110 protein-coding genes (2 of these 110 running past the window's edge) are annotated in these 115,343 nt (G+C 35.9%); 84 read left to right on the forward strand and 26 right to left on the reverse strand.

Going from position 1 to position 115,343, the window contains the following annotated elements:
- Window positions 1-1,099, reverse strand: the start of a protein-coding gene (locus PXG98_RS03560) for a T9SS type B sorting domain-containing protein (protein WP_276389032.1). It extends 1,160 nt beyond the left edge of the window; the window shows 1,099 of its 2,259 coding nt (coding positions 1-1,099); its start codon is at window positions 1,097-1,099; its stop codon lies beyond the left edge, outside the window.
- A 283-nt stretch (window positions 1,100-1,382) separates the two neighbouring features.
- On the opposite strand from PXG98_RS03560, the gene PXG98_RS03565 reads away from it, so the two are divergent.
- Window positions 1,383-3,068 carry a glutamine--tRNA ligase/YqeY domain fusion protein gene (locus PXG98_RS03565; RefSeq protein ID WP_276389033.1) on the forward strand — a complete coding sequence of 562 codons (1,686 nt, stop codon included), beginning with the start codon at window positions 1,383-1,385 and terminating at the stop codon, window positions 3,066-3,068.
- 207 nt (window positions 3,069-3,275) lie between these two features.
- Here PXG98_RS03565 and PXG98_RS03570 read toward each other — a convergent pair whose 3' ends face one another.
- A complete protein-coding gene (locus tag PXG98_RS03570) occupies window positions 3,276-4,196 on the reverse strand; it encodes an SPFH domain-containing protein (RefSeq protein WP_276389034.1) in 921 nt (306 codons plus the stop codon).
- 68 nt (window positions 4,197-4,264) lie between these two features.
- Window positions 4,265-5,791, reverse strand: coding sequence for a glutamate--tRNA ligase (gene gltX, locus PXG98_RS03575; RefSeq protein WP_276389035.1), 1,527 nt, complete (start codon window positions 5,789-5,791; stop codon window positions 4,265-4,267).
- A gap of 303 nt (window positions 5,792-6,094) precedes the next feature.
- Between gltX and PXG98_RS03580 the strand changes: the two genes are divergently transcribed.
- The 5 genes from PXG98_RS03580 (at window position 6,095) to PXG98_RS03600 (ending at window position 13,447) form a co-directional block, all read left to right on the forward strand.
- Window positions 6,095-9,514, forward strand: coding sequence for a hypothetical protein (locus tag PXG98_RS03580; RefSeq protein ID WP_276389036.1), 3,420 nt, complete (start codon window positions 6,095-6,097; stop codon window positions 9,512-9,514).
- Window positions 9,495-9,914: an rRNA maturation RNase YbeY gene (gene ybeY / locus PXG98_RS03585; RefSeq protein ID WP_276389037.1), complete on the forward strand. Its 420-nt coding sequence runs from the start codon at window positions 9,495-9,497 to the stop codon at window positions 9,912-9,914. The genes PXG98_RS03580 and ybeY overlap by 20 nt, the downstream gene beginning before the upstream one ends.
- Window positions 9,915-9,916: 2 nt before the next feature.
- Entirely contained in the window at window positions 9,917-11,785 is a 1,869-nt protein-coding gene (mnmG, locus tag PXG98_RS03590; protein ID WP_276389038.1) for a tRNA uridine-5-carboxymethylaminomethyl(34) synthesis enzyme MnmG, read from the forward strand.
- Window positions 11,786-11,850: 65 nt separating this feature from the next.
- Window positions 11,851-12,690 (forward strand): class I SAM-dependent methyltransferase, encoded by an 840-nt coding sequence (locus PXG98_RS03595; protein ID WP_276389039.1) that lies wholly within the window; start codon window positions 11,851-11,853, stop codon window positions 12,688-12,690.
- 247 nt (window positions 12,691-12,937) lie between these two features.
- Window positions 12,938-13,447: an OmpH/Skp family outer membrane protein gene (locus PXG98_RS03600; protein WP_276389040.1), complete on the forward strand. Its 510-nt coding sequence runs from the start codon at window positions 12,938-12,940 to the stop codon at window positions 13,445-13,447.
- An 89-nt stretch (window positions 13,448-13,536) separates the two neighbouring features.
- Here the strand turns inward: PXG98_RS03600 and PXG98_RS03605 are convergent, their stop codons facing one another.
- A complete protein-coding gene (locus PXG98_RS03605) occupies window positions 13,537-14,703 on the reverse strand; it encodes a DNA polymerase III subunit (protein ID WP_276389041.1) in 1,167 nt (388 codons plus the stop codon).
- A 105-nt stretch (window positions 14,704-14,808) separates the two neighbouring features.
- Between PXG98_RS03605 and PXG98_RS03610 the strand changes: the two genes are divergently transcribed.
- The 3 genes from PXG98_RS03610 to PXG98_RS03620 all read left to right on the forward strand — a co-directional run bounded on the left by PXG98_RS03610 (window position 14,809) and on the right by PXG98_RS03620 (window position 18,691).
- Complete coding sequence (locus PXG98_RS03610) at window positions 14,809-16,002, forward strand: phosphoglycerate kinase (RefSeq protein ID WP_276389042.1); 1,194 nt, start codon at window positions 14,809-14,811, stop codon at window positions 16,000-16,002.
- 114 nt (window positions 16,003-16,116) lie between these two features.
- Window positions 16,117-17,700, forward strand: coding sequence for a LysM peptidoglycan-binding domain-containing protein (locus tag PXG98_RS03615; RefSeq protein WP_276389043.1), 1,584 nt, complete (start codon window positions 16,117-16,119; stop codon window positions 17,698-17,700).
- Window positions 17,701-17,710: 10 nt separating this feature from the next.
- Window positions 17,711-18,691: a DUF4837 family protein gene (locus tag PXG98_RS03620; protein ID WP_276389044.1), complete on the forward strand. Its 981-nt coding sequence runs from the start codon at window positions 17,711-17,713 to the stop codon at window positions 18,689-18,691.
- Window positions 18,692-18,710: 19 nt separating this feature from the next.
- Here the strand turns inward: PXG98_RS03620 and PXG98_RS16455 are convergent, their stop codons facing one another.
- From PXG98_RS16455 to PXG98_RS03630, 4 genes are all read right to left on the reverse strand, one after another.
- Window positions 18,711-18,881, reverse strand: coding sequence for a DUF6747 family protein (locus PXG98_RS16455; protein WP_338150219.1), 171 nt, complete (start codon window positions 18,879-18,881; stop codon window positions 18,711-18,713).
- A 203-nt stretch (window positions 18,882-19,084) separates the two neighbouring features.
- Window positions 19,085-19,255, reverse strand: a complete 171-nt coding sequence (locus PXG98_RS16460) for a DUF6747 family protein (RefSeq protein WP_338150220.1) — start codon at window positions 19,253-19,255, stop codon at window positions 19,085-19,087.
- A gap of 212 nt (window positions 19,256-19,467) precedes the next feature.
- A complete protein-coding gene (locus tag PXG98_RS03625; protein WP_276389045.1) occupies window positions 19,468-22,215 on the reverse strand; it encodes an OmpA family protein in 2,748 nt (915 codons plus the stop codon).
- Window positions 22,216-22,622: 407 nt separating this feature from the next.
- Window positions 22,623-22,808 (reverse strand): twin-arginine translocase TatA/TatE family subunit, encoded by a 186-nt coding sequence (locus tag PXG98_RS03630; RefSeq protein ID WP_276389046.1) that lies wholly within the window; start codon window positions 22,806-22,808, stop codon window positions 22,623-22,625.
- Window positions 22,809-22,986: 178 nt separating this feature from the next.
- Between PXG98_RS03630 and PXG98_RS03635 the strand changes: the two genes are divergently transcribed.
- From PXG98_RS03635 to purD, 30 genes are all read left to right on the forward strand, one after another.
- Window positions 22,987-23,856 (forward strand): M23 family metallopeptidase, encoded by an 870-nt coding sequence (locus PXG98_RS03635; protein WP_276389047.1) that lies wholly within the window; start codon window positions 22,987-22,989, stop codon window positions 23,854-23,856.
- A 5-nt stretch (window positions 23,857-23,861) separates the two neighbouring features.
- A complete protein-coding gene (locus PXG98_RS03640) occupies window positions 23,862-25,358 on the forward strand; it encodes a GH3 family acyl-acid amido synthetase (protein ID WP_276389048.1) in 1,497 nt (498 codons plus the stop codon).
- Window positions 25,359-25,434: 76 nt separating this feature from the next.
- On the forward strand, window positions 25,435-27,120 hold the full coding sequence (locus PXG98_RS03645) for a DUF6909 family protein (protein ID WP_276389049.1): 1,686 nt from the start codon (window positions 25,435-25,437) through the stop codon (window positions 27,118-27,120).
- A 2-nt stretch (window positions 27,121-27,122) separates the two neighbouring features.
- Window positions 27,123-28,127 (forward strand): hypothetical protein, encoded by a 1,005-nt coding sequence (locus tag PXG98_RS03650; RefSeq protein ID WP_276389050.1) that lies wholly within the window; start codon window positions 27,123-27,125, stop codon window positions 28,125-28,127.
- Window positions 28,124-29,188, forward strand: coding sequence for a dTDP-glucose 4,6-dehydratase (rfbB, locus tag PXG98_RS03655; RefSeq protein WP_276389051.1), 1,065 nt, complete (start codon window positions 28,124-28,126; stop codon window positions 29,186-29,188). Before PXG98_RS03650 ends, rfbB begins: the two co-directional genes overlap by 4 nt.
- 28 nt (window positions 29,189-29,216) lie before the next feature.
- Window positions 29,217-30,083 (forward strand): glucose-1-phosphate thymidylyltransferase RfbA, encoded by an 867-nt coding sequence (gene rfbA, locus PXG98_RS03660; RefSeq protein WP_276389052.1) that lies wholly within the window; start codon window positions 29,217-29,219, stop codon window positions 30,081-30,083.
- A complete protein-coding gene (gene rfbC, locus PXG98_RS03665; RefSeq protein WP_276389053.1) occupies window positions 30,083-30,628 on the forward strand; it encodes a dTDP-4-dehydrorhamnose 3,5-epimerase in 546 nt (181 codons plus the stop codon). Before rfbA ends, rfbC begins: the two co-directional genes overlap by 1 nt.
- Window positions 30,625-31,398 (forward strand): dTDP-4-dehydrorhamnose reductase, encoded by a 774-nt coding sequence (rfbD, locus tag PXG98_RS03670; RefSeq protein ID WP_276389054.1) that lies wholly within the window; start codon window positions 30,625-30,627, stop codon window positions 31,396-31,398. Before rfbC ends, rfbD begins: the two co-directional genes overlap by 4 nt.
- A gap of 46 nt (window positions 31,399-31,444) precedes the next feature.
- Window positions 31,445-32,632, forward strand: coding sequence for a UDP-N-acetylglucosamine 4,6-dehydratase (locus PXG98_RS03675; RefSeq protein WP_276389055.1), 1,188 nt, complete (start codon window positions 31,445-31,447; stop codon window positions 32,630-32,632).
- An 8-nt stretch (window positions 32,633-32,640) separates the two neighbouring features.
- Window positions 32,641-33,780, forward strand: a complete 1,140-nt coding sequence (locus tag PXG98_RS03680; RefSeq protein WP_276389056.1) for a LegC family aminotransferase — start codon at window positions 32,641-32,643, stop codon at window positions 33,778-33,780.
- Window positions 33,767-34,408 (forward strand): acetyltransferase, encoded by a 642-nt coding sequence (locus PXG98_RS03685; RefSeq protein ID WP_276389057.1) that lies wholly within the window; start codon window positions 33,767-33,769, stop codon window positions 34,406-34,408. Before PXG98_RS03680 ends, PXG98_RS03685 begins: the two co-directional genes overlap by 14 nt.
- On the forward strand, window positions 34,398-35,402 hold the full coding sequence (neuB, locus tag PXG98_RS03690; RefSeq protein ID WP_276389058.1) for an N-acetylneuraminate synthase: 1,005 nt from the start codon (window positions 34,398-34,400) through the stop codon (window positions 35,400-35,402). The genes PXG98_RS03685 and neuB overlap by 11 nt, the downstream gene beginning before the upstream one ends.
- A complete protein-coding gene (gene neuC / locus PXG98_RS03695; protein WP_276389059.1) occupies window positions 35,399-36,574 on the forward strand; it encodes a UDP-N-acetylglucosamine 2-epimerase in 1,176 nt (391 codons plus the stop codon). Before neuB ends, neuC begins: the two co-directional genes overlap by 4 nt.
- Complete coding sequence (locus tag PXG98_RS03700; protein ID WP_276389060.1) at window positions 36,561-37,607, forward strand: nucleotidyltransferase family protein; 1,047 nt, start codon at window positions 36,561-36,563, stop codon at window positions 37,605-37,607. Before neuC ends, PXG98_RS03700 begins: the two co-directional genes overlap by 14 nt.
- On the forward strand, window positions 37,607-38,320 hold the full coding sequence (locus tag PXG98_RS03705; RefSeq protein ID WP_276389061.1) for an acylneuraminate cytidylyltransferase family protein: 714 nt from the start codon (window positions 37,607-37,609) through the stop codon (window positions 38,318-38,320). Before PXG98_RS03700 ends, PXG98_RS03705 begins: the two co-directional genes overlap by 1 nt.
- Window positions 38,317-39,234: a Gfo/Idh/MocA family protein gene (locus PXG98_RS03710; protein ID WP_276389062.1), complete on the forward strand. Its 918-nt coding sequence runs from the start codon at window positions 38,317-38,319 to the stop codon at window positions 39,232-39,234. Before PXG98_RS03705 ends, PXG98_RS03710 begins: the two co-directional genes overlap by 4 nt.
- Window positions 39,231-39,968 (forward strand): SDR family oxidoreductase, encoded by a 738-nt coding sequence (locus tag PXG98_RS03715; protein WP_276389063.1) that lies wholly within the window; start codon window positions 39,231-39,233, stop codon window positions 39,966-39,968. The genes PXG98_RS03710 and PXG98_RS03715 overlap by 4 nt, the downstream gene beginning before the upstream one ends.
- Before the next feature lie 24 nt (window positions 39,969-39,992).
- A complete protein-coding gene (locus PXG98_RS03720; protein WP_276389064.1) occupies window positions 39,993-41,588 on the forward strand; it encodes an acyltransferase family protein in 1,596 nt (531 codons plus the stop codon).
- Between the two features lie 11 nt (window positions 41,589-41,599).
- Window positions 41,600-42,148, forward strand: coding sequence for an acyltransferase (locus PXG98_RS03725; RefSeq protein WP_276389065.1), 549 nt, complete (start codon window positions 41,600-41,602; stop codon window positions 42,146-42,148).
- Window positions 42,145-43,386 carry an oligosaccharide flippase family protein gene (locus PXG98_RS03730; RefSeq protein ID WP_276389066.1) on the forward strand — a complete coding sequence of 414 codons (1,242 nt, stop codon included), beginning with the start codon at window positions 42,145-42,147 and terminating at the stop codon, window positions 43,384-43,386. The genes PXG98_RS03725 and PXG98_RS03730 overlap by 4 nt, the downstream gene beginning before the upstream one ends.
- Window positions 43,365-44,330 (forward strand): polysialyltransferase family glycosyltransferase, encoded by a 966-nt coding sequence (locus tag PXG98_RS03735; RefSeq protein ID WP_276389067.1) that lies wholly within the window; start codon window positions 43,365-43,367, stop codon window positions 44,328-44,330. Before PXG98_RS03730 ends, PXG98_RS03735 begins: the two co-directional genes overlap by 22 nt.
- A complete protein-coding gene (locus PXG98_RS03740) occupies window positions 44,302-45,522 on the forward strand; it encodes an O-antigen ligase family protein (protein ID WP_276389068.1) in 1,221 nt (406 codons plus the stop codon). The genes PXG98_RS03735 and PXG98_RS03740 overlap by 29 nt, the downstream gene beginning before the upstream one ends.
- Window positions 45,519-46,745, forward strand: coding sequence for an O-antigen ligase family protein (locus tag PXG98_RS03745; RefSeq protein ID WP_276389069.1), 1,227 nt, complete (start codon window positions 45,519-45,521; stop codon window positions 46,743-46,745). The genes PXG98_RS03740 and PXG98_RS03745 overlap by 4 nt, the downstream gene beginning before the upstream one ends.
- Window positions 46,746-46,878: 133 nt before the next feature.
- A complete protein-coding gene (locus PXG98_RS03750; protein WP_276389070.1) occupies window positions 46,879-47,877 on the forward strand; it encodes an NAD-dependent epimerase/dehydratase family protein in 999 nt (332 codons plus the stop codon).
- Complete coding sequence (locus PXG98_RS03755; protein WP_276389071.1) at window positions 47,878-49,020, forward strand: glycosyltransferase; 1,143 nt, start codon at window positions 47,878-47,880, stop codon at window positions 49,018-49,020. It begins immediately after the preceding gene.
- Window positions 49,017-50,051 carry a GDP-mannose 4,6-dehydratase gene (gene gmd / locus PXG98_RS03760; protein WP_276389072.1) on the forward strand — a complete coding sequence of 345 codons (1,035 nt, stop codon included), beginning with the start codon at window positions 49,017-49,019 and terminating at the stop codon, window positions 50,049-50,051. Before PXG98_RS03755 ends, gmd begins: the two co-directional genes overlap by 4 nt.
- Window positions 50,035-50,934, forward strand: coding sequence for a GDP-mannose 4,6-dehydratase (locus PXG98_RS03765; RefSeq protein WP_276389073.1), 900 nt, complete (start codon window positions 50,035-50,037; stop codon window positions 50,932-50,934). Before gmd ends, PXG98_RS03765 begins: the two co-directional genes overlap by 17 nt.
- A gap of 124 nt (window positions 50,935-51,058) precedes the next feature.
- Window positions 51,059-52,411: an exopolysaccharide biosynthesis polyprenyl glycosylphosphotransferase gene (locus PXG98_RS03770; RefSeq protein WP_276389074.1), complete on the forward strand. Its 1,353-nt coding sequence runs from the start codon at window positions 51,059-51,061 to the stop codon at window positions 52,409-52,411.
- Window positions 52,412-52,653: 242 nt separating this feature from the next.
- The gene (locus PXG98_RS03775; RefSeq protein WP_276389075.1) at window positions 52,654-53,640 is read left to right on the forward strand and encodes a UDP-glucuronic acid decarboxylase family protein; all 987 of its coding nucleotides are present in this window, start codon (window positions 52,654-52,656) and stop codon (window positions 53,638-53,640) included.
- 84 nt (window positions 53,641-53,724) lie between these two features.
- Entirely contained in the window at window positions 53,725-54,996 is a 1,272-nt protein-coding gene (gene purD / locus PXG98_RS03780; protein WP_276389076.1) for a phosphoribosylamine--glycine ligase, read from the forward strand.
- Here the strand turns inward: purD and PXG98_RS03785 are convergent.
- Window positions 54,991-55,212 (reverse strand): DUF6341 family protein, encoded by a 222-nt coding sequence (locus PXG98_RS03785; RefSeq protein WP_276389077.1) that lies wholly within the window; start codon window positions 55,210-55,212, stop codon window positions 54,991-54,993. The two genes, purD and PXG98_RS03785, sit on opposite strands and share 6 nt — an antisense overlap.
- A 40-nt stretch (window positions 55,213-55,252) precedes the next feature.
- Here PXG98_RS03785 and PXG98_RS03790 point away from each other — a divergent pair, with 40 nt between their 5' ends.
- Genes PXG98_RS03790 through PXG98_RS03800 form a run of 3 tightly spaced genes read left to right on the forward strand, consistent with a single transcriptional unit; the run spans window position 55,253 to window position 57,844 of the window.
- Window positions 55,253-56,182 carry a hypothetical protein gene (locus PXG98_RS03790; protein WP_276389078.1) on the forward strand — a complete coding sequence of 310 codons (930 nt, stop codon included), beginning with the start codon at window positions 55,253-55,255 and terminating at the stop codon, window positions 56,180-56,182.
- A 26-nt stretch (window positions 56,183-56,208) separates the two neighbouring features.
- Entirely contained in the window at window positions 56,209-56,811 is a 603-nt protein-coding gene (locus PXG98_RS03795; protein ID WP_276389079.1) for a DUF4254 domain-containing protein, read from the forward strand.
- On the forward strand, window positions 56,798-57,844 hold the full coding sequence (locus PXG98_RS03800) for a glycosyltransferase family 9 protein (RefSeq protein ID WP_276389080.1): 1,047 nt from the start codon (window positions 56,798-56,800) through the stop codon (window positions 57,842-57,844). The genes PXG98_RS03795 and PXG98_RS03800 overlap by 14 nt, the downstream gene beginning before the upstream one ends.
- On the opposite strand, the gene PXG98_RS03805 is transcribed toward PXG98_RS03800, so the two are convergent.
- Window positions 57,841-58,455, reverse strand: coding sequence for a TetR/AcrR family transcriptional regulator (locus tag PXG98_RS03805; protein WP_276389081.1), 615 nt, complete (start codon window positions 58,453-58,455; stop codon window positions 57,841-57,843). The two genes, PXG98_RS03800 and PXG98_RS03805, sit on opposite strands and share 4 nt — an antisense overlap.
- Before the next feature lie 461 nt (window positions 58,456-58,916).
- Window positions 58,917-59,960: a ferredoxin--NADP reductase gene (locus PXG98_RS03810; RefSeq protein ID WP_276389082.1), complete on the reverse strand. Its 1,044-nt coding sequence runs from the start codon at window positions 59,958-59,960 to the stop codon at window positions 58,917-58,919.
- A 128-nt stretch (window positions 59,961-60,088) separates the two neighbouring features.
- Here PXG98_RS03810 and PXG98_RS03815 point away from each other — a divergent pair, with 128 nt between their 5' ends.
- The 19 genes from PXG98_RS03815 to PXG98_RS03905 all read left to right on the forward strand — a co-directional run bounded on the left by PXG98_RS03815 (window position 60,089) and on the right by PXG98_RS03905 (window position 77,743).
- On the forward strand, window positions 60,089-61,564 hold the full coding sequence (locus PXG98_RS03815; RefSeq protein ID WP_276389083.1) for a DUF5687 family protein: 1,476 nt from the start codon (window positions 60,089-60,091) through the stop codon (window positions 61,562-61,564).
- 9 nt (window positions 61,565-61,573) lie between these two features.
- On the forward strand, window positions 61,574-62,269 hold the full coding sequence (locus PXG98_RS03820; protein ID WP_276389084.1) for an ABC transporter ATP-binding protein: 696 nt from the start codon (window positions 61,574-61,576) through the stop codon (window positions 62,267-62,269).
- 172 nt (window positions 62,270-62,441) lie between these two features.
- On the forward strand, window positions 62,442-65,000 hold the full coding sequence (gene porW / locus PXG98_RS03825; protein ID WP_276389085.1) for a type IX secretion system periplasmic lipoprotein PorW/SprE: 2,559 nt from the start codon (window positions 62,442-62,444) through the stop codon (window positions 64,998-65,000).
- 6 nt (window positions 65,001-65,006) lie between these two features.
- Window positions 65,007-65,504, forward strand: coding sequence for a bactofilin family protein (locus PXG98_RS03830; protein WP_276389086.1), 498 nt, complete (start codon window positions 65,007-65,009; stop codon window positions 65,502-65,504).
- 91 nt (window positions 65,505-65,595) lie between these two features.
- Window positions 65,596-65,811, forward strand: a complete 216-nt coding sequence (locus tag PXG98_RS03835) for an AtpZ/AtpI family protein (RefSeq protein WP_276389087.1) — start codon at window positions 65,596-65,598, stop codon at window positions 65,809-65,811.
- Window positions 65,808-66,197, forward strand: a complete 390-nt coding sequence (locus tag PXG98_RS03840) for a hypothetical protein (protein WP_276389088.1) — start codon at window positions 65,808-65,810, stop codon at window positions 66,195-66,197. The genes PXG98_RS03835 and PXG98_RS03840 overlap by 4 nt, the downstream gene beginning before the upstream one ends.
- 113 nt (window positions 66,198-66,310) lie before the next feature.
- The gene (atpB, locus tag PXG98_RS03845; protein ID WP_276389256.1) at window positions 66,311-67,429 is read left to right on the forward strand and encodes a F0F1 ATP synthase subunit A; all 1,119 of its coding nucleotides are present in this window, start codon (window positions 66,311-66,313) and stop codon (window positions 67,427-67,429) included.
- A gap of 26 nt (window positions 67,430-67,455) precedes the next feature.
- Entirely contained in the window at window positions 67,456-67,656 is a 201-nt protein-coding gene (atpE, locus tag PXG98_RS03850; protein ID WP_019670925.1) for an ATP synthase F0 subunit C, read from the forward strand.
- Window positions 67,657-67,734: 78 nt separating this feature from the next.
- Window positions 67,735-68,235, forward strand: coding sequence for a F0F1 ATP synthase subunit B (locus PXG98_RS03855; protein WP_276389089.1), 501 nt, complete (start codon window positions 67,735-67,737; stop codon window positions 68,233-68,235).
- 6 nt (window positions 68,236-68,241) lie between these two features.
- Complete coding sequence (gene atpH, locus PXG98_RS03860; protein WP_276389090.1) at window positions 68,242-68,781, forward strand: ATP synthase F1 subunit delta; 540 nt, start codon at window positions 68,242-68,244, stop codon at window positions 68,779-68,781.
- A 53-nt stretch (window positions 68,782-68,834) separates the two neighbouring features.
- Complete coding sequence (atpA, locus tag PXG98_RS03865) at window positions 68,835-70,415, forward strand: F0F1 ATP synthase subunit alpha (RefSeq protein WP_276389091.1); 1,581 nt, start codon at window positions 68,835-68,837, stop codon at window positions 70,413-70,415.
- Between the two features lie 21 nt (window positions 70,416-70,436).
- Complete coding sequence (gene atpG, locus PXG98_RS03870) at window positions 70,437-71,297, forward strand: ATP synthase F1 subunit gamma (protein ID WP_276389092.1); 861 nt, start codon at window positions 70,437-70,439, stop codon at window positions 71,295-71,297.
- Between the two features lie 117 nt (window positions 71,298-71,414).
- Entirely contained in the window at window positions 71,415-71,918 is a 504-nt protein-coding gene (locus PXG98_RS03875) for a hypothetical protein (protein ID WP_276389093.1), read from the forward strand.
- Between the two features lie 83 nt (window positions 71,919-72,001).
- Window positions 72,002-73,477 (forward strand): lipopolysaccharide biosynthesis protein, encoded by a 1,476-nt coding sequence (locus PXG98_RS03880; RefSeq protein ID WP_276389094.1) that lies wholly within the window; start codon window positions 72,002-72,004, stop codon window positions 73,475-73,477.
- Between the two features lie 9 nt (window positions 73,478-73,486).
- Complete coding sequence (gene dut / locus PXG98_RS03885) at window positions 73,487-73,921, forward strand: dUTP diphosphatase (protein ID WP_276389095.1); 435 nt, start codon at window positions 73,487-73,489, stop codon at window positions 73,919-73,921.
- A gap of 34 nt (window positions 73,922-73,955) precedes the next feature.
- Window positions 73,956-74,873 carry a tetratricopeptide repeat protein gene (locus PXG98_RS03890; protein WP_276389096.1) on the forward strand — a complete coding sequence of 306 codons (918 nt, stop codon included), beginning with the start codon at window positions 73,956-73,958 and terminating at the stop codon, window positions 74,871-74,873.
- A gap of 3 nt (window positions 74,874-74,876) precedes the next feature.
- The gene (gene lolB1 / locus PXG98_RS03895) at window positions 74,877-75,662 is read left to right on the forward strand and encodes a lipoprotein insertase outer membrane protein LolB1 (RefSeq protein ID WP_276389097.1); all 786 of its coding nucleotides are present in this window, start codon (window positions 74,877-74,879) and stop codon (window positions 75,660-75,662) included.
- 46 nt (window positions 75,663-75,708) lie between these two features.
- A complete protein-coding gene (locus PXG98_RS03900; RefSeq protein ID WP_276389098.1) occupies window positions 75,709-76,893 on the forward strand; it encodes a murein hydrolase activator EnvC family protein in 1,185 nt (394 codons plus the stop codon).
- Window positions 76,894-76,906: 13 nt separating this feature from the next.
- Complete coding sequence (locus PXG98_RS03905) at window positions 76,907-77,743, forward strand: aldo/keto reductase (RefSeq protein ID WP_276389099.1); 837 nt, start codon at window positions 76,907-76,909, stop codon at window positions 77,741-77,743.
- Window positions 77,744-77,758: 15 nt separating this feature from the next.
- Here PXG98_RS03905 and PXG98_RS03910 read toward each other — a convergent pair whose 3' ends face one another.
- The gene (locus PXG98_RS03910) at window positions 77,759-78,271 is read right to left on the reverse strand and encodes an acyl-CoA thioesterase (protein ID WP_276389100.1); all 513 of its coding nucleotides are present in this window, start codon (window positions 78,269-78,271) and stop codon (window positions 77,759-77,761) included.
- A gap of 49 nt (window positions 78,272-78,320) precedes the next feature.
- Window positions 78,321-79,265: an HU domain-containing protein gene (locus PXG98_RS03915; RefSeq protein ID WP_276389101.1), complete on the reverse strand. Its 945-nt coding sequence runs from the start codon at window positions 79,263-79,265 to the stop codon at window positions 78,321-78,323.
- 105 nt (window positions 79,266-79,370) lie between these two features.
- Between PXG98_RS03915 and dprA the strand changes: the two genes are divergently transcribed.
- On the forward strand, window positions 79,371-80,474 hold the full coding sequence (dprA, locus tag PXG98_RS03920; RefSeq protein WP_276389102.1) for a DNA-processing protein DprA: 1,104 nt from the start codon (window positions 79,371-79,373) through the stop codon (window positions 80,472-80,474).
- A gap of 153 nt (window positions 80,475-80,627) precedes the next feature.
- Here the strand turns inward: dprA and trpS are convergent, their stop codons facing one another.
- Window positions 80,628-81,596, reverse strand: a complete 969-nt coding sequence (trpS, locus tag PXG98_RS03925) for a tryptophan--tRNA ligase (protein ID WP_276389103.1) — start codon at window positions 81,594-81,596, stop codon at window positions 80,628-80,630.
- 70 nt (window positions 81,597-81,666) lie between these two features.
- Here trpS and PXG98_RS03930 point away from each other — a divergent pair, with 70 nt between their 5' ends.
- Window positions 81,667-82,407 (forward strand): lysophospholipid acyltransferase family protein, encoded by a 741-nt coding sequence (locus PXG98_RS03930; protein ID WP_276389104.1) that lies wholly within the window; start codon window positions 81,667-81,669, stop codon window positions 82,405-82,407.
- Between the two features lie 27 nt (window positions 82,408-82,434).
- Here the strand turns inward: PXG98_RS03930 and PXG98_RS03935 are convergent, their stop codons facing one another.
- The 4 genes from PXG98_RS03935 to recA form a co-directional block, all read right to left on the reverse strand.
- The gene (locus tag PXG98_RS03935; RefSeq protein WP_276389105.1) at window positions 82,435-83,934 is read right to left on the reverse strand and encodes an outer membrane beta-barrel protein; all 1,500 of its coding nucleotides are present in this window, start codon (window positions 83,932-83,934) and stop codon (window positions 82,435-82,437) included.
- 10 nt (window positions 83,935-83,944) lie between these two features.
- Window positions 83,945-84,481, reverse strand: coding sequence for an RNA polymerase sigma factor (locus PXG98_RS03940; protein ID WP_276389106.1), 537 nt, complete (start codon window positions 84,479-84,481; stop codon window positions 83,945-83,947).
- A 35-nt stretch (window positions 84,482-84,516) separates the two neighbouring features.
- On the reverse strand, window positions 84,517-84,933 hold the full coding sequence (locus PXG98_RS03945; protein WP_276389107.1) for a hypothetical protein: 417 nt from the start codon (window positions 84,931-84,933) through the stop codon (window positions 84,517-84,519).
- An 81-nt stretch (window positions 84,934-85,014) separates the two neighbouring features.
- Window positions 85,015-86,022, reverse strand: a complete 1,008-nt coding sequence (recA, locus tag PXG98_RS03950; RefSeq protein WP_276389108.1) for a recombinase RecA — start codon at window positions 86,020-86,022, stop codon at window positions 85,015-85,017.
- 337 nt (window positions 86,023-86,359) lie between these two features.
- On the opposite strand from recA, the gene trhO reads away from it, so the two are divergent.
- From trhO to PXG98_RS03990, 8 genes are all read left to right on the forward strand, one after another.
- Window positions 86,360-87,391, forward strand: a complete 1,032-nt coding sequence (trhO, locus tag PXG98_RS03955) for an oxygen-dependent tRNA uridine(34) hydroxylase TrhO (protein ID WP_276389109.1) — start codon at window positions 86,360-86,362, stop codon at window positions 87,389-87,391.
- Between the two features lie 205 nt (window positions 87,392-87,596).
- Window positions 87,597-88,757 (forward strand): PSP1 domain-containing protein, encoded by a 1,161-nt coding sequence (locus PXG98_RS03960; RefSeq protein ID WP_276389110.1) that lies wholly within the window; start codon window positions 87,597-87,599, stop codon window positions 88,755-88,757.
- Window positions 88,750-89,232, forward strand: a complete 483-nt coding sequence (locus tag PXG98_RS03965; protein ID WP_276389111.1) for a gliding motility lipoprotein GldH — start codon at window positions 88,750-88,752, stop codon at window positions 89,230-89,232. Before PXG98_RS03960 ends, PXG98_RS03965 begins: the two co-directional genes overlap by 8 nt.
- 3 nt (window positions 89,233-89,235) lie before the next feature.
- Window positions 89,236-91,578 carry a penicillin-binding protein 1A gene (locus tag PXG98_RS03970; RefSeq protein WP_276389112.1) on the forward strand — a complete coding sequence of 781 codons (2,343 nt, stop codon included), beginning with the start codon at window positions 89,236-89,238 and terminating at the stop codon, window positions 91,576-91,578.
- A 102-nt stretch (window positions 91,579-91,680) separates the two neighbouring features.
- Complete coding sequence (locus PXG98_RS03975; protein WP_276389113.1) at window positions 91,681-92,382, forward strand: CoA transferase subunit A; 702 nt, start codon at window positions 91,681-91,683, stop codon at window positions 92,380-92,382.
- A gap of 20 nt (window positions 92,383-92,402) precedes the next feature.
- Window positions 92,403-93,056 (forward strand): 3-oxoacid CoA-transferase subunit B, encoded by a 654-nt coding sequence (locus PXG98_RS03980; protein ID WP_276389114.1) that lies wholly within the window; start codon window positions 92,403-92,405, stop codon window positions 93,054-93,056.
- A 350-nt stretch (window positions 93,057-93,406) separates the two neighbouring features.
- Window positions 93,407-93,937 carry a GNAT family N-acetyltransferase gene (locus PXG98_RS03985; RefSeq protein ID WP_276389115.1) on the forward strand — a complete coding sequence of 177 codons (531 nt, stop codon included), beginning with the start codon at window positions 93,407-93,409 and terminating at the stop codon, window positions 93,935-93,937.
- Between the two features lie 9 nt (window positions 93,938-93,946).
- On the forward strand, window positions 93,947-95,104 hold the full coding sequence (locus PXG98_RS03990; protein WP_276389116.1) for a serine hydrolase domain-containing protein: 1,158 nt from the start codon (window positions 93,947-93,949) through the stop codon (window positions 95,102-95,104).
- An 18-nt stretch (window positions 95,105-95,122) separates the two neighbouring features.
- On the opposite strand, the gene PXG98_RS03995 is transcribed toward PXG98_RS03990, so the two are convergent.
- The 5 genes from PXG98_RS03995 to PXG98_RS04015 all read right to left on the reverse strand — a co-directional run bounded on the left by PXG98_RS03995 (window position 95,123) and on the right by PXG98_RS04015 (window position 100,390).
- Window positions 95,123-96,280 carry a methionine aminotransferase gene (locus tag PXG98_RS03995; RefSeq protein ID WP_276389117.1) on the reverse strand — a complete coding sequence of 386 codons (1,158 nt, stop codon included), beginning with the start codon at window positions 96,278-96,280 and terminating at the stop codon, window positions 95,123-95,125.
- Window positions 96,281-96,381: 101 nt separating this feature from the next.
- Window positions 96,382-97,128 (reverse strand): succinate dehydrogenase/fumarate reductase iron-sulfur subunit, encoded by a 747-nt coding sequence (locus PXG98_RS04000; RefSeq protein ID WP_276389118.1) that lies wholly within the window; start codon window positions 97,126-97,128, stop codon window positions 96,382-96,384.
- Window positions 97,129-97,135: 7 nt separating this feature from the next.
- Window positions 97,136-99,139 carry a fumarate reductase/succinate dehydrogenase flavoprotein subunit gene (locus PXG98_RS04005; RefSeq protein ID WP_276389119.1) on the reverse strand — a complete coding sequence of 668 codons (2,004 nt, stop codon included), beginning with the start codon at window positions 99,137-99,139 and terminating at the stop codon, window positions 97,136-97,138.
- Between the two features lie 2 nt (window positions 99,140-99,141).
- Window positions 99,142-99,810 (reverse strand): succinate dehydrogenase cytochrome b subunit, encoded by a 669-nt coding sequence (locus PXG98_RS04010; protein WP_276389120.1) that lies wholly within the window; start codon window positions 99,808-99,810, stop codon window positions 99,142-99,144.
- A 169-nt stretch (window positions 99,811-99,979) separates the two neighbouring features.
- On the reverse strand, window positions 99,980-100,390 hold the full coding sequence (locus tag PXG98_RS04015) for a DUF2721 domain-containing protein (RefSeq protein ID WP_276389121.1): 411 nt from the start codon (window positions 100,388-100,390) through the stop codon (window positions 99,980-99,982).
- A gap of 147 nt (window positions 100,391-100,537) precedes the next feature.
- Between PXG98_RS04015 and PXG98_RS04020 the strand changes: the two genes are divergently transcribed.
- Window positions 100,538-101,830 carry an aminopeptidase P N-terminal domain-containing protein gene (locus PXG98_RS04020; RefSeq protein WP_276389122.1) on the forward strand — a complete coding sequence of 431 codons (1,293 nt, stop codon included), beginning with the start codon at window positions 100,538-100,540 and terminating at the stop codon, window positions 101,828-101,830.
- Here the strand turns inward: PXG98_RS04020 and brnQ are convergent.
- Window positions 101,827-103,110, reverse strand: a complete 1,284-nt coding sequence (gene brnQ / locus PXG98_RS04025; protein WP_276389123.1) for a branched-chain amino acid transport system II carrier protein — start codon at window positions 103,108-103,110, stop codon at window positions 101,827-101,829. The genes PXG98_RS04020 and brnQ overlap by 4 nt on opposite strands.
- Window positions 103,111-103,371: 261 nt before the next feature.
- Between brnQ and PXG98_RS04030 the strand changes: the two genes are divergently transcribed.
- Window positions 103,372-103,596, forward strand: coding sequence for a hypothetical protein (locus PXG98_RS04030; protein WP_276389124.1), 225 nt, complete (start codon window positions 103,372-103,374; stop codon window positions 103,594-103,596).
- Window position 103,597: 1 nt separating this feature from the next.
- On the opposite strand, the gene thiL is transcribed toward PXG98_RS04030, so the two are convergent.
- Window positions 103,598-104,647 (reverse strand): thiamine-phosphate kinase, encoded by a 1,050-nt coding sequence (gene thiL, locus PXG98_RS04035; protein ID WP_276389125.1) that lies wholly within the window; start codon window positions 104,645-104,647, stop codon window positions 103,598-103,600.
- Between the two features lie 70 nt (window positions 104,648-104,717).
- Here thiL and PXG98_RS04040 point away from each other — a divergent pair, with 70 nt between their 5' ends.
- The 11 genes from PXG98_RS04040 (at window position 104,718) to PXG98_RS04090 (ending at window position 115,119) form a co-directional block, all read left to right on the forward strand.
- Entirely contained in the window at window positions 104,718-105,983 is a 1,266-nt protein-coding gene (locus tag PXG98_RS04040) for a choice-of-anchor B family protein (protein WP_276389126.1), read from the forward strand.
- Between the two features lie 4 nt (window positions 105,984-105,987).
- A complete protein-coding gene (locus tag PXG98_RS04045) occupies window positions 105,988-107,334 on the forward strand; it encodes a hypothetical protein (protein WP_276389127.1) in 1,347 nt (448 codons plus the stop codon).
- 183 nt (window positions 107,335-107,517) lie between these two features.
- On the forward strand, window positions 107,518-107,847 hold the full coding sequence (locus PXG98_RS04050) for a HesB/IscA family protein (protein ID WP_276389128.1): 330 nt from the start codon (window positions 107,518-107,520) through the stop codon (window positions 107,845-107,847).
- Window positions 107,848-107,878: 31 nt separating this feature from the next.
- Entirely contained in the window at window positions 107,879-109,324 is a 1,446-nt protein-coding gene (gene sufB / locus PXG98_RS04055) for a Fe-S cluster assembly protein SufB (RefSeq protein ID WP_276389129.1), read from the forward strand.
- Between the two features lie 94 nt (window positions 109,325-109,418).
- Entirely contained in the window at window positions 109,419-110,171 is a 753-nt protein-coding gene (gene sufC, locus PXG98_RS04060) for a Fe-S cluster assembly ATPase SufC (RefSeq protein WP_276389130.1), read from the forward strand.
- A 54-nt stretch (window positions 110,172-110,225) separates the two neighbouring features.
- Window positions 110,226-111,545, forward strand: coding sequence for a Fe-S cluster assembly protein SufD (gene sufD, locus PXG98_RS04065; RefSeq protein ID WP_276389131.1), 1,320 nt, complete (start codon window positions 110,226-110,228; stop codon window positions 111,543-111,545).
- Between the two features lie 28 nt (window positions 111,546-111,573).
- Window positions 111,574-112,800, forward strand: coding sequence for an aminotransferase class V-fold PLP-dependent enzyme (locus PXG98_RS04070; RefSeq protein WP_276389132.1), 1,227 nt, complete (start codon window positions 111,574-111,576; stop codon window positions 112,798-112,800).
- Between the two features lie 29 nt (window positions 112,801-112,829).
- Window positions 112,830-113,252 (forward strand): SufE family protein, encoded by a 423-nt coding sequence (locus tag PXG98_RS04075; protein ID WP_276389133.1) that lies wholly within the window; start codon window positions 112,830-112,832, stop codon window positions 113,250-113,252.
- Window positions 113,253-113,269: 17 nt separating this feature from the next.
- Window positions 113,270-113,596, forward strand: coding sequence for a DUF59 domain-containing protein (locus PXG98_RS04080; protein ID WP_276389134.1), 327 nt, complete (start codon window positions 113,270-113,272; stop codon window positions 113,594-113,596).
- Window positions 113,597-113,621: 25 nt separating this feature from the next.
- Window positions 113,622-114,131: a DUF2480 family protein gene (locus tag PXG98_RS04085; protein ID WP_276389135.1), complete on the forward strand. Its 510-nt coding sequence runs from the start codon at window positions 113,622-113,624 to the stop codon at window positions 114,129-114,131.
- Window positions 114,132-114,192: 61 nt separating this feature from the next.
- On the forward strand, window positions 114,193-115,119 hold the full coding sequence (locus tag PXG98_RS04090; RefSeq protein ID WP_276389136.1) for a DUF3078 domain-containing protein: 927 nt from the start codon (window positions 114,193-114,195) through the stop codon (window positions 115,117-115,119).
- Window positions 115,120-115,203: 84 nt separating this feature from the next.
- On the opposite strand, the gene hflX is transcribed toward PXG98_RS04090, so the two are convergent.
- A protein-coding gene (hflX, locus tag PXG98_RS04095) for a GTPase HflX (RefSeq protein WP_276389137.1) crosses the window boundary here: on the reverse strand, window positions 115,204-115,343 show its 3' portion. Its footprint extends 1,075 nt past the window's final position; only the last 140 of its 1,215 coding nucleotides appear in the window; its start codon lies beyond the right edge, outside the window; its stop codon occupies window positions 115,204-115,206.

Genomic DNA, 115,343 nt, shown 5'->3' on the forward strand with positions numbered 1-115,343 from the left:
CAATTGCTGAGCCATCTCTAAACCATTGATATACTGGTGAAGTGGCATCTGTGGAAACACTTAAGACCTCAGTCTGACCAGGTAAAACAACGATGTCTTCCGGATTAATTCTTGTTACCGTGAAGCTGCCTGCATTAGTTATGGTAATAGGAAGAGATCTTTCTACACAAGTTCCGGGCCCAAATATTTCTACTTCATAGTCACCTTCAAAGCCGGGAATAGATGCATCTACCGTATAATTAAAGCTATTTGACGCCGGAATAAGAACCCCATTTTTAAACCATGAATAGGTAAGACTGGAATTATTTATATTGGCTTCTAAGGAAAGTGTTTCACCAGAACATAAGGCCGACTTAGACGGTGGATTGATGGCAACACCGAGACTTGCCCCTGTGGTTACATCAATAATGTTAGAAAGAGTATTACCTGAGCCAGAACAGCTGCCATAGTCTATTTCAACGTTATACATGCCATCCTGGGTAACGGTGATAGCAGAAGTTTTCTCCGAAAGAGGTGTACCGCTTCTATACCAATTATACTGATAGGTATTTGCGTTTGGTAAATCATAAACCTCTAAAGTTATTGAGTTTCCGTCGCATACTTGGGCGGTACCATCACCGAAGTCTGGATTACCTTGTTGTCTCAGGCTAAGGCCCGTGTTGACATCAATAAAGTACATAGAAAAAGCAACAGACTCTGCGCCAATGGTTGCCGGACTTGTACTTCTAACACGCAATTTATAACCTTCTCCTCGTATATTCGAGGGAATTGTAAATTGAAAGAAGAAATCGAAATTGGTATTCTTTGTAGCATCTCGCGCTAGTTCAACAGCGCTGGCAAAACTTCCGGAGGAATTAGATAGCTCAAGAATAAATTCATTATCGCTATTTACTAAAGGTGGGCTCCAGGTAAAGTTTACCCAATAATCATTAAAAGTGCTGCTTGCACAGGCTTTGTCCCAGGCAGAGCTGCCTATTGGAGGCGTCTGATTTGGTGCAGCCGTTGGCGCGTCTAATACCTGTGCATTAATTTGTAAACATCCTAGGAAAAATAGGATGGAATAGTAAAGCTTCAATTTTGAGGATAGTTTTGTTTTCATAAGTAGAGGTAGTTTTGGGGAACTACAGTTTAGTCATCTCCTTGGGCAGGAAACGCCTAGACCGTATAGCTACTGTTAAAAATTTGTTTTTCCGCATATCTAATGCATTTTGCAAATTGAGTCTTGTATTCAAAAACAAATATGACATTTAATATTAGCCGTAAGAATTTAATGTTGTGGCAGCTTTTAAATATGTTGTGAAATAGGATTATTGCATGGTAAGCTTTAATTTTTAGGCGTCTTGACGTCATTTTTGCTACATTTGTCGTTTAAAATTTGATAAATGGCAGAAGATTCAAAATCACTAAATTTTATTGAACATATCATTGAGGAAGACTTGGCTGCCGGATTTCCACAAAGCCAGTTGCGCTTCAGATTTCCTCCGGAACCTAATGGCTATTTACATATTGGGCACGCAAGCTCTATTTGCTTAAATTTTGGCCTTGGTCTGAGGTATAACGCAGGAGTGAACCTAAGGTTCGATGACACCAACCCTGCAAAGGAGGAGCAAGAATTTGTTGATGCTATAAAGAAAGACATTGAGTGGTTAGGTTTTAAATGGGATACCGAAAGGTATGCTTCTGATTATTTTCAAGTTTTATACGATTGGGCCATTGAATTAATAAAAAAAGGAAAGGCCTACGTCGATAGTCAGTCTTCGGAAGAAATGGCTAGTCAAAAGGGCACCCCTACTAAGGTTGGTGTTAATAGCCCTTATAGGAATAGAACTATAGCTGAGAATTTAGAGCTTTTTGAGGGAATGAAGAATGGGGTTTATGAGGAAGGACAACATGTACTGCGGGCTAAAATTGATATGAGTTCTAGCAATATGCTTATGAGAGATCCTATCATGTACAGGGTGCTTAAGAAAGCGCATCACAGGACTAATACCGATTGGTGTATTTATCCAATGTATGATTGGACGCATGGAGAGAGTGATTATATTGAGGCGGTAACACATTCCTTATGTACATTAGAGTTTGCTCCGCATAGAGAACTTTATGATTGGTTTTTAGATCAGGTTGTGGAACCGGAGAGAATTAGACCCAAACAGCGTGAATTTGCACGAAGAAACTTAAGTCATACGGTTGTAAGTAAAAGAAAATTATTGGAATTGGTAAATAATGGAATTGTTAATGGCTGGGACGATCCTCGTATGCCAACAATATCTGGAATGAGAAGAAGGGGCTTTACGCCAGAAGCGATAAAAAGTTTTGTGGAGACCATTGGGATAGCTAAAAGGGAGAATATAGTGGATGTTGCGCTTTTGGAGTTCCATGTTAGAGAACATTTAAACAAAATTGCGCCTAGAATAATGGCGGTATTAAATCCTTTGAAGTTGGTAATTACTAATTACCCGGAAGATAAGGAAGAGTGGCTTTTAGCGGAGAACAATCCTGAAGATATTTCAGCTGGGAGTCGTAAATTACCGTTTTCTAAAGAGCTTTATATAGAGAAAGAGGATTTTAGAGAAGAGGCCAACAGAAAGTTCTTTAGATTAAAACTTGGAGGAGAAGTAAGATTAAAGAACGGATATATCATAAAAGCAGAAAGTTGTACGAAAGATGAAAATGGAAACATTATAGAGGTACAATGCACTTACGATCCAAAAAGCAAAAGTGGTAGTGGTTCAGAAGAAAGCTTGCGCAAGGTAAAAGGAACACTTCATTGGGTATCTATTAAGCACGCAATAGAGGCAGAAGTAAGGATTTATGATCGTCTGTTTACAGACGAAAATCCAGACGGAAATAAAGAGAAGAGTTTTCTAGAGTTTGTTAATCCTGATTCGCTTAAAGTGGTTACGGGGTACATTGAACCTAGCATAGTGGATGCCGAACCAGAAGAAAGATTTCAATTCCAGAGATTGGGATATTTTAATGTGGATAAAGATTCGACCAAAAATAAATTGGTGTTTAATAGAACGGTAACTTTGAGAGATACTTGGGCGAAAATTCAGCAAAAAGCTTAGAATAGTTTTTTTCTATATAAAAAACAAATACAATACAAATTGTCGATTTATCAGGCTTTAATGGGAGGTGTCTATTGGCTTTATAGAAAAAATCATACAGTAAGGGCCACAACACCTTCAATATGCTTCTTAGAACGCTTAAATGGGATTAGAAGCTCTTAGGTCTAGGGTCAGGTCTAAAAATTAAATATTATACTCTTGTCTTAATTATTTTTTTGGATTTTGTTTCTTCATAGATTCTCCAATCATATTACTTGCAGTAAAAGAGGCAACCATATTATTAAGCATATCACTTCCGGCCTGAGGAGAGTTTGGCAATAAAATTAGGTTGGTGTTAGTTTCTTCGCCAATCGATTGCAAAGTATCGTAATGTTGGGTCACAACAATAAGAGCAGATGCTTCTTGAGAGTTAATTCCAACTTTGTTTAAGACTTCAACAGATTCTTCCAGGCCTCGGGCAATTTCTCTTCTTTGGTCGGCAATTCCTTGACCTTGAAGTCTTTTACTTTCCGCTTCCGCTTTAGCCTTTTCAACAATAAGAATTCTGGCAGCATCTCCTTCGAACTGGGCCGCAATTTTTTCTCTCTCGGACGCATTGATTCTGTTCATGGCCTCTTTTACTTGAGCATCGGGATCAATATCCGTCACTAAGGTTTTAATAATGTCATAACCATAATCTAACATGGCGTCCTGTAATTCAGATTTTACTGCAATGGCAATATCATCTTTCTTTACAAAAACATCATCCAACTTCATTTTGGGAACTTCCGCTCGAACCACATCAAAAACATAGGAAGTTATTTGATCATGAGGATATTCTAATTTATAAAACGCCTCATATACCTTCTCTTTTATAACAACATATTGAACAGAGACTTTAAGTTTTACAAAAACGTCATCGAGCGTTTTTGTTTCAACAATTACGTCTAGTTGTTGAATTTTTAGACCCAGTCTGGCGGCGATCCGATCAACGAGGGGTATCTTTATTTGTAGCCCTGAATTTCGAATACTGTGAAATTTTCCAAATCTTTCAATTACAACAGCGGTTTGTTGCTTTACAATAAAGAAAGAAGAAATGAAAATAAAGAATCCAATTATAATTAGTGGAATTAGAAAGAAGTTACCCATGTTGATTTATTAAAATTAAGTATTAAATAAAGATACGTAATTAATGAGTCGAATAAATTGCAACTTTGTTACAATTTATCTATAGCCATGTTAATTCTTCTAATAGTTTCTTCTTTCCCAATTACAGACATTATGTCGAATAAATGCGGACCTTTAAGATCACCAACTATAGCCAAACGCAAAGGAGGCATAACTTCGCCAAATGAATACTCCTTTTTCGTTATCCAATTTTTGGTTAGTTCCTCTAAATGATTTGCGGAGAAATCTTCCACCCTTTCGAATTCTGAATTCAAATCTTTTAATAGAAGGTTGGTATTAGGTTTCCAACGCTTTCTTACGGCTTTTTCATTATAGCTCTCCGGTGTATGATAAAAGAATTCACCTAACGGCCAAAAGTCTTTAACAAACGTAGCTCGTTCTTTAAGTAGTATTAACGTTGTTTCTATATATTTAGGAGAAGATGTTACACTTGGGTTGAACACCCTGGTTTCCTTTATCTGTGATTGCAGAATAGGTAAAAAAGCTTGGGTTAATTCGGCAGGAGTTCTATGCTGGAGATACTCATGATTATACCATTTAGTTTTTTCTGGATCAAAACGTGCTCCGGCCTTATGGACTCTCTCCAGTTCAAAAAGGGAGATTAATTGTTGTTTGTTAAATATTTCCTGATCCGTACCAGGATTCCAACCAAGCAGGGATAGATAGTTTAATAGAGCATCTGGAAAATATCCCTCTTCTTTATACCCAATAGAATCTTCCCACGCTAAAGGAAAGACCGGAAAACCACCTTTGGCGCCATCTCTTTTACTAAGTTTACCCTTCCCTTCCGGCTTAAGAATCAAAGGTAGGTGAGCAAAGATTGGAGGATCCCAAGCAAATGCTTCATATAAAAGAATATGAAGGGCTAATGAGGGCAGCCACTCTTCCCCTCTTATCACATGTGATATTTCCATTAAATGGTCGTCTACGACATTGGCTAAATGATAAGTTGGCATCCCATCACTTTTGAACAATATCTTATCGTCAAGCAAGGAAGAATCTATTTCCATCGTACCTCTTATAACATCATGAAGGACTAGTTTTTTACTATCTGGGCTTAAAAAGCGCACGACATAAGGCACATTTTTTTCAAGCCTCTTTGAAACCTCTTCTTTACTTAAGTTCAAAGAGTTATCTAGTTTATTCCTGTTATGCCAATTATAAATGAAGGTTTTGCCCTTTAGTTCATGTTCCTTTCTATGAGTATCAAGAGACTCGCTAGAATCGAATGCAATATAGGCTTTGCCATTGTCGAGAAGCTGTTTAATATAAGTCTTATATATGGTGCTTCTTTCACTTTGTCGGTATGAGGCATTGTTGGTTTCTTTTCCCGGCCCTTCGTCAAACGGTATATTCATCCACTCCAGAGCCCTAATAATATAGTCCTCTGCTCCTTGAACGTATCTCTTCCTATCAGTGTCCTCAATGCGCAATATAAACTCACCTCCATGCTTCTTGGCATATAAATAATTATAAATGGCAGTTCTTAGGCCACCAATGTGAAGGGGTCCTGTAGGACTTGGCGCAAAACGAACTCTGACAGGTTTTAAGGGCATAGCATTTTTAATTTAGATCGCAAAGATAGAATTATAAGCAAAAAGTTTTTAGCAAGAGTCTAGATATTTGCCTCCAATCCTATTTAGACCGGTAATATGCTGTTTAATTAAAAGGAAGACTTGATAAATATCAGAATAAGATCTGGCTTTTTTAAAGTAGCTCTTCAACGGGAGTAGCTTCTTTTTAACAGAAGTTTTAAAGGGTATTGTGAGTTATCTAGTATCTTGGAGGTAAATTAAACACGGGTGGGTAGCTATCAAGAAATTAGAGAGAAACTTCGTCTTTTTAGCCTAAAGTTTTATATGAACAGGTTAATTAAAGGGGGTTTGTTGTTCCTTGCCTTCGGTCTCCTGATTCTGCTAGGCGTCTTAGGGGTGGAGTATTTCTTTTGGCTTAGTTCTATGGGTCGTTTAGTTCTGTTCGCCTTTTTAGTTGGCATGGAGTTTTTGCTTTTATGGCGCTATATACTAGTTCCGTTGTTTTATATAACCAAACTTAAAAAGGGGATAAGTGACAAGTACGCTTCTTTATTAATAGGCAGGCATTTTAGTGAAATAGGAGATAGACTTTATAATCTATTGGAACTCGCAGAGAATGATAACAAGACAGAACTGCTGCAAGCTAGTATAATACAGCGATCCGAGGATTTGCGTGTTTTTGGCTTTACCAAGGCAATTCAAATAAAGGATTCTCTTAGATCATTTAGGTATGTTTTAATTCCTGTTTTTGTATTGATTTTAATTTGGTTGTCTGGAAGTTTAAAGGCATTTACGAGTACTTACGAAAGGGTGCTGCATTACGATTTGGCCTATGAGCCCCCGGCTCCATTTCAGTTTAGGCTGCTAACCGAAGAGCTAAGTACTCTTGAAAAGCAAACTTTTGCATTACAGGTATATACCACGGGTACTGTTAAACCAGAAGAAATTTATATTGAACTGGACGATAACCACTTACTACTTACAAAAAAAGATAACTATCACGAGTTTATTTTTGTACCTCCTTTTGAAACACAGAAATTTTCACTGATTGCTAATAATATTCAGTCTAAAGAGTATGAGCTAGTAGTTTTAAAAGTACCGACAATTGAAGGGTTTGAGATAGAGCTAGATTACCCGGATTATACGGGAAAAGCAGATGAGATAGTTACAGGTACAGGGAATGCACTTATTCCGGAGGGAACTAGTGTTCATTGGAAAGTTGTGGGTATAAATACAGATGAGGTATCCATAGTTACGGGCAGCGAGAGGTTTGTTTTTGAACCAAATGGAAAAGAATATGCCTTAAAAAAGACATTGGTTAGTAATTTAGAATATAGTATAGAGGTATCTAATAGAAATGCGCCAAAATATGAAAAATTGGCCTATCAGATAGAAACAATAAAGGATGATTTTCCCGTGTTAAAGGTTACTGAAATACGAGATACCCTTAATGCGTATAATATAACGTACGAATTAGAGGCACAGGATGATTATTTGATAAATAGCATTGTACTTAAGTATTTTCCAAGTAATTCAGAAGACCGGGTTCGAGAGGTGATACTGGACACACCAAGAAGCAATTATAGGGGTTATGATTATGTTTTTCCTAGTGGACTTGAGCTAGATGAAGGACAAGATTACTCCTATTATTTTGAAGTCTCTGATAATGATGGTGTAAATGGGAGTAAGAAGGCAAAGTCAAAAGTTTTTACCACCAGATTGCTGAGCAGGGAGGAAAGAGTGAAGAGGGATTTAGAGACAAATGAAAAAATTATAGACAACTGGCAGGAATCATTGAAAGATAAGGATAGTCAGGAAAAGGAGTTAGATAGGTTCAACAGTAAGGAAAAGGAGAATAGTGAGTTAGATTATAATACAAGGCGTGAATTAAAGGAGCTGTTAAAGGAAGAGGAAATACAAGAGGCAAGAACGGAAAAACTAAGTAGAGACTTACGCAAGAATCTAGAAGATGTAAATAGTGATAATCCTTTGAACAAGCTCTTGCAAGAAAGGCTGGAAAGAGAGGAGTTAGAGGCTAAAAGGAATAAAGAGTTGCTTAAAGAGTTGGAGAAAGTTGCAGATAAGATCAGCAAGGAAGAACTGACGAAAAAATTGGAAGAGGTAGCCAAGAAACAACAGAATAGCAACCGGAATCTTAAACAAATTTTAGAACTGACCAAAAAGTATTATGTAACGGAAAAGGCCGCTCAGCTATCAAGAGAATTTGAAAAACTTTCTGAGGAACAGATTGCGTTATCTGCTAAGAAAGATAGGATGGCTGAAATGGACTTGCAGAAAAAGCTTAGTGATAAATTTAAAGAATTAAGCAGGGAACTAGAAGGGTTAACAAAGGACGATGCTGAATTGAATAAACCAATTGGTATAGAAAATATGAAGGAGTTGCAGGATGGCATAAATAAGGATCAGAGAAGAGCTATGGAGTTGATGGAAAAGCAAGGTGAATATGAGGAAGATTCAAGTCCTGAAGAAGAAGGCTCAGAAAATTTAAAACAAAAAAGTGCTGGAGAGAAACTAAAGGAATTAAGCAAATCTCTGGAGTCAAGTAGCTCTGATTCGTCGGATGGAATGGCGGAAGATGCACAAATGCTTAGACAAATTCTTGAAAATTTACTGGAGTTCTCTTTAGAACAAGAGAGATTGTATGATAGGGTAAAGATTACTGGGGATAGTGGCACCTTTCAGTCCGCTAATGTTAAAAAGCAAAGTGAATTACGTGGTTTATTTGAGCATGTAGACGATAGTTTGTTTGCATTATCTCTTCGAAGGGCTGAGTTGTCGGAGTTTGTGAATGAGCAGATAACAGATTCTTATTATAATATGGAAAAGTCTTTAGAGATGATGTCAGATAATAAGCTATACCAGGCTGCCGCCTACCAGCAATACACCATTAACGCGTCAAATAGCTTGGCAGATTTTCTTGCCAATGTTCTGGATAATATGCAAATGAGTATGAAGTCTGGTGCTGGGAGCGGGGAGTCCAAAGAAGGCTTTCAGTTGCCGGATATTATTCAGGGTCAGTCTGGATTAAATGGTAAAATGAAGCAGTTAGGGAAAGAGGGTAAGGAAGGAAGTCAGGGAGATTCAGGCAAAGAAGGAAATGCCGGAAAAAATGGAAATGAAGGTGGAAGCGGAGGGAAAGGTAATTCTGGTAAAGATGGTCAAGAGGGTAATGAAGGAGAAGGAAATAAAGGCGGAAAAAGTGGTCAAAATGGAAAAGGTGGAGATGGCCAGGGAAATAGCAGTAAGGGGAAAACAGGCTCTGGTAATGGTGGTGAAAACGCTGGTGAAGAAGAAGGTTTTGAGGAGTTATTTGAGATTTACAAGGAACAGGAATTGATAAAAAATAGGTTAGAAGAACAGTTAGAAGATATGATGAACCCTAAGGACAAAGAAATTGCAAGAAAGGTATTAAGACAAATGGAGCAATTTCAGAAAGAAATTCTCGAACAGGGGTATACATCACGTACAATGAATAGAGCAAATTATATTGAACACGAATTATTGAAGTTGGAAGATGCGGCTATGAAGCAAGGCAAGAAACAAGAAAGAGAGGCCGTGACCTCCAGAAGTACGGAAAGGAATAGTATGAAGGGGGAGTATGGAGGAGAAAATATTAAGACAAGGGAAATTGAGTTATTAATGAGACAAGCCTTACCTTTGCAGCAATTTTACCAAAAAAAGGTGCGAGACTATTTCCAGATTAATGATAGAATATCACAATAAAACAACGGAAACGATTGTTTTCGAGAAGAAATATACTGATTGGGTTATTAGTTTATTGACGAGTGAGGATAAGACAGATGGGGATATATGTTTTATCTTATGCAATGATGACTATCTTCTAGAAATTAATAGAGAGCACCTTGATCATGATTATTACACAGATATAATAACATTCGATTATTCTGTGGGGGACAAATTAAGTGGAGATATTCTGATTTCATTAGACAGGGTAAAGGAGAATTCCAGAATTTATGGAGTGCAGTTTATTGAGGAATTAAGGAGGGTTATGGCTCATGGAGTACTGCATTTAATGGGCTATCAGGATGGAACAAGTACAAGTAAACGCGAAATGCGGGCAAAAGAGGAAAAAGCATTGAAAATGTTTCACGTGGAACAATAATTATGTTTGATAAAGAGTACGACGTAATAGTGGTTGGAGGAGGCCATGCAGGGGCAGAAGCTGCTGCTGCTGCAGCAAATTTGGGATCAAAGACCCTGTTGGTTACCATGAACTTACAGAATATTGGACAAATGTCATGTAACCCTGCAATGGGCGGGATTGCCAAAGGACAGATTGTAAGGGAAATTGACGCCTTAGGTGGATATAGTGCGGTTGTTACGGATAAGTCGGCAATTCAATTTAAAATGTTGAATAAGTCCAAAGGGCCCGCTATGTGGAGTCCAAGATCACAAAATGATAGAATGATGTTTGCGGAAGAATGGCGCTTGGCATTAGAAAGAACCCCAAATGTAGATTTCTATCAGGAGATGGTAACTAGTTTACTAGTTAAGAAGAACAAGCTCGTAGGTGTTAGGACATCTTTGGGAGTGGATATAATTTCCAAAGCTGTGGTACTAACCAATGGGACTTTTTTAAATGGGTTGATTCATATTGGTGATAAAAACTTTGGGGGTGGCAGGGCTGGCGAAAGAGCGGCCACAGGTATAACGGAGCAGTTAATTAACTTGGGGTTTGAAAATGGTAGAATGAAAACGGGTACACCTCCTAGGGTGGACGGTCGTTCTCTGGATTATAAGAAAATGATTGTGCAGCCTGGGGATGTCAATCCAGGAAAATTCTCCTATCTCAAATCAAATATTTTAAAAAAACAGAGGGATTGTTATCTTACACATACAAATGCTGAAGTACACGATTTATTAAAAGAAGGATTTGATAGGTCTCCAATGTTTAATGGGAGAATACAGAGTATTGGTCCAAGATATTGTCCGTCAATAGAGGATAAAATTAATAGGTTTTCTGATAAGGATAGCCATCAGATCTTTGTAGAACCAGAAGGATGGAACACCGTTGAGGTTTATGTTAATGGATTTTCTACATCATTACCTGAGGATGTACAGTTTAAGGCGCTGCGGAGTGTAAAGGGCTTTGAGAAAGTTAAGTTCTTTAGACCTGGATACGCCATTGAATATGATTATTTTCCTCCAACGCAGCTAAAGCACAGTCTTGAGACTAAAATTGTGGATAATCTTTATTTTGCAGGGCAGATAAATGGAACAACGGGCTATGAGGAAGCTGCTTCTCAAGGGCTAATGGCAGGAATAAATGCGCATTTAAAAATACACGAAAAAGAATCCTTTGTTTTAAATAGAGATGAGGCATATATAGGTGTATTAATTGATGATTTAATAACAAAGGGCACCGAGGAGCCCTATAGAATGTTTACATCTCGGGCTGAGTACAGAACCTTGTTGCGTCAGGACAATGCCGACTTACGCTTAACCCCAAGAAGTTATGAGATTGGACTAGCCACAGAAGAAAGGTTGCAGCTAATGAGACAAAAAGAAAAAAATTCATCAGAATTAGTCGACTTTTTTAGAAAGACAAGCGTTAAACCGGAAATCATTAACCCAATTTTGGATAAGGTAGATTCGGCCCCTATTAATCAGTCAGGAAAAATGTTTAAAATATTTGCCAGACCAAGGGTGTCTTTGTCTGACATGATGAAGGTGGAATCCGTGAAAGACTATGTTGAGCTTAATGAGGTGTCTAATGATGTGTTAGAGCAAGCAGAAATACAGGTTAAGTATTCGGGTTATATTGATAAAGAACGGGCAAATGTTAATAAAATGAAAAGACTCGAAGATGTAAATATACCGCTGAGTTTCGATTACAAACGAGTACGTTCATTGTCCTTTGAAGCGCAAGAAAAGTTAGAAAAAATTAGACCGGTTAATATTGCCCAGGCTTCACGAATTAGCGGTGTTTCCCCAAGCGATATAAGTGTTCTTTTGGTTTACTTAGGCAGGTAAAATTTTAATGTTCCACGTGAAACAATTCATAGAGACTCAAAGAGAACTTTAAAGCAGAAATTCAAATGAACGGCGTTGATCCCTATCTAAAGGCAAGAGATTTCTTAGTAAGTAAAGAAGAGTTTGAGCTCTTGTGGGATAAAGAAAAGGATATGTTGATTACGCATCCACAGCCTAAACAAATTGAGAAATATTATGATCATGAAGAGTATATTTCTCATAATGACCGGGATAATACGTTTATGGGAAAACTGTATTTCTTTGTAAAAAGTATTAATTTTCACAGAAAAGTAAGGCTTGTTAAAAGTGTTATTGGCGACAAGGGCAATCTTCTAGATATAGGTACTGGAACTGGGTATTTTGTTTCTAAACTAAAAATGATGGGTTGGGAGGTTTCTGGAATGGAACCAAATGAAAAGGCTAGAAGCATAGCAAAGAAAAAAGACATCCAAGTATTTAAATCTTTGGAAGAATTAGCGGATAGGCAATATGACGCTGTTACGCTTTGGCATGTGTTGGAACATATGCCAAATTTGAATGAGGTTGCAAAAAAATTAACAGGACTGGTGGCAAATGGAGGATGCCTTGTAATAGCCGTTCCCAATTTCAAATCCTTGGATGCTCTGCATTATAAAGAATATTGGGCAGCCTTCGATGTTCCCAGACATTTGTCTCATTTTTCTAAATCCAGCATAATCAAGTTATTTGAACGTCATGACTTTGAGCTTGTATTAACCAAACCAATGGTCTTTGATGCGTTTTATATTTCTCTATTGTCCGAAAAGTATAAAACCGGAAGGTCTAATTATATCAAAGCAATCTATCAGGGTCTCCGATCCAATTTAAATGGGCTTATAACAGGAGAGTACTCTTCCATGCAATATGTGCTGCAAAGGAGAGAATAGGCCTTAAAAGCTATATAAGAGCATTTCTACCACTTAAGAGTTACTTGCCTCCTAAGCATTTATATCAAGGCGCATAAGGGCGGTTATTCACTCATTCGGAATAAATTAAAATTATTAAAAATAAATTTACTATAGATAAAAATTATTAAATTGATTAAGGGTGAATAGCTAGCATATAGTACTTCCCAAAATATTTGTATTCTAATGTAAAAACCTTTTGTATTTTTGCCCCTCAAAATAATTAATTATGAAAAATCTTTTGTTAGTGGTGTTTGTTTTTGGAATTTTTTCTTGTGAACAAACCAAAATGGGGTACGTTGATAATGTTAGGCTTATGAATGAGTATCAGGAAAAAATTGATATTGAAACAAAATACCAAAGCAAAACAGAAGCATTGGCAAAAAAACGAGATAGTATTTCTCAAGCATTCCAAATAGAAGCTCAGGCGTTTCAAGTAAAATCAAAAGGTCTAAGTCAGGAGAAAGCCCAAGAAGAATATGGAGTATTACAGCAAAAAGGTCAGTTTATAGGGCAGCAATTACAACAAGAAGAACAACAATTGCAACAACAAGGCCAGACAGAGATGGATAGTTTAATATCTAAAGTAAGAAAACAGGTAAAGAACTATGGCAAAACAAACGGTTATTCATACATCCTTACGGGAGGAGATGGTGGTAGTGTTCTTTATGGAAGTGATGGCGACAATGTTACAGATGATATTCTTAAAATATTAAACGCCAACTATCAGAGCAACTAATCTTTCATAATTTTGCTGGCTAGATTAGATCCAGTCTTTTTTAGTTAGCGGCAACTTAAATTAAGTTAGCCAAGCTAAGTTGTAGTATTTTATCCGAGTTTTAATTCATCGGGTTTTTTATGTAGTAGCCTGGTTAGTTTTATGCTAAGATCAGTCATAATTATTTTGGCATTTCCGTTTCTTTCAATATGGTAAAGAGCATTTTCTAGTTCTTCAATAATACTTAGAACGTTATTCTCATGAATATAGGGAGCAAATTTGGCCAGGTCAAAACCCTCTACATGAATCTTAACAAAAACTAACTTATCGGCACCATAATTTTTAAGTAGGGCTTGCCGGATTATCCCAATGCAAAAATGGAGAAACTTTTTTTGAACCTCTCTACCTGTTTTGGCAACTTCTTCACTCCATAGAATTAAATCATGAACCACAGATTTGTTTCCTTTAGCCCGAAAGGCCGTGCGTACCCATTCAACAAACCATTTTTCAAAAATGAGATCTTCTGAATCCATATTCATAAGATCTAAAGCCTTATTAAAATTACCATCAGATTCGTGTGCAACTGAAATTGCTTCATTTTCTTCAAGGCCCTGATTTATTAAGGCGTGTTTTATTTTGGCTTCTGGAAGTTTCGAAAATTGAACGATTTGACATCTAGACCTTATTGTTGGTAAAATTCGATCCGTATTTTCCGTTATTAAAATAAAAAGAGTTTTATCCGGGGGTTCTTCAATTAGTTTGAGCAATTTATTTGACGCAGGGGAATTTAATGTTTCCGCCATCCATATAATGATCACTTTAAATCCTCCTTCATAAGATTTAAGGCTTAGTTTCTTGACAATGCTTTGCGCTTCATCTACTCCAATTTGTCCCTGCTTCTTTTCAATTCCAATAAATCTATACCAATCAAACAGATTGCCATACGGCTGCTCTTTTAGAAAATTTCGCCAATCGGCGATATAATGATCACTTATTGCATGCGATTTTACTTTGGCCGAATTTGAAACTGGAAAGGCAAAGTGCAAATCTGGATGAATTAAGGCGTCACATTTTATGTTACAGGTGGTTTCGAGAGGTAAATTCTCTCCATGTTTATTATTACATAGCACGTATTGTGCATAACTGAGAGCCATCATCAGTTTGCCGCTGCCCTCTGGACCCACAAAAAGTTGCGCATGAGCAATTCTACCATTATCGGCACTATTCGTGAGGTATTGTTGAACGCGTAAATCAGAGATTATATCCTTAAACAACATGCCCCCAAAGATAGGCTTTTATAAAGAAGTTAGATTAATTTACCCCGCAGCTTCAATGGAACTTCAATAATCTTTACATTTGCTTTTCTTTTAAACTATTTCCTTATGAAAACACTTGAAAACTTTAACTTCAAAGATAAAAAAGCAATAATAAGAGTAGACTTTAACGTACCGCTTGACAAAGAATTTAATGTGACGGATACCAGCAGAATTGAAGCGGCAAAGCCTAGTATAATAAAAGTGTTGGAAGATGGAGGTAGTGTAATTTTAATGAGTCATTTAGGCAGACCAAAAGGGAGCGTAAACCCTGAAATGTCCTTAAGCCACATAGTAGGAAAAGTATCTGAGGTTCTAGGCGTTCAGATTAAATTTGTTGAAAACTGTGTTGGAAAAGAAGTTAAAAAAAAGGTCACTGAACTTCAAAACGGAGAAGTTTTACTGTTGGAAAATTTAAGATTTCATAAAGAGGAAGAGGATGGGGATGAAACATTTGCTAAGGAGCTTGCCGATTTAGGAGACATTTATATAAATGATGCCTTCGGAACTGCCCATAGAGCACATGCTTCAACTACAATAATTGCCAAATATTTTAAAGACTCTAAATGTTTTGGGTATTTACTTGCCAAGGAAATTGACGCTATAGAAAAAGTCTTAAGAACAGGGCAAAAGCCTATAACAGCCATACTTGGAGGGGCCAAAGTTTCTTCAAAAATCACGATTATTGAAAATATTTTAGACAAAATAGACCATTTGATTATTGGAGGAGGGATGACCTATACTTTTATAAAGGCCCAGGGCGGAAACATAGGAGATTCGATTTGTGAAGACGACAAAATGGCTTTGGCTTTAACCATTTTAGAAGAGGCAAAGAAGAAAGGTGTAGAAGTTCACTTGCCGGTGGATGTAGTGGCAGCAGATGATTTTGACAATGCCGCACAGACAAAGATAACGGATGTAAATGCTATTCCAAACGGCTGGCAAGGTTTAGATGCCGGACCCAAAACCTTAGAATTATTCGGAAAAGTAATACTAGAATCTAAGACAATTTTATGGAACGGTCCTGTTGGAGTATTTGAAATGGAGAGTTTTTCAAAGGGCACCATAGCAATTGGGGATTTTATAGACCAAGCCACAAAGAATGGAGCTTTTTCACTTGTAGGAGGGGGGGATTCTGTTGCAGCGGTTAAACAATTTGGTTTTGAAGACAAAGTAAGTTACGTATCAACTGGAGGAGGTGCAATGTTGGAAAGTTTAGAAGGTAAATCTCTTCCTGGTATTGCCGCAATAATAGAAGATTAAGGGCGTTATCGATAAACGGAGATAGTAGTTTTGGCTTAGTTTTAGGAAGTGAGATTTTAAATTCTAAAAAAAAAATGCGATTTTCGTTTGTTTCTCACGTCCAAATAAGGAGATATGTTTACTAAAATAGGAACTATTTGTGTTTTTCTTTGCCTTTCGATTAGTGCAAAGCTATCAGCCCAAATTGAAGGTTCCGAAGAGAATCGAAACAAACTTATTGAAGATTCATTTCAATTGAATGCTTCTAACCCGGTAAACGCCTTAGAAATTACTAAGGAGAATGGTGTTTTTCTATTAAAAGACCACGTAGAGGCAGCAAAATATGACAGTCTTTGGCTAAGAACCCTTCATGAAAGCGCTTCTTTGTATCAAGAAATGTACGATTTTGTTTCTCCTTTGAAAATAGACACTTTAGCATCTCATTCCATTGAAATAGACACAGAAGTATTAAAAGAGAGGTTGGCTGCATTAGACGAAAAAACTCCGTTTGATATTGCTTATAATCCATCCTTGGAAAGCGTAATCAAATCATTTTTGTCTCGGAAGCACGATTTTATAGAAAGAATGATTGTGGCTAGTCAGTTCTATTTTCCTCTATTTGAGCAAGAATTAGATAATTATAACATTCCTTTAGAGATAAAATACCTGGCTATTGTAGAATCGGCCTTAAACCCAAGAGCAAAATCTAGAGTTGGAGCTACAGGATTATGGCAGTTTATGTATAGCACTGGCAAAATGTATGGCTTGGACGTGAGTAGCTATGTGGACGACAGAAGAGACCCGATTAAATCTACCAAAGCAGCATGCGCCTATTTGTCTAAGTTGTATGATATATTTGGAGATTGGGATTTGGCATTAGCTGCTTACAATTCCGGACCAGGGAATGTAAACAAGGCAATTAGAAGGTCTGGAGGATACACTAATTATTGGAATATTAGAAGAAACTTACCTAGAGAAACTGCGGGATATGTACCGGCTTTCTTGGCAACAATGTATTTATTTGAGTATGCCGAGGAGCATGGAATTGAAAAAACAAGGATAGACCGCCCCTATTTTGAAACAGATACTATTCACGTTAAAGAGCTGATTACTTTTGATCATATTTCTGACTTAATCGGGATTAGTAAAGAAGAGCTTCAACTCCTTAACCCTTCGTATAAGTTAGATATAATTCCAATGGTAAAAGGCAAGAATTATATTTTACGCTTACCTAAAAACTTGATTGGAAAGTTTGTGGCTAATGAGGATATGATTTATGCCTATGTGCGAGAAGATTTAAAAAAGAAAGAAAGCCCCCTCCCCGAACTTGTGAAGACGCAGAACCGGGTAAGATATAGGGTTAGAAGTGGCGATTATTTAGGTAAAATTGCAGAAATGCATGGTGTAGGCGTTAGTCAAATAAAAAGATGGAACGGATTGCGGAGTAACAATTTGCGTGTTGGACAACGTTTAACCATCTTTCCTAGAAAACCAGTAGCTTCAGCTACCAACAATTCTTCCAATAAAACGGCTTCAACTTCAAATGATAAGGTTCAGGTAGAAGCCAAAATCCATACGGTTAAATCAGGAGATTCCTTATGGACCATTTCTAGAAAATACCCTGGCATTTCTATTGAAGATTTAAAAAAATGGAATAGTCTTAGTGGCAATAATCTTAAACCTGGAACTAAGCTGAGATTGTGTGATTGTTCCTCTTAACACTACATATATGAAGAACATTTGCGCCTTGGTTGTAATTCTTCTCTTATCTACATCTTGTGATGATAAAAAGAAAAAAGCCTACAAGCCAGCTTCTGTTGGAGCCCTAAATACCTTGGCCGTAGTAATGGAAAATGACCTATGGGAGGGAACAGTTGGTGACAAGGTAAGGGAACATTTTGCAGAATCCCTAATTGGCCTTACTTGGAATGAGCCCCAGTTCAATCTAGAGCATATGCCTCCTCAGGTGTTTACTGGAATGACCAGACACAGAAGGGCTGTCTTATATGTAAGCATAGATACGGTGGATATTGCACATATAAAAACAGATCTCTACGCAACACCTCAGAAAGTAGGTGTTCTAAAAGGCCGAAACCAGGATGAACTCATTACCAATATTGATAAATTTTCCGATAAAATTATTGCATCAATTCGAGAGACGGAGCTAGACGAGACTCAAAAACGGTTTTCAAGATCGCTGAGCCTTGATCGATCCCTACAAGAAGAATTTAATATTTCTTTAAAACTACCCACAATTTACAAAGTTGGTAAAGTAGAAGAAAACTTTGTTTGGATAGATAGAGAAATTCCTAAAGGGAGTATGAATATTATTGTCTATACAATGCCAGGGAATAGTTTTGACAAAGACTCTACTTTTGTAAGTGATATTGTAAAGATGCGCGATTCTATCGGCAAGAAGTATATTCCTGGCCCGGATATTCCTAATAAAACTACGTATATGGTAACTGAAAAGGCCTTTGCTCCATATGTTTTTCCTGCAGAGTTGGCTGGAAGAAAAGCTGCTGAGGTTAGGGGTATTTGGGAAATTCAAAATTACCCCATGGCTGGACCATTCCTCACCTTTATAGTTAACGACGACAAAAACAATCGTAAACTAGTTGTAGAAGGATTTACTTTTGCTCCGGCTACCAACAAACGCGATTATATGTTTGAACTGGAGGCCATCCTTAAGACACTTCAGATAGATTAGATCAAAGAGGTAATTCTTCTTAGTCAAATGCAAAACCAGTAAAGACTCTGTATACAAAAGCATACATGGTAATGGACAGTAGGGCGAAGCAAAACCAGGAAAATACCTTAAAATACTCCTTTAAGAATATGCTTTTCCAATTTCTAAATGCTTCAAGATAGATTTCTTTAAATAGTAGAACTTTTTCCATATTGTATTCTCATATAGTTAGTTCTACAAAGGTGCTTCTACTTTTATGATACGGTATATTTTATGGATATAATACCGGAATAAAAGTTGTATAACTCATCAAGCTTACAAAGCTCTAGGAAGGGTAGTTTTATTCGATGAAAGGAGCGCTGTTATGGCGTACCCATCTCAATTTAGCCCCTAAGTTACGAGTAAAAGCCTTAATTAGTCAAAGGCAAAACCTGTAGCAACTCTAAAAATAAAGGCATATAGCACTACTATAAACAACGCAAAGCAAAACCAAAAGAAAAGCTTTAAGTAGTTTTTAAGTATGATGTGCCCTATGTTTTTAAAGGCGTTAATATAAATTTCTTTAAAAAGTAAAATATGTTTCATGATAATAGGGTTTAGATGACCTATTATTATAACTATATGCTTGATTATAAAGTATTTAGAGGTTGTAGATTGTTGTGAAATCTGTTATTTCGGATGTAAAAGAAGAAACAATACTATTATTTAGGACCTTTGCAGTCTTTCAGGACCTGTCTATTTCTTTAAATCTGCTATTAGCAGTATGAAATGAAGATGATTTTAGTCTAGGTAAGCTATTACATTTTGACTATAATAAATTCTGAACGCCTGTTTATTTGATGCTTAGCCGAGCTACATCGTACAGTTCCATTACATTCATTTAAGAGGCGCTCTTCGCCATAACCTATTGCACTTTCAATTCTAGAAGGATCGATACCCTTAGAGATTATGTACTCTCTAGTAGATTTTGCACGTTTATCCGAAAGATATTTGTTGTATGCTCTCTTTCCTCTAGAATCGGTGTGGGATTCAATTTTGATTACCATAGATGGGTATTCATTCATTACTTCCACTAATTTGTCAAGTTCATTGCTGGCGTCTGTCCTAATATTAAACTTATCAAAGTCGAAGAAAATCATTTCGGTTTTGAGTTTTCTAATACCATCCTCAATCACAATTAGTTCTTTTAATTTCTTCATCGTTACGTCAACTTCAACCAATTGATTATCCTCGGTGACTATATCGCTAATATCATTGAAATAGCCTTCCTTCTCCGTTCTTATGATATATTTCGTTGTACTCTCCAGATCTTCAAATACAAAGCTCCCATCTGTGTTGGTTTCGAGCTCTTTAAGTTTAATATTATTTTCATCTAGCAGACTTACAAGAGCGGCAGGCATAATGTTCCCTGTGATTTTATCAGTGACAACCCCAGCAATAGCATTTTCGTTTGCTTCTTCAGGTAGAATTCTTTGAAATGAATAGATGTCGTCATCGCCTTTGCCTCCTCTGCGATTAGAAGCAAAAAATCCTTGCTGAGTGTTTTCATTAACGATATATGAAAAGTCGTCCTTTTTGCTATTTACAGGTTGGCCAACATTCTTTACTTCCTTAAACACCTTATCTTCATCATATTCAACTTCAAAAACATCTAAACCGCCAAGTCCAATATGTCCATCAGAAGAAAAGTATAATTTCTTTTCATTGATAAAAGGGAACATTTCTCGTTGCTCTGTGTTTATCTCAGGTCCTAAATTGCGTGGTTCTGAGTATTCACCATCTCCAATAATATCTACCACGAAGATGTCGGTTTTCCCTATAGTTCCTGGCATGTCTGATACAAAAAACAGCTGTTTCCCGTCAGGACTTAGAGCCGGGTGCCCTGTAGAATAGTTATCACTATTAAAAGGTAATTCTTTTACGTCTTTCCACTCTCCATTAATTTTTTTGGCGGTATAAATTTTTAAGTTGTTAACACCGTTTTTATCACGTTTAAGCTTTTTACCAAAATTGTTTCTCGTAAAATACATTGTAGTATTATCCGGGGAGAAGGATACGGAGGCTTCATGGTATTTTGTATTTATCTTTTTGGAGAATTTAATGGCATCTCTTACCTCCTGCGTTTCCTTGTTAATTTTCGCCACATATAGGTCAAGGTAGGGCTGATCATTCCATTTATACCGTCTGGTATGTAAAAATAGGGAATCCATCGCCGAAGCAAATACAACGCGGTCGTCTCCATAGAAGGATGGAGAAAACTCGGAATACCTTGAATTAATTTCGAGATTAGCTATGGTAAACAAATTCTTTTCACTCAGAATGTTGTCGAGAATTATTTCGTTATAATCCTCTTTAATGTCATTTGCATTTGCGGCATTAGAATTATCGCGTTCATAGAGCTTCATTAGTCTTTTTGCCCTGGCATATTTACCGGTACCTTTAAGGGTATGAGCATATTTAAATATATTATCATTAGACATTTCATTTTTGTAGTTTTTAAATAAAATATCATACCAATAGTATGCTCTTTCCATATTGGTATTATAATAATGCGCATCGGCAACCTTTTGAATGATATCATAGGATGCATTACTTCCCTCTGCTTCTAAAACCTGCTCATAGATGTTTGCGGCCTCTGCGTACCACATTTTCTCAAAATACGTATCAGCTTTCTCTAAGAGCTTTTCGTTTCCTAAAGAACTGCGTTTAGATTTTTTCTGCGTTGGTTTGTTATCGGAAAGAAGTGTCTTTTTAGAAGGAATGTTTTTCTGATTAGACACAGCCTTGGTGTTTTCGGAATGTAATTCTACACTATTTTTTACTTGTAGAATCCAAAGCTTGTTCAAATATGAGCCGTTAAGTTTGTTTTGATGAGCCAAAATTGCTTTGTCCGGATCTAAATATTTTTTTAAATAAATATAGTTTAGATTGTTCTTTTTGTTTTTGAAAATTCCAGGTTTAAATCCTTTTTCTGTGTATTTGGCTATGTTTAATGCTGCATTTTTAGGATCCCCGTAAACTCCTGCAATTAAATAGAAGCCATTGCTAACCTCCTTTAAATCATCAATAACTCTAGCCGGCACTTTTTTATCCTTGGCGATCTTAAGAAAGCTATCGTAGCCTTTATTAGGTTTAACCGCTTCAAGGACGTTTTTTGAAATTGTTGGAGCTGCATGTAAAACCCATGTTTTGGCGGTATACTGATTATTAAAATTCGAATTTATTAAGGCTAAGGTATTCTCCCATCGGGAGTCATAGTTTATATAAACATAGTTCAGTTTTGACCCCTTATGGTAGAGTATTTCTGCGGGCAGTCCTTTTAAAGCAAGCTTTTTCTTAAAGTTTTTGGCATTCGATAATTCTCCAAAAACTCCGGTAATGGCATAAAACCCTGTAGCCTCCTTAGGAAAGCCTTTGACACTTCTTGATGGGATGCCGTGTTTTTTGGCGGCAGAAAAGAAATTTTCTAGGCCCGAAATGGTATTACTTGTTGTAATAGAATTTGGTGCGTCCATTTCAACACTTATTTCTGTGGCATTCCCCATTAGCATAGATTGCCATAGAATGAAACAGGCAAACAAGTATGTTGTATATAAAGATTTAGTCAAAAAAAGGTACTTGAAAAACAAAATCTAAGATTTAGAATAAAGGTTAGTTTTAGTAAGACTCACATTATCAGCTACATCTGTAACCAAAAATAAACCTATATCTTATCTGGATTTAGTTTTTGTTGTGAAATAGAACATTTTTGTCGTGTATGTCCAACTTATGTATTTCATCGATACGCCGCTTACCTATAAAGCCTTAGAAAATCAAGAAGTAGTCTGTATTTGTGTTAAAGCAAATTCGATTAAAATAGAATACCGATAAGTATAATAACGGGAAAGGATAAAAAAAATGCGCCATAATAGCGCACTCTAGTTATATTATAATATTTCTAAGATTGAGCGGTCTAATTGTCCTTATTTTCTTCAAGTTGTTCATCTTCTTTAGAGGCATCTTTGAATTCTTTTATTCCACTACCAAGGCCTCTCATTAGCTCAGGAATTTTCTTTCCTCCAAAAAGAAGTAAAACAACCATGACGACGATGGCAATTTGCCATGGACCTATTGCTAAGAATGTTACTGCAGCGATCATATTATTTTAATTTAGTAAAATCAAAGGTACTAAAAAGTCTTTACTTTGCGGTTTATTAGAACGGCTTCTTGGGAAAATAATTGTAATTTTTTCAAAAAACCATAAAAGAATAATCAGTCTATATTAAATTAACACCTTATTAGCTTTAGACAAAAGTCGAATCTTATCTTTGTAAACGATGGCTAAAAAACAAAAGAAAAGGAAAGAGTTGCGCAGAAAACTTCTGCATAAGTATCGTTTGGTGATATTGAACGAAAGTACATTTGAAGAAAAAATTTCCTTTAAGTTAAGTCGTTTGAATGTTTTTGTTACTGGAACATTGCTTATTGTAGGGCTCATTGGCTTAACAACTTTATTAATTGCCTTTACTCCTTTAAGAGAGTATATACCTGGTTATTCTTCTACCAAGCTTAAGCGTCAGGCCACCGAGCTTACCTATAAAACGGATTCATTGGTAAATGTTTTAGAATATACCAATAGGTATTTATCTAATATTAGAATGGTATTAAAAGGTGAGGTTGAAAACAACCAGGTCAATAGAGATTCTCTCTTTCAACAGTTTAAAATAGACCCCAATACAGTTGATCTATCTCCGATTAGGGAGGATTCCTTATTGAGAGCTGAGGTGGCCTTGGAAGATAAGTACAATCTATTTGAATCGGACTCTGAAAACAAGGCTTTAATTTTTTTCTCCCCATTAAGCGGCACTATTTCCCAACCTTATAATCCTAAAATAAAACATTTTGCCGTAGATATTGTCTCCTCCAAAGATACTCCGGTAAAGGCAATTGCTCCGGGCACAGTGGTTTTTGCCGAATGGACAGCAGAAACAGGTTATGTTATCATCCTAGAACATAAGAACGGACTTATTTCTGTATATAAACACAATGGTGCTTTGAACAAATCTCAAGGAGATTTTGTAAGAGCAGGAGAGGTAATTGCCTCAGTAGGTAACACAGGACGATTGACAACCGGACCTCATTTACATTTTGAGTTGTGGAATAATGGAAACCCTATGAATCCAACGGATTATGTTGATTTTAATTGAGCACTATGTCTATAAAGTCTTACGCTTCTCTTTTGTTTGCTCGTTTTATTGTTAGGAAAACTAATAAATGGAAGAACCACCCTCAAAGCGCTCAGGAAAAAGTTTTTAAATCGCTAATTAAACATGCAGAAAAAACAGACTTTGGGAAAGACCATAATTTTCATTCCATAAAATCGCATAAAGACTTTGTTAGAAATGTGCCGATTAGAGATTATGAGGCACTAAAACAATACGTAGATAAGATGGTTGATGGGGCTACGGATGTTCTTTGGCCAGGACAACCCCTATATTACGCAAAAACTTCTGGTACCACTTCTGGAGCAAAATATATTCCTATTACTAAGGCATCCATTAAAGAGCAAGTGCTGGCTTCCAGAAATGCCATATTAAATTATATAAATGAAACAAAAAACACACAATTTGTAGATGGAAAATGGATTTTTTTGCAAGGAAGTCCAGAATTAGAAGACTTAAATGGAGTTCAGCTAGGTAGACTTTCAGGTATTTCGGCGCATTATGTGCCTAATTATTTACAGAGTAACCGGTTGCCCAGTTGGGAAGCCAATTGCATAGAAGACTGGGAAACCAAAGTAGAGCGTATTGTTGACGAAACAATATCTGAAAATATGACCGTTATAGCAGGGATCCCTTCATGGGTACAAATGTATTTTGAGCGCCTAAAATTAAGATGCAATAAGAATATCGGGGATCTTTTTGAAAACTTTCAACTCTTTATTTACGGCGGAGTTAATTATGAGCCATATAGGGCAAAGTTTGAAGAACTTATTGGCCGTAAAGTAGACAGTATTGAACTCTTTCCTGCTAGTGAAGGATTTTTTGCTTATCAGGATTCTCAAAAAGAGAAGGGAATGTTGTTATTATTGAATTCTGGAATTTTCTATGAATTTGTTAGGGCGGATCAATTTTATGAAGCGGACGCCCCAAGGCTTACTATAACCGAAGTGCAATTAGCTGTAGATTATGTAATGATTATTTCTACAAATGCAGGGTTATGGGCGTATAACTTAGGAGATACCGTTCAATTTGTATCATTAATTCCATTTAAAGTAATTGTAAGTGGAAGAATCAAGCATTTTATTTCTGCTTTTGGGGAACATGTTATCGCTAAGGAAGTAGAATACGCCATGCAGGAGGCTTTAAGTGCCTCAAAGGCGATTATCAATGAATTCACAGTGGCTCCACAAATAAGTCCTATTAATGGCTTACCATACCACGAATGGTTTGTTGAGTTCGAAAGTGAACCAAAAGAAATGTCTGCTTTTATAGAGAAATTGGATTTAAGCTTGCAAAAGCAGAATAGTTATTACTTTGACTTGATAGAAGGTAAAGTACTTCAACGTCTTATAGTTACTCCTGTAAGAAAGGGTGGATTTCAAGATTTTATGAAGAAGAAAGGTAAGCTTGGCGGACAAAATAAGATTCAGAGACTGTCTAACGACAGAAGAATTGCAGATGAATTACAAGAGTTTATACAGAAGTAGCCAATAGTTGTTTAGTTTTAGGCTTTCCTTGACTTCTTTAGCCATAAAATATTTAATGTAATTTTGTTTTACGGAAATGAAGAATATTAAGGATACTACCAGGGCACAAGAATCTACAAATGCCATTGAACGCTTGTATATTACAATGCGCCATCTGTTTAATAGAGGTTTTTACAAACCGAATGGTGTTTCAGGCGCTACCCTTCGAAATGCCTTACTCCTATTACAGCCTGAGATATATGGTTCCATAGCGGAAGAAAAAACAGAATTGAACGGACTGCTCTATGTTCTGGATCGCCTACCCAGAGGAATTGAAGAATGCAGGTATATCAATCTAACCTCAGATGAGGGATATCGAAAATCTCATTTTGAAGTAATTATCCCTCCCAAAAGAAGAAGGAACTGTTATAGAATAGATGAAGAACAGATGAATATTGAAATAACACGCGGCAGATCGGATATTTATGATATTCTTACTCATCTCACTTTTCTTTATATTGAATCAGATAAGATATGCAGACGTGTACTTATTGAAGACACGGATCAGACCATTAGAGATTGGGTGAAATTGGAAAAGGCAGTGTCCTTGGGTAAACTGACCGAAAAACAAAGAGAAACGGCCCTGATTCACACAGCGAATATTTTAGGAAGATCTTTTTTGGAGATATTAGAAGTCTACAATAAGCTTAAGACAAAGGAAAATCCTGAACGTTTTCTTAAAGTCGTTTTTTGGCTTGGCAGACTGGCAATTGAAGAAGAAACTGGCGGAGAAAAGAGGGTTGTTACGTTTAGTTCTATTTTAAGGGAACGCTTGGGACATCATATACATGGTGAAATTTGGGCCAATACTATTAAAAAAGAGCTGCAAACTAAAAACCTACTAACACGACCTATTCATATCATTAGTGCCAACATGCACAGTGTTGTAAATTCTCTTTACGCTAAAAAAGCTTTAAAGGAGGATTTTGCAGAAAAGGAGTCTCTAAGCATCTTTGAGGCCTTGAGTTCTCCCGAGAATAACGCCTTACGAAGCAAAGTATATAGGGTTGCGGAAGAAAATGGGATGATGTTTATACCCGATAATTCGGGAACGAATATCGACGTCCAAATCTTTGATATGGCCAAACTTGGTCCTGAAGCCTGTTGCTATGAATTGAAAGACAACTTATCTCATGATCAAAAACCTATTATCTTTGTTATGGACTATGCGTTTGGTGAGCAGGCATATGAAACTATTGATGAATTACTAAAACCCTTTATTTCTAAGACAGGGAAAGAGTATTATTTAAATGTTATATCAATCTCAATTATGGGGAAAGCAGGTATTTTAGATGGGGGGAAGGGAGATTTAATGATTCCTTCTGCGCATATTTTTGAAGGGACTTCAGATAACTATCCGTTTAAGAATGAATTATCGGCACTTGATTTTGATGGGAACGGCTTAACAGTAAAAGAAGGTACAATGGTAACCGTTTTAGGAACCTCATTACAGAATAGAGATATATTAGAATTTTTTCATAACTCTACCTGGGGCGTTATTGGCCTTGAAATGGAAGGAGTTCATTACCAAAAAGCCATCCAATCAGCTTCAAAAATTCGAAGAAGTATAAGAGAAGATATAAAAGTGAGGTATGCGTACTATGCCTCAGACAATCCTTTGGAAACAGGAAGTACCTTAGCATCTGGAGGTCTTGGAACTACAGGGGTAAAGCCAACTTATTTAATTACAGATAAAATTTTACAACAAATTTTTAATTCCTAAACATGTCGGATCAAAACACCAACAAATCAAGTATTCCAAATGACGAAATAGATTTGGGGCAACTAATGAATAATATTAGAAAGGGATTCACTAATATTTTAAGAGGGTTCTTGCGCTTTTTCTTATATATCAAACATAACTTTATAAAGCTTGTCATAATTTCTGTAGTTGGATTGGCCATGGGTTTTGGACTGAACAAGATTACAACCAAAAAGGAGAAAATTGAGGTTATTGTTAAACCATTATTAGAAAGTAAAAATTATCTCTATGATGCTGTATATGAAATAAAGGCAAAATTGAAATCTAAAGATGCTGCTTTTTTTGATCAATTTGGTATTGAAACAGAAAAACTCCAGGGCTTTGACATTGATATCATTCCGGTTGAAAAAGAATCTTCAGGAGACATAGAAGATGACGTTAAGTATCTTACCATGTTGGAGAAATTTAAAGTTGATCCCGTGGTTTCGGATGTTGTTAGAACGGAAATCCTTAACAATAGTACTTTAAACCATAAGATTGTTTTTAGTTATAAAAACCATGAGGTAGGGAAAACCTATGCCAAAGAGTTACTTAAATATATAAATTCAAATGAATACTATTCTAAATTAGTTGCAGTAAGAATAGACAATGCCAAGAATAGAATTCTCCTTAACCAAGGTCTAATTGCACAGGTAGATGAATTAATTAATAACTATTCTTCCAAATTATCAAGTAATTCTAAGGAAATGGAAGGTAAATTGATTTTGAGCAATGAAGATCCATTGGATATAACGGGGTTGCTTGGGCTCAAGAATGGGTTGTTAAGGGATATTGAATCTAAAAAATTAGAATTAGAAGGGGAAAAGCAAGCAATTACCGTAATAAATTTTGGCAACCCTCAGGTGATTCAGAAATCGTTCTTTGGAAATAGCCTCATTTTGGTACCAGCGGTATTAATCATTCTATTTTTACTTTTCGATTTCGTAAAATACCTTAATAAGAAGGCAAAACAGATGGGGCTCGAATGATAAGATCAGCGAATAAAAAAACGTTACTGATAACGGGAGGAGCAGGTTTTATCGGCTCTCATGTAGTAAGAAAGTTTGTTAAATCGTACCCACAATATCACATTTATAACCTTGATGCTCTTACATACGCAGGGAATTTAGAAAACCTTAAGGATATTGAAGATTATCCAAACTACACTTTTATTAAGGGTGATATATTAGACGTTGCATTAATCAGTGAAATTTTTTACAAGTATAGATTTGATGGAATCATCCATTTGGCTGCCGAGTCTCATGTAGATAGATCAATAGACGAACCTCTTGCCTTTGTTAAGACAAATGTTTTAGGAACTGTTAATCTTCTAAATGCGGCAAAAAATTTATGGCAGGATACAACTCAAGGATGTCGGTTTTATCATATTAGTACAGATGAAGTTTATGGTACCTTAGGAAAGGATGGTTTATTTAGTGAAACTACAGCATATGACCCTAATTCACCTTACTCTGCCTCAAAGGCAAGCTCTGATCACTTTGTGAGAGCCTATGGAGAAACCTTTGGCCTTCCTTATGTAATTTCCAATTGTTCTAATAACTATGGCCCGAATCATTTTCCAGAAAAGCTGATCCCGCTTTTTATCAACAACATAATGGAAAATAAGGCACTGCCTGTATACGGAGACGGTAAGTACACTCGAGATTGGTTGTTTGTTAAAGACCATGCCAAGGCCATTGACTTGGTCTTTCATAATGGTAAAAACCAAGAGACTTATAATATAGGCGGTTTTAATGAATGGCAGAATATTGATTTAGTAAAACTTCTGTGTAAGATGATGGATCAAAAATTAAATAAACCTGAAGGGACCTCACAAAGACTAATTACTTTTATAGCCGATAGGCCCGGACATGATCTGAGGTATGCCATAGATGCAAGTAAAATAAACAAGGAACTGGGTTGGAAACCTTCTGTTACTTTTGAAGAAGGTCTTGAAAAAACTATTGACTGGTATCTAGATAATCAAGAGTGGTTGGCAAATGTTACTTCTGGGGATTATAAGGATTATTATAAAAAAATGTATAAATAAAGAGATCTCTCTTTGTATCTAATTAGTAATGAAAGGAATTATTTTAGCAGGGGGCTCTGGCACAAGACTACATCCGTTAACCTTATCGGTGAGTAAACAACTTATGCCAATTTATGACAAACCAATGATTTATTACCCTTTGTCTACTCTCATGTACGCAGGCATTAAAGAAATTTTAATTATTTCAACCCCAAAAGACCTACCTCTCTTTAAAGAATTATTGGGGGATGGCAGCAAATATGGTTGTTGTTTTTCCTATGCCATTCAAGAAGAACCGAAAGGACTTGCCGATGCTTTTATTGTTGGATCCCAGTTTATTGGAAACGATAAAGTTGCCTTGATTCTAGGGGATAATATTTTTTATGGAACCGGATTAACAAAACTTTTACAGTCCAACAACAATCCCGATGGAGGCATAATATATGCCTATCGCGTAACCGACCCCGAACGCTATGGAGTGGTCGAATTTGACGATAGAGGGAAGGTTATAAGTATTGCAGAGAAACCATCTGAGCCGAAATCTAATTTTGCAATTCCAGGAATATATTTTTATGATAATGAGGTAGTTGAAATAGCTAAAAATATTAAACCTAGCGCAAGAGGAGAACTAGAAATAACAGATATTAATAAGGAATATCTAAAGAGAGATAAGCTTAGCGTAAGCATTTTAGACAGAGGTACGGCCTGGTTAGATACTGGGACCTTCCAATCCTTGATGCAGGCGGCCCAATTTGTTGAAGTACTCGAAGAAAGGCAAGGACTAAAGATTGGGGCAATAGAAGTTGCCGCATACGAAATGGGTTATATTGACAAGGGGCAATTTATAAAATTGGCAGAACCTCTTTTGAAGAGTGGTTACGGAAAAAACTTGTTAGGGATTCTTAAAAATTATTAATGACCATAAAAGAGACCAAATTAAAAGGATGTTATCTTTTAGAACCGGATGTTTTCTATGATGCTAGAGGGCATTTTATGGAGTCTTTTAATAGTAAGAGATTTAATGAGGCTATTGGCTCATCCATTAGTTTTGTACAGGACAATCAATCTTTTTCAAAAAAAGGTGTAATAAGAGCACTACATTTCCAAATAGGAGAACATGCACAAGCCAAATTAGTAAGAGTGCTATCAGGTAAAGTACTTGATGTTGCTGTAGATCTAAGAAGGAATTCACCAACATTTGGAGAACATGTTTCCTATGAATTAAGCCATGAAAACAGAAAGCAGCTTTTTATACCCAAAGGCTTTGCTCATGGATTTGTAACCTTAAGCGAAGGTGCTGAATTACTATATAAATGCGACAACTTCTATCATAAGGAAGCAGAAAGAGGAATTATATATAACGACTCCGAGTTGGGAATAGACTGGGGATTATCCGATGAAAAGGTAATTCTATCCGAAAAGGACCGTAGTTTACCTTTTCTAAAAGACCTGGATTTATGACAAAGATATTAGTTACAGGTGCTTCTGGACAGTTAGGTAAGAGTATTCAAAAAGTGAGTTTGTCCTTTAAAGACCTAAAAATAGTCTTTACAGATTCTAACAGCCTGGACATTACAAATAAAGAGGCAGTCTCAAAGTTTTTTTATGAAAACAGTTTTGACTATTGTATAAATTGTGCAGCATATACCAATGTAGAACAAGCCGAAGTAACTCCTGAAATTGCATTTAAAGTTAATTCTGAGGCTATTCAATATTTAGTGGAAAATTGTCTTAATCAGGATGTTGTATTAATACATATTTCAACAGACTATGTGTTTGATGGCAAAAAAAAGGAAGGCTATTTTGTTACCGACCCAACTAATCCGATCAACGAGTACGGGAAATCAAAATTGGCCGGGGAGAAGATTATCCAAAGGGATATGAAAAAATACTTTATTGTTAGGACATCATGGTTGTATTCTGAGTTTGGGCATAATTTCTATAAGACCATACTAAAAAAGGCGAAAGAGGAGAAAATACTTTATATAACAGACAAGCAAACGGGCCAACCCACTAATTCAAATAACTTGGCCTTTTATTTGTTAAAAATTGTTGCCGCAAAAGATGACAATTATGGCATTAGGCATTTTACAGATAAGGAAACAATGACTTGGTATGATTTTGCCATAACAATCCTAAAAGAACATGAGTTAGAAGGTATTTGTAGAATAGAAAGAGCTGGGAATTATCGTACTTTAGCGGAAAGACCAGAATATAGTGTTTTATTGTAATTAGGATTTCACCATAAAAGTCTTATTGAAGAAATTGTATTAAGATATGGATCAACTAAGATTGATAGGAAGGGAAAAAGAGTTATTTGTAAATGATATTAAAAATCATCAGAAAGATTTAGAAGGAATTGTGTCTTCCTCTACATTTTTGGTTTTGGGAGGTGCAGGTACCATAGGTCAGGCTGTTACCAAGGAGATATTTAAGAGAAGTCCCTTAAAGCTTCATGTAGTGGATATCAGCGAGAATAACATGGTAGAATTGGTTCGCGACTTACGCAGCACATACGGCTATATTTCCGGAGACTTTCAGACTTTTGCCTTGGATATTGGTTCTATTGAATATGACGCTTTCATAGAAAGTGACGGCAAGTACGACTATGTTTTAAATTTGTCCGCATTAAAACACGTTCGCAGTGAAAAAGATCCTTTTACCCTAATGCGAATGATAGATGTAAATATTTTTAATACAGAAAAAACATTAAATCAGGCAATTGCCAAGGGCAGCCGTAAATATTTTTGTGTTTCAACAGATAAGGCTGCCAACCCTGTGAATATGATGGGGGCATCCAAACGAATCATGGAAATGTTTTTGATGCGAAAAAGCAAAGAAATTAAGATTTCCACCGCTCGTTTTGCTAATGTTGCATTTTCGGATGGATCGTTGTTATATGGGTTTGAAAAACGTATTCAAAAACGGCAACCTATTGTTGCCCCCAATGATATTAAAAGATATTTTGTAGTTCCCAAAGAATCTGGTGAGCTGTGTTTAATGTCTTGTATTTATGGGGAAAACAGGGATATTTTTTTCCCAAAACTCAATGAAAACCTCCATTTAATTTCTTTTGCAGATATTGCTGTGAAATATTTAAATAATCTTAGTTATAAACCATACCTCTGTAGAGATGAACAAGAGGCAAGAGATTTAATTTTGAGTTTGCCGGATAAAAACCAGTGGCCGTGCCTGTTTACAAAAAGTGATACCACTGGGGAAAAGGATTTTGAAGAATTTTATACAGAGAAAGAAGTTTTGGATTTAAACCGATTTGAGAATCTGGGAATCATAAAAAACGACTTATTATTTGATGATGAAAAACTGACCTTATTTGAAAATACAATTGTTGATTTAAAAAAAGAAAAATCATGGACCAAAGACCAACTGGTTGAATTATTTTTTACAATGATACCTAGTTTTGGACATAAAGAGACAGGAAAATATTTGGACCAAAAGATGTAATTACACCTATGTTTAACTCTACGATATCCTTCATAAAAGAAAAATTTGATCAACAAGCATTTATTCCTCTTCATGAACCTTGTTTTGCAGGCAATGAAAAAGAGTATCTTTTGGAATGTATTGATTCCACTTTTGTTTCGAGTGTCGGTAAATTTGTGGACCAATTTGAAGATAAAGTTGCAAAATTTACCAAGGCTAAGTTTGCGATAGCGACTGTAAATGGCACCTCGGCTTTGCACACTGCACTTCTTTTATCTGGAGTTGAAAAAAATGATGAAGTTATAACCCAGGCCCTAACTTTTATTGCTACTTGCAATGCTATTAGCTATATAGGTGCACATCCGGTGTTTGTTGATGTGGATAAGGCGACCTTAGGCCTCTCCGCTGAAAAGTTAGAAGAATTCTTATCTGCCAATACGCAAGTAATCAATGGGATATGTATCAATAAATTAAGTAAGAGAAAAATCAAGGCGGTAGTTCCTATGCATACTTTCGGTTTTCCAGCACAAATGGAAGAGCTATTAGCGGTGTGCAAAAGATACAGCCTACCAATAATAGAGGATGCAGCAGAATCATTGGGAAGCCTATATAAAGGAAAACATACCGGCACGATGGGTCTATTTGGGGTATTTAGTTTTAATGGAAATAAAACTATAACTACTGGCGGCGGTGGGATGATTGTTACAGACGATCTAGAACTTGCTAAAAAAGCGAAGCATTTAACTACAACTGCCAAGATTCCTCACAAATGGGATTTCGTACATAATCAGATTGGTTACAACTATCGACTACCCAATGTAAATGCCGCTATAGGATGTGCGCAAATGGAAATGCTACCAAAAATAATTGCAAAAAAAAGGGCATTAGCAGCAGATTATAAAGAGTATTTTGAGTTACAAAAAGTTAACTTTGTGACAGAACAAAAAGAGTCTTTGGCAAATTACTGGTTGAATACTCTAATTTTGAATGATGTAAATGAGAGGAATTCTTTTTTAGAAGAGACCAATGCTCAAGGCGTCATGACCAGGCCAATCTGGAAATTAATGAATCATTTACCAATGTTTAATAAAGCACAAACCGACGGCCTAGAAAATTCTAAATGGTTGGAGGAGAGGGTAGTAAATATTCCTAGTAGTGTCAAATTCTAAAGATGTTTACTTAATGGGTTATTCTGGCCATGCTTATGTTGTAGCCGATATAGCATTGGCAAATAACTATAGTATAAAAGGCTATTTTGATTTTCAAAAGAGTTTAAAAAATCCCTACAAGATCCACTTCCTTGGCAATGAAAATGAAGTTGATGTACCAAAAATAATTGCTGATGCTGCCGTTTTTCCTGCAATAGGTTCAAACCTAATTCGAGAGAAAGTAACAAACTTTATTATAAAAAATGGTCTAAAGCAAATAAGACTATTCGCTCCAAGTTCTTTTATTTCGAACAATGCTGAAATTGAATCCTCAACAGTGATTGGGCCTAATGCTGTGGTAAACAGCTTAAGTACCATAGGGCTAGGCTCTATAATAAATTCCGGTGCAATAGTAGAGCATGAATGTAGCCTGGGTTCCTTCTCGCATTTAGCTCCGGGAGCCATTTTAGCCGGAAATGTAAAAGTGGGAAAAAGAACCTTTATTGGAGCCAATGCAGTGGTAAAGCAAGGGGTTGAAATAGGAGATAATGTAGTTATTGGTGCAGGTTGTGTGGTTATTGAAGATATTCCTTCGAATGGCACATGGGTTGGAAATCCAGCGAGAAATATAACAAAACATGCGAAATAAAGTACTAGTCATTGCAGAGGCAGGGGTTAATCACAATGGAGATATATCTATGGCTAAGAAGCTTATAGATGTGGCTTGTGAAGCTGAGGTTGATTTTGTGAAATTTCAGACTTTTAACGCTAAAAAACTAGTTAGCAGGTCTGCAAAAAAGGCTAAGTATCAGGAGGAGAATACAAAGGACACTTCGGAATCTCAGCTGAAAATGTTACAAAGACTTGAACTATCCCAAGAAGACCACTTTGAACTAATTGCATATTGTAAGACTAAGGGAATAAACTTTTTGTCTACGGGTTTTGACCTGGAAAGCTTGGAATTCTTAAATAAGCTGGGGATCCCATTGTTTAAAATCCCTTCAGGTGAGATTACAAATTTGCCTTATTTAAGAAAAATAGCCTCTTTTGGAAAGCCAACAGTGTTATCGACTGGAATGGCAAATATGGCAGAAATTAATGAGGCCATAATAGAGCTCTTATCGCAGGGATTAACAATAAAAGACCTCACGATACTGCATTGCAATACTGAATATCCTACACCTATGGAGGATGTAAACCTTAGAGCTATGCAAACCATCGGAGATGCATTTGGAGTTGCCATAGGATATTCGGACCATACTTTGGGGATTGAAGTTCCGGTTGCGGCTGTTGCTCTAGGGGCAAAGGTTATTGAAAAGCACTTTACTTTAGACAGGGGATTAAAAGGACCAGACCACTTGGCTTCATTGGAACCGGGAGAATTAAAGGAAATGGTTAGGTCTATTCGCAATATTGAAATGGCTATGGGAAATGGGATAAAAGAGCCAAGTAAAAGCGAGGTTAAGAATAAAGAAATAGCCCGTAAGAGTATTGTAGCTAGCCAAAGTATTAATAAAGGAGAATACTTTTCAGAAAGAAATCTAGCAGTCAAAAGACCTGGTACAGGAATAAGTCCAATGAAGTGGGATAGCATTATTGGTACAAAAGCCACAAAGGACTATAGAGAAGATGATATTATATGAAAAAAATCGCCGTAGTTACTGGTTCCAGAGCCGAGTATGGTCTTTTAAAACCACTAATTAAACTAATTGCGTCAAAGGATGATCTGGAGCTACAACTAATAGTAACGGGGATGCATCTTATGCCAAAATTTGGGGATACTTATCTTCAAATAGAAGAGGATGGATTTCATATTACAGCAAAAATTTATGATGATTTAGTTGGAGATTCTTCCCGAGAAATATCTAGGGCTATGGGCAATACGATGATTGGTTTTGCAGATGCTTTGGAAGAGCTAGAGCCAGATATCATGGTAGTCTTGGGAGATAGGTCAGAAATATTTTCAGCGGTTGCAGCTGCCCTTATTGCACTAATACCCGTCGCTCATATTCATGGAGGCGAAACAACAGAAGGAGCTTATGACGATTATTTAAGGCATGCGATTACTAAAATGAGTATGTTCCATTTTGCCTCGACGGAAATTTATAGGAAGAGAATTATTCAAATGGGAGAGAATCCCGATAAGGTTTTTAATGTTGGCGCTATTGGGATTGATAGTATTCGCTCATTAAATTTAATGACCCAAGAAAATTTGGAAAAATCACTTGGAAAAAAATTATTAAAGAATTCGGTGTTAATCACTTTTCACCCGGTTACCTTAGAAAATGCTAGTGCTCAAAATCAGTTTGGAGATCTTTTAAAAGCCTTGGACGAGCTAAAAGACACTACCTTAATTTTTACGAAACCTAATTCCGATAAAGACGGAGATATAATCATAAAAATGATCGATGATTATGTATTTCAAAACGCCTCTAAGGCAATTGCCTTTACCTCATTAGGTCAATTAAGATATTTATCTGCATTACAGTATGTATCTTTTGTTATTGGAAATTCATCTAGCGGAATACTCGAAGTTCCCTACTTTAAAATTCCGACTATCAATATAGGTGATAGACAAAAGGGACGAATTATGCCTAAAAGTGTTATTAATTGCAAACCAAGTTACCCAGAAATTCTAAGGGCCATTGGCCAGGCAAAGGACGATGATTTTTTGAATGAGATTCAATCGCAAAAGAACTTATATGGGGATGGTCATGCCGCAGAGGCCATACTGGATAAGTTGGAATCCTTTGATTCCAAAGAAATGAAAAAACCGTTTTATGACATCAAAGATTTAGATTTTGAAAAACCATAGAAAACATATTATTAGTATTGACAGCACTGTAAAAGAGGCACTTATTAAGCTAAATGACTTGGGGAAAGACGCTGTTCTTTTTGTAGTTAATAATAAGAACAAATTAATGGGGTCTTTAACTGACGGAGATGTTCGTAGAGGACTTATTAGGGGTATTACCCTAGACAGCACTTTGAAGGAGGTAATTCAGGGAGAGCCGAAGTTTGTTAGAAAAGGAGAGCAGAATATTGAAGAAATAATTCAATATCGTGAAGGTAATTATAGAATATTGCCCGTGATTGATAAAAAAGACAGAATAGTAAATGTTATTAATTTTAGAGAATTACGTTCATATCTGCCTTTAGATGCGGTTATTATGGCTGGCGGCATGGGTACTCGGTTAAAACCACTAACCGAGAAAACTCCCAAACCATTACTAAAGATTGGCAAAAAGCCAATTATGGAACACAACTTAGATAGACTAGCGTTGTATGGAATTGATGACTTTTGGGTTTCGGTAAAATATTTAGGAGAACAGATAGAAGGCTATTTTGGGAATGGAGATTCTAAAGACATCCAGATTCAGTACGTATGGGAAAATGAGCCTTTGGGAACAATTGGTGCTGTTTCCAAAATTGAAAGTTTTAACCACGATTACGTTTTATTGACGAATTCAGACATACTAACCAATTTGGATTACGAACATTTTTTCTTAGATTTCTTAAAGCAAAAAGCCGATTTATCTGTTGTTACCATTCCGTACAAAGTAGACATACCCTATGCCGTATTAGAAACAAGTAATGGCCATGTCTTAAATTTAAGAGAGAAACCTACCTATACTTATTATTCCAATGGAGGGATTTATTTGATAAAAAAAACAGCACTAAAATTTTTACCCAAAGGCGAGTTTTTTAATGCTACGGATTTAATGGAAAAACTTATAGCAGAAAAGAAAAAGGTAATTTCATACCCGCTTTCGGGCTATTGGCTAGATATTGGAAAGCATGAGGACTTTGAAAAGGCACAACGAGATATAGAACAAATTAAGTTTTAATGGAAATTTTAGTTACTATCTGTGGAAGAGGTGGATCTAAAGGGATTCCCGGGAAAAATATTAAGGAATTAAACGGGCGGCCTTTAATAGAATACACAATCATGCATGCCAATAGCTTTGCAGAAAATAAGCAGGCAGATATTGCCTTGTCTACTGATGATACCGAAATTTTAAACATAGCAAAAGAGTGCGGACTTAAAACGGATTATAAAAGACCAGATTATTTAGCAACGGATAAAGCAGGAAAAATAGAAGTTTTAAATGACGTCTTATTGTTTTATGAGAATACAAAACAAAAGCATTACGATGTTATACTTGATTTGGATATAACTTCACCTCTGAGAACAATTAATGATTTAAATGAGGGTCTTGAAAAACTAATACAAAACCCAGATGCTATTAATTTATTTTCAGTTTCTAAACCACATAAGAATCCGTATTTCAATGTAGTAGAAGTTGCTGAAGACGGCTATGTTAAATTAGTTAAACCTAGTGAAGTGAGGTCCAGACAAACCGCCCCTAAAGTCTACGATATGAATGCCTCATTTTACTTTTATCGGAGTAAATTTTTTAAAGAAGGATACAAATCTGCTATAACTCCACGCAGCCTATTTTATCTTATGGACCATATCTGTTTTGATTTAGATGAACCATTAGATTTTGACATTATGGAGTACCTCTTAAGTCAGAATAAACTAGGAATGCAGCTATGAAAGTACTGATTTTAGGTTTGGGTTCTATAGCTCAAAAGCATATACATGTATTAAAAGAACTAGAACCAAAAGTGCAATTATATGCGCTAAGATCTTCTGAAAATTCAGATACACAAAAAGGGGTCACCAACCTATTTACTTATGAGGAACTGAGGCAATACAAATTTAATTTTGTTTTAATTTCTAGTCCTTCTTCCATTCATTGGGATCAAATTTTTCGCCTACAAGATCTAAATGTTCCCATGATGATTGAAAAACCATTATTTATTAGTAAAGATCAAATTGAAGCTTTTGAAAAGAGCAATAGTAATTGGCCATTAATGTATGTAGCCTGTAATTTCAGATTTCATCCATTAATTAAATTTATTAAGACTTACTTAAAAGAAAACCCATCTAAGATTAATGAAGTTAGTGCGTATTGCGGGTCTTTTTTGCCAGATTGGAGACCTGGAAAAGACTATACCAAAGTATATAGTGCAATTAGAGAGCTTGGAGGTGGCGTGCACTTAGATTTAATACATGAAATAGACTATTTAGTGTATTTGTTTGGACTACCCCTTAGTTCTGTATCCAAAAAAAGAAAATCGTCGAAATTAGAAATCAATAGTTTTGATTCTTCAATGAGTATTTTGGAGTTTAATAGTTTTCAGGCACAAGTAACGCTTAATTATTTTAGAAAAGACACGAAGCGAAATTTAGAAATTGTTCGCGAAAAAGACACCTTATATGTAGATTTTGTAAAAGGTGAAATTACCAATTTGTTTAATAATGAATTGCTTTTTAAGGTGAAGGATTTGTCCATATTTGTGACCTATAAAGAACAGATGGCCTATTTTTTGGAATGTGTTGATAAAAATAAGTCGCCAATGAATTCCCCTAATGAGGCAATTGCAGTTTTAAAGTGTATACTATGAATTTAGATGGAAAGATAATTTTGGTTACTGGAGGAAGCGGCTTACTGGGGCGTGCAATTCTAACAGATATTAAACAGAACAATGGAACGGCCATAAACCTGGATATAAACGCAGATAATAATATCGACAAAGGTGAAATCAATTTAGACATTACCAGCGATAAGTCAATAAAGCAGGCTATTACCACAATTCTAAAAAAGCACAAAAGAATAGATGGGTTGGTCAATAACGCCTACCCAAGAACCTCAGACTGGGGAAAGGCTTTTGAAGATGTTAATCCAGATTCGTTTAGTAAAAATATAGATATGCAGTTAAGCAGGATTTTTGCCCTTTCTCAACCTGTATTAGAAATAATGAAGAAGCAAGGTTATGGTTCTTTAGTTCATATGTCTTCGGTTTATGGCATTGTTGGAAATGATTTCACGGTATACGAAAATACTCCTCTAACCTCACCCGCAGCTTATTCCGCAATCAAAGGAGGACTTATAAACTTCAGCAGGTATTTGGCCTCTTATTTTGGAAAATACAATGTAAGATCTAACTGCGTTTCTCCCGGCGGGATTTTTGATCACCAAAACAAAATATTTGTAGAACAGTATGAGTATAGGGTCCCCATGAAAAGAATGGGAACTCCTAAGGATATTGCACCCATTGTGAGTTTTTTACTGTCAGACGACTCGAGCTATATTACAGGGCAGAATATAGCCGTAGATGGAGGTTGGACAGCTATTTGAGGGAGAACATATTATTTATAGCATATGAGAATTGATTCATTGGATTACCTGCGGGGTTTAATGGCAATAGCGATTATGTTCTATCATTATTTTGTATGGACATTTGGCATCTATGGAAGTGACACACTCTTAGGCAAAATAGGACTTTACGGGGTTTCCATCTTCTATGTTTTGAGTGGTTTAACACTCTATTTGGTATACGAAAACAAGCTCAGCCTCACTAATTTATTCTACTACTTTAAAAAAAGAATTTACAGAATATTTCCTCTATTGTGGATATGTGTTTTTCTAAATATACTTCTTTTAACGAATACGTATACAACTACTAAAGTATTGCTTAATTTGTCCGGTTTATTTGGTTTTATTGCGGTGGATCAATATATACCAACAGGAGCGTGGTCTATAGGAAACGAACTGGTATTTTATGCTTTTTTTCCAGTGGTATTGTTACTTTCCAAGAGACTTAAATTCTTACAGGAATTGTTTTTTATAAGTTCCGTCTTGGTTGCTACTTACTTTGCTTTTGGTCCATTGTCCGCGAAGAATACAATTGGAGAGGCATGGAAATTATATATTAATCCTTTTAATCAATTATTTTTATTTTCAGGAGGAATTTTAATGGGAAAATATGCTATAGGCAGAAAGAATAGTCTGCTAGGATTCCTTCTGCTTGTCCTGGGACTTGGATTACTTTTTTTTGGCCCTGGCAAGGGAGATTTAATTGATTTAATTATTAGTTGGAAAAGATTCCTTTATGCCGGGGTGTCATTTATATTACCACTGGCGTTCCTTTTAATAAACTATTCCTTTAAGGGATTTTTTGGAAGGATTCTATTGAAATTTGGATATATTTCTTATTCCATATACTTGATTCATCCTATTATTTATTGGTATTTGGTAAAATTTATAGAAAAGGAAGACAGTCCAATGATGTTAGTAGTTATAAGCCTAACTTTAACACTTATAGTAAGTTACTATATTTATATTCTAATCGAAGCTCCTTTTATAAAACTAGGCAAAAATTTGAGTTTGAAAAAAGATGGTATCAGAAATTTAAAGGCCAAATCATTCTATTGGTTAATACCAATAGTAGCTATAATTATTCTGCAATTAAATAAACGGAATGCCGATGTTCAGGGGCAAGCTAGGGAAATTCAGTTGCAAAAAGAAACCAACTCTCCCTATGTAAAGCTTTTAAATCAATTACCGGTTTATAGGGATAGTGTATATAAGATCTATATTGCCGAGATTAATTCCAAGAACAAAATAATTTTCATGAGAGATGGCTTGCTTTCAGACCAACAGAAAAACAGTAAATTTTTTATTCATATTTATCCCAAGGATACTACCTTACTCCCCGGGCAAATAAAACATTTCGCTTTAGATTTTCATAATAAAGTAACAGAGTTAAGCTATAAAGGAGAAACTTATTTTATATCGGATCAAGAACTTCCTTCATATATTATTTATAAATTAAATGCCGGGCAATACGGTTATAATGGAGATAACAGTATAAATTGGCAGATTGAAGATCTAATAATGGGCAAAAAAATAGGAAAAGTACTTTCAGAGAACCGGGAATCTATGTCTATTTTTGAGTACCAAAGAGATACTTTTTAATATTTTAAATTATGATCGGGCTCATAAAGAAGATAAAATTTGATATCAAATCCGATAGGTTAGGTCCTGACTGTCCTTTTACCCATTGGCGTCTGTTTTTTAAGAAAGAGATGACAACTATTTGCAAAAAAAAGTTTTTATCCTTTGGTGAGAATGCAGAAATAAGACCATATTCATTTATTGTTAACTGCTCGAAAATAAGTATCGGCAATAGGGTTGTTATAAGACCAGGGACTATGCTCTTTGCGGACAATCGTTTCCCTGATAAAGGAAAGATTACTATAGAAAATGATGTTTTAATAGGATCTGGAGTACATATTTACGTTTCTAATCACGCCTATGGTAAAAAGGGTGTTCCAATTATCGAACAAGGGCATTTTGACCCTCAGGATACTATTTTAAAAAAAGGCTGTTGGATTGGAGCCAACAGTGTTTTATTACCCGGGGTAGTTATTGGCGAAAATTCTATTGTAGGAGCAGGTAGCATTGTTACCAAAAGTATTCCTGCCAATGTAGTTGTAGCTGGAAACCCTGCCAAAACCATAAAGAATTTATCTTGAAACACAGCGTAGAAAGTCTTTTAACTCGCGGAATTTCTATAGGTTCCAAGTTTTTACTTCTTGGATATACGGCCAAGGTGTTATCTCTTGCGGACTACGGAAGTTTTCAATTGGTTAGCTATTTCATATTGATTTCCACTACTATTTTTGGCTTGGAGTATTATAATATTAGTAATAGAGAAATAGCGGAAAATCCATCAAAAAAAGATGTTTATCAGGAACATCTTGCCTTTTACTTCAGGGCTTTTCCCATTGTGCTGTTAATTCAGATAGGAGTGTTTTTGGCTATATTCCCTAAGGAACTTATCACTATAACCAATGTAGTTTGCATCACCATAATAGGTCTTTGTGACTATCTTTCTCAAGAAGTATACAGGTATTTAATGATAAACAAAGAATATCGAAAGGGTAATATTCAACTAGTCTATAAGAGTTTAGTTTTTCTTGTTCTGATTATTCTTTATGTTTTAATTTTTAAGGGCTTGAATTTCGATCAACTATTGTTAATTATGGTTGGCTCGTATTTGCTATTATTATTATTCGCCTACCATAGTTTTTCAAATAATCTTTATAGTATTTCTTTAAACAAAATACGAATTCTAAATTGGCGAGACTTCAAAGTTAAATGGTCCTTAATATGGCCATTTGTTGTTCTGGTTTTATTCTTAAAAGGAATTGAGTTTTCTGATAAATTTCTTATTGGAAGATATGAAGGTTTAGAAAACACAGGTATATACTCCTTTATATTTGCCATCGCTTCCGTAATAAATGTCTTTGTTGTCAGTGGATTTTATATAATATATCTACCTCAGTTAATTGGTAGTTATTCTTCAGATAAAGTTATTTTTCTAAAAGAGTTACGCAAATTTTCTTTACTTACTATTGTCTCAAGTATTTTACTTGCTATAGGGATATATATGATAGCGCCATTTATTATCAAACTAATAGACAAGGAAGTCTTTTTAGACCATTTGGATATGTTAGGTATTTTATTAATTGGGTTTGTTCTCAATAATATCTCATTAATCCCTCATTTGTTTTTATATGTTAGCCATAAAGAGAAATCAATAACTGTAATTATGGGAATTGCATTAGCCATAAACCTTAGCTTTAACCTTATTTTGATTCCCAAATTTGGGATTTATGGTGCGGCTTACAGTTTCTTAATCACCTATGTAGCTGTTTTAATTTTAAAATCAATAAGCGCCTTAAGAGTATGGAAGAGAATTGCGGTTTAATCGTATTTGAAGCCGCCATGAATACACGCTATAAGGAATTAGCGAGGATACATGGCTTTAAGGTATTCACAGTAAATTTGGACAATAACCTTAGCCCTAGGTTAATTGATAATATCATTAAACGCATAAAATCAAAAGAGGACCTAAAACAACGGTTGTTGGTAATGTCTAAGTTCATTCGCGATAATAATTTTAATGTGGTTTACCTTTCTAATGCGGAGGGATATGTAAGCATGAATTTATTGTATCCATTGAAAAAAGCGTTTCCCAACATATCATTTATAGCTTTACAACACGGTATTTTTCCTTTGAGGCATTCTTATATTAGGGAGGCACTGCGCAAAACAGTAAATAGAGCAGCCTATTTTTTTACTGGAGTATTTATATTTGGTGAGGGGTTTGGAGGAATAAAACTAGACAAATACTACGTATATTCTGACCGTGAGCGAGATTTTCTACTTCGAAAAAAGGGGTGGAGGTCTGAGGCAGTTATTGCAGATATCCGATTTATAAAGGCAGAATTGTATGAGATGTTCTTAAATAGCACCTCTAGACAAGATGAAGGTACCGTACTGTTATTACTCCAAGGTCTGTATAGGGCAGGATTATGTACCGAAAAAGAAGAAGAATCGCTAATTCAGGGTACAATAGACTATCTTTCAGCTAATTTCAATAAGGTATTAATAAAAGAACATCCTTCATGTGGGAATCGTTTGAAAAATATGAACATGCCTAAAAACACTGAAGAAGTGGAGACTATGCTGGAGGGGTTTTCTAGGAGCAAATCTGCTTATAGCTTCTTCTCTACTAGCTTAATCGATGCAAAAATATTTGAAATAAAGACATATGGGATCTACTCTAATTGGATTAACGTAGACCCTGAACTCTACGAAAACTTTGATGTAAAAGTACAATTTGAAGACACTATCTGTCCCAAAAGCTAGTTTGGTTCTTTTATTAGGAACTATACCACTTAACTTTATTGTTTTGGGGGGAATAGGAAATGTTTATTTGTCTACAATGACCATTTTTATTCTTTTTATTCTGATGTCCTTAATGCTTCCGGTTCGACTGTTTAATAGAACGAGTAGTTTAATTGCAATTTTTTTGGTGGGCTTTTTCATTCTTACCACTACTATTAACTTTGTCCTTGATGGGGGTAATTTGTTTAAAGACCAACTGGTTTTCACTATTATTCACCTTCAGCTGGTTCTCGTATTTATTCTATCCTATTATATTATGGGTCGCATAACATTTCAAGAACTTTACCAAGTGTTTTTGATTGTCGTATTTATTTTTACTTTAAGAGTTTTTATTGATGATTCTTCGAGGGTATTTTCCTTCAGTTCAGTTAGAGGTGAACGTATTGAGGCACTTTATGCGGGAGGTGTAAATAACTTTGCTTTGTTGGCAGGGACAGCTCTAATCATTAGTTTTTTTAGTATTACCCGAAAATATCTGAAGCTTATTTCATGTCTTTATTTTCTATTCATAATTCTCTTAACTATGTCTAGAGGGGCACTCCTTGGAGTTATTTTTACTTTATTTATTACCGCTCTTTATGACGTAAATAGAAAAACACTCATTGGCCTTTTAAATATATCTTTTGTATTGACATTGCTCGGGATGGTCTTTCTTCTGACTTTTGATCAGGGGCAGGAAATTCTTGATCAAATTCAAAAGAGGTTTTTGGGATATTTTACAGGAGAGTTGTCTTTAGAGCAGGCTTCATCTGGCCGTGAAATAATTATTAGGGATATTTATGTTAACCATATTAAAGACTCTTCTCTCTATGAAATGGTTTTTGGACACGGAATGGGCAGTATTAATTTTAAAGTGAATGGTTCTCCTTATGAATCTTCCCACAATATATTAGTGGATATATTCTATCGAAATGGGCTATTAATTTTAATAATGTATTTAATGTTAATAGGCTATTTGTTCTTTAGGTTTCTGAAAAGGCGGGGAAAAGAAGACCTGGCTTTGTTTGGAGTATTTATATTTCTTCATTTTGAAATTTTGGTAAACCCATTTATATATGCTGCCCAAACCGGATGGATTTATGCTTTTTTCCTCGCTGCATTTTTTAGGAGTAATTTACTTTCGATTAACTCAACTAAAGCTAACGCTGGATGAAACAAAGAATTATAGGAGCACTATTACCAGTTTTTCTTGGTTTACTACCTCTTGCCGCTGTTTTTATTAACGAGAACAGCGCTACCGGGATAATTCTAGTGTTGGTTTTATTATTCTTATTAGAAAAGAACAAGGGGAAAAATTATAAGAAATTCAAGTATTTTTTGACGCCCTATTTAGTTAGTGTTTCTGTTTTTATACTATACGCTTTACTTTCACCGGATATTAAATTAGGTTTGAAAGTACTAGAACGGCAGTCACCTATGCTAATAATACCTATTATAGTCTTTTGTTCCAATACTAATTTTTCAAGGATGAGGATATTTCTTTTATCCTTTCTTGCAGGAATGTTATTGATATCTGTTGTCTCGTTCTCTTACCTTCTATGGTTTTATGAAAATTATTCAGACTGGGTTTCCGTAATGAATGACGTACAGCAGGCCAACACCTATCTGCAGTACAAATTCCCTCATTTGATCGGAACACATCCTACTTATTGGAGTTATCTGCTTATTATTTCTAATATAGTTTTATTAAACAACAGAGAATTCCATATTATAAGGAAAAGAAGTCTAATCGTTATAGGCCTTTTAGTTTTTAATGGGACCTTATTGTACTTGTCATCTAGAACCGCTATAGGGATTAATTTATTGATTCATATTGCTGCTTTGGCCTTGTATTTAAGAAGGGAAAAGATTTCTGCAAAAGGCAAAATAGCTGTTTTTGGAATAGGTCTAATGGCCTTTGTTTTTATGGTCAACTCACCCCTTTTTAAAGCTAAAATAGTATCAATTTCTTCAGATGAAAGAATGTATTTATGGCCGGTTGCTATAGAGAAAATACAAGAAAACTACTATATTTTAGGCGAAGGTTTAGGTCAGGGGAGAGAAGTTCTTAAGAAATATATTATAGCAAATGGTGATCAAAGGGTGAATTATCATTCCTTCGATCTTCATAACCAGTACCTAAGGCATTACTTAGATATGGGTCTTTTGGGAATTACGGCCTTATTATTTCTTATTTTATTTCCGTTCTTTCAAGTAAATAAAAGAGATGTATTCAAAAAACACATAATATGTAGCTTTACAATTTTCTATGTTCTATGTCTTTTTACGGAAGCCTCATTATATCGATTTAAGGGCGTAATAATTTTCTCTTTATTTTCTGCTGTTTTTATGCTTTTGGATTACCAGAAAAACGTATTAGCTAAGGAGACTCTATAATTAATAGATCCTTTAAAAAATAATCGGCCGTTAATAATTACGTATTGCTTGCAATTCTAAATTTCTTTTTGAGCTACTTTGTTAAAATTATCAATCATTATTATAGATTTGCACAAAAGGAACTAGGCCAAACATGAATAAAATTGCCATTATTTTTGGAGGGTGCGGATATATTGGCACCAATCTTCTGTCTTTTTTAATAAAAGAACAAGTTTTTCACAAATACTATGTTTTTGACATTCAACCCATAAAAGGATTTGAAAATGAAATTGATAATGGCCTTGTTAGTTATCAGGAATTAGATGTTAGAGATTTCATTCCCCCGACTCTTGATGATTTTGCAGTAGAGGGTTCATGGATTTTTAACTTTGCTGCCATTCACAGAGAACCGGGGCATCAGTTTAAGGAGTATTTTAAGACAAACATCCCCGGAGCCGAAAACATCAATAAGGCAGCTGTTCACTGGGGAATTAGGAATATATTTTTTACGAGTAGTATAGCGCCTTATGGGAAGTCAATGGAACAACAGTCAGAAAGTTCAGCCTTATTCCCTGAGACTGCCTATGGTATTTCAAAAGCTCTTGCAGAAAAAATACATGAAACTTGGTTAGCGGAAGATGCGAAAAGACGACTAATAATTGTACGTCCAAGTGTTATTTTTGGGCCAAAAGACCCCGGAAATGTTTATCGGATGTTAATGGCTTTAAAAAAAGGCACCTTTGTACTACCTAATGGGGGTAATTTTATTAAGGGGTATGGTTATATTTATGGACTAGTAGAAAGCATGCTTTTTACCATTAATCAAAATAAAAGATTAATAGTTTATAATTATGCCGAGAATCCGTTGGTATCCTTAAAGGAAATGGTTGAGATTGCTAAGACCGAATTGGAATTTAAAAAACCCACGGTTAATCTGAATGTACGTTTCTTAGTATTTCTATCTTTTTTTATTCAGAAGGGATTTTGGTTAATTGGAAAAAAATCTGATATTCATCCGGTTAGGGTAAAGAAAGCCGCTTTCCCAACCAATATTAAACCGCAGTATTTAATAGAAAATCAGTTTAAGTTTAAATATGATTTTAAAAATGCACTTAGGCACTGGAAGAATGTTTCACCTGAAGACTTTGAATAAATGAAGGTTGCAATTGTACACGAATGGTTAACGGTTATTGCAGGTTCGGAAAGCTGCTTCAAAGAGTTTGCCCAAATATATCCTGAAGCGGATATATTTGTTTTGGTATCTACCAATGATAGTTTAGTTAAACTTAACATCGACCCTTCCAGGGTTACCAATTCCTTTATTCAGAAGCTACCAAAGGCCAAAACAAAATGGAAAAATTATCTGCCTCTTTTTCCTTATGCGGTTGAGCAGTTTGATCTCTCGGAATATGATTTGATTATTTCATCTTCTCACGCAGTGGCAAAAGGAGTGATAACAAATGCAAACCAAATACATATCTGTTACATTTACTCTCCTATTCGCTATGCGTGGGATTTATACCATCAGTATTTAGATGAGGCAAATCTGAAGAGTGGATTAAAAGGTTTTATTGTTAAACAGGTTCTTCATTATATAAGAAGGTGGGATAGATCTACCGCTAATAATGTAGATGAGTTTATTCCCATTTCTAAGTATATAGAAAAACGTGTTTGGAGGACTTATAGAAGGAAATCTTACAAAGTAATTTATCCACCGGTCGCAGTAAATGAATTTAAGCTTAGGGAAGAAAAAGAAGATTTTTACCTTACTGCATCAAGACTTGTTCCCTATAAAAAAATTGGGCTTATTGTAGAAGCTTTCGCCCAAATGCCGAATAAAAAGTTAGTTGTAATTGGGGATGGACCCGAATTTGACAAAATAAAAAAAGAAGCAAAGGAGAATGTGCAAATTATGGGTTATCAGAAGTTTGAAGTCCTGAAAGATCATATGCAGAGGGCCAAGGCCTTTGTTTTTGCCGCTGAAGAGGATTTTGGAATCATTCCAATCGAAGCTCAGGCATGTGGAACACCTGTGATTGCCTACGGAAAAGGAGGTTCTTTAGAAACAGTAAACGGCTCTTTTGTAAACGAAGAATTAACGGAGAATACTACTGGAATATATTTTAAGGAACAGGAAGTGAATTCTTTGATAGACGCAGTAGACTACTTCGAGAAAAATACACAACACTTTAATCCAGTGAAAGTGAGAAATTTTGCATTAAACTTTAGCAGAGAATTATTTGTAGAAAACATTGAAACCACGTTTCAAGAAATAGTAGAAAAACACACGAAATGAAAAAAGCAATTATAACGGGGATTACCGGGCAAGACGCAGCATACTTAGCCGAGCTCTTATTGGAAAAGGGATATAAAGTAATTGGTACTTATCGAAGGACTAGCTCTACTAATTTTTGGAGAATAGAAGAACTTGGGATTGAAAACCACCCAAACCTACAATTGTATGAATATGATTTGGTGGACTTATCAAGTGCTTTTAGAATAATTTCTGAGGTAGAGCCCGATGAAATCTATAATTTGGCGGCTCAAAGTTTTGTCGGAGTTTCTTTTACTCAACCAATTGCAACTGCTCAAATAACCGGTATTGGCGCCATGAATTTACTGGAGGCCATTAGATCTATCAATAAGAACATTAAATTCTATCAGGCGTCTACTTCTGAAATGTTTGGAAAGGTACACGCCATTCCTCAAAATGAAGAGACTCCATTTCATCCCCGTAGCCCATATGGAGTAGCAAAAGTATTTGCCCACTGGGCTACCTTAAATTACAGAGAGTCTTATGGTATTTTTGGAACTAGTGGAATCCTATTTAACCATGAATCTCCTCTGCGCGGGAAGGAGTTTGTTACGCGCAAGATTTCGGATAGCGTCGCAAAAATTTATTTAGGGAAGCAAGAATTTATAGAGCTCGGGAATATGGATGCGAAGAGAGATTGGGGTTTTGCAAAGGAGTATGTAGACGGGATGTATAGAATGTTACAAATAGAGCAACCGGATACTTTTGTCCTTGCAACAAATAAAACACAAACTGTAAGGGATTTTGTTACCATGGCTTTTAAAGCGGTTCAGATAGACCTTGAATGGAGGGGTAAAAATGAAGAGGAAATAGCTCTGGATCAAAAGACAGGGAAGACCTTAGTAAAGGTAAATCCAAAATATTATCGACCGGCAGAAGTTGATTTGCTGATTGGAGATGCATCAAAAGCTAACGAAATCTTAGAATGGAAGCCCAAAACTTCCTTAAAAGAACTATGTGAAATGATGGTATTAAAGGATATTCAAAGAAACCAAAATGGAAGCACCTTCTAAAGGAATAGTTTTTATAACGGGTATAGATGGATTTACTGGAAATCACTTGGAAGCAGAACTTCTTAAACAGGGCTTTCAGGTATATGGAAGTACGTTTAAAAAGCCAGAAAATCCAAATCATTTTCAATGTAATATTTTAGAAAAAGAACAGCTTGAGGTTGTTTTTGATAAAACAAAGCCTGTTTATGTAATTCATTTGGCTGCAATATCCTTTGTTGCTTCTGAAAACATTCCAATGATGTATGAAACTAACATCCTTGGGACTCTAAATGTTCTAGATGTTTTAGCCTCTGCCGGATTTCCTATTAAGAAAGTTTTGGTGGCTAGCAGTGCCGCGGTTTATGGCAATATAGGAAATGAATTAAGTGAACAAATGATGCCGAGGCCTGTAAATCATTATGGAAACAGTAAATTGGCCATGGAGAACATGGTATCCAACTACTTCGAAAAGCTAAATATCATAATTACACGACCTTTTAACTATACGGGCCCTGGACAAGAAGAACATTTTTTAATCCCCAAAATCATTGCCCACTTTAAAACTAATAAAGAGGTTATTGAATTGGGCAATACAGGAACATATAGAGAGTATAATGACGTCCGATTTGTTTGTAAATTGTATGTAGACCTATTAAAGGCCGGGAGTGTTTCAGAGGTGGTAAATGTAGGCTCAGGAAAGACCTATAGTATAAAACAAATACTGCAGACCATGGAAGACCTAACAGACCATAGTATACGCGTTGAAGTAAACCCAAAATTTGTTAGGGCGAATGAAATTCTAGAACTCAAAAGTGATACGAGGAATCTTAAAAAAATTCTGAACCGAAAGAGCTTGGGCATATATCCTTTGAAGGAGACGTTAGACTCAATGCTTAACGCTTAATTCATCAAAACTCACAAAAGATTAAGTTGTATTTTTGTGCGGTACTTAATCATTTGGATTTGAACTGTTTTGCTTTTGGCGATTATTTTTTGAACCATCCCTAAAGGTTAGAAGAAATATAAGTATGTTTTTTAAAGAGGGTAGATTTTCTGGCTTAATTACACCATTTTCTTACGGTGTAGATTTATTGATAATTAATCTTTTGGCATATTACCTTCCAATTCAATTTGAATATCCTGTTCTTTTTCACAGTTATATTTCCCTTGCATGGCTAATAATAGCTGTAATGACTAAATTCTATGTAATATACAGATATACCAAAGTCACTCAATTATTGATTTTATTATTCCGTCAGTTTTTCTTTTTCTTTTTAATTCTATATGCTTTTATAGGCTTTTTTAAGCAACCTAATATGAGTAGATTGGCCTTAGCGAAATATGTGCTCTTTGTCTTTCTGGCTATTTCCGTTGTAAAGTTTATCAGCTATTTCTTATTATTAAAATACAGACAAAAAATTAAGGGAAATATTCGGAATGTAGTGGTAATTGGGAACAATAAAAAAACGGCGCAGTTAGTGAACGTTTTTAATGAAAGAACACAGTATGGTTATCATTTTGTCAGGCAATTTAGCCCAAATGATCATAGCTTTAATATTATGGATTGTTTTAGGTTTATAGTGCAAAATAATATAGATGAAATTTACTGCTCTGTTTCAGAATTAAACAATAGTGAATTAAATCAATTTATAAATTTTGCAGACAACAATCTTAAAACGCTAAAGTTTCTTCCCGACAACAAAAACATCTATTCTAAAAAATTAAAGTTCGAGTATTACGATTATTTGCCGATACTATCATTAAGAGATATTCCACTTCACAATACCATTAATTCCGTAATTAAAAGGAGTTTTGACATCGCTTTTTCCCTAATTGTTATTTTTGGGTTACTAATCTGGATCACTCCCATATTTGCCCTTCTAATTATATTAGAATCTCCCGGGCCAATATTTTTTATCCAAAAAAGAACAGGATTCGATAACAATGAATTTCATTGTTTTAAATTCAGATCCATGGGAGTAAATGCTTCATCTGATGTAATTCAAGCAGAAAAGAACGATATGAGAATTACCAAAATAGGTAAGTTCATGAGGTCTACCAGTATAGACGAATTACCACAGTTTTATAATGTGCTTTTTGGCAACATGTCGGTTGTAGGGCCAAGACCCCATATGATTACTCATACAGATGAGTACGCCAGTAAAGTAAATAAATATATGGTAAGACATTTCGTGAAGCCCGGAATTACGGGCTTAGCACAAGTAAAAGGCTACAGAGGAGAAATCGAAAGAGATAGTGATATTCAAAATAGGATTAAGTTTGATATTTTTTATATCGAAAACTGGTCTTTTTTTCTAGATATAAAAATTATTGTTCAAACAGTTGTAAATGCTTTTTCTGGTGAAGAAAAGGCGTATTAGTTTTTATAGGGAAAAAATAGAAGTAATTTTCCAACTATTGAATTTAAACCGCTTATCAATACTTGTTTTCCATATGTTTTTAGTTCTAGAAGAGAGAAAACTATGTTTTATTGATTAACTAAGCCTATTAATTTGACTTTAAGCCGATATTATTTGCAGAGAGAGTTCTTAATAATACATTTGACTTTTAACCAAACAAATAAACGGAGAGAAATTTCCGTGAATTACACGATACAAAAGCCATGAAAAAAGTACTAATAACAGGAGCCGCGGGATTTTTGGGCTCACACCTTTGTGATCGTTTCATTAAAGAGGGTTATGGTGTGATAGCGATGGATAATCTCATAACCGGGGATCTTAAGAACATTGAACATTTGTTTAAACTTGAACAGTTTGAATTTTATAATCATGATGTAACAAAGTTCATTCATATTCCCGGTGAGTTAGACTATATCTTACATTTTGCGTCCCCTGCAAGTCCGATTGATTATTTAAAGATTCCAATACAGACTTTAAAAGTAGGTGCTTTGGGCACACATAATTTACTAGGACTTGCAAAAGAAAAAGGAGCAAGAATACTAATAGCTTCCACTTCGGAAATATACGGCGACCCTTTGGTGCACCCTCAAACCGAAGATTATTATGGAAATGTAAATACCATTGGTCCTCGCGGGGTGTATGATGAAGCAAAGCGCTTTCAAGAATCTATGACCATGGCATATCATAGGTTTCATGGTTTGGAAACACGGATTGTTCGAATTTTCAATACCTATGGCCCCAGAATGCGGCTAAATGATGGCAGAGTTATTCCTGCATTTATGGGACAGGCCTTAAGAGGGGAAGATTTAACTGTTTTCGGTGATGGTTTGCAAACGAGGTCTTTTTGCTATGTAGATGACGAGGTTGAAGGAATTTATCGGCTACTTTTAAGTGACTACTCATATCCTGTAAATATTGGGAACCCTAATGAAATAACAATAAAAGACTTTGCTGAGGAAATAATTAAGTTAACTGGTACAGATCAAAAAATTATTTATAAGCCACTTCCCCAAGATGATCCATTACAGAGGCAGCCAGATATTTCTAAAGCCAAGGAATTATTAGGATGGGAACCTCTCATTGGTCGTGAAGAAGGAATGAAAAGAACCTTTGATTATTTTAAGACTCTTTCCACAGAGGAACTCCAAAAGACAGAGCACAGAGATTTTAGCGAAAGAAATAATAGGTGACAGACAAGAAAATTTAAGGAGAAATATAAATTGATTTAAAGGGGTATTTTATTATCAAAATGTATTTTTGTCTAAATTTTTAAAATGAACATACTAGTACTTGGCTCTGGAGGGAGAGAACATACCTTGGCATGGAAGCTAAATCAAAGTGAGAAATCCGGTAAAATATTTGTTGCTCCTGGAAATGCCGGCACTTCTGAGATTGCGACAAATGTATCTCTAAATGTAAATGACTTTAAGGCAATAAAGGATTTAGTTTTAAAAGAAGAAATTAAACTTGTTGTAGTAGGGCCTGAAGATCCTTTAGTTAATGGGATATATGATTATTTCGAAAATGATCCACTACTTGCCGGAATACACTTAATTGGACCTTCCAAGGCAGCTGCTGAATTGGAAGGTAGCAAAGAATTTGCAAAAGAATTTCTCATCAGACACAGTATACCTACGGCAGCTTATAAAAGTTTTAATTCCGAAACTTTTGAGGATGGCGTCGCTTATTTGAAGAATGCGAATCCCCCATATGTATTAAAGGCGGACGGCTTGGCCGCGGGAAAGGGGGTTGTAATACTAAATGACCTAAACGAAGCGATTCAGGAACTTAGCGACATGCTTCTGGAATCAAAATTTGGCAAAGCAAGTAATACAGTAGTAATAGAAGAGTTTTTGGATGGGATAGAATTTAGCTGCTTTGTACTTCTAGATGGGAACAGTTATAAGATACTTCCTTTGGCAAAGGACTACAAACGAATTGGCGAAGGAGATAGTGGTTTAAATACAGGCGGCATGGGAGCTGTTTCCCCTGTGCCATTTGTAGACGAAGAATTTTACGCAAAAGTTCAAAGTAAAATAGTTGAACCCTCTGTAAATGGTATAAAAAGGGATGAGTTAACCTATAAAGGCTTTCTGTTTATTGGGTTAATAAAGGTTGGAGATGAGCCTTATGTTATTGAATACAACGTTAGAATGGGTGATCCTGAAACTGAAGTTGTAATCCCAAGGGTGAAATCGGACTTGATTGATTTACTTCTGGCCATATCAGAAGGAGAATTAGAAAATACCGAAGTCTTAATTGATGCTCGAAGTGCAGCTACGGTTATGCTCGTCTCTGGAGGTTATCCGGAGGCCTATGAAAAAAATAAAACTATTACAGGGCTAAAAGAAATAAATGATTCGGTTGTATTTCACGCTGGCACAAAAAAATCGGCACAAGAAATTCAAACTAATGGTGGAAGGGTACTTGCCCTTACTTCTTTTGGGAAAGACCATAAAGAGGCCTTAAAAATGAGCTATGATAATATTAGCTCCATTCATTTTGACAAAATGAACTACAGAAAAGATATAGGATTTGATTTATAAGTAAGAGTGCGAAGTAATACTTTTATCTTCTTCTCCACTATCATTAAATTTCTTTAATTCCATTAGCCAATAAATCATGGCGATACTTCCTATGATGACGAATATCCAATTAATTATATTTGAAGCCCACCAATTTTCCATGAACCTAAAAAAATCATAAGGCCAAAAAAGACCGTTTACGAATAAATTCTCTATCCCTTCAAAAAATGCTCTCATCTTACGTTATATTTACAATGCAAAAATATAAAAACCTTAGATGATTTCAAGCATATTTGGAAAAACAAAGCCTGTTAATTTCGTAATTATTCTTGGTTTTGTATTCTGCTTCTATTGGGGGATTAATTTATTGACGTTTTCCGGGGCCTATGATTTTGGGGAATTCCTTTTTCAGCTATTAGTGTCAAGCTTGTTGTGTTTCGGTATTTTTATTGTTGATTTTATTGCAAAAAGAAATCAGATAACCGGGACCAATTCATTTACAATTCTTTTCTACGCACTTTTAATTGTAGTTTTTCCGGAAGTATTAACAGATTCAAATGCTATCTTTTGTTCTTTCTTCCTACTACTGGCATTTAGAAGAATTATTAGTATGAAGTCTTTAAAAAGTGTAAAACTGAAAGTGTTTGATGCAACTTTTTGGATTTTGATAGCTAGTTTTTGGTATGATTGGGCATTATTATTTATTGTACTTGTATATGTGTCTATATACTTTTATGAACCCAAAGTTTTTAAGAATTGGTTAGTACCATTTGTAGCATTATTTGTAGTCTTTTTAATTTCTTACGCCATCTTAGTCTTATTGGAGAAGGATTACCTTCTAAAAGAACATTATCAATTCAGGTTGGATTCATTTGCTGAATATATTGGAGGTTATACTAAGTTAGCCATCTATGCTTTATTTGCTCTAGGGATAACATCTATTACGTTTATAAGAATGAGTAAGCTTGGAATGGGTAAGATAATTACTATGAGACTCATTGCTATTGCATTAGTTCTGGGTCTTGGACTCACAGTATTTAAATCATCCGAATCCTATTTTCCTGTATTAGTAACATTTTTTTCGACCTCTATTTTCCTCACTAAGTATGTAGAACTAACCAAAAAGACAAATATTAAGGAACTTTTTTTAATAGCTTCAGTGGTATTACCCTTTCTAATCTTGGGTATAGAATTGGTTCTTAAATAAACGGTATATTTGCAAAAAAAGAGACGATGTTTAGTGATTTTGCCAATAAAATATTTGAGGAAAGTATTCGCGACTACCACATCAAGGATACCGTTGAACAAGAAATAAACAACCCATATCCCAAAAATGAAATTGCACATTTACTATACAGAAAAAACTGGATAGACACTGTGCAATGGCACTATGAAGACATTATAAGAGATCCGGATATAGACCCTGTCGCTGCCTTAAGTTTAAAAAGACAAATAGATTCTAGCAATCAGGATAGAACTGATTTGGTTGAATATATAGATAGCTACTTTTTCAATAAATATAAGGAGGTTACTATTCAGGCTGAGGCATGGATAAATACAGAAAGCCCTGCTTGGGCTGTAGATCGCCTTTCAATCTTAGCGCTAAAGATTTATCATATGAAGGAAGAAACGCTCAGAGAGAACGCCAGTTCAGAGCATATTGCTAAATGCTCTGAGAAATTGGGTGTATTAAACGAACAACAAAAGGACTTGTCTCTTGCAATCGACCACCTTTTATCTAATATAGAAGTAGGTAAAGTTTATATGAAGACCTATAGACAAATGAAGATGTACAATGACGAGGAGTTAAATCCTATTTTGCGTGGAGAAAAATAGTCCTTCCCAAGTCTTGGCTATAAGACTTTCAGCAATGGGAGACGTGGCTATGACTATACCAGTTTTTAATCTAATAGCCAATCAGTATCCGGAATTAAAAATAATACTTCTTACTAAATTACATTTTAAACCTTTGTTTGGACACCTTAATAATGTCTCTGTTTTTCCAGCCGAAGTAAAGGGCAAGCATAGAGGTTTATTAGGCTTAGGACGGTTGTTTTTAGAACTAAACAAACTCGGCGTAAGCAGAGTTGCAGACTTACACAATGTCCTGAGAAGTAGAATAATAGGTTTGCTGTTTAGGTTTGCAGGCACTGATATTGAAATTATAGACAAAGGGCGAAAGGGGAAAAAGGCCCTGACATCTCACAAGGATAAAATCTTCGAACCACTTACTACAACTTTTAATCGATACAGAGAAGTATTTGCTAGGCTTGGTTACCCAATAACCCTGAATGATAGTTGGTTAACTCCAAAAATGGGAATTCCGGATAAACTCCAATACTTGTTTTCCAAAAAGAAAAATACCCTTGGAATTGCTCCCTTTGCTGCATTTACTGGAAAAATGTACCCTACAAGTCTAATGGAAGAAGTAATAGCTTATTTAAACAATACAGGTGAGTATCAGATTCTTTTGTTTGGTGGCGGGGAAAAAGAGAAAACTATCACGAAAAAATGGGAGAATGAATATATAAATTGTACAAGCCTGGTCAATGAGGTAAGTTTTGAAGAAGAGTTAGCAATCATTTCAAACTTAAAGGCTATGGTGGCAATGGATAGCGGTAATGGCCATCTTTCTGCTATGTTCGGAGTGCCTACAATTACACTTTGGGGAATAACCCATCCCTATGCAGGTTTTGCACCCTTTGGCCAACCTGAAGCAAATAGCATTCTGGCGGATAGAGCAGACTTTCCTCTTATACCAACCTCTGTATATGGCAATAAAATGCCAGAGGGATACGAAAAAGTAATGTTTACTATCAATCCAATGCGCGTAGTTTCAAGGATTGATGAGATATGTAATGGGGATTAGACAGTTTCTTTAAGTCTTAAGGAATTAAAATATCTACGAAGCTGTTGCAAATAATTATATTTTAAATTTTTACAATTTCCTTGTACCATTAGTGTTCGAACACCCATATAGGAAGAGATTAGATAGGTAGCGACCCCTTCGCTGTCTACATGTCGGTCAACGAAACCATCCGATTTACCCTTCTGCAGAATGGTAACTAAGTTTACTTCCCATACCTTATATATATCGGTAAGATATTTAGATATGGTTTCATTTCTCCGGTTAAACTCGGTTAAAAAATTCCCTAAAATGAAACCGTAATCCATTTCATTGTGTTCCGCAGTTTCCAGAGAGTTTTCAAAGCACTTGTCAATTACTAAGAAAGGATTTTCCTTACCCTCAATAGGTTCAATTAAGGTGCTGTATACTTTTCTAACAATTAGAGATTGAATAATGCTAATAAAGAAGTCTTCTTTGGATTGAAAATGATAGTAAAAGGCTCCTTTTGATAGAGACAGCGATTTCAAAATATCGTCAACACTCGTGTTATAGTATCCATTTTGATAAAATAGTTCCAAGCCTTTTACTTGCAGCTTGTGCATAGTCGCCATGCGTTTTAACTTCTTTTCCATAAACTTATTTTAAATTATTGCACAGACCAAGGGGTCTGTTATTTAATAACTATTCCTTTCTTTAAATAGTATAGAAGTATTGTGATTTTGTTGTCAAATCGATAAAATACATGTTTAGTCGGATGTCTTTACAAGGAATTAACTAGGAGTGAGAGACCTTAATTTTTATACCACGTCCTATTTAGTTCTAATGTGCAATTTTAGCAAGAACAGCCAAAAAATCTTAGAACAAACTACCTAGTCTTTATTTAAAACTAATGGAAATGAATAAGTACTCCTAAATTGGGGTTTAATGCTATTTAACAGGATGAGTAGCAGAAAACATGAGTAAAATGCGATAATTACGTCATTTTACAAACTAATCAGTTTCAAAAAATGCTAAATTTAAAAATGCAAATTAGTTAGAACAATACTCTAAAAGAGTAAATTCTGCGTCGATTAGCGCCTTTTTTTGGAAAATTCTAAACGTCGTCATAGTCTACCTTGATGACTGGTGTGATGGGATGTGCTTGGCATGTAAGAACAAGACCTTCTTTAATTTCACCATCTGTTAAAATTTGGTTCTTTTCCATTTTTGCCTCCCCTTCTGTAATTTTCGCTATGCATGTACTACAGACACCACCCTGGCACGAGTATGGAGCGTCTATTCCTTCTTCTAGTACCGCGTCTAATATGGTTGTATTTTGATCCATTTTAAACGCATGCGTTTCGTCGTCTACTTGTACTATTATTGAAGTGGTACCCTCTAGTTCTTCCGTTAACGCGCTTTCTTCTTCAGGGCTCGTAAAAAGTTCATGAAAAATTCTACCTTCTTCTATTCCCGTTGACTTTAGTACATCCGATACTAAGTTTATCATCCCTTCAGGGCCACATAGATAAAAAGCCTTGTAGTCTTGAGAGGAAAATCTATTCTTTATTACATAATTAACATTCGAAGTATCTATTCTGCCAAACAAACAATTGTCTTCTTTGGCCCTGCTGGTGATGAATTGGACAGAGAAACGCTCCTTGAATTCATTCAACATGCCAATGATTTCCTCATAGAACATCGTCTCTTCTTGATTTTTATTTCCGTAAACCAAAAGAAAGGTATTTTTCGGGTTGTTCCTGAGCACTGTTTTTGCGATACTCATTATTGGTGTAATTCCACTCCCGGCAGCAAAAGCGCAGACATTATCCTGCTCGTTTGTAGGATTATATACAAACCGCCCCTCAGGCGCCATGATTTCCAGGATGTCTCCAACTTTAATCTCGGTATTGGCGTAAACGGAAAAAGTACCATTTTCTACTTTTTTAACTCCGATAGTGATATCTTTTTCCTCTGGACTGGAAGAAATTGAATAAGCCCGCCTAACTTCTACACTATTAATTACATGCTTTATGGTAATATATTGTCCGGCTGAAAAGCGAAATTCTCCCAAAAGTTCTTCAGGGATAGAAAATGTAATAGCCACAGAATTTGGAGTTAACTTGCTAACTTCTTTCACGGCCAAAGAATAAAACATATAATAGTCTTTAAAATTTTGGCAAAATTACACAATGCTTTTAATTATAAACTACAAAAGAAAAAAAACCTACCCATTGTAACAATTTATATATTTGATCAACTCATTTATACACCTAACAAAAGTAGATGCTAAAACAATTTTTTAGTCTTCAATGGAAAGCCTTTTACAGGTCTGCTGCCTTTAAGACAAATTTGGCCATTAAAATTCTAATGGTTTTTGGTGCTCTGTATTTTTTGGTGGTATTTTTAGCAATGGGGTTAGGGACCTATTATTTTATAGAGAAACAGGGTTTAGGAGACCCTTTCATTCTCGTAAATACGTATCTCATATTTTATCTGGCTGTAGATCTCTACATCAGGTATATGATGCAGAAAATGCCTGTTTTAAATATCAAGCCGTTACTCTATCTGCCATTTAAAAAAAACCAAGTGGTATTTTATTCACTAGGAAAGACCTTATTGTCATTTTTTAATTGGGTGCATGCCTTTTTTTTCATTCCTTTTTCTATAGTTCTTGTCTATGAAGGTTATAACATTTTAGGAGTAGTTTCATGGCACTTGGCCATTATGGCCTTGTTTTTTTGTAATAACTTCCTTAATGTATTGATGAACAATAAGGATATTGTTTTTTATCCTATTATTGTTCTTTTTGCATTTGTGGGTATTTCGCAATATTATCAATGGTTAGATTTGAGCACTTATATTGCCCCCTTATTTAGAGCTTTTTACAATACGCCTTGGACTATTATTATTCCTGTTTTTCTTTTAATTGGCTTAGCTTTTATTTCCTTTAGATACTTTAAGAATAATCTTTATTTGGACGCGGGCCTTTCTATAAAACATTCTAAGGCAAAAATTGAAGACTATTCGTGGTTAAATCGCTTTGGAAATCTGGGAACGTTTTTGAAGAACGACATAAAGCTGATAAAAAGAAATAAACGATCCAGAACCACTGTGGTAATGAGCTTTCTTTTTTTATTTTATGGACTTCTGTTTTTCACGGGAAGTATTGAGGTCTATGACGGCCCCATCTGGAAAATATTTGCGGGAATTTTTATTTCTGGAGGGTTCTTGTTTAGTTTTGGACAGTTTGTGCCTAGCTGGGATAGTTCTTATTACCCACTTATGATGAGTCAGAATATCCGATATAAGGAGTATCTGAATTCCAAATGGTATTTAATCGTATTGGCAACCATTGTAAGCACCATTGTAAGCACATTTTACCTCTACTTTGGATGGGAAGCTTATTTGGCTATTTTAGTGGGTGCGGCATATAATGTTGGTGTTAATTCCTATTTGGTTCTTTGGGGTGGGGCATATATCAAAACACCAATCGACTTAACATCCAATAAGAATGCTTTTGGAGACAAACAAGCCTTTAATGCAAAAACACTTTTGCTTACCATACCTAAATTGGTACTTCCTTTACTAATTTATGCCTTAGGGCATTATTTAATAAACCCCATAGCTGGTTATATTTTTGTTGCAGTTTCAGGTTTTATTGGACTTGCTTTTAAGGATATTGCATTTAGAAAAATTGAGAATATTTATAAGAAAGAAAAATACAAGACCCTAAACGCATATAAGCAAAAAGCCAATTAGCAAAAAAATATGATTGAAACACAAAATTTAACGAAGACGTATGGAAAAGATACGGTACTAAATATCCAATCCTTGGATATCCCGAAAGGACAGAGTTTTGGTCTAGTAGGAAATAATGGGGCCGGAAAGACAACGTTTTTTAGTTTGCTATTAGACTTAATTCGGCCTTCTACGGGCAGAATTATTAATAATGGAATACAGGTAGACACAAGCGAAGAATGGAAGCCTTTTACCTCTGCTTTTATTGACGAATCCTTTTTAATTGGGTATTTGACCCCTGAAGAATATTTCTATTTTATTGGAGATTTAAGGGGTCAATCGAAATCGGATATAGACCTTTTTTTGAATGATTTCCATGCTTTTTTTCACGAAGAAATCCTGGGAAAACAGAAGTACCTTAGGGATTTATCTAAGGGTAATCAAAAGAAGGTTGGTATTGTAGCTTCCTTAATTGGCTACCCGGATGTAGTAATATTGGACGAGCCATTTGCAAACCTTGATCCTACCACTCAAATAAGACTTAAAACATTAATAAGGGAACTAGCCGAACAAAGAGACCTGAGTATTTTGGTCTCTAGCCATGATTTAATTCACGTTACAGAGGTATGCGAAAGGATAGTTGTTTTGCACAAAGGGGAAGTGGTCAGGGATATTAAAACTTCAGAAGAAACCTTAAAAGAACTTGAAGTTTTTTTTGGAGGTTAAACCCTTCTTTGAATACACTGTATCTCTAGTGAGGAAGTTATACATCGCTGCCTTTTTAGGAAACTATTTGATACTCGGTTTTAGTTTTTTAATCATCCAGTTCTTTAATCAGGGCGCAAGTATAATATTTTTTCTGTTTTTTAGTTTACTAGACTAAAGATTACCATCAATTTTGAATCTTCGAAAATTCTATTTTGTCGCGAGTATAATTGTAGTATTACTCAGCAATGCTTGTTCTACCAAAAAAGACACTTTTGTCAATAGAAATTGGCATGCCCTAAACACAAAGTACAACGTCTTGTATAATGGCAATAATGCCTTTGATATAGGCAGGGAGGAACTGAATGTATCTTATGTGGATAATTATTGGGAGCTTTTGCCCATAGAAAGATTAGAAGTCAAAGATGAAATTAAGTTAGACTCGGAAGACAATAATCCAAATTTTGAAATCGCTGAAGAGAAAGCCACCAAAGCAATTCAAAAGCACAGTATGGATATTCAGGATGAAGAACGGAATCCACAAACAGATGAATCCTTTCTTCTTCTTGGTAAAGCCAGGTATTTTGATCAAAGATATATACCGGCGCTGGAGGCATTTAACTATATTTTAAAAAAGTATTCGCAAAGCGATAAATTAAATGAAGCCACTATTTGGAGAGAGAAAACCCATATACGATTGAGCAATGAGGAACTCGCCATTAAAAATCTAAAACGACTTTTTAAATACGAATTGCTAAAAGATCAGGAATATGCAGATGCCCATGCGATTATGGCTCAGGCATATATCAACCTAAATTTTCCAGATTCGGCTCTTCAAGAATTGAAAGTTGCTTCGGCCTACACACCCAAAAATGAAGAAAAGGGAAGGTACTACTTTATAATTGGCCAATTATTTAATGAATTAGGTTATAAAGACAGTGCAAATTACGCCTTTGATAAAATTATAGAGCTCAATAGGAAATCACCTAGGGTATACATGATTAATGCCCATATAAAGATAATTCAAAACACCGAGATTACGGAGGCCAATGAATTAGAGCTTTTAGAATATCTTACAGAATTAGAAGAAAATAGGGAAAATCGTCCTTTTTTGGACAAGATATATCACGAGATCGCCAACTATTATTTAGAATTAAACAGAGATAGTATGGCTATTGTTTATTATAACAAGTCCTTGCGCGCAACCACCAATTCGGAACCTTTGAATGCTTTAAATTATGAGTACTTGGCGGAGTATTATTTTGATAATAATGAATATAAGCTATCTGGAAATTATTTTGATAGTGTACTTCCTAATTTACCGCAGAACACAAAAAAATACAGGGCTGTAAAGAAAAAATTAGACAATCTAGAGGATGTTATTAAATATGAAGACATCGTTCAGCATACAGATAGTATACTTGGAATATATTACTTGCCCCAAGATGAGCAGTACGCCTATTTTGAGATGTATATTGAAAAACTAAAACTAGCTGCACAAGAAGAGGCAGAGAGAAAAGAAAAACAGGCGAATGCTGGTTTTGCGAAATTTGCCGAATCCCAAGGCGGCAAAGCAAACAAGGGGAAGTTCTATTTTTATAATATAACAAGCCTCGGCTATGGTAAAAGTGAATTCAAGAGAAATTGGGGAGAAAGGAGTTTAGAAGATGACTGGCGATGGAGTAATAGAAATACCGCTAGATTACTAGAAGGGAACAGGGATGTAACCGAAAACCAAGACCAGGACTTAGAGCAGAATATTACAGAAGACCAGAAGTATTCGGTTGAATACTACCTCAGTCAAATACCTACAGAAATTACGGTGATTGACAGCTTAAAACAAGAAAGGAATTTTGCCAATTACCAATTAGGACTTATCTATAAAGAAAAATTTAAAGAGAATCTTCTAGCCGCTGAGAAACTAGAGAGGGTGCTAAAGTACGATCCAGAAGAACGACTAGTTCTACCCACCAAGTACAATTTATATAAGATTTACGAAGAAACTGGCAGTCCATTGGCAGCAGATATGAAAGACAACATATTAACAAATCATCCAGATTCCCGTTACGCCGAAATACTTTTGAATCCAAATGCCATTTTAAACCGTGCTACGGACAGCCCAGATGCTAAATATGCTAGACTGTATAAACTCTATCAGCAACAACAGTATTTGCAAGTTATAACTGAGTCTGAAAAAAATATAAATTTATATACAGGGGACCCAATTGTTCCTAAATTCGAAATGCTTAAAGCGAATGCCATTGGAAGGTTACAGGGCTATGTAGCTTTTAAAGAGGCCCTAAATTATGTGGCTTTGAATTACCCAAATAATCCCGAGGGAAAGAAAGCACAGGAAATAGTAAAAGAACAATTACCGAAACTTGAACCTAAAGAATTCTCGCTAGAAGTAGGTTCTGAAGGCACGGAAAATTGGAAAGTTGTTTATCCGTTTAGAAGACAGCAAGACGATCAGGCAGTTGCGCTAAAAAGAATAATTGAGAAATCCATTTCAGAGCTGAATTATAAGAACAAAGTATCTAAGGACATATACGATTTAGAAACCGAATTTGTTGTTGTTCATGGATTTATATCAAGAGAGTATGCCCTTGGCTATGTTGAGCTATTAAATATTAACAAAGATTACGAGGTTGATAATGAGAATTTTGTAATTTTATCCTCCAACTATAAAATCATTCAAGTACATAAAAACTTACAAGAATATATTAATCAAGTTGTAACCCCAAAACCATAAATAGAAATGTTTTCTGACAACAAAAAACCTAGAACTATGAACGAAACAGCAGGTCAACCCAACAGAATTGAAAAAAACACTCGGATAAAGGGCGATATTATCTCTGAAGCCGATTTTAGAATTGATGGTAAATTAGACGGAAATGTAAAAACTTCTGGTAAAGTTGTCATAGGTAAAGAAGGTTATATTCATGGAAAAGTGGAATGCGTTAATGCCGATATTGAGGGTAATTTTAATGGAGAGCTACAAGTTTCTAATTTGTTGGCTTTAAAGGCGTCAGCTGTTATTGAGGGTACGGTTACTGTCTCTAAATTGGCAGTAGAACCAGGAGCAACATTTAACGCTTCCTGTAGCATGAAAGGAAAAGGCAGCAATTCACATTCAAATGTATCCTCCTCTTCATCAGGACAAAGTCAGCTGTCTTCTTCCTCCGATAAAAATTCAAAAGCTGGTAACACATCAAGTAGCCCAACCAGCAGGAGTGAAGCGGCTAAAATTGGGTAAGATTTAAATAATAGTACTACAAACAAAGTATTCTCTTTATTAGTTTGGATTTGTTCAAACGGTACTAACAGGACCTTTTTTAAAATAGATTATGAACAAGAAAAAAAATCCTGCTCATTATTGGTTAGGTCTTATTGGAATTGCCTTTCAAATGGGAATTATAATCTATGGGGGTGCTAAATTAGGACAGTGGTTAGACCATCAATATAGTACAGATTCAAATACCTATACCATAATTTTTACGCTGCTGGGAGTTGTGATTTCCATGTATTTGGTAGTAAGGCAAACAAAAAGGCTAAACCCTTGATAAAAAAAACGCTGATTTTCTTAATTGTGCTCGCTGGAGCACTTCTTACCACTATTTTTTTTCATTTGGCAATTTTTTATGCCTGGAATTTACCTATTAAACCAGAGGTATTTATTATTTGTTATTTGGGAAATTTGTTGATGGCCTTTATTATCTATCTGTCGATGCTTCTATTGGCAAAAAACTATGGTAAATATTTAGGATTTATATTTCTGTTTGGCAGTATTTTTAAATTTGCTGTTTTTTTTGCAATTATTCAGCCTGTTTTGCTTCAAGACGGTACGGTTGGTCGTGCTAGATTTTTCGTTTTTTTTATTCCGTATCTGGTAAGTCTTTTTGTGGAAACTTATGCCTTAGTAAAACTACTAAGAGAACAAGAATCCTAGGCACATTCTTTAGTAGAAAGTGGGGTCCAAAATAAAACTTCAAATGCTTTTTTCTTTTTCATAGAATAGCGTACATTTGCACCGATTTTTAGAGACCCATTTTAATACATATGATGCATAATCCTCTGTTAAGAAAGTTTTTATTGGTTCTGACATTTTTTTATGGCTTATCTGTCTTCGGCAACAGCGTTGAGGTTAGTAGTGAAGAAAAAGGCAAAGACTTAAAGACCGAAATTGATGAATATATTCAACATCACTTAAAAGATTCTCATGATTTCTCCCTTTTTTCATATACAGATGAGGCAGGAGAAATACATCATGTGGGACTACCACTTCCAATTATTTTATGGGATAATGGCTTGGTAGTATTTTCTTCCTCTAAGTTTCATCATGGTGAAGAACTGGTTACCGTAGGAGACAATACCTATAAACTTTATCATGGAAAGATCTATAAGACAGACTCAGAAGGGACCATCACCTATGATGAAAAGCATCATGCGACAAATGATAAACCATTAGACTTTTCAATGACAAAAAGTGTAGTAATGATAATTATTACTGGACTTATTATGTTTTTCTTATTTAGAGGACTTGCAAGGTCTTACCGCACTAATGGAGGAATTGCCAAAGGGGCTGGGAGATTTTTTGAGCCAATTATTTTGTACATAAGAGACGACATTGCCATAGCTACCATTGGTGAAAAAAAGTATCAAAAATATATGCCTTTCTTGTTAACTATATTCTTTTTTATATGGTTTCTGAATATGTTTGGCTTAACTCCTTTGGGAGTAAATGTAACCGGTAACATTGCCATAACAACAGCTTTGGCAATTTTAACCTTTTTAATAACTAATTTATCCGCAACCAAAACGTATTGGAAGCATTTAGTAGACCCATTGGGTCATTCCATGCCTTGGTATGCAAAAATTCCCTTATACATCATCCTAATACCGATTGAACTTTTAGGATTGTTTATAAAACCGTTTTCACTTTTAATACGTCTTTATGCAAATATGCAGGCTGGTCATATTGTGATAATGAGTTTAATAGGATTAATGTTTATTTTCAAAAATTGGATTGGAAGTTCATTGTCCTTTGGATTGGCTTTTGCCATTTCATTAATTGAAATTTTAGTAGCTGTTTTACAAGCATACATATTTACCATGTTATCGGCCTTGTATTTTGGTTTTGCTTCAGAAGAGCACGACCATGAGGAGGCCCCATTAGTTTGAATGTTTAATTTTTAATTATATATACTATGACCATTCCAAGAATTGTAGGAGCAGGATTAATTGTAATTGGTGTAGGTGTGGGTATCGGAAGAATCGGTGGCCAAGCTATGGAAGCAATTGCACGTCAGCCTGAAGCTTACGGAAAGATTCAAACAGCAATGCTTATTGTAGCTGCGTTGATTGAGGGTATTGGTTTTGCTGCACTTTTTGCAACTGCAGAAAACTAAAAAGATTTAACGATGGTAACGGTTGGTTGCCATCGTTATTTTAATTTTTAAACTTTAGACAAATTAGTAAAAAATATTATGGAAAAATTAATAGAAGATTTTTCAATTGGTTTGTTTTTTTGGCAAACATTGTTGTTTTTAGCCTTATTATTTCTTCTTTGGAGGTATGCCTGGAAACCTATTTTGAATGCGGTAAATGACAGAGAAAAGGGTATAAGAGATGCTCTTGCGGCAGCCGATGAGGCGAAAAAAGAAATGCAGAATGTTACTGCCGATAATGAGAAACTTTTAAAAGAGGCAAGAGCAGAGAGAGAGTCTTTATTAAAAGAAGCAAGAGAGATTAAAGAAAAAATAGTTGCGGATGCCAAAGACATTGCACAGGTAGAAGGCGACAAACTTATAAAACAAGCTAAGGCTTCAATAGAAAGTGAAAAGAAGGCCGCCGTGGCTGAAATGAAGAATCAGGTAGCAGAATTATCTGTTGAAATAGCGGAAAAAATTATCCAAGAACAACTGGCAAACAAAGAGAAGCAACTTAAGCTTGTGGATGATATGCTAGGAGATATTAAACTCAAGTAGATAAAAATGAGTGATTCCAGAGCTGCCCTTAGATATGCCAAGGCAATTATTGAAACTGCAAAGGAGCAAAAGCTTACCAATGTCGTGGAAAAGGATATGCACTTAATTGTTGATACTCTTTCTTCTAGTGATGCACTAAAAGATGTTTTGGCAAGCCCGATTATTGAGGGAGAGGCAAAAATCAAAGTTTTAAAGAGTATTTTTGCCGAAGCACAGACGATTACCCTTGAACTTTTAGATTTACTCATGCAGAAGAATAGAATTCCGATGCTTAATGAAGTAGCTAAAAGCTATATAAAACTCAACGAAGAATTAAAAGGAGAAAGTGTAGCAGTTATTACCACGGCTGTTCCTATTTCTTCGAACTTAGAAAAGAAAGTATTACAAACTTTACATAAAATTTCAAAGGAAAAAATCACTTTGCAAAACGTAGTCAACCCGGATATTATTGGCGGTTTTGTTTTGCGAATTGGAGATTTGCAATACAATTCAAGTATTTCAAATAAACTAAATAATTTAAAAAGAGAATTTACTAACGGTATCTAAAGGATCTACTAATAATAGGTAGGTCTTTTACATCATTTTAGATCTTAATTATAATGGCAGGAGTAAAAGCCGCAGAAGTATCTGCAATTTTAAAGAAACAATTATCGGGATACGAAGCAAAAGCTTCATTAGACGAAATAGGAACAGTACTTCAGGTAGGAGACGGTATTGCCAGAGTTTATGGCTTATCGAATGCTGAATATGGCGAATTAGTTGAATTTGAAGGAGGTTTAGAGGGAATTGTTTTGAACCTTGAAGAGGATAACGTAGGTGTCGTTCTCTTAGCACCTTCCCGAGATATAAAAGAAGGAGCTATAGTAAAAAGAACCAAACGTATTGCCTCTATTAAAGTTGGAGAAGGCATTACGGGGCGGGTTATTAATACCTTAGGAAACCCTATCGATGGTAAAGGGCCTATTGCTGGAGAGCTGTATGAAATGCCATTAGAAAGAAAGGCGCCAGGAGTTATATTTAGACAGCCTGTTTCCGAGCCTTTACAAACTGGAATAAAGGCGGTTGATGCAATGATTCCTATTGGAAGAGGTCAGAGAGAATTGGTAATTGGGGATAGACAAACGGGGAAAACAACGGTTTGTATAGATACCATTCTAAATCAAAAGGAATTTTATGACGCAGGAGAACCTGTACATTGTATATACGTCGCCATTGGTCAGAAAGCATCAACGGTTGCTGCTATTGCTAAAACTCTGGAAGATAGAGGAGCTTTGGCTTATACAACCATAGTTGCAGCAAATGCTTCCGAACCTGCACCTATGCAGGTTTATGCTCCGTTTGCGGGAGCAGCAATTGGAGAGTATTTCAGAGATACTGGAAGACCTGCACTTATTATATATGATGATTTGTCTAAACAGGCAGTTGCATATCGAGAGGTTTCTCTTCTATTAAGAAGACCACCAGGACGAGAGGCCTACCCTGGAGATGTTTTCTATCTGCATTCAAGACTACTAGAACGCGCAGCTAAGGTTATTGATGATGATGCGATAGCACAAAACATGAATGACTTGCCAGAGGTGCTAAAGCCTTTAGTGAAAGGGGGAGGTTCCTTAACAGCACTACCTATTATTGAAACACAGGCAGGAGATGTATCTGCTTATATTCCAACAAATGTGATTTCTATTACGGATGGGCAAATTTTCTTAGAGCAGGACCTTTTCAACCAAGGTGTAAGACCAGCTATTAACGTTGGTATATCGGTTTCAAGAGTTGGAGGAAGTGCACAAATAAAATCCATGAAAAAGGTTGCGGGAACACTTAAATTAGACCAAGCACAGTTTAGAGAATTAGAGGCTTTTGCTAAGTTTGGATCTGATTTAGATGCAGCTACCTTAAATGTTATTGAGAAGGGAAGACGAAATGTTGAAATATTAAAGCAAGCTCAAAGTGATCCTTTCACGGTTGAAAATCAGGTTGCAATTATCTATGCTGGATCTAAAAACCTTCTAAGGGATGTACCTGTAGACAAGGTGAAAGAATTTGAAAACGACTTTTTAGAATATCTAAATGCAAAGCATAGAGATGTCTTAGACACGTTAAAAGCTGGTAAATTAACCGATGAAGTTATCAGTACTTTGACTAGTGTTTGTAAAGACCTTACTGCTAAATACCAAAATTAATCCAGACAGATTTATTTATAAATGGCAAATTTAAAGGAAATACGCAATAGGATAGCTTCGGTATCATCTACTATGCAGATTACCAGTGCCATGAAAATGGTATCTGCGGCTAAATTAAAAAAGGCTCAGGATGCAATTGTGGCAATGAGACCTTATGCCGATAAATTAACCGAGCTACTTCAGAATTTCAGCGGAAGTTTAGAAGGAGATACAGGGGGTAAATTTACAGGGAATAGAGATATAAAGAATGTGTTAGTGGTTGCAATAACATCGAACCGCGGTTTGTGTGGGGCTTTTAACACCAATATCATTAAGCAAAGTATTTCTTTGAAATCAAATGCCTATAAGGAGTTTTCAGTTGACTATTTATCAATAGGTAAGAAAGCAAATGATTTATTAAGTAAAAAGAATCATATTGTGTCTGATCATAGTGATATTTATGACGACTTGTCTTTTGAAAACACTGAAAAGATTGCAGAATCTTTAATGCAGTTGTATGTAGATGGAAATTACGATAGAATAGATATTGTGTATAACAAGTTTAAGAACGCGGCAACCCAGAATGTGGTAACTGAACAGTTTTTACCTATTGTTCCCACGGTTTCAGATTCTAATGTTAGCATAGATTATATTTTTGAGCCTTCTAAGGAATATATAGTAGAACAGTTAATTCCTAAGTCACTGAAAACCCAATTATTTAAGGCTATAAGAGATTCATTTGCGAGTGAGCATGGAGCGCGAATGACGGCTATGCATAAGGCAACAGATAATGCAACGGAACTAAGGGATCAATTAAAATTGACCTATAACCAAGCAAGACAGGCCGCTATCACAAATGAAATCTTAGAAATTGTTGGTGGGGCTGAGGCGCTAAACAACTAGGAATAAAAATTTAGATACATGAAAACCTGCAAAATGCAGGTTTTTTTGATTACTATACCTTCGTAAGGTTTTTGGCATCAATTTTGGTCTTTTCTATTAATTTAAATGGCAATTTATATGAAAGCTACCACATTATCACTTATTCTCTGTATGTCCTTAACATTTGCAGGTTGTTCTTCAAAGTATAGTTTAACGAAGACGGCTCCTTTTCAAATTGGAAATGCCAAATATGAAGCCAATGGAGCAAAGAGCGCGAAAGAGGTTCCCGGTTTTGAATTGAGTATAGAAGTAATGCATAACCCATCGGTTCCTATTCATTATAAGGAAGTCTATTTTAGAGAACAAATCTTGTCTCCAAAGGCATTAGAAAAAGACGGGCGCAGTATTCTAATTTGCACGTATATAAAGCCTGGAAATAGTACAAAACCTGATATAATTATGGACGCAGATTCTACAAAGGAAGTTGGGAATCAGCCGCCTTATATGGTTAAACAATCTAAGACTGAATTCCCTTTTAAATTGAGGAATTCCGAGGCAATTATAAGCTATACCCAAGTAATTCCTGGCCAGGAACAAGATAGGGTTTTCTATTATAAAATTTCAGATATCAAGGAGAAATAAGAAGCTCCTCTCAGGGAAGTCTTTTTTAGTACTTTGCACCATGAGTTTAAATAACTAATTTTAAACTCAAATAATAATATCCATTGGGGATTTTCAAAAAACTTTTTAAACAAACTTTTATATATGGTTTAGCTACTGTATTGCCTAGAATGCTTTCGTTTATTCTAGTACCTCTATACACCAAAGTGATGCCACCTGGAGCATATGGAGAGGTTACTTTAATATTTTCATGGTTTGCAATTTTCAACGTCATTCTTGCCTATGGAATGGAAACAGCATTTTTCAGATTTTACAATGGTAAGTTTGAAAAGGAAAAAGTTGTTTCCACTTCTCTAATCTCATTAACATTTACCACAGTTTTATTTACAGTGGTTGCTCTTTTTTGGAAAGAACAACTTGCTTTGACATTAGATATTGAGTTTCAATATATAGTATATGTAATTCTCATATTGGCTCTGGATGCTTTAGCTATTATCCCATTTGCTTATTTAAGGGCGAATGAGAAACCTATGAAATATGCTGTGGTTAAGATGATGAATGTTGGATTAAACCTGAGCCTGAATGTTTTCTTTTTAATCCTATTGCCGAAAATTGCTATTGCTAATCCGGAAGGTTTTTTAAGTAGTCTATATGTACCTAACTTTGAAATTTCCTATATTTTTATTTCTAACCTTGTTGCTAGTGGACTTACGCTTTTTGTAATGGGGCGCTTATATATAAAGGCCACTTATATTTTTGATAAAGCATTGTGCTATAAAATGCTTCAATATGGCATACCAGTTATGATAGCGGGAATTGCCTTTACAATCAATGAAGTTTTTGATAGAATTTTGCTCGCCAAGTTATTGCCTGTAGAAATAGCCAAAATTGAAATGGGAAAGTATTCTGCATGTTATAAATTGGCTCTTTTTATGACACTTTTTGCTACAGCATTCCGATTGGGAATTGAACCTTTCTTTTTTAGTCATTCAAATACCGATAACCCCCAAAAGAGCTATGCGCAGATAACGAATTATTTTGTAGTCTTAGGTAGTGTAATTTTACTGGCCGTAGTGGTCTTCGCCGATGTTCTCAAAGTTATTTTTATTCAAGACGAGGCGTATTGGGAGGCTATGCCTGTAGTTCCAATTATTTTACTGGCTAGTTTTTGCCTGGGAATATATCATAATTTATCCGTTTGGTATAAAGTTACAGACAAAACAAGATATGGCGCATTAATATCTATAATTGGGGCGGCAATTACTATTTTCATTAATGTGTTATTAATTCCTAAGTTGGGTTACTACGCGTCTGCAATGGCGACTCTTTTGGCCTATGCATCTATGATGATTCTATCCTATAAATTGGGAAAAAAGTATTATCCAATTCCATATAATTTTAGGAAAATTATATTCTATCTGGGAACTTCAATAGTCTTTTCCATTCTGTCATTTTATGTGTTTAACAGAAATTTAATAGCGGGGAGCCTTTTTCTTTTACTATTTTTATTTCTAGTGTATAGAATGGAGAATAAAACCCTTAAAATGATCTTTATTTCATTAGTAAAAAAACAAAATTAGTTTTTCGATATGGACGTCAAAATTAAAAATCTCTCAGAACATGATATACCGGCTTACGAGTCTACTGGTTCTGCCGGAATGGATTTAAGAGCCAATTTGCCAGAATCGATTACAATCAAACCTTTAGAGAGAGCTATTGTACCTACTGGAATTTATATGGAGTTACCCTATGGCTACGAGGCACAAATAAGACCTAGAAGCGGATTAGCTGCAAAGAAAGGGATTACGGTTCTTAATGCTCCAGGGACAATAGACGCCGACTATAGGGGTGAAATAGGAGTAATCCTTGTAAATCTATCCAAAGAGGATTTTATAGTTGCTCATGGAGAAAGAATAGCCCAAATGGTGGTTGCCAAACATGAAAGAATAAATTGGATAGAGGTAGAAGACTTATCCGATACTAAGAGAGGTTCTGGCGGCTTCGGTAGTACTGGAACTAAGTAAATTAGGCATTTCCGGCCAGTATAATTAGATGAAAATGAGAATGCGCAGCGGTATTTTAGCAATTGGTTTTAGTATTAGTTTTCTAATACAAGGCAATATGCTTGCGCAAGAAGAAAAGAATGCCTCCTTGTATCTCGAGGCCTACACGGATGAATTTCAAAACATGTTTTTTGAAGCATTAAAACAAAAAAGTATTGAGAATTATGACAAGGCTGTAAATCAGTTTTTAAAGTGTAAGTCATTAGATGAAACAAACCCAGTAATCGATTTTCAGCTTGCTGATTGTTATAGCAAAGATGGGCAATATTTACTAGCCCAATCCTATTCAATTAATGCTGTAAAAAGGGATCCCGAAAACTATTGGTACCTCAGTAAGCTGGTAGAAATAATGGACAAACAGTATTCGTCTATTGGAAGTATTGAAAAAGAACTCCCAAGGTCTAATATGCCACTAACGCGCAATTTGGCAATGATACTCTTTAGACAAGGGAAATATGAAGAGGTGAAGAAGGTATTAGATGTTATGAAGGATTCTGCGTTTAAGATCGAGTATCTGGATAAAATCAAAGATTCCATACGCACTACAGACGAAACCTTAGAAAGTATATCCAACAACAAGGAAGAAATTATTGAATCTCCTTTGAATATTTATAAGAGAGAAATTCAAATCCTCTTAAATGAAAATGACAGTATTGCCTTATTAAATGCTTCTGAGGTTGCCATTGAGGAATACCCTACCCAACCTTTTTTTTATTATTCGAAAGGCGTAGCGCTTAATAATTCTGGGAATCCAGAAAAGGCCGTTCAAACCTTGCTAGAAGGGTTAGATTTTATTTTGGAAGACCTGGTTATGGAAAATTCTTATTACGAAGAGCTGGGCAGGGCCTACAATTTATTGGGGAATTCATCAAAGGCAAATATGTATCTTAGTAAAATTAAATCAGGATTATAGAGTATGAGGCAAATAGCAATCCATATGTATAAGGTGATTTTTATGGGATTTCTGGTTTTAATGGCGCATTCATGTAAAACAAAAAAGGTAATTTCTGATGGCAAAGTAGACAATAAACTATCATCCAAAACCATTATTAAAAACCATTATAAAAATACCCTAAAGTTCAATACGATTAGTGGCAGACTTAAGATCTTATATAAAAACGGCACAGAAGAACAAAGTGTGGTCGTAAGTTTGAGAATGGAAAAAGATAAGACTATTTGGATGAGTGCTCCTTTTGGTGTTGTTAAAGCTCTCATAACACCGGAACGAGTCAGTTTCTATAACAAACTAAATAATGAATATTTTGATGGGGACTTTGGATATATTAGCAATTTGCTGGGAACCGATCTAGATTATTCCAAACTACAAAACCTGCTATTGGGTCAATCTTTGTTCAATCTTCGAGAAGACCGCTATATATCTTCTCCATTAGCAGATTACTATGAAGTTAAACCAAAGAAAGCGGAAGAATTATTCAAGACCTTGTTTTGGATAGATCCTAGTTCCTTTAAAATTGCAATGCAACAATTAGCGCAGCCCAGCGAAAATCGCTTTTTAGAAATTGTTTATAAGTCTTATGAGCTTAAAGAAAATCAATTAGTACCTCAAGAAATTGATATTCTTGCTAAGAATCAGAAGGACTCAACTAATATAGCCATCCAGTTTAGAAATATTGAAATTAATAAACCTTTGAATTTTCCTTATAAAATACCAAATGGTTATCAAGAAATAGTATTGAAATAAAGTGAAAAGTTTGCAAGTATTCATTAAATATTGTCTTGTATTTTTTGTGAGTGTTTATTGCTTTATTGGTTATGGGCAGACTAATGAACAGAGAGAGCTAGAAGAGAAAAAGGAGCAACTTCAAAAAGAAATAGAGTCTATTAACCGACTTTTATTTGCGGAAAAAAAGCAGAAAGGGACAGTATTAGATCAAATGGAGGTTTTGGACCAAAAGATCAACGTTAGACAACAACTTATTAGAGTTACTAACCAGCAGGCTAATTTGTTAAACAGACAAATAAATGCGAACATCAGAAATATTGGTAATCTGAGAGATGATTTAAAGACTTTGAAAGAGGAGTATGCCAAAATGATTCAAAAATCATATCAAAACAGCTCGAAACAAAGCAGAATAATGTTCCTTTTGTCCTCAGAAGACTTCTTTCAGGCTTTTAAAAGATTAGAATACTTAAAGCAATACACACAGTATAGGAAGAAACAAGGCGAAGAAATTGTTGCCAAAACAGAGGAGTTAACACAGTTGAACATCAATTTAGCGGAACAAAGAAAAAACAAAGAGTCCCTGCTGGCGCAAAATACAGAAGCCAAAAATGAATTATTTAAAGAGATTTTGGACCAAAAAGATCTTTTAAAAACAATTAGACAAAATGAGAGTAAATATGCTTCAGAGATCAAAAAGAAGCGACAAGAAGCAAGAAGAATTGATCGTCAAATAGATAAATTAATTAAAAGTGCGATTGCGGCATCCAATAAAAAAGCGGGTAAAAGTACAAGCTCTTCAAAATTTGTGCTTACTCCGGAAGCTACTTTAATTGCTAATAATTTTTCGGCGAATAAAGGGAAATTAATATGGCCTGTTGCCAAAGGTATAAAACAACAAGGGTTTGGTATCTACAAGGATGCGGTTTATCCGGGGATAAAACACCAGAGTAATGGGGTAATTATTGCCACTGATGTTGGGGCCAGAGCAAGGGCGGTATTTGAAGGAGAGGTTATTGCTATTTTGGCAGTACCCGGAGGTAATAAAGGAGTTCAAATTAAACATGGCAACTATATTAGTACCTACTATAATTTATCTAACTTATATGTAAAAAAAGGAGATAGAGTGGTAATAAAAGAGGAGCTTGGAGAAATATATACCAATAAGTATAATGGATTGACTCAATTAAAATTTTATCTTTATAAGGATGCGACACGTTTAAATCCGGAGGAATGGATTTTTCGACTCTAAATAACTATTAACTATGAATGGAATAACGGATATAAAAGGGTCTTTCACCCTTCACAACGGGGTTGAAATGCCCTACTTAGGACTAGGCGTTTACTTATCCGAAGATGGGCAAGAAGTGGTAAATGCAGTAAAGTGGGCTTTAGAACATGGATACAGACACATAGATACTGCTTCAATATACAAAAACGAGGTAGGCGTTGGTCAGGGAATTAAAGAGAGCAATGTCTCTCGACAGGAGATTTTTTTAGTAAGTAAAGTTTGGAATTCTGACCAGGGTTATGAAGCTACCATTAAGGCATTTAACGATAGTTTGGATAGACTTGAGTTGGATTATTTGGATCTTTATTTAATTCACTGGCCTGTGAACGGCATGTACAAGGAAACATGGAAGGCCCTGGAGTATTTATATGAGCAAAAACTGGTACGTGCCATTGGCGTTAGTAACTTTATGAAACACCATTTAGAGGATTTATTGGAGGATTCTACTATAGTGCCGATGGTTAATCAGATGGAGTTCCATCCGTATTTGGTTCAACAAGATCTTGTAGATTTCTGTAAAGAGAAAAAAATTCAATACGAAGCCTGGTCACCGATGATGCAGGGAAAAATATTTAAGCTACAGGAATTTAAGGAATTAGCGGAAAAATATAATAAATCTATAGCACAAATTGTTCTAAGATGGGACCTTCAAAAAGGTGTAATTACTATACCTAAATCTTCCAAAAAAGAACGAATTATTTCGAACGCAGATATTTTTAACTTCCAACTGAACTCCGAAGATATGGATAAACTATCTAGTCTCGATAGGTCTAAAAGATTTGGGCCAGATCCAGATAATTTTGATTTTTAAACTTAAACATTCTAATCACTTTGTGAATAAAGCTTTTAGTTCTGTGGCAGCAGAGGGCTCCATTTTACCCGCTAATACCAAACTAAGCTGTTTACGTCTTAATGCGCCTTCAAAGCGTTCTATTTCTAGTGCCGACTCTGGTATTACCTGAGGTACTGAAGTAGGCTTACCAGTATCGTCAACCGCCACAAAAGTATAAATAGCTTCGTTTGCCTTTGAACTTACCCCAGTATACCTATCTTCCATCCATACATCGATATATACCTCCATGGAGGTTGTAAATGCTCTTGAAATCTTAGCTTCTACAGTGACTACACTTCCCACTGGGACAGATCGATTAAAGGCGACGTGATTTACCGAAGCCGTCACTGTAATTCTTCTGCTATGTCTTCTAGCAGCTATACTGGCAGCGCGGTCCATCCTTGCCAATAATTCTCCTCCAAAAAGATTGTTTAATGGATTTGTTTCGCTTGGAAGAACCATATCGGTCATTATTGTCCGAGATTCACTAGGTGTTTTTGACTTCATAGGATAGGTTTGATAAGATTAGATCCTGTGATTATTTAGGCGGAATTCACTATTTAACCGAAAGTAACCAAGCATCAGGAGAATCGGTCTGCTTAATTTCTCTTAACCTTTTAAGAGCTTCTTCTGGTCTTTCAAAGCTATCGTAGGCAACCTGATGCAGGCCGTATTTGTTTACACCCAAATAAGAAGCATTGTAACCTTTTACGCGAAGCTGCGCCATCTTTTTATCGGCATTCTCTTTGATTCTAAAGGCACCAGCAATAATATGATGATTTCCAGTAGTTTTTTTGATAATTGGAAGTTCTAATACAGGAAACTCCAAAGGATCTGTATTAAAAAAAGTTGCTTCTTGAATATTTTTAGAAACGATATTTTGAGCACCTTGTTTTACCATTAATTCGTTAGATCCTAACTTATTATAAGCCAAATAAGCAGTTAAACCTGTCGAGAATGCTAAGAGGAGAATGGCTGCATATTTAATATAAGGTCTAAAGGACTGCTTTTGTCGTCGCTCGGGGGTAATTATAAATGGAATATTTTCTTCTAACTTTTCTACTTCTTCTTTGTAATGCTCTCTATTTATTGGAGATGAAATAAAACTGCTTAGCCCAAAGGAAGAAGGTAAAAAGTTTAGCTTATTAGAAGGTTCAAATTGTATTTTACCCTCTTTATTAATCCATAGACTACCAATACTATCTAGCAATATTTTATTTCCAGATCTTAAGTTCTTATCCCAACTTTTGGATGCTGTTGTTACCACTTCTAAAGCCTCTTCATAGCTTTTACCCTGGGATTCTGCCATGAATGAAATTAATAGGCCATCATTTGAATTAAGCTGTTCATTAAAAGAAATCTGCTTTGTTGGAGGATAAAAAGTTTTGCCAACACTATCTATTACGGCACTCTTCCTATTAGTAAGGAAAGCCCCAAAATTAGGAACTACAACACAGTTGTATCTATAAAGCAATTGTTCGATATAGTATTCAATAGCCATTACTACAAATATTAAAAAAAATTAGAGTGCAGCAAACTGGCAGGCTAAAGTATTTATTAACATAATAATTTAAAGTATACCCTTGATAAACTAAAAGCCTCGTACATGTCTGAAGACGAACTCATTGCCTTGCTACGCCTGCAATGTATTCCCCATATTGGTTCTATAAGCGCTAAAAAGCTAATTACTCATTGTGGCAGTCCGGCGGCTGTTTTTCGGGATAATACAAAAAACTTAAAGAAAATTCCGGGTATACGGGATAAGATGATAAATGAGTTGCACTTAAAGAAATATCATTATCAGGCAGTTACGGAGTTAAAATACATTCAGAATAATAGTGTTGAGTATTTTTACTTCCTGGAGGAAAACTACCCAGATAATTTAAAACATTGCGATGATAGTCCGTTATTGTTATTTAAAAAAGGGAATATAAACTTAAAGGGGAAAAGATTAATAAGTGTTGTTGGAACTAGAGGAAGTACTAGGCACGGAGTAAATTTTAGTAAAAAAATTATAGAAGAACTCGTAGAGTTCAATCCAATAATTGTAAGCGGCTTTGCCATGGGAATAGACATACATGCACAATTGGCTGCCGTGGAGAATGGACTGCAAACTATTGGTTGTTTAGCACATGGTTTAAACCAAGTATATCCAAGATCACATCAAAAATATATAGGACTGATTTTGGACAATGGAGGGTTTTTAACTGAATTCTGGAGTAGTAGTTTGCCAGAAAGAATAAACTTCCTAAAAAGGAATCGAATCATTGCAGGACTTAGTGCGGCTACCATTGTAGTAGAATCCGGAAGTAAGGGCGGCAGTCTTGTCACAGCAGATATTGCACATTCGTATAACAGGGATATTTTTGCCGTACCGGGAAGACCAGCAGATCAATCTAGCGCGGGTTGCAATAATCTAATTAAGAGTCAAAAAGCCCATATACTGACTACGGGCTTGGATGTGGCATATATTCTTGGATGGGAACCTACAGCTAACAAGCCCCAAGGCTTTCAAACAGAATTAGTTCTTAAGTTGAGCCAAGAAGAAAGGGAAATTTATGACTATTTATTTAAAAGAGGAAGACAGTCCATAGATCAAATTGCTCTGGATTGTAAGCGACCTCTAAGCAAGATCCTAACCACCCTGTTCCAAATGGAATTAAAAGGAATTTTAAGAAATATTCCCGGGAAACTATATGAAATATTATAGTTTTTACAGACCGAGTAGTTTAAATAATCATAAAAGTCCCAACTAAAGCCACGTCAATATGCTTCTCATCGACGAATTACACAAGCTTATCTTAAGAAAGCATAAGGTTAGTTTATCCTGAAGCACAAAAAAAAGACTAGATAGTCGGAAAACCTAATAACCCACTTTTTTTCTTACTCTCCTTAAAACAGAGTCGGCAACTAGGCTTGCTTTCTTTGCCCCAATAGATAAAGCGGTGTCTATTTCCTCAAGATTATTCATATAGTAATTGAACTTTTCTCTGGGTTCTTTAAATCTTTCTAGAAGTAATTCAAAAAGTGCCTGTTTTGCATGGCCATACCCATAATTACCTTGGATATAGTTAGAATGCATATGGGCAACTTGGTCGTCAGAGGCCAGTGTCTTATATAATGCAAAAGTAGTATCGGTTTCCGGATTTTTTGGAGCTTCTAAAGGAGTACTATCTGAAATAATTCCCATTATTTGTTTTCGCAACTGTTTATCTGTTTGAAATATGTTAATCAGATTCCCTTTACTTTTACTCATTTTAAACCCATCCGTACCGGGGATATACATAGTATTCTCATGCACCAGCCCTTCCGGAACCACAAACGTTTCTCCCATTTGTGAATGAAAACGGTTGGCGACATCTCTTGTCATTTCTATATGTTGCAATTGATCTTTCCCTACCGGCACCACATTGGCATCATATAGTAGGATATCTGCAGCCATCAACATAGGATAAGTAAATAATCCTGCATTAACATCTTCCAGTCTATCTGACTTATCTTTAAAGGAATGTGCTAGGGTTAGTCTTTGGTAAGGGAAAAAGCAGCTTAAATACCATGAAAGTTCGGTTACTTGCGGAACATCGCTCTGTCTGTAAAAAACTGTTTTGTCTATGTCAAGGCCAAAAGCCAACCAAGCAGCGGCAGTAGCGTAGGTATTTTGCCTTAATTCATTGCCATTTTTAATTTGAGTAAGAGAATGCATGTCAGCAATAAATAGAAATGATTCATTATCTTCTATTTTTGCCATTTCTATCGCCGGGATGATGGCTCCCAAAATATTTCCTAAATGCGGGGTTCCCGTGCTTTGTATTCCTGTAAGAATTCTTGCCATAAAAAGTTTATTATAGTTCGCAAAAGTAAAAGAAATACAAATACCCTACTAAAATTGTTATTTTTGATTTATGCGGTTACTATTTAATAAACTGGGACATATTATATATCGTATTTGGTTTTATATTCTTGTGAGTGTTCCAATTTTCTTGTTTTTTCCTCTATTAATCATCACCTCGATTTCGGAGAAAACCTATCCCCAATTCTTTTGGCTGGCTAGAAATATTTGGGCGAATACCATTTTATATGGAATGTTGTGTTTTCCAAAGATCAAATATGAAGAAAAAATTGCACGAGATAAGAGTTATATGCTTGTGGCGAATCATACGAGTATGCTAGATATTATGATGATGCTAAAGGTTAGCAAACACCCGTTTGTCTTTGTAGGGAAGAAGGAACTTGTAAAAATACCGGTGTTTGGGTTTTTCTATAAGCGAGTTTGTATTATGGTAGATAGAGAAGACAGTAGAAGTAGAACAGGAGTCTATAGACGAGCTCATAAACGACTTAGTAAAGGCCTTAGCATCTGTATTTTCCCTGAAGGAGGCGTTCCAGAAGAGAATATTGTGTTAGACAAGTTCAAGGATGGGGCTTTTAAAATGGCGTTAAATCAAAAAATACCAATTGTTCCAATAGTGTTTTACGACAACAAGAAAAGGTTTCCTTTTACATTTTTTAACGGTCACCCAGGAATCACTAGGGCTAAGGTAATGCCATTTGTTAATACCATCAATTTGGAGGAAACGGATTTAGCAAGATTAAATAATGGTGTACGAACGTCTATTTATCAGGAATTAATCAAAAGCATGTAAAATACCAATAGGTATAACTTATGTTTTTTAAAGTTTGAAATTAAGTCCAGTGAATACGCCAACAGAAAAGGGCTGAAAACTACCAGCGGTCTGAGAAAATGTATTTAACTGATACTTAAACATAGGTTCAAGACTTAATTGAATTTTAGAGCTAAACTTATAATTAAAGCCCAGTCCGAAATTTGTACTGAGGTTAACAGAATTGAGGTTGTTAGCTTCTCCCATTTCCATTTCACCGTCGCCGGATTCTAAAACCACAGCATTGTTGACCAAAAAGAGGGAACTAAATCCACCAATGACATTAAAACCAAATTTTTTATCAATAATGGCATAGTTTAGCTCTAAGGGTAATTCTAAGTAACCAAAGTCTTGTACCATAGTTCCCTCTCGTGTAGGACTCGGAGCTGCAACTTCTACATTAGTGGTTTGCTGAATTATTCTTGATTCTTCTGCATTCCTTACTACAAGATTTTGAGAGGTTGGAATGTAATTAATATTGTCTATTTGAGAATTTGTTGAGGCTGTCAGAGAGGCAGAAAAGGCAATATCATTTGTATTATAACTATAATCGACTTTATTTAAACCCGATCTGATCTTAACTTTTTTACCAACTTGATATGCCACTCCAATACCATAACTTAAATTTATATTACCTGATTTAGAATTAGGCACAAAATTGGAATGTATTGGGGAACCAGTTCCAAACGAATTGAAATAGACTGGTCCTACCGTGGGACCTAATTCCCATTGTCCTTTATTAGAATCTTCATTTAGGGCCAAATCCTCACTTTTTTCAATTTCTTCAAATATGGATCTTTTGTTATCCGAAGTAACAGCCGGTTTATCATTTGTTTCCTCACTAGTAGTATTGGTAACTACACTAGATTCTTTGTCAATATTAGAATTGACAATATCATTTTTCTTTTGTTCATCTGTTGTTCTTGAGGCTAAAATTTCTGTACTTTTCTGAGGTTCCTTACCCTCTTCGACACCAATAGTCTTGTCTTTCAGGTTATTGGTAGAGGCCAAATCTTCTCGTTTCACCTGGTTATTTTTTGGAACAAGTACATCACTATTTTCAGAATTATTGGAAGTAGTTGCTGGTAATTTGGTCTTTTGTGTACCAACCAATTGTTTATTGGTAACCTTCACTTCGCTGGAATTCTTTAGAGAATTGTTATTGTTCTCAAAAGTATCAGAGTCGGTCAAAACTTCTGTATTTCTTATATCGTCATTCTTTGTGGGGTTATTATTTAAACTATCTCTAAGAGAATTTTCCGAATTATTATTTGTATCCGTGATTTTCTGATTAGGGATTTGATTTTCGTTTTGTGGATTAAAGAAGAGGAATGATATGGCTATAACGGCAGCTATCCCTCCTAATTTCCACCAAAGTGGAATTACTCTTTTTCTTTTCTCTTTTTTGTCCAATGAAGCTGAAATTGCCTTCCACACCCGCTCATCAGGGACTTGGCTAAAGTCTTTCAGCTCTTTTTGGTACAATTTGTCAATATTTTCCTTTTTCATGCTTTAATATTTAAGCAATATTTATTTTTTCTTTTGTAATTTTTTCTTTTAAAATAGCCCGTGCTCTTGCTAAATTAGATTTTGACGTACCCGTACTTGTACCGAGTTTTTCACTTATTTCTTTATGTGAAAATCCGTCAAGTACATACATATTAAAAGTAATCCGATACTTATTCGGCAATTCCTGTACATACTTCAAAAGAGTTGTCAAATCAATTTTAAAGTATTCAGACGCCGAGTCTGACTCCATTTCATCTGCTTCATTTTCTGTTACTACTTTAAGGTAGTCTTCTTTCCTATATTTTTGCAATACTGTGTTTACAGTAATTCTCTTCATCCATCCAACAAATGACCCCTGAAATTTATATTGCCCTATTTTTTCGTAAATGGTCATAAAACTGTCATGTAGATTATCTTCTGCTTCTACTTTGTTCTTTGAATATTTTAGGCATACACCAAAAAGTATAGGAGCGTACTCACGGTACAACAGTTCTTGTGCCCTTCTATTTCCTTTTTTACAGTTATGTATTAGCTCTTCCAGATTCAAAATTATGATTGGATTAATACACCTAAGATAGTAGATTATTGATTTACGGGCACTTCAACTTCAAGAAATTCATCTTCCCCGTCGGCATCCTTACCGGTATAAAACCTAAATAGATAGGTATCCGTATAGAGCACAACAAACCTAAAAGAACTTTCCACCTCTTGTCCACCATCTACACAATCGGGATCGTCAAATTGTGAGCCTATGGGAACCACATTTCTAGTCGTCTGTTCCACAGGGGTTATATCAAAACCATCAAAAAATGTACATCCGTTTGGGATAGCGTAGGTTACTGCTATCTCATAAGATTCATTTAATTCAAAGGAAGGTGGTAGATCAGCACTAACAACTTCTAAAGGTATTAAATGGTATCGGGGGCTATTGTCATCAACACTACACGACGTCAATAGCAATGTGATCACACAAGCCGTAAGTAAGAGTATTTTCCTCATAATTATCTATTAACATCATATTCTATAGATGAGACAAATAGACAATGGTTGCTTAAAAAGTGTAATAAATACAGACTAGAATCAGGAATTCACGGTAGTAATAGCAAGCTTAATTTTTCCTTCTAATTCTTCAAATAGTTCTGGGTTATCCATAAGTAAAGACTTAACAGCGTCTCTACCCTGTCCAAGTTTAGTATCACCGTAGCTAAACCAAGAACCACTTTTTCTAATTATTTCGAATTCTACACCGAGATCAATTATTTCGCCAACCTTAGAAATTCCCTCGCCATACATAATATCGAACTCAGCTGTTTTAAAGGGTGAAGCCACTTTGTTTTTAACTACTTTAACCCTTGTTTTGTTTCCCTGTACACCACCATCTGTATTTTTTATCTGTGTAGACCTTCTAATGTCTAACCTTACGGAAGCATAGAATTTAAGAGCATTTCCCCCAGTAGTTGTTTCAGGATTACCAAACATAACACCAATTTTTTCGCGTAATTGATTTATAAATATCACTGTACAATTGGTCTTGCTAATGGAACCTGTAAGTTTTCTAAGGGCTTGAGACATTAATCTAGCGTGTAATCCCATTTTAGAATCCCCCATTTCCCCCTCGATTTCACTTTTTGGAGTCAGAGCAGCAACGGAATCAATTATCACTATATCTATGGCTCCTGAGCGAATTAAGTTATCGGCTATTTCTAAAGCTTGTTCCCCGTGGTCTGGCTGCGATATGATAAGATTATCAATATCTACACCAAGTTTTTCCGCATAAAACCTGTCAAAGGCATGTTCTGCATCTATAAAGGCTGCAATTCCTCCATTTTTTTGTGCCTCTGCAATTGCGTGTAATGTTAAAGTGGTTTTACCTGAAGATTCTGGCCCATAAATTTCAACAACTCTTCCTCTCGGATATCCTCCAACACCTAAAGCAATGTCTAACCCAAGAGAACCCGATGGAATTACCTCTACATCTTCTGCAACAAAATCCCCCATTTTCATTACGGCTCCCTTTCCATAAGTCTTATCTAGTTTATCTAATGTTAGTTTTAGGGCCTTTAGTTTTGCTTCATTCGTTGTACTCATAGTATATGGACGCTATTAAATTTGAAAAGCTAAATTACCATTTCTTTTTTGCATTTTACAAACAGAAAGCAACCTTTATTGATAATCTGCATCTCTTATGTAAAAGAAGTAAATTTAAAATATAAATTCTATATAATTTCTTATAGGATAGTGGTGGTTACCTCCTTAAAAGTTCAATCTATGAAAAAGGAAATTGTTGAGGGTTAGCCTATAAAGAGTCTTGAAATCCAAGGCTCTTTTTTATTATTAATTAATTAAAAAGTTTCTTTTTTGGCTCTCCTGAAGAATAATCTTAATTTTGTCTCTTAATCTATTCACTACTTAATATTAGTATAGCATGCAACTGTACAATACGTTAAGTGCGAAAGAAAGAGAGGCCCTAATTGAAGAGGCTGGGTTAGAGAGACTAACTATTTCTTTCTACAAATACGCACAAATACGCAATCCACAGCTTTTTCGAAATCATTTATTTATCAACTGGAGTGAACAAGACGTTCTAGGGAGAATTTACGTTGCCAGTGAAGGCATAAATGCACAGCTATCTGTTCCGGCAATTAATTTTGATAAATTTAAAGAACATCTAGATAGTATTTCTTTTCTTGAAAACGTTAGATTAAATATTGCTATAGAACATGATAATAAGTCATTTCTGAAACTCAAAGTTAAGGTTCGGGAGAAAATCGTTGCAGATGGACTTAAAGATGATACTTTCGATGTTACCAAAAAAGGAACACATGTAGGAGCAGAAGATTTTAATAAACTAATCGACGATCCTGACACTATTTTGGTGGATATGAGAAACCATTATGAAAGCGAAATCGGGCACTTTCAAAATGCGATAACCCCAGATGTGGATACCTTTAGAGACTCCTTGGATATTATTGAAAAAGATTTGGCAGAATTCAAAGAAAATAAAAACCTTGTAATGTATTGTACAGGTGGAATTAGGTGTGAAAAAGCAAGTGCTTATTACAGGCACAAAGGTTTTAAGAAGGTCTTTCAGTTAGAAGGGGGAATAATTGAGTATACGAGACAGGTTAAGGAAAAAGACCTGGACAATAAGTTTATTGGAAAAAACTTTGTCTTTGATCATCGCAGAGGAGAGCGAATATCTGAAGATATAATTGCTAAATGCCATCAGTGTGGCTCCCCTTGTGACACGCATGTAAACTGTGCCAATGAGGCCTGTCACCTCTTGTTTATTCAGTGCGAAGAATGTGCTACGAAGATGAACGACTGCTGCAGTGATAAATGCAAAGAGATACACGAGTTGCCTTTCGAAGAACAAAAAGCCCTTAGAAAAGGGAAAGTCGTAAGCAATAAGATTTTTAAAAAGGGGAGATCAGAAGTGCTTAAGTATAAAAAGTAGCTGATCTTAAAGTGCTCGGGATTAATTTTTCAAATTTAGATTCCCAATTAAAGACAACGTAAAGACATAGAATTGCTTGGCATTTACTCCGTAGTCTTTGGTCTTTTTATGAGCATAAAAAATGCTATCTTTACCTTCGAGAAATTTTTATGAACCTACTTTAGCAATAGAAAATTTCGTCTAATGCTAAATCAAGATATAAAATATGGGTTGTACCAATTGTTCGACCGGTAAGGACGGACAGCCAAGAGGATGCAAGAATAACGGTACTTGCGGCTCGGATGGATGTAATAAATTAACTGTTTTCGATTGGCTTTCAAATATGTCTTTGCCTAATGGGTCTAGACCTTTCGACTGTGTTGAAGTACGTTTTAAAAACAGCCGTAAAGATTTTTTTAGGAATTCTAATAACCTTTCCCTTGCAATAGGAGATATAGTAGCTACCCAAGCAAAAACGGGGCATGATGTTGGCATGGTAACTTTAACAGGAGAACTGGTTAAAGTGCAAATGAAGAAGAAGAAATACAGTGAAGAAGGAGAAGAAATGCCCAAAATTTATAGAAAAGCCAATCAAAAAGACATTGATAAGTGGCAAAGATGTAGGGACAAAGAAGAGGAAATAAAAAAGAGAGCACGTGAAATGGCTATTCTTCTTCAACTTCAGATGAAGATCTCAGATGTTGAATTCCAAGGGGATGGATCCAAGGCAACTTTCTATTATACAGCTGAGGAGAGAGTAGATTTCAGACAGCTCATAAAGGATATGGCCAAAGCTTTTGGGATAAGAATTGAAATGCGCCAAATCGGCTATAGACAGGAGGCACAGAGATTAGGTGGAATTGGATCTTGTGGCAGAGAATTATGCTGTTCTACATGGCTTTCGGATTTTCGCTCCGTAAGTACTTCCGCAGCGCGCTATCAGCAGTTATCTCTTAATCCTCAAAAATTGGCTGGACAATGCGGTAAACTAAAGTGCTGTTTAAACTATGAGTTGGATTTATATTTGGAGGCTTTAAAAGACTTTCCTAGTCCTGACAGTAGATTAAATACAGAAAAGGGGATAGCGTTTTGTCAAAAGACCGATATTTTTAAAGGGATCCTATGGTTTTCATACAAAGAGGATCCATCTAATTGGCATACGCTTACAAAAGATCAGGTGCACGAAATACTTGCTAAAAACAAAGCTAAAAAACCAGTTGTCAGTTTAGAATCTTATGCCTTCGAGAATCTGGAAGAAGAAAAATTGATCTTTGAAAATGTGGTTGGTCAAGACAGTCTAACAAGATTCGATAGGCCGAAAAGAAAACGTAAAGGGAAAAATAATAAACGAAGAAAAAACCGTAAAAGACCTAGTAATAATGCCTAGAACCCTGCTATATCTCCTACTCTTATGGTTTTTTATTTCATGCAATGATAAGCTCGTAGTTTCCGAATACCAGGCTAATCCATCTGGTATTTGGGCAAAAGATGATGTAAAACAGTTTGCATTTACTCCAATGGATACCATAAATTCATATGACCTTTTTATCGACTTAAGAAATGACGATTCGTTTGCCTACAGCAATCTTTTTATTATTGCCGATTTAACAGACCCAAATGGAAAAGTTCAAAGGGACACCATAGAGTTTCAAATGGCCGCTCCAGATGGTCAATGGTTAGGGAAGGGACTGGGAAGTATAAAAGAAAATAAACTTTGGTATAAGGAAAACGTCAATTTTACCGTTAATGGCGTATATATGTTAGAACTGTCTCATGCGATGCGAAAGAACGGGGATGCTGAAGGTATAGTTAATCTCGCAGGAATTACAGATGTAGGGTTCTCAATAGAAAAGCATAAATAAGATATGGCAAAAGCCAAGAAAGGTAAGAAATCTTCTAACTTCAGGAAGTTTATTAAGTGGTTCTGGATCCTATTTGTTTCTGGAATATTCTGTATTTTTTTAGTATTTCAGTTAGCGGCTTGGGGTGTTTTCGGTGAAATGCCGACATTTGAGCGCTTAGAAAATCCCCAAACAAATCTGGCCACAGAAATTATCTCTTCAGATGGTGCTACCCTAGGAAAGTTTTATTTAGATGATAATAGGACACCTATTTCTTATGACGATCTTCCCACGAATCTAATTCAGGCATTGGTAGCTACGGAAGATGCTAGGTATTATGATCATTCAGGAATTGATGCCCGAGGAACCTTAAGAGCAGTGGTGTTCTTAGGTACTAAAGGTGGTGCCAGTACCATTTCGCAGCAATTATCTAAGCTATTGTTTACCAAAAGAATTTCGGGTGGTGCAATGGGCAGGATAATACAGAAAGTAAAAGAATGGGTTATTGCTACAAGGTTGGAAAGACAGTATACCAAGGATGAGATTATTGCTATGTATATGAATACATATGATTTTGGCAATAATGCTGATGGAATTAGATCGGCAGCGAGAATCTACTTTGGCAAGGAACCTTCTGAATTAAAAACAGAGGAATCTGCGGTATTAGTTGGGATGCTTAAAAACTCTTCCTTGTATAATCCTATGCGCCGAGAAGCCTTAGTACTGGATAGGCGAAATACAGTTTTAAGTCAAATGTACAAGTATGATTTTTTGACTGAAAAGGAAAGTGATTCATTGCAAGCAATGAAGTTAGATATCAATTATAATCCTGAATCTCATAGTGTTGGCCTGGCTACTTATTTTAGGATGTATCTTCAAGGATTCTTGAAAAAATGGATTGAGGATAATCCAAAACCTGCCTTGGAGGGAGAGAGAGATAAGTGGAATATTTATTTGGATGGTTTAAAGGTGTATACTACTATTGATTCTCGTATGCAAAAGAATGCAGAAGATGCGGTAAAAGGGCATATGAAGAGACTACAGAAAGAATTTTTTCATCAAAATACTAAAAAAAGAAACCCTACAACGCCATTCCTCGATTTAGAAAAAGAAGAAATCACTTCCATAATCAGGCGGGCAATGCGAACCTCAGAACGATGGAGAAAGATGAAAGCTAACGGCAAGTCGGAAGATGATATTACGGCCTCTTTTGACCAAGAAACAGAAATGACGGTTTTTGACTGGGACAGCCCAACTATGGAAAAAGATACGGTAATGACGCCTAGAGATTCTATACGTTATTACAAGACTTTTTTGAGGGCAGCCATGATGTCAATGGAACCTCAAACGGGTCATGTAAAGGCTTGGGTTGGGGGAATAAATTACAGGCATTTTCAATACGACAATGTTATTCAAGGCTCTAGACAGGCCGGCTCTACCTTTAAACCATTTGTTTATGCGGCGGCAATTGATCAATTGCGTTTATCACCTTGCGACGTCTTGCCTGATAGTCAGTACTGTATAGAAGCTGGAAAACATGGAAATCTTGAACCCTGGTGTCCAAAAAATTCGGACGGAAAATATTCTGGTCAGATGTATACCCTAAAGCATGCACTTGCCAATTCTGTAAATTCAGTTACGGCACAATTAATTGATCGTGTTGGCCCTAAACCTGTAGTTTCTATAGTGCAGGATCTTGGACTAAAAAATGATATTCTTCCTGTTCCGGCAATTGCTTTAGGAACCGAAGAGTTTAATGTATATGAAATGGTTGGCGCCTATGGAGCATTTGCCAATCAGGGAGTTTATGTGAAACCAGTAATGGTTACAAGAATTGAAGATAAAAATGGTACTGTCCTGTTTGAATATGTCCCTGAAACTAAAGATGTATTGAGTAAAGATGTGGCCTATGCTATGGTGAACCTTATGGAGGGTGTAACCGAAGGAGGCTCCGGAGTTCGCTTAAGGACAAATGCTAGTAAAGACCAACCGGTATATAAAGAGATAATTACAGGTTATCCATATGAATTTACCAATCCTATTGCAGGTAAAACCGGAACTACACAGAATCAAAGTGATGGTTGGTTTATGGGAATGGTTCCTAATCTAGTCACTGGGGTTTGGGTTGGAGGCGAAGAACGCGCTGTTCATTTCAAATCTATTCGATACGGGCAAGGGGCGTCGATGGCATTGCCTATTTGGGGATTGTATATGAAAAGCAACTATGAAGATGAAGATCTTGGTATTTCAAAAGAAGAATTTCCTAGACCTGAAGAGTTATCTATAAGAGTAGATTGTTCAATCTCTGAAGAAGAGGAAGAAGAACAAATAAATTTTGAAGATGATCTGGAAGATTTAGACTTCTAAGAGAAATTAGATTTATCGGCATATTAAAATCCCCTTTTTTAGGGGATTTTTATTTAAATCTGTACATTAGGAAAACTATTTATAATTCAAAGAGAGTAGTCGATGATCAGTAAGAAGGTTAAGGATGTCAAGGAAGCTTTGATAGGAGTAAAAGATGGGATGACTTTAATGCTTGGAGGTTTTGGCCTTTGCGGTATCCCGGAAAATGCCATTGGCGAACTTGTTCAATTAGGAGTAAATAATCTTACCTGTATAAGTAATAACGCGGGAGTAGATGATTTTGGTTTAGGACTCTTACTACAAGGGCGGCAAATTAAAAAGATGATATCCTCATACGTGGGTGAAAATGATGAGTTTGAAAGACAAATGCTCAGTGGTGAATTAGAAGTGGAACTTACCCCTCAAGGAACTTTGGCTGAAAAGTGCAGGGCAGCCCAGACTGGTTTTCCAGCGTTTTATACTCCAGCAGGATATGGCACGGAAGTAGCCGATGGGAAGGAAACCAGAGAATTTAATGGTAAGATGTATGTGCTTGAAGAGGCATTTAAGGCAGATTTTTCTTTTGTTAAGGCTTGGAAAGGAGATGAGGCAGGAAATCTTATTTTCAAAGGAACCGCTCGGAACTTTAATCCCTGTATGTGCGGGGCAGCGAGAATCACCATTGCCGAGGTAGAAGAACTTTTACCTGCTGGAAGCCTTGACCCGAATGATATTCATGTTCCCGGAATTTTTATTCAAAGGATTTTTCAAGGAACTAACTATGAGAAACGCATTGAGCAAAGAACAGTAAGACCTAAAGAATAATTTCTTTTAAAGGTATATTTATGTTAGATAAAATTGGAATCGCGAAAAGAATAGCCCAGGAAGTTAAAGACAAGTACTACGTAAACTTGGGAATAGGAATCCCTACGCTAGTAGCAAATTATGTAAACCCTTCAATTGAAGTAGAATTTCAAAGCGAGAATGGAGTACTAGGTATGGGCCCATTTCCCTTTGAAGGGGAAGAGGATCCGGATCTCATTAATGCCGGAAAACAAACGATAACAACTTTAGCCGGGGCATCTTTTTTTGATTCTGCTATGAGCTTTGGAATGATACGAGGGAGACATGTCCACCTTACCATTCTAGGGGCAATGGAGGTGGCACAGAATGGCGATATTGCCAATTGGAAAATTCCCGGAAAAATGGTAAAGGGGATGGGAGGCGCCATGGATTTAGTAGCATCTGCTGAAAATATTATCGTTGCTATGATGCATACTAACAAGCATGGAGATTCCAAATTATTAAAATCGTGTACGCTTCCTTTGACAGGTGTTGGTTGTGTAAAAAAAATTGTAACAAATCTGGCTGTCTTAGAAATCGTGGATGATAGCTTTCTCTTATTAGAGAAGGCACCTGGCGTAAGTATAGACGATATAAGAAATGCTACAGAGGGAAATTTAACAGTTCCCGATATTGTACCTGACATGACCGTTTAACGATGATTTAATACATTTCATCTAAGGGTAATTTATAGGACCTTTATTTCACAACAAAAAATTATCACTTCACAACATATTTGGATTACGCATGGATTGGCGTCCTATCTTTAAAGAGTTCTTATTTTAAAGAGCTCCCCAAATTTATAACACCTAAAGGTTAATCTAAACAACTATGGAAACCCAAATTGACAACAGACCATTTGAACAAGAAGTGCAAGTGTATCAAAATGAATATTTCAGTGGTATTTTGATGCTGGCCAAAAAACTGTTTATGTTGTAAACGTTTAGAATTAGTGTTTTAAAAGGAGTTATACGAAAAGTATAACTCCTTTTTTTATTTTTATAAAATGCAAATTCAATTTAAGAAATGCTCAGTAAACCATCTCAAGGAGTTGGTAGAATTAGGGAAGACCACATTTACAGAATCTTTTCGAGAAGACAATAATCCTATTGATTTTGACAACTATATTAGAGAAGCTTTTTCGGAGGTACAATTACTAAAGGAACTACGGAACACAGACATGTCGTTCTTTTTGGTTAAGGAGATTGATACTACCGTTGGTTATTTCAAACTAAATCAGTTCTCTGCTCAAACTGAGCTAAGAGAAGATGAAGGTTTAGAGATAGAACGGATATATGTTAAAAAAAAATTTCAAGGAAGGGCTATTGGAAATCATATGATGAAATATATAAAAGAGCTTGCGGAATCCCTACAGAAGGATTATTTGTGGCTTGGGGTATGGGAAAAGAATAATGGGGCAATTCGGTTTTATGAAAAAAACGGATTTAAGAAATTTGGAAAACATCCCTATTATATTGGTAATGACAAGCAAATGGACTGGTTAATGAAACTTGATTTACGTACTTTAGACACTTAAAAAGAGAAAATGAATAAGACTGTTTGGACAATTTTAGTTTTCCTGCTCATAATAAACATTGGGAGATCACAGGAAAAAACGTATTTCCCAAAGAAGAATGCAAAATGGGAGGAGAAAGAGGTTTCAGAGACAAATTTTGACAAAGACTTGCTCGAGGAAGCCGTTAATTTTGCTATCACTAATGAATACAAGGGTTCTAAGGACCTCCGCATTGCAATCCTAAAGGGTTTCGAAAGAGAACCATTTCACGAAATTTTGGGTCCGACAAAGAAGCGCGGGGGACCAGCAGGAATGATTCTTAAAAGTGGGTACTTGGTAAAGTCATGGGGAGATATTAAAAGGGTGGATATGACTTTTAGTGTTACCAAAAGCTTTCTATCTACTGTTGCCGGGATGGCAATTGACAGAAAACTAATTTCCAATACAACCGATAAAGTGTCTAACTATATATGGGACGGTACTTTTCAGGGAGAACACAATGAAAAAGTAAGCTGGGAACATTTATTACAACAAAATTCTGATTGGTCTGGGTCTTTATGGGGAGTTAAGGATTGGGCAGACCGTCCGCCAAAAGAGGGTGGCCTTGATGATTGGAGATATAGGAAACTAAAGGAACCGGGAACCTATATGGAGTATAATGATGTTAGGGTAAATGTGCTGGCCTACGCCCTTACACACGTTTGGAGATCTCCTTTACCTTTGGTTTTAAAGGAGAATTTAATGGATAAAATAGGGGCCTCAACCACTTGGCGTTGGTATGGATATGATGATGCTTGGACAGTTATCGACGGACTAAAAATGAAGTCCGTGACGGGCGGTGGACATTCTGGAGCCGGGATTTTTATTAATACAGAAGATATGGCCAGATTTGGATTATTATTTTCCAATGATGGATTTTGGGAAAAGGATGAAATAATTAGTTCTTCCTGGATTAATGCCGCAACAAAACCGTCAATTCCTAATGTCAATTACGGGTATATGTGGTGGTTAAATAAAAAGGGAGACCGTCACTGGGAGGGACTATCCGAAAATATTTACTATGCTGCAGGTTTTGGAGGAAATTTTATTGTAATCGACAAAGAAAACGATTTAGTAGTAGTAACTAGATGGATAGAGCCTTCAAAAATAGGGGAGTTTATGCAAAAATTGACTGCGGCACTTAAATAAACGTTGTGCTGGCTTAGCCTAAAGACTAGATAGGATTTCTGTAGCCTGTATTATGGTTTCTTCGGTTTTGGCAAAACAAACTCTAATTTGTCTATGATCTAAATGATCTTTGTTAAAAACAGAAATTGGGATGCAGGCCAAACGATGTTCCTCTACTAATCTTTTTCCAAATTCAAGGTCACTTTCATTGCTTATATTAGAATAATCCAAAAGTTGAAAGTAGGTGCCTTGTGTAGGGGTAAAACTAAATTTTGAACTAGAAATACGATCTAAAAAGAGGTCTCTCTTTTTCTCATAAAAACTGCCCAAACTAAGATAATTATACGCTGTTTTCAGGTATTCAGCCAGAGCAACTTGAAAGGGATGATTAACGCAAAAAACGTTAAACTCATGAATTTTGAGAAACTCTTTCATCAAGGTGGCCGGTGCAGCGCAATAGCCCATCTTCCATCCTGTGGCATGAAAAGTTTTTCCAAAGGAAGCACAAACAAAACTTCTTTCTGCTAAATATGGATACTTTGAGGCACTTTCATGGGAATTCCCTTTAAATACAATATGTTCGTAGACTTCATCGCTTAGCAATATAATATTAGTTCCCTTTAAACACTCTTGTAGTTGAAGCATATCGTCATTTGAAAAAACTTTTCCACTCGGGTTATGTGGTGTATTAATTATTACCATTCTTGTTTTGGCGCCAATATGTGCCCTAAAACTCTTCCAGTTTATGGCGTAGTCTTTACCTTCCATTTGTATTAATATAGGCTGCCCTCCATTGGCAATAATAGCGGGCTCGTAACAGTCGTAAGCAGGTTTAAAGACGATGACTTCATCACCTGGCCAAACAAATGCTGATATTGCAGTAAATATAGCCTGGGTTGCACCTACTGTAATGCAAATTTCTGAGGAAGGATTATAGGTTTTACCATATAAGCTTTCAATTTTTTCTGAAATTACTTCTCTTAGACTATAAATACCTCCCATAGGGGCATACTGGTTATATCCGCTTTTTAGAGCTTTTGCAACCAATTCTAGTAAAATTGGATCAGGCTCGAAATTAGGAAACCCCTGTGAAATGTTTATGGCATTGTATTGTTCTGCCAACTGAGTCATGTTGGCAAAGATCGATGGAGGTAAAAGAGGTAATTTGGATTTAAATTTATGTAAAGGAGCGCCCATAAATATTTTTTATAGTTCTAAAAATAAGGAAAAACGACAGCTTATTACAGAAAAAACCCGGCTAGTATACTGCCGGGTTCAATATTTAAAAAGATAGTTGTTTAACCTTTTAAGGAAGCGCTTAAATATTCTCTATTCATCCTTGCGATATTTTCTAAGGAAATACCTTTAGGGCATTCTATTTCACAAGCTCCTGTATTGGTGCAATTGCCAAACCCCTCTAAGTCCATCTGGCGAACCATATTTTGTACGCGCTCAACCGCTTCTACTTTCCCCTGTGGGAGTAAGGCAAACTGCGATACTTTGGCCGAAGTAAAAAGCATAGCACTTGCATTTTTACAAGCGGCAACGCAGGCGCCGCAACCAATACAAGTAGCAGCATTAAAAGCTTTGTCTGCAAATTCCTTTTCGATTGGAATGGCATTAGCATCTACCGGCTGACCTGAAGTATTTACGGAAATAAAACCCCCAGCTTGCTGAATTCTTTCAAAAGATGTCCTATCTACAATGAGATCCTTCACTACCGGAAAAGCTTTAGCCCTAAAAGGTTCAATAACAATAGTATCCCCATCCTTAAAACTACGCATGTGTAGTTGGCATGCGGTAATTAACCTATCTGGACCATGAGGTCTTCCGTTTATTTGTAAAGAACAAGTACCGCAAATTCCCTCTCTGCAATCATGATCAAATTCTACAGGAATTTCTCCCTTTGCAATTAAGTCTTCGTTAAGAATATCTAACATTTCTAGAAAAGACATATCGCCTTCTACACTTTCCATAGTATAGTCCACTAATTCGCCTTTTGCAGATGCGTCTTTTTGACGCCATACTTTAAGATAAATCTTCATAGCTTTTTTATTTATAGGAACGAGTTTTTAACTCGATATTTTCGTAAACTAGGTTTTCTTTATGCAAAACAGCATCTTTTGGTTCTCCTTTATATTCCCAGGCAGATACAAACTTGTAGTTTTCGTCATCTCTTAAAGCCTCTCCCTCGGGGGTTTGATATTCTTCCCTAAAGTGTCCGCCACAAGACTCATTTCTTTCCAGGGCGTCTTTTGCAAATAATTCTCCAATTTCCAGGAAATCTGCAACTTTACCAGCTTTTTCTAACTCTTGATTTTTAGTATCCGCAGTACCTGGTACTCTCACATTTTCCCAAAAGTCTTTTCGCAATTCTGAAATCTCTGTCATTGCCTCTTGGAGTTCTTTGGCATTCCTAGACATCCCGCATTTATTCCACATTATCTTACCTAATTTCTTGTGATAGTAGTCAACGGAATGCTTACCTTTTGCAGACATAAGTTTATTAATTCTTTCCAGAACTTCCTTTTCCACCTCATCAAACTCTTTTGAATCTGTTGGAATCGGCCCTGTCCGGATGTCGTCTGCAAGGTAATCACCAATGGTATAAGGAAGTACAAAATAGCCATCAGCCAGACCTTGCATCAATGCTGAGGCACCAAGTCTATTAGCCCCATGATCACTAAAATTAGCTTCACCCGCGGCATAACATCCAGGGATGGTAGTTTGGAGATTATAATCCACCCATAAACCGCCCATGGTGTAATGAACAGCAGGATATATCATCATAGGAGTCTTATAAGGGTTTTCGTCTACAATTTTCTCATACATCTGAAACAAATTGCCATATTTCGCCTCTACTACTTCTTCTCCAAGTTTTCGAATTAAGGTGTTATCCGCCTCTTTTATTCCAGATGTCAATGCTTTCTCTCTACCGTATCGCATTATTGCCGCATCAAAATCTAAGAAGACTGCTTCACCGGTCTTGTTTACTCCAAAACCAGCATCACACCTTTCTTTCGCTGCTCTGGAGGCAACGTCTCTAGGGACAAGATTTCCAAATGCCGGATATCTTCGCTCTAAGTAATAATCTCTATCCTCTTCTTTAAGCTCCGTTGGTTTTAGTTTCCCTTCTCGGATAGCCACTGCGTCTTCTATTTTTTTAGGGACCCAAATCCTGCCATCATTTCTTAGGGATTCCGACATCAAGGTTAGTTTAGATTGATGTTCTCCGGAAACTGGAATACATGTTGGATGAATTTGAGTAAAACAAGGATTAGCAAAAAAAGCACCTCTTCTATGCGTTCTCCAAGCAGCCATAACGTTAGCCCCCATACAATAGGTAGATAGGAAAAACAAGTTTCCATAGCCACCTGATGCAATCACAACTGCGTGAGCTGAATGCCTTTCAATTTTCCCGCTTACCAGATCACGTGCAATAATACCTCTCGCTTTTCCATCGACCATTACCAAGTCTAACATTTCATGGCGAGTATAAGACTTAATCTTCCCTCTGTGTATTTGTCTATTCATAGCGGCATAAGCACCTAATAATAACTGTTGTCCTGTTTGTCCTTTTGCGTAAAAAGTACGTGATACTAGAACCCCACCAAAGGATCTGTTGTCTAATAGGCCTCCGTATTCCCTTGCAAAAGGAACTCCTTGGGAGACGCATTGATCAATAATATTACTAGAGACTTCTGCAAGTCGGTATACGTTCGCTTCTCTTGATCTATAATCACCACCTTTTACTGTATCATAAAAAAGTCTGTAATTACTATCGCCATCACCTTGGTAATTCTTTGCGGCATTTATTCCCCCTTGGGCAGCAATAGAATGAGCTCTACGAGGAGAATCTTGGTAACAGAAAGTTTTTACATTGTAACCCAGCTCCGCAAGAGTAGCTGCTGCCGAACCCCCAGCCAATCCAGTACCTACAACGATAATGTCAATATTACGTTTGTTGGCAGGGTTAACCAGGTTAATTTCGTTTTTATGCTTGGTCCATTTATCGGCCAAAGGACCGGATGGAATATTAGAATTCATACTTCCCATATTTAATGACTTATTGGGTTAAAATGATGATAGACTGCGATGAAAATAAATACTAAAGGGACTACTATGGCATAGGCCTGAGTAAACTTTTTTAGAACAGGAGTGTATTTATTATTAAATCCCATGCTTTGAAAAGAAGAGGCAAAGCCATGCCAAAGATGAAGGCTTAATAGAACGAAAGAAACGACATAAAGCAAAGTTCTCCACATAGGCGCAAATTTCATTACGGTTTCTTCATAATACCTTGTGGGGTCCTCTGGACTCGACTCTATATATTTATAGGTCATTTCATGTACCCAAAAGTCGTAAAAATGAAGCCCTAAAAAGGCAAGAACCACCAAACCTGTAACAATCATATTGCGGGAAACCCAGGAGGCATTGTCACCACCTTTGTATTTAACGTATTTCACGGTCCGCGCTTTATTATTTTGGATTTCGAGTACAATTCCCATAACAAAATGGACAATCACTCCGGCAATAAGAATGGGTTGCATTATATATTGCACCAAACCATTGTATCCCATGAAATGAGACCAAGTGTTAAAAAGATCTGGAGATACTACTGAGGTAAAATTAATGGTGACATGAAGCGCCAGAAAAAATACCAAAAAAAGACCCGAAAGTGCCATAACGACTTTCCGGGCTATAGATGATTTGATTACAGTACTCATTGGGTTTTTTTTTAGAATATCAAATTTAAGTCAGAACCAAATCATTAACAAACTTGAACCCCACTAAGATTGGTATTTAGATTGATTTTAAGCAACAAAAATATCTTTGTTTAATCTTAAATGAAGTTTGAGAGGACTTTGTATGCAAAAAATGAAACACTTTTTGTGTTTAATCCGATATACTTTCTTCAGTACTGTCCATATTTCGAAGTTGGGTATTAAGGGATTTAGTGGATAGTTGTACTTCAATTAGGGATAAGACTAAAGAAGTCATTAACATCAATAAACTCATGCCAAAAAAGAAGTTCGCCCAAAAAGCCATCTCGATATAAATCAGAAACATGGTGATAGCACTAAATAGAAAACTTAATATCGCCACGGCCTGCATGTTTTTTATAATTGTAAGTCTTTTTTTAAGTTGTCTAACCTGAATCTGAAGTCCCTGTTCAGGAGTTTGCAAATACTCCTTATACAATTGTCTGATGAGTGCAGCTATGGCTAGATACCTCGCATTATAAGCCAACATGCTCAGTGAAATTGCAGGAAAAAGAAGGGCTGGAATGCTCAGGTTTAATTCCATAAAACTAGATTATTGTGGTTATATACTTTAATTAGAACCCTTTAAAATAGGGCTTAATAGGATAACTGTGAAAATAGGAATTTAATTTGGGATATCTTTTTTGCTGTCAATGGGCTTATTCCTATTTTTGAGAAAACAGCTAATACCATGAAATACGATCAAATTGACAAGGCTCTTTTTATTAAGAACAGAAAGAAATTTATGGCGAGAATGAAGCCTAAGAGTATAGCCGTTTTCAACTCCAATGATATATACCCTATTAGTGCAGATAGCACAATGCCTTTCAAACAGCACAGTGATATTTTATATCTAAGCGGAATTGATCAGGAAGAATCTATTCTCTTATTGTTTCCGGATGCCTTGGATAAAAAGTATAGACAGGTATTATTTGTTAGAGAAACGAATGCACACATAGCGGTATGGGAAGGGGCAAAATTAGACAAGGAACAGGCTAGGTCTGTTTCTGGAATTGAAACCGTTTATTGGCTTAGCGATTTTGATAAGATCTTTTTTAGTTTAATGACAGAATCTGAAGTGATTTACTTTAACACGAATGAGCATTATAGGCAAGCTGTGGAAACCCAAACCAGAGAAGATCGGTTTATAATAAAAACAAAAGATGAGTTTCCGGGCCATCAAGTCGCAAAAAGTAATCCTATCCTACAGGAAATAAGAGGGGAAAAAGAGAAAGAGGAGATCGACTTAATAAAAAGGGCTTGTGAGATTACAGAAAAAGGCTTCCGAAGAATTTTGGGTTTTACCAAGCCTGGTATTTGGGAATATGAATTAGAAGCAGAATTTTTGCATGAGTTTATAATTAATCGGTCTAAAGGATTTGCGTATACCCCAATTATTGCATCGGGCAATAACGCTAATGTTTTACACTATATTGAGAATAATAAACAATGTAAGAATGGAGATTTAATTTTGATGGACGTGGGTGCTGAATATGCTAATTACTGTAGCGATATGACCAGAACGATTCCTGTTAATGGCAGATTTTCTGAAAGACAACGGCAGGTATACGAGGCAGTTTTAAAAGTAAAAAATGAGGCAACACAAATGCTAATACCCGGGGCTTCTTGGACAGAGTATCACGAGGAAGTTGGAAAACTCATGACTTCAGCACTTATTGATTTAAAACTATTAAAAAAATCGGATGTTGATAATGAATCTAAAGATTGGCCGGCGTATAAGAAATACTTTATGCATGGCACAAGTCACCACTTGGGACTAGACACTCATGATTACGGTCCAATAAAGACACCAATGAAGGCAAACATGGTTTTTACCGTAGAGCCGGGAATCTACCTTCCGGAAGAAGGTTTTGGAATTCGTCTTGAAGACGATGTGGTTATCACTTCCAACGGTGATCCTGTAAACTTAATGGAAAACATTCCTATTGAAGTAGACGAGATAGAATCCTTAATGAATGGCTAAACGTTTTTCAGCCAGTAGCGCTCAAGGAAATTTGAGATTACAAACGATACAAGAGCCGGCACTAACCATCCTATGCTTAGACTTGTAAAAGGAATCCATGAAGTTAAATAATTAAACTCTTCCCCATATCCAAGACTATTCAGTAGGTCGGGAATGCTAAAAATAATTGTAGTATAAACCACTACTTTAAATACAAAATCGGAGTTAAATTTTGAGGGAATAATATTTAATAGAATGAGAACAATAGTTACTGGATAGACAATTATCAGAATTGGAATTGCCACTTGGATTATTTTGGCCACATCTAATTGACCAATGAGAAGTCCTAGCGCACAACTCATAAAAGCAGTCACAAAATATACCTTATTATACCTTGGCAACCTCGATTGAAAATAGTCAGCGGTTCCGGTAATTATTCCCACGCAGGTCGTGAAACAAGCAAGACTTACTAGAATACTCAAGAATAAACTTGCATTAGTACCTAATGTAAAACTACTGATGCTTTTAAGAAGATTAGACCTGCTTATCGTAGTATCAAACATGCTTTGAAAAGTTGCACCTGAAAAAATAAGCCCGGTATAAACTAGTAAAAGGCCGAGGCCGGCAATCCAGCCTGCTTTAGAAATAATATCCCTTTTTTCTTCAAAACTTTCCTCCTTAAACCTCAGGTTCACGGAAACTATTATTACGCCACCAACAACAATCGCCCCAATTCCATCAAAGGTTTGGTATCCTTCTAATACCCCTTCGGTTAAAGGATTCAGGAAAGAATTACCACCAATAATTGTGGAATCGAAGAAAATTGACTTTCCAATGATTAGAAGTAAAATGAGCAGGATACCAGGCGTGAGCCATTTGCCAATTATTCCTAGGATCTTTGATCGATTAATTACAAAGAGGAAAACTAAGCCAAAATAAACTATACTTGTATTTAAAGGAGAAGAATCAAATAAAGGAGCTATTGCGATTTCGTGTGTTACTGAGGCCGTTCTTGGGGAAGGAAGAGTAATTGCGATGGCATATATAATAAAGGAATAAACGAGGCTAAAAAGTGGAGACACCTTTTTGCCAAAGTCGTACATAGTTCCTTGCAATTTTGAGTACGCCTGTACTCCTAAAATTGGAACAACTACTGCAGACAGACAAAAGCCTATAGTAACTAGCCACCAGAGCGCCCCGGATTTAAGCCCTAAATAAGGGGGAAGTATAAGATTTCCTGCGCCAAAAAAAAGAGAAAATAGCGCGAAGGAAATTATAAAAAGTTCTTTTGTTTTATTCATCTATTTATATGGTGAAGATAGAAAATCTAAAAAGAGTATTGATTTAATAATCAGCAAAAAACATTTGAATCCATATAGCTCTTTCAGTACGTTCATCGAAAAAGTAATTTTTTTTATTCCACATACTCAATAAAAGCTTGGGTAGATGCGTTGATACTTAAGATAAGGTAATATAGTGTTGAAGCATTGCTTTGTCTTATCTCTAAAAGATTTCCCAAAGACGTCCCAATCGTCAAAAAACATAATAAAAAACCTACTTCTATGAAGAGATTATTTTGCAGTATTTTCGGGCACCATTATTCCGTCTCTAAAAAAGTTACCTCCCATATTAAAGAATACAAATGTGTTCACTGCGGGAAAGAAGTCACTACAGATGTAAGTGGAAACTTATCCGTTTTAACTCCAGAACTTCAGGAAATTAATCATGTGCTAGAAGAACTATATCAGAAAAGACATAGAGCAACGGAACACCAACAAGTGGCTTAATTTATGCCTTGGCAAAAGAATTCCACCCCTGAGCGGTTAGTGGAATTTTAGAATTATTCCTGGAAACTAAGTGTGCACCTTCACTCTTAGCTGTTATGTGCCCCACAACAGTTAAGTTAGGATTGCCCTTTATTTTCGGGAATTCTTTTTGGTTAATAGTGAAAAGCAATTCATAATCTTCTCCTCCGCTTAATGCAACAAGAGTGCTATCTAGTTTAAATTCTTCACAGGAAGATATTACCGTTGGATCTAAGGGGATTTTATCTTCATATAGATTACAGCCTACGCCACTATTATTACAGATATGAAGTATTTCGGAAGATAAACCATCGCTGATATCAATCATAGAAGTTGGGACTACCTCGAGTTGCTCTAACAGAGTAATTATATCCTTTCTTGCTTCGGGTTTAAGTTGCCTTTCAATAATATAGCTGTAAGGAGTTAAATCGGGCTGATTTTTTGGGTTTACCTTAAACACCTCATTCTCTCTTTCTAAAACCTGTAACCCCATATACGCAGCACCTACATCTCCACTGACCACTAAAAGATCGTTCTCTTTAGCGCCATCTCTAAAAACCAGACTGTCTTCTTTGGCATCGCCAACTGCGGTTATACTCAACACCAGCCCTGTTGTTGAGGTAGTGGTATCTCCCCCAACAAGATCTACCTTGTATAATTCACAGGCAAGCTTTATGCCCGCATATAGTTCTTCAAGAGCTTCCAAAGGAAACCGATTTGAAACGGCTAAGGAAACAGTAATTTGTTTAGGAACCGCGTTCATTGCATAGATGTCCGACAGGTTTACTATTACAGCCTTATAGCCCAAATGCTTAAGTGGCATATAGCTGAGGTTAAAATGAACGCCTTCAATAAGAAGATCTGTAGAAATGACACATTTGTGCTCCTTAAAATCAAGTACAGCAGCATCATCACCTATACCCTTTAGGGTTTCCGCATTACTAGAACGGAAGTCTTTGGTTAATTTTTCAATTAATCCAAATTCGCCAAGTTGATTCAAGGGAGTTTTTTCTGATTCTTTGTTCTCAAACATAGTGCAAAAATAAGGTGAAGAGAATAATATAGTATCTTTATGGCCAAAAGATTTGCTAAATTTTCATTTCATGAAAAAGGCCTTACTTATCATCCTTGTCCTAGGATTATTTTTTGGGTGTTCCAATGACGACGCTTCCTCCTTATCACCTTCTGAAGATTTAGATACCGGAGGAGAAGAAGAGACTCTACCAGAAGATATGTTGCCAAATGGATTTACAGCCTGTAATAATGGTTTAGCGGGGATATTTCCTTGTAATGAAATCGACTTGCTTGGCATCATCACCCTGGAGGAAATGGAGGCTACATCAGGAAATGATATTTGGGGTTGGATAGATCCACTAAGTTCAAAAGAATATGCGATTGTTGGCTTAAACAATGGAACAGCTTTTGTTGATATTACGAATAGCGAAGATTTGGTTTATTTAGGAAAGTTGCCTACTGCAACAAGCTCTAGCACTTGGAGAGACATAAAGGTCTTTGAAAATCATGCGTTTATAGTTTCTGAGGCACCTGGCCATGGGTTGCAAGTATTTGATTTGACAAGACTTTCAGAAGTGTCCAATCCTCCAGAAGTATTTGATGCTGATGCGAGGATTACAGATTTTGGGAATGCCCATAATATAGCTATTAATGAGGATAGCGGTTTTGCCTATGTCGTAGGGACTAACAGGAATGATCTTTATAATGGAGGTGCTTTTTTTATTGATATCAATGACCCACAAAATCCAATTGTAGTAGGAGGTTATGGCGGAAGCGGCTATTCACATGACGCCCATGTTGTTACTTATTCCGGCCCGGATACCGACTATGATGCAAGAGAATTGCTGGTTGGTGCAAATGAGAATCAGATAAGCATAGTTGACGTAACCGATAAAGTAAACCCACAGTTAATTAGTTCATTTGGATATAGCAGTATTGGATATACGCACCAGGGATGGTTTACGGAGGATCAACGCTTTTTTATAGTTGGGGACGAACTGGATGAACTCAATTTTGGCTTCGATTCCAGAACTTTGGTTTTTGACTTTAGCGATCTCGACGAACCAGTTTTACACGACACCTATATTGGACTTACTTCTGCGGTAGATCATAATGGCTACGTTTTAGGGAATGAGTATTATTTGGCAAACTATACCGCCGGCATAAGGATTATTGACCTGGCAGGAATAAACGAAAGAGCATTAGAAGAAAAGGCTTTTTTTGATACCTATTTGGAGGATAATAACGCCACTTTCGACGGGGCATGGAGTCTTTATCCATACTTCAATAGCGGCAAAATTATCGTTAACGACATTAATCTTGGACTTTTTGTATTGAGGAAAACTGAGCCATAGAGAAATGAAGCACACTTTTTGTATTTTTTTATTAGTAATGTTTTTGTCCTGTACAAGGGATGATATAGGAGTGAGGGAAGATGAAGAATTTATTGCGCCTTTTATGGGCGAATTGTCATGGGTTAAAAATTTTGGAGGGACCGATGAAGACACTGCTCAATCCATAATTGGCACTGAAGATGGGGGTTTCGCCGTTCTTGGATTTACCAAGAGTACGGACGGAACTTTAAGTGATAAAACTACATCTGTAAATGACTATTGGCTTTTAAAGTTTGATGAAGAAGGCGAGTTGTCTTGGAGTAATACTTATGGAGGCAGCAAAGATGATCGAGGTCAACAAGTTCTTCAAACCTCTGACGGGGGTTACGCAATTACCGGCTATGCCATGAGTGATGATATAGATGCCTCGGCAAACCAAGGTTTTCATGACAATTGGGTTTTGAAACTAGACGCTTTGGGTGGAATTGAATGGGAAAAAAGTTTTGGTTTCTCTGGACACGACCATTCGTATGACATAATTGAAACTTCCGACGGGGGATTTTTTGTTGCCGGGTTCCTTGATATAACGGCTGCACTGGAAGATGGAAATTATAGTAAAGGAAATCTGCTAACCAGGCATGGGGTAGGAGAATTCTGGGGTACAAAATTAACTGCCACTGGGGAGATTGAGTGGCGGAGCTATTTTGGCGGGACTAATAATGATAGGGCTTATGCTGTGGTAGAGACGTTTGACGGGGGTTATATTCTAACAGGTTTCAGTGAAAGTGATGATTTTGATATTTCTGAAACTCAGGGCAGTTATGATTTCTGGGTGGTTAAAATAAATCAGCAAGGAGAGTTAGTTTGGGAAAAAACATTTGGAGGTAGTGGAATAGACATTGCGTATGATATTTCAAAAACTATGGATGAATCCTATGTGATTGTGGGCAATACTAACAGCAATGACAAAGATATCTCAGTTAATTATGGAATCAATGATGTTTGGTTAATTAAAATTGATGAAAATGGTACTATGCTTTGGGAGAAGACCTTTGGCGGGTCGGAGTATGATGGGGCTCAGAGTGTTACATTATCAAAAGAAGGAGGATTTATTATTACTGGGAATTCGAAGAGTTCAGATTTTCATGCCAGTAGAAATAAAGGGGAGAATGATATGTGGGTAGTTAAAACAGATGCAGAAGGTAACTTACTTTGGCAAAACTCTTACGGAGGATCGGACTTGGATTATGCTTTTGACGGAATCGAGTGCGCTAATAATGCCTTATTAATTGTCGGGGAAAGCAATAGTTCTGATATTGAAGAAATAGAAAGTTTGGGATCGAAAGACTTAGTTATTTTGAAAATAGAGTAGTGCGTTTTAATCCCTTCAGTGGGAGGTCTTTTTCTCGGTTTTTTTTCCTCGATTAAACCCTTTAAGAACTATAGATTTGTGCTATAAACATATACGTTATAATAATGTTATCAATTATGATAAAACCCTAACTATATCCTATATTTGTAAACTATTTAGAATTATACCAAATAAGCTTCAATTATGATCAAAGTATCAGAAACAGCAAAAAAAAGAGTATCTCTATTAATGGAAGAAGAGGGCTTTAATGCCAAAACAGATTTTGTCCGGGTAGGGGTGAAGAGCGGCGGATGCAGCGGATTGTCCTATGAACTAAATTTTGATAATAAGATAAGTGAAGCCGATAAAGTCTTTGAAGATAATTCGGTAAGGATTATAGTAGATAAGAAGAGCTTTTTATACCTAGTGGGAACCACGCTTGAGTATTCGGGTGGTCTAAATGGAAAAGGTTTTGTTTTTAATAATCCCAACGCACAAAGAACGTGCGGGTGTGGTGAGAGTTTTTCATTATAATTATTAAGTCAATTAGAGAATATAAGCTCCTATGGCATATACAGAAGAAGAATTAAAGAAAGAGTTAGAAACCAAAGAATATGAATATGGTTTTTATACAGATATAGCGTCTGAAACCTTTCCTAAAGGCTTGAGTGAAGAGATTGTTATTGCTATTTCTCAAAAAAAGGAAGAGCCAGCTTGGATGACCAACTGGAGATTAGAGGCATACAGGTCTTGGGTACAAATGAAAGAACCTGAATGGGCTAACGTAAAATACAAAAAACCAGATTTTCAGGATATTTCATATTACTCGGCCCCAAATAGCAAGGCTAAGTACGAAAGTTTAGACGAAGTAGATCCAGAACTCTTGGAAACATTCAAGAAACTTGGGATATCTATAGACGAACAAAAAAAATTAGCTGGCGTAGCTGTTGATATTGTTATGGATTCAGTATCTGTAGCCACAACGTTTAAAAAGACACTTGCAGAAAAAGGAATAATTTTTTGTTCTATTTCAGAGGCCATTAAAGAACATCCTGAATTGGTTCAAAAATATCTGGGAACCGTAGTACCTCAAAAGGATAATTTTTATGCAGCATTAAATTCGGCCGTTTTTTCTGATGGTTCTTTCTGTTATATTCCTAAAGGGGTTCGATGCCCTATGGAATTATCCACTTATTTTAGAATAAATCAGGCCGGAACAGGACAGTTCGAGAGAACACTGGTCATTGCAGACAAGGACAGTTATGTAAGTTACCTAGAAGGATGTACAGCACCATCAAGAGATGAAAACCAATTGCACGCCGCTGTTGTAGAATTAATAGCATTGGATGAAGCAGAGATCAAATATTCTACTGTTCAAAATTGGTTTCCAGGAGATAAGGAGGGCAAAGGTGGGGTCTATAACTTTGTGACGAAAAGAGGGCTTTGTGAAAAGAACGCTAAGATTAGTTGGACACAGGTTGAAACAGGTTCGGCGATTACCTGGAAATATCCTTCTTGTATTTTAAAAGGAGATAACTCTATAGGGGAGTTTTACTCTATTGCTGTTACGAATAATTATCAACAAGCGGATACAGGAACCAAAATGGTACATCTAGGGAAAAATACTAGGAGCACTATTATTTCAAAAGGGATCTCTGCGGGGAAATCCCAAAATAGCTACAGGGGTCTTGTTCAGATTAATGGCCGTGCTAAGAACGCACGTAACTTCTCACAATGTGACTCATTATTGATGGGGAATGAATGTGGGGCACATACATTTCCCTATATAGAAGTAAAAAATAAAACGGCTCAGATAGAGCACGAGGCTACCACAAGTAAGATTGGGGAAGATCAAATATTCTATTGTAATCAAAGAGGAATAGATACCGAAAAGGCCATTGCGCTTATTGTTAATGGCTTTAGTAAAGAGGTACTTAATAAATTGCCTATGGAGTTTGCTGTAGAGGCGCAAAAGCTCTTGGAAATTAGTTTAGAAGGATCTGTTGGTTAATACCTAAAAAAAGGGATTAAAGTTTATTTACAATACCAATTAGAAGTTTTAAAAAAAAAGCCAGAGGCATCAAATTATTTAAATTAAACGGAATATGTTAAAGATTAAAAATCTACATGCAGGGGTAGAAGGGAACGAAATTCTTAACGGAATAGATTTAGAAGTAAAAGCAGGTGAAGTCCATGCCATAATGGGTCCAAATGGGTCTGGGAAGAGTACATTGGCGGCAGTTATTGCAGGGAAAGAAGAATTTGAAGTTACGGAAGGAACGATTGAATTAGAGGGGGAAGATTTAGACGAGACTAGTCCTGAAGAGAGGGCACATAAAGGGGTTTTCTTGTCATTTCAATATCCTGTTGAAATTCCAGGAGTTTCTGTAACTAATTTTATGAAGACGGCGATTAATGAGTCTAGGAAGGCCAGAGGTTTAGAAGATATGCCTGCTAATATAATGTTGAAGTTAATAAGAGAAAAGTCCGAATTATTAGAGATCGACAGAAAATTTCTTTCTCGATCATTAAATGAAGGTTTTTCCGGAGGGGAGAAAAAGAGAAATGAGATATTTCAAATGGCCATGCTTGAGCCTAAATTGGCAATTTTGGATGAAACAGATTCTGGACTAGATATTGATGCTCTCAGAATTGTGGCCAATGGAGTTAACAAACTAAAAAGTCAAGAGAACGCCGTTATAGTAATAACACATTACCAGCGTTTACTAGATTATATCGTTCCAGATTTTGTTCACGTCTTGCATGAAGGTAAAATTGTTAAATCGGGAACTAAGGATTTAGCATTGGAACTTGAAGAAAAAGGATATGATTGGATAAAGAACGAGACTCTTGTCTAATACTGGGTATTAACGAATTTTTCTGTTTTTAAAATAAGCATACAACACTATCAAATGGATTTAAAAGATAAATTAATTTCGTCTTTTCTCGCTTTCGAAAATAATGTGGATGTAGATCATCCTGTGCATGATATTAGGTCTGAAGCAATTAAGAATTTTGAAAGTAAAGGCTTTCCAAACAGAAAGCAAGAAGCATGGAAGTATACCTCCTTGAACAGTTTGCAAAAAACGAATTTCAGTATTTTCCCCAAAGAGGTTAATGCTCTTGAATACAAAGAGGTAAAAAAATATTTTTTGCATGAGGTTGATACCTTTAAGATTGTTTTTATCGATGGAGTTTACAGTTCCTTTTTATCGGAGACAACACATGATGGAGTAGATATTTGCCTTATGAGTGCTGCTTTATCCAAGCCAGTTTATAAAAAAGTTATAGACGAGTACTTTAATAAAATTGCCTCCAAAGAGGAGTCGTTAACAACTTTAAATACAGCCTTTAGTAAAGAGGGTGCCTTTATTTTTATACCAAAAGGGAAAATGCCTATAAAACCGGTTGAGATTTTACATTTTACAACTGGAACTACAGAGGCATCATTGTTGTTGCAACCCAGGAATTTAATTGTAGCTGAAGAAAAGGCAGAACTGCAAGTTATTGAGAGACACCAGAGTCTTACAAAAAATGAAGTTTTAACTAATTGTGTCACAGAGATTTTCGCTGCCAAGAATTCTATTGTTGATTATTACAAAGTACAAAACGACCTGGATAATGCATCTTTAATAGACAATACCTATATAGATCAGAAAGATAGTAGCGTAGTAAAAATTCACACTTTTTCTTTTGGAGGAAAGCTAACTAGAAATAACCTGAACTTTTATCAAAACGGGGAACGAATAGACTCTACAATGAAGGGAGTTACGATATTAGGAAAGAAACAGCATGTAGATCATCATACACTGGTACATCATAAGGAGCCTAATTGTGAAAGCCATCAAGATTATAAAGGTATTTATGGGGATAAATCTACAGGTGTTTTTAATGGGAAAATCATAGTGGATAAGGTAGCTCAAAAAACAAATGCGTTTCAACAAAATAATAACATACTCATAAGTGATAAAGCAACAATAAACACTAAGCCTCAGTTAGAAATATTTGCAGATGATGTTAAGTGTTCTCATGGTTGTACTATTGGGCAATTAGATGAGGAAGCTTTGTTTTATTTACAATCTAGAGGGATACCTAAAAAAGAGGCAGCCGCTTTACTTATGTATGCCTTTGCAAATAATGTTTTAGAGAGCGTAAGAATACCAGAGCTTAAAAGGAGAATCAATACTTTAATTGCCAAAAAGTTGGGTGTAGAATTAGGTTTTAATCTCTAATAAGCAATGGTTTAGTTGGTTGATAGAAATGATAGAGACAAAACTAAATATAGAGACTATTCGTAAAGACTTTCCTATACTAAGTAGGAAAGTTAACGGTTATCCACTGGTTTATTTGGATAATGCAGCGACCTCACAAACACCAAAGCAAGTAATTGACGTTATTGTTGATTATTATTCAAGGTATAACGCCAATATCCACAGAGGAATTCATAGCTTGTCTCAGGAAGCTACGGACGCTTTTGAAAATTCCAGAAGCACCATTCAAAAGCATTTAAATGCCAAATATCCTCACGAAGTTATTTTCACTTCAGGGACCACGCATAGTATCAATATAGTTGCGAATGGTTTTAGTTCTATCTTGAAAAAAGGGGATGAGATTCTAGTTTCAGCAATGGAGCACCATTCAAATATTGTTCCATGGCAGATGTTATGTGAAAGAACCGGGGCTATTCTAAAAGTAATTCCCATGAATCACCAGGGAGAATTGCTATTATCAAGTTTTGAAGTCCTGCTTTCCTCAAGGACAAAACTCGTAGTATGTAACCATGTTTCTAATGCTCTTGGGACAATTAACCCCATAAAACAGATAATTGATTTGAGCCATCAGTTTGGAGCTGCAATCTTAATTGATGGGGCACAGGCGGCTCCTCATTTGACTGTAGACATCCAAGAATTAGAGGCAGACTTTTATACTCTATCAGGTCATAAAATATGTGGGCCTACTGGTATAGGAGTTTTGTATGGAAAAGAAGCATGGCTAAATAAACTTCCCCCCTATCAAGGTGGTGGTGAGATGATATCTGAAGTCACTTTTGAAAAAACCACCTATGCAGACTTACCTCATAAATTTGAAGCTGGGACACCAAATATTGCAGGAGGTATAGCTTTAGGAGCAGCAATAGATTATATAAATGGTTTTGGGCTACATTATATAGCGGCTTATGAACATGAGTTATTGTCTTACGCAACTAAGAAATTAAGTGCAATAGAAGGTCTTGAAATTTACGGGCAAGCGTCTGAAAAGACTTCTGTTATTTCTTTTAATATCAAAGGGATTCACCCTTATGATATTGGTTCTATCCTCGACAAACTAGGAATTGCCGTAAGAACCGGTCATCATTGTGCCCAACCAATAATGGATTATTACAATATATCTGGAACAATTAGAGCGAGTTTTTGTTTTTACAATACTTTGGACGAAGTAGATCGACTAGTGGAAGGTGTTTTGAAGGCAAAATCTATGCTGTCTTAAAGGATAAAATTTTATAAGAAGGAAAGACTATGCAAATCAAAGATATTCAAGAAGAAATCATAGAGGAGTTTTCCATGTTTGAGGATTGGATGCAACGCTATGAATACATGATAGAGCTTGGAAAATCCTTACCCTTAATTGAAGAACAATACAAAACAGATGATAATATTATTAAAGGTTGTCAGAGTAAAGTATGGGTGCATGCCGAGTTAGAAGCTGATAAATTAGTATTCACGGCAGATAGCGATGCCATAATAACCAAAGGAATTATTGCCATTCTAATCCGAGTATTTAGTCATCAAAAACCTGCGGATATAATTAAGGCAGATACAAATTTTATTGATGAAATTGGCTTAAAAGAGCATTTGTCGCCAACAAGGGCAAACGGATTGGTAAGTATGATAAAACAATTGAAATTATATGCAATTGCTTATCAAACGCAATTAAACTAACACTTAAATATTGTACAATGGAGGATATTGTGAACAGTACACAGGAACTTGGGGAAAAAATTGTGGTGGTATTAAAGACTATCTATGACCCAGAAATCCCGGTGGACATTTATGAGCTGGGATTAATATATGATGTTTTCGTTAATGAATCTATGGATGTTAAGATACTTATGACGCTAACTTCTCCCAATTGTCCTGTGGCTGAGACTCTGCCAGTGGAAGTTGAAGAAAAGGTGAAATCTTTGGACTTGGTAAATGATGCGGAGGTTGAAATTACATTTGATCCGCCATGGACGCAGGACCTTATGAGTGAGGAAGCAAAATTGGAACTGGGATTGCTATAGTATTTATAAGACCAAAACTCTTTGTATGTCCGAAATTATTAATCGTGTAGCCAATAGTAGTTTAATTACTTTTGATTTAGAGGATTACTATCCAGAGGGTAAACGAGTAGAAATTGATATTAAAGATTGGTTGTTCAATGGCTTCATTCTTAAAGAGAAGGAGTTTAGAAACCATCTGGATAACCATTTATGGGATAGTTATAAAGACGCATATATTGCATTGAATTGCAGTACAGATGCCATAATTCCAGGTTGGGCGTACATGCTACTTGTTACGAAACTGGATCATATAGCTAAATTAGTGGTGATCGGAAATCTTGAATTGTTAGAGACTGTGATTTTTAAGTCGGTCCTTGACTCCCTGGATACATTGCCATTTAAAGACAAAGCGGTCATCGTTAAAGGCTGCACGAACAAGCCCATTCCCCCGAATGCTTATTTGTGGATTACACAAAAATTACAAGGGGTAACTAAAAGTTTAATGTACGGGGAAGCCTGTTCATCCGTACCATTAATTAAAAGGAAAAAAGGCTGAAAATAAATTCGTAATACGCAACATTTTATACATTTACACTTCTAAAGAAACACTAAACACTATGAAAAAAATTGCTTTATTAACTGGGTTACTGCTCATGGCTATAACCTTGCACGCTCAAACAGAAGAAGATTTGAAGGCGGCGCAATCTATAAAACAGGATTCTATAAATGACATACAAAGTCGAATTGATGCTCTTCAGGCAGAGATTGATGCCTTACCTGGCTGGAAGATAGGTGCTTTTGGTACTATTGGAGGAAGTTTCTCTGGTTTTAGCAATTGGTATGCGCAAGAAACACCTAATAATGACGCTGGCACCATAGGTTTTACTGTAAATGGATTTGCTCATAAGAACGAGCCTAAATATTTTTGGAGAACAGATCTTACTTTGAATTTGAACTGGGTAAAATTTGATGATAAAGACGACCCAGACGATCAAAATGGTTTTAGACAAGCTACAGATGTCTTTAATATCTCTTCATTATACGGATGGAAATTAAGTGAAAAATTTGCCCTTTCTGCTCTAGGGGAGTATAGAACAACGATTTTGAGCAACTTCAATGATCCTGGATATTTAGATCTAGGTGTGGGTGGTACCTGGACTCCCTTTACAGATTTCTTAGTAGTTATTCATCCTTTAAACTACAATTTTGTTTTTAGTAGTGATGACACAATTTTTGAGTCTTCATTTGGGGCAAAGATTGTTGTTGACTATAGTAAAGAGATTGGAAAGTTTAAACTTAAATCTAACCTATCTTCTTTTTTTAGTTATAAATCCTCCAATTTATCAAACTGGACTTGGACAAACTCCTTCAGTTATACTATTTGGAAAGGGATTGGTTTAGGATTTGATTTTGGTCTAAGAGATAACAAGCAGGAGGCCTTAAATTACGCGATAAATACATTGGGAGATGCAAATGCAACGTTTGATAGTATTGATAACGACCTACAGACATATTACACCTTAGGAATTAGTTATAAGTTCTAAATATAAAAGCAAGTATTAAAAAACCCGGTTAGAATTACCGGGTTTTTTAATATCCATAAATTTTAAAAAGGGGCGGGATAAAACCTAATACTCATCTAAATTCTCCGGATATAAAAAATTATTGTAGGGAAATCTGGAGATGTGAATATCTCTAACTGCATGATATACTGAGCGTCTGAACTCGTCTAAATTATCTTTGTTAAGAGCAGAAATAAAGATAGCAT

The sequence above is a fragment of the Eudoraea chungangensis genome (assembly GCF_029360665.1).
In the GTDB taxonomy this organism is placed as follows: domain Bacteria; phylum Bacteroidota; class Bacteroidia; order Flavobacteriales; family Flavobacteriaceae; genus Eudoraea; species Eudoraea chungangensis.

Bases quoted from the DNA above. Each gene is read 5' to 3' on its own strand.
- rfbD (WP_276389054.1), top strand. From the start codon at position 30,625: ATGACAAAGATATTAGTTACAGGTGCTTCTGGACAGTTAGGTAAGAGT.
- brnQ (WP_276389123.1), bottom strand. From the start codon at position 103,110: ATGAATAAAACAAAAGAACTTTTTATAATTTCCTTCGCGCTATTTTCT.
- PXG98_RS03795 (WP_276389079.1), top strand. From the start codon at position 56,209: ATGTTTAGTGATTTTGCCAATAAAATATTTGAGGAAAGTATTCGCGAC.
- dut (WP_276389095.1), top strand. From the start codon at position 73,487: ATGGACGTCAAAATTAAAAATCTCTCAGAACATGATATACCGGCTTAC.
- PXG98_RS03785 (WP_276389077.1), bottom strand. From the start codon at position 55,212: ATGAGAGCATTTTTTGAAGGGATAGAGAATTTATTCGTAAACGGTCTT.
- PXG98_RS04085 (WP_276389135.1), top strand. From the start codon at position 113,622: ATGTCCGAAATTATTAATCGTGTAGCCAATAGTAGTTTAATTACTTTT.
- PXG98_RS03905 (WP_276389099.1), top strand. From the start codon at position 76,907: ATGAATGGAATAACGGATATAAAAGGGTCTTTCACCCTTCACAACGGG.
- PXG98_RS03750 (WP_276389070.1), top strand. From the start codon at position 46,879: ATGAATAAAATTGCCATTATTTTTGGAGGGTGCGGATATATTGGCACC.
- PXG98_RS03745 (WP_276389069.1), top strand. From the start codon at position 45,519: ATGAAACAAAGAATTATAGGAGCACTATTACCAGTTTTTCTTGGTTTA.
- PXG98_RS03960 (WP_276389110.1), top strand. From the start codon at position 87,597: ATGGGTTGTACCAATTGTTCGACCGGTAAGGACGGACAGCCAAGAGGA.
- PXG98_RS04005 (WP_276389119.1), bottom strand. From the start codon at position 99,139: ATGGGAAGTATGAATTCTAATATTCCATCCGGTCCTTTGGCCGATAAA.
- atpB (WP_276389256.1), top strand. From the start codon at position 66,311: ATGCATAATCCTCTGTTAAGAAAGTTTTTATTGGTTCTGACATTTTTT.
- dprA (WP_276389102.1), top strand. From the start codon at position 79,371: ATGTCTGAAGACGAACTCATTGCCTTGCTACGCCTGCAATGTATTCCC.
- PXG98_RS03775 (WP_276389075.1), top strand. From the start codon at position 52,654: ATGAAAAAAGTACTAATAACAGGAGCCGCGGGATTTTTGGGCTCACAC.
- trpS (WP_276389103.1), bottom strand. From the start codon at position 81,596: ATGGCAAGAATTCTTACAGGAATACAAAGCACGGGAACCCCGCATTTA.
- atpE (WP_019670925.1), top strand. From the start codon at position 67,456: ATGACCATTCCAAGAATTGTAGGAGCAGGATTAATTGTAATTGGTGTA.
- PXG98_RS04070 (WP_276389132.1), top strand. From the start codon at position 111,574: ATGATAGAGACAAAACTAAATATAGAGACTATTCGTAAAGACTTTCCT.
- sufD (WP_276389131.1), top strand. From the start codon at position 110,226: ATGGATTTAAAAGATAAATTAATTTCGTCTTTTCTCGCTTTCGAAAAT.
- PXG98_RS03980 (WP_276389114.1), top strand. From the start codon at position 92,403: ATGTTAGATAAAATTGGAATCGCGAAAAGAATAGCCCAGGAAGTTAAA.
- gmd (WP_276389072.1), top strand. From the start codon at position 49,017: ATGAAAAAAGCAATTATAACGGGGATTACCGGGCAAGACGCAGCATAC.
- sufC (WP_276389130.1), top strand. From the start codon at position 109,419: ATGTTAAAGATTAAAAATCTACATGCAGGGGTAGAAGGGAACGAAATT.
- PXG98_RS03855 (WP_276389089.1), top strand. From the start codon at position 67,735: ATGGAAAAATTAATAGAAGATTTTTCAATTGGTTTGTTTTTTTGGCAA.
- PXG98_RS16460 (WP_338150220.1), bottom strand. From the start codon at position 19,255: ATGAAACATATTTTACTTTTTAAAGAAATTTATATTAACGCCTTTAAA.
- PXG98_RS03595 (WP_276389039.1), top strand. From the start codon at position 11,851: ATGAACGGCGTTGATCCCTATCTAAAGGCAAGAGATTTCTTAGTAAGT.
- PXG98_RS03610 (WP_276389042.1), top strand. From the start codon at position 14,809: ATGAAAACACTTGAAAACTTTAACTTCAAAGATAAAAAAGCAATAATA.
- PXG98_RS03635 (WP_276389047.1), top strand. From the start codon at position 22,987: ATGGCTAAAAAACAAAAGAAAAGGAAAGAGTTGCGCAGAAAACTTCTG.
- recA (WP_276389108.1), bottom strand. From the start codon at position 86,022: ATGAGTACAACGAATGAAGCAAAACTAAAGGCCCTAAAACTAACATTA.
- PXG98_RS03765 (WP_276389073.1), top strand. From the start codon at position 50,035: ATGGAAGCACCTTCTAAAGGAATAGTTTTTATAACGGGTATAGATGGA.
- trhO (WP_276389109.1), top strand. From the start codon at position 86,360: ATGCAACTGTACAATACGTTAAGTGCGAAAGAAAGAGAGGCCCTAATT.
- PXG98_RS03965 (WP_276389111.1), top strand. From the start codon at position 88,750: ATGCCTAGAACCCTGCTATATCTCCTACTCTTATGGTTTTTTATTTCA.
- rfbA (WP_276389052.1), top strand. From the start codon at position 29,217: ATGAAAGGAATTATTTTAGCAGGGGGCTCTGGCACAAGACTACATCCG.
- PXG98_RS03770 (WP_276389074.1), top strand. From the start codon at position 51,059: ATGTTTTTTAAAGAGGGTAGATTTTCTGGCTTAATTACACCATTTTCT.
- PXG98_RS03715 (WP_276389063.1), top strand. From the start codon at position 39,231: ATGAATTTAGATGGAAAGATAATTTTGGTTACTGGAGGAAGCGGCTTA.
- PXG98_RS03710 (WP_276389062.1), top strand. From the start codon at position 38,317: ATGAAAGTACTGATTTTAGGTTTGGGTTCTATAGCTCAAAAGCATATA.
- PXG98_RS03735 (WP_276389067.1), top strand. From the start codon at position 43,365: ATGGAAGAGAATTGCGGTTTAATCGTATTTGAAGCCGCCATGAATACA.
- PXG98_RS03650 (WP_276389050.1), top strand. From the start codon at position 27,123: ATGTCGGATCAAAACACCAACAAATCAAGTATTCCAAATGACGAAATA.
- PXG98_RS03935 (WP_276389105.1), bottom strand. From the start codon at position 83,934: ATGAAAAAGGAAAATATTGACAAATTGTACCAAAAAGAGCTGAAAGAC.
- atpG (WP_276389092.1), top strand. From the start codon at position 70,437: ATGGCAAATTTAAAGGAAATACGCAATAGGATAGCTTCGGTATCATCT.
- PXG98_RS04010 (WP_276389120.1), bottom strand. From the start codon at position 99,810: ATGAGTACTGTAATCAAATCATCTATAGCCCGGAAAGTCGTTATGGCA.
- PXG98_RS03890 (WP_276389096.1), top strand. From the start codon at position 73,956: ATGAGAATGCGCAGCGGTATTTTAGCAATTGGTTTTAGTATTAGTTTT.
- neuB (WP_276389058.1), top strand. From the start codon at position 34,398: ATGCGAAATAAAGTACTAGTCATTGCAGAGGCAGGGGTTAATCACAAT.
- PXG98_RS03600 (WP_276389040.1), top strand. From the start codon at position 12,938: ATGAAAAATCTTTTGTTAGTGGTGTTTGTTTTTGGAATTTTTTCTTGT.
- PXG98_RS03835 (WP_276389087.1), top strand. From the start codon at position 65,596: ATGAACAAGAAAAAAAATCCTGCTCATTATTGGTTAGGTCTTATTGGA.
- purD (WP_276389076.1), top strand. From the start codon at position 53,725: ATGAACATACTAGTACTTGGCTCTGGAGGGAGAGAACATACCTTGGCA.
- PXG98_RS04045 (WP_276389127.1), top strand. From the start codon at position 105,988: ATGAAGCACACTTTTTGTATTTTTTTATTAGTAATGTTTTTGTCCTGT.
- PXG98_RS03625 (WP_276389045.1), bottom strand. From the start codon at position 22,215: ATGGGGAATGCCACAGAAATAAGTGTTGAAATGGACGCACCAAATTCT.
- PXG98_RS03720 (WP_276389064.1), top strand. From the start codon at position 39,993: ATGAGAATTGATTCATTGGATTACCTGCGGGGTTTAATGGCAATAGCG.
- PXG98_RS03815 (WP_276389083.1), top strand. From the start codon at position 60,089: ATGCTAAAACAATTTTTTAGTCTTCAATGGAAAGCCTTTTACAGGTCT.
- PXG98_RS03975 (WP_276389113.1), top strand. From the start codon at position 91,681: ATGATCAGTAAGAAGGTTAAGGATGTCAAGGAAGCTTTGATAGGAGTA.
- PXG98_RS03705 (WP_276389061.1), top strand. From the start codon at position 37,607: ATGGAAATTTTAGTTACTATCTGTGGAAGAGGTGGATCTAAAGGGATT.
- PXG98_RS03620 (WP_276389044.1), top strand. From the start codon at position 17,711: ATGAAGAACATTTGCGCCTTGGTTGTAATTCTTCTCTTATCTACATCT.
- PXG98_RS04080 (WP_276389134.1), top strand. From the start codon at position 113,270: ATGGAGGATATTGTGAACAGTACACAGGAACTTGGGGAAAAAATTGTG.
- PXG98_RS03675 (WP_276389055.1), top strand. From the start codon at position 31,445: ATGGATCAACTAAGATTGATAGGAAGGGAAAAAGAGTTATTTGTAAAT.
- PXG98_RS03830 (WP_276389086.1), top strand. From the start codon at position 65,007: ATGTTTTCTGACAACAAAAAACCTAGAACTATGAACGAAACAGCAGGT.
- PXG98_RS03565 (WP_276389033.1), top strand. From the start codon at position 1,383: ATGGCAGAAGATTCAAAATCACTAAATTTTATTGAACATATCATTGAG.
- PXG98_RS03615 (WP_276389043.1), top strand. From the start codon at position 16,117: ATGTTTACTAAAATAGGAACTATTTGTGTTTTTCTTTGCCTTTCGATT.
- PXG98_RS04040 (WP_276389126.1), top strand. From the start codon at position 104,718: ATGAAAAAGGCCTTACTTATCATCCTTGTCCTAGGATTATTTTTTGGG.
- PXG98_RS03915 (WP_276389101.1), bottom strand. From the start codon at position 79,265: ATGGCTATTGAATACTATATCGAACAATTGCTTTATAGATACAACTGT.
- PXG98_RS03755 (WP_276389071.1), top strand. From the start codon at position 47,878: ATGAAGGTTGCAATTGTACACGAATGGTTAACGGTTATTGCAGGTTCG.
- PXG98_RS03995 (WP_276389117.1), bottom strand. From the start codon at position 96,280: ATGGGCGCTCCTTTACATAAATTTAAATCCAAATTACCTCTTTTACCT.
- thiL (WP_276389125.1), bottom strand. From the start codon at position 104,647: ATGTTTGAGAACAAAGAATCAGAAAAAACTCCCTTGAATCAACTTGGC.
- PXG98_RS03790 (WP_276389078.1), top strand. From the start codon at position 55,253: ATGATTTCAAGCATATTTGGAAAAACAAAGCCTGTTAATTTCGTAATT.
- PXG98_RS04075 (WP_276389133.1), top strand. From the start codon at position 112,830: ATGCAAATCAAAGATATTCAAGAAGAAATCATAGAGGAGTTTTCCATG.
- PXG98_RS03725 (WP_276389065.1), top strand. From the start codon at position 41,600: ATGATCGGGCTCATAAAGAAGATAAAATTTGATATCAAATCCGATAGG.
- PXG98_RS03945 (WP_276389107.1), bottom strand. From the start codon at position 84,933: ATGAGGAAAATACTCTTACTTACGGCTTGTGTGATCACATTGCTATTG.
- lolB1 (WP_276389097.1), top strand. From the start codon at position 74,877: ATGAGGCAAATAGCAATCCATATGTATAAGGTGATTTTTATGGGATTT.
- PXG98_RS03810 (WP_276389082.1), bottom strand. From the start codon at position 59,960: ATGTTTTATTCTTTGGCCGTGAAAGAAGTTAGCAAGTTAACTCCAAAT.
- PXG98_RS16455 (WP_338150219.1), bottom strand. From the start codon at position 18,881: ATGGAAAAAGTTCTACTATTTAAAGAAATCTATCTTGAAGCATTTAGA.
- PXG98_RS04090 (WP_276389136.1), top strand. From the start codon at position 114,193: ATGAAAAAAATTGCTTTATTAACTGGGTTACTGCTCATGGCTATAACC.
- gltX (WP_276389035.1), bottom strand. From the start codon at position 5,791: ATGCCCTTAAAACCTGTCAGAGTTCGTTTTGCGCCAAGTCCTACAGGA.
- atpA (WP_276389091.1), top strand. From the start codon at position 68,835: ATGGCAGGAGTAAAAGCCGCAGAAGTATCTGCAATTTTAAAGAAACAA.
- rfbC (WP_276389053.1), top strand. From the start codon at position 30,083: ATGACCATAAAAGAGACCAAATTAAAAGGATGTTATCTTTTAGAACCG.
- PXG98_RS03805 (WP_276389081.1), bottom strand. From the start codon at position 58,455: ATGGAAAAGAAGTTAAAACGCATGGCGACTATGCACAAGCTGCAAGTA.
- PXG98_RS03640 (WP_276389048.1), top strand. From the start codon at position 23,862: ATGTCTATAAAGTCTTACGCTTCTCTTTTGTTTGCTCGTTTTATTGTT.
- PXG98_RS03580 (WP_276389036.1), top strand. From the start codon at position 6,095: ATGAACAGGTTAATTAAAGGGGGTTTGTTGTTCCTTGCCTTCGGTCTC.
- PXG98_RS03875 (WP_276389093.1), top strand. From the start codon at position 71,415: ATGAAAGCTACCACATTATCACTTATTCTCTGTATGTCCTTAACATTT.
- PXG98_RS03680 (WP_276389056.1), top strand. From the start codon at position 32,641: ATGTTTAACTCTACGATATCCTTCATAAAAGAAAAATTTGATCAACAA.
- PXG98_RS03820 (WP_276389084.1), top strand. From the start codon at position 61,574: ATGATTGAAACACAAAATTTAACGAAGACGTATGGAAAAGATACGGTA.
- PXG98_RS03645 (WP_276389049.1), top strand. From the start codon at position 25,435: ATGAAGAATATTAAGGATACTACCAGGGCACAAGAATCTACAAATGCC.
- PXG98_RS03910 (WP_276389100.1), bottom strand. From the start codon at position 78,271: ATGAAGTCAAAAACACCTAGTGAATCTCGGACAATAATGACCGATATG.
- PXG98_RS03630 (WP_276389046.1), bottom strand. From the start codon at position 22,808: ATGATCGCTGCAGTAACATTCTTAGCAATAGGTCCATGGCAAATTGCC.
- PXG98_RS04015 (WP_276389121.1), bottom strand. From the start codon at position 100,390: ATGGAATTAAACCTGAGCATTCCAGCCCTTCTTTTTCCTGCAATTTCA.
- ybeY (WP_276389037.1), top strand. From the start codon at position 9,495: ATGATAGAATATCACAATAAAACAACGGAAACGATTGTTTTCGAGAAG.
- PXG98_RS03970 (WP_276389112.1), top strand. From the start codon at position 89,236: ATGGCAAAAGCCAAGAAAGGTAAGAAATCTTCTAACTTCAGGAAGTTT.
- PXG98_RS03990 (WP_276389116.1), top strand. From the start codon at position 93,947: ATGAATAAGACTGTTTGGACAATTTTAGTTTTCCTGCTCATAATAAAC.
- mnmG (WP_276389038.1), top strand. From the start codon at position 9,917: ATGTTTGATAAAGAGTACGACGTAATAGTGGTTGGAGGAGGCCATGCA.
- PXG98_RS04020 (WP_276389122.1), top strand. From the start codon at position 100,538: ATGAAATACGATCAAATTGACAAGGCTCTTTTTATTAAGAACAGAAAG.
- PXG98_RS03985 (WP_276389115.1), top strand. From the start codon at position 93,407: ATGCAAATTCAATTTAAGAAATGCTCAGTAAACCATCTCAAGGAGTTG.
- PXG98_RS04000 (WP_276389118.1), bottom strand. From the start codon at position 97,128: ATGAAGATTTATCTTAAAGTATGGCGTCAAAAAGACGCATCTGCAAAA.
- sufB (WP_276389129.1), top strand. From the start codon at position 107,879: ATGGCATATACAGAAGAAGAATTAAAGAAAGAGTTAGAAACCAAAGAA.
- PXG98_RS03930 (WP_276389104.1), top strand. From the start codon at position 81,667: ATGCGGTTACTATTTAATAAACTGGGACATATTATATATCGTATTTGG.
- PXG98_RS04030 (WP_276389124.1), top strand. From the start codon at position 103,372: ATGAAGAGATTATTTTGCAGTATTTTCGGGCACCATTATTCCGTCTCT.
- atpH (WP_276389090.1), top strand. From the start codon at position 68,242: ATGAGTGATTCCAGAGCTGCCCTTAGATATGCCAAGGCAATTATTGAA.
- neuC (WP_276389059.1), top strand. From the start codon at position 35,399: ATGAAAAAAATCGCCGTAGTTACTGGTTCCAGAGCCGAGTATGGTCTT.
- rfbB (WP_276389051.1), top strand. From the start codon at position 28,124: ATGATAAGATCAGCGAATAAAAAAACGTTACTGATAACGGGAGGAGCA.
- PXG98_RS03570 (WP_276389034.1), bottom strand. From the start codon at position 4,196: ATGGGTAACTTCTTTCTAATTCCACTAATTATAATTGGATTCTTTATT.
- PXG98_RS04050 (WP_276389128.1), top strand. From the start codon at position 107,518: ATGATCAAAGTATCAGAAACAGCAAAAAAAAGAGTATCTCTATTAATG.
- PXG98_RS03605 (WP_276389041.1), bottom strand. From the start codon at position 14,703: ATGTTGTTTAAGGATATAATCTCTGATTTACGCGTTCAACAATACCTC.